This window comes from Pseudomonas sp. CFBP2511, from assembly GCF_030209255.1.
Lineage (GTDB): Bacteria > Pseudomonadota > Gammaproteobacteria > Pseudomonadales > Pseudomonadaceae > Aquipseudomonas > Aquipseudomonas avellanae.
The window spans coordinates 1-115,343 of record NZ_JARVSI010000027.1; the positions used below are offsets into that span (position 1 = coordinate 1).

Sequence of the window (115,343 nt, forward strand, 5' to 3'; positions counted from 1 at the left end):
GACAGCTCGGAAAACCTTAGCGTACGATTTTTTCCGAATTCTCTAGGCTCCCCTACTCGCGCTGCTGGGACTGCTGGCCGTGGCCTCGGCTCCCGTCGCCCAGGCCTTGGAGGTTATGCGCTGGGAACGCATGCCGCTTGCGGTGGCGCTGAAGGTCGGCCAGGAACGCATCGTGTTTATCGACCGGAACGTCCGCGTGGGCGTGCCTGCGGGTGTGGGCGAGCGCCTGCGCGTGCAGAGCGCGGGCGGCGCGGTGTATCTGCGCGCGAACGAGCCGATCGAACCCACGCGGCTGCAACTGCAAGACACCGACACCGGGGCATTGATCCTGCTGGACATTGCTGCCGAGCCGGCCAAGGGTGGCGAGCCTGCGCTGGAGCCGGTGCGCATCGTCGAGGGCGATGTGCCCTCCGCGCGCTCCGGCGATCAGCCGACCGATGCCGACGAAGTGCCAGCACCCGCCAATCGCCAGGCGGCCGCGCAGTCAGCCCGGCGCGAAACGCCAATCTCGGTAGTCCTTACACGCTTTGCCGCGCAGAACCTATACGCACCGCTGCGCACGGTCGAGCCGCTGCCGGGCGTCATGCGGGTCAACCTGCGCCGTGACCTGGACCTCGGCACCTTGATTCCGACACTGCCGGTGCGCGCCACCGCACTCGCCTCGTGGCGGCTGGAAGACCAATGGGTGACGGCCGTGCGCCTCACCAACACCGACGCCGGCTGGATCACGCTAGACCCGCGCGTGCTGCAAGGCGATTTCCTCACTGCCACCTTCCAGCATGAGGCACTCGGCCCGCGCGGCACGCCCGAGGACACCACCGTCCTGTACCTGATGACGCGCGGGCGAGGCATCACGCAGTCGCTTTTGCCCGCCCTCCACCGCTTCGACCCGGCCACGCATTTGCCGCAGCCGGAAGCCAGCGTCGAGGATCCGAAGGACGGCAAGGAGGCTCCCCATGCGCAGTAACGGACTCCTGAAGTGGCTGATGATTCCTGTGGCCCTGCTGGTGCTGTTCTTCGGCATTCGGCTGTTCTCGGGCGGAGGGTCGTCGGCACCCTCGCAAGCCGAGACGGGTAGCCAACTCACGCCCGAAGAAATGAAGGCATTGGGCATTGCAGGCGATACCCCGCGCGACACCGTGGCAACGCTCGTCGCCCAGGTAAAGCAACTGCGCACCGAGCTTCAGACCGCGCTGTCTGATAACAAGTCCCAGCGCGAGGAGAACCAGCGGCTGCGCCAGCGCGAGAACTCGATCGACCAGCGCATCAACTCGGCGCTGGAGACCGAGCGCTCCAACCTGCGCCGCGACCAGCAACAGGCGGCCAGTGAACGCCAGCAGACCGAGGGCCTGCTCGCCGACTTGCAGCAGCGTCTGGACAGCATCGGCGGACGCGGGGGCGGCCATACAGATATGCCTGTGGGCCTGGGGCTGCGCGACGGCGACGAGGCCGGAATGGAAGGCGGCATGCGCTGGGTGGATCCAGACGATAAGAAGCCCGTCGATGGACGCAATGGCAACCGTGGCACGGGTGGCGGCAACAACTTCCCGACGAGCTTCGGCCCGGCGCAGAGCACGCTGGACACCACGGCGGAAACCGTGCCGAAGGCGAGTGAGGGCTCCGCCCGGGCCAAAAGCACCAAACCCGTCTATACCGTGCCGACGAACTCGACGCTCATGGGGTCGGTGGCGATGACGGCGCTGATTGGCCGCGTCCCGATCGACGGAACCGTGAACGATCCGTACCCCTTCAAAGTCCTCGTCGGCCCCGACAATCTCACCGCCAACGGCATCGACATTCCTGACGTGGCCGGTGCGGTCTTCAGCGGCACGGCTTCGGGGGACTGGACGCTGTCATGCGTGCGCGGCCAGGTGCGCAGCATCACCTTCGTCTTTCATGATGGAACGATCCGCACGATCCCCGAGGACCGCGAGGGCAATCAGCAGAACAACCAGCAGCAGAACGCTCAAAGTGGGGGCCTGGGCTGGATCAGTGATCCCTACGGCATCCCGTGCGTCGGCGGAGAGCGGCGCAGCAATGCGCAGCAGTACATCGGCTCGCAAGCCCTCATCACGGCGGCCGGCGCCGGCGTGGCCTCGCTCATCCAAAGCGACAGCGGCCAGATGTCCTACGTGGGCTCGGACGGCTCTATTGGCACCGTGGGCATCAGCGGTCAGGAAGCGGTCGGCCGGATTCTCGCAGGCGGTGTCAAGGAGATGTCGAACTGGGTCAACAAGCTGTACGGCCAGGCATTCGCCGCAGTGTATGTCCAGCCCGGCGCCAAAGTCGCCGTCCACCTCGACAAGCCGCTCGCCATCGACTTCGATCCCGAAGGTCGCAAGGTTGATCACCGCGCAGGAGAAAACCATGCTCTCGAACTTGACTAAGGGCCTTGCGTCGGCCCTCCTCCTCGCGCTGCTGGGCGGCTGCGCCACCAGCAAGGAGGATCTGCTGACCCACGGCGACCGCTCGATGATGGATATCTGGCAGCAGGAAACCGGCGACGGCGCGGTGGGTGGTGCCGGCCAGGTGGCTCACCGCCTGCTGCTCGACGCGCGCCAGAGCCTGCGTCGGCCGCTGACCGACGCCGACGTGCAGGCCGCACCCGCCGAGCAGATGCGCTACACGCGCACGGCGCGCAACGAGGTCTATCGCCAGTTCCAGCGCCTGCCCAATCCCGACCTGGTGATGTACGTATTCCCCCATTTGGCCGGCACGGACCCCGTGCCGGTTCCGGGCTACAGCACCGTGTTTCCGCTGTACAAACGCATCCAATACGCCATGCCGGGCGAGCGCGTGGAGGACTACTGATGCGGTGGAAACTCCCTTGGCCCAAGCTGGCCGCCGCAGCAAACGGAAACGACGAGCCGTCTGACGGATGGCTGCGCCATGTCGAGGCCTTGCGCCAAGCTGGCCTGCCCGAACCCGGTGCTGCGGTCCAGGGCCACAGGCCGGCGACCGTGGCCGACGAGCAGGCGCTGTACGACGTTGCGCCGTCCTTTGTGGAACTGCTGCCCTGGGTGGAGTTCCTGCCCGAGTCGAAGTCGATGCTGCTGGAGGACGGGCAATCGGTGGCAGCCTTCTATGAGCTGGTGCCGTTGGGCACCGAGGGCCGGGAACCCGGCTGGCTCGCGCATGCCCGCGACGCGTTGGAGAATGCGCTCCAGGACAGCTTCGATGAACTGGATGAGAACCCTTGGGTGCTCCAGCTCTACGCCCAGGACGAGCCCAGCTTCGACCAGTACATGCAGACCCTGCGCGACTACGTGCGGCCGAGTGCCCGCGATACGGCATTCACCGAGTTCTACCTACGCTTCTTCAGCCATCACCTGCGCGCGGTGGCCAAGCCGGGCGGCCTGTTCGAGGACACCGTGGTCACGCGGCTGCGCTGGCGCGGCCAGACTCGGCGTGTACGGATGGTGGTCTATCGCCGTTCCATCGGACAGACGAGCCGCCGTGGTCAGACCCCGGAGCAGATGCTCAACATCGTCTGCGACCGCCTGTGCGGAGGACTGGCGAACGCTGGCATCGAGGCCCGGCGCATGGTCGCCGCAGACATTCACGACTGGCTACTGCGGTGGTTCAACCCGAATCCCAAGTTGCTTGGTCCTGGTGCCGAGGACCGCGAGCGCTTCTTCGCGCTGGCGCGCTACCCCGACAAAGCTGAGGACGGCGAGATCGAACTGGCGAGCGGGCGGGATTTCAGCCAGCGGATGTTCTTTGGGCAACCACGTTCCGACGTCGCGCAAGGCGCTTGGTATTTCGACGGGATGCCGCACCGCGTGCTCGTCACTGACCGGCTTCGCATGCCACCGGGCACGGGGCACCTGACCGGCGAAACCCGCAAGGGCGATGCGATCAACACGCTGTTCGACCAGATGCCCGAAGACACGTTGATGTGCCTGACGATGGTCGCCACGCCGCAGGACGTCCTCGAATCAGACCTGAACCACTTGGCGAGAAAGGCTGTGGGCGAGACGCTTGCGTCCGAGCAGACGCTCAAGGATGTGCATGAGGCGCGCTCGATGATCGGCAGCGCGCATAAGCTCTACAGAGGCAGCTTGGCGTTCTATCTGCGTGGGCACGATGAAGCAGAACTGGACCGGCGCGGCCTCGATCTCGCGAACGTGATGCTCAACGCCGGCTTGCAGCCGGTGCGCGAGGAAGACGAGGTGGCGCCGCTCAACAGCTATCTGCGCTGGCTGCCGTGTTGCTACAACCCTGGCCTGGATCGGAAGAAGTGGTACACGCAACTGATGTTCGCGCAGCATGCCGCGAACCTATCGCCGGTGTGGGGGCGCAGCCAGGGCACAGGGCATCCCGGCATCACGATGTTCAATCGCGGCGGCGGGCCGATCACCTTCGATCCCCTCAACAGGTTTGACAGGCAGATGAATGCCCACCTCTTCCTGTTCGGACCGACGGGTTCGGGCAAGTCAGCCACGCTCAACAACCTGCTGAACCAGGTCACGGCGATCTACCGGCCGCGCCTGTTCATCGTGGAGGCTGGCAACAGCTTCGGGCTGTTCGCCGAGTTCGCGCGCAAGCTCGGACTGACTGTCCACCGCGTGAAGCTCGCACCCGGGGTGGACGTGAGCCTAGCTCCCTTTGCTGACGCACGTCGCCTGATCGAGACGCCGAGCGACGTGCAGACGCTCGATGCCGATGCGCTGGACGAGGACCGGCCACCCGACGCCACAGAGGCGGACGAGCAGCGCGACGTGCTAGGCGAACTGGAAATCACCGCACGCCTCATGATCACCGGCGGCGAGGACAAAGAGGAGGCGCGCATGACGCGCGCGGATCGCTCGCTGATCCGTCAGTGCATCCTCGATGCGGCCGAGCACTGCGTGGCCGATGGGCGCACGGTACTCACGCGCGACGTGCGCAACGCGCTTCGCACCCGCGGCCAGGACCCGACGTTGCCGGAAACGCGGCGCGTGCGCCTACTGGAAATGGCCGACGCAATGGACATGTTCTGCCAGGGCAACGATGGCGAGATGTTCGACCGGCCCGGCACGCCGTGGCCCGAGGCCGACATCACGCTGGTTGATCTCGCCACCTATGCCCGCGAAGGCTACAACGCGCAGCTCTCCATCGCCTACATCAGTCTGATCAGCACCGTCAACAACATCGCCGAGCGCGACCAATACCTCGGGCGGCCGATCGTCAACGTGACCGATGAAGGGCACATCATCACCAAAAATCCGCTGCTTGCCCCTTACGTCGTGAAGATCACGAAGATGTGGCGCAAGTTGGGCGCTTGGTTCTGGTTGGCGACACAGAACATCGACGACTTGCCGCGTGCCGCGGAGCCCATGCTCAACATGATCGAATGGTGGATCTGCCTGTCGATGCCACCGGACGAGGTGGAGAAGATTGCGCGCTTCCGCGAACTCTCGCCCGCGCAGAAGGCATTGATGTTGTCAGCCCGCAAGGAAGCCGGCAAGTTCACCGAGGGCGTCATCCTGTCCAAGAACATGGAAGTGCTCTTCCGGGCCGTGCCACCGAGCCTTTACCTCGCCCTCGCGCAAACCGAACCCGAGGAAAAAGCCGAGCGCTACCAGCTCATGCAGCAGTTCGGCATCAGCGAGTTGGACGCCGCCTTCAAGGTGGCCGAGAAGATTGACCAGGCGCGCGGCATTGAGTCGCCGGCCCTGGACCAGCCCCAATAGCCGCCGGAGAGAACCATGACGCCCAGACGTCCTTCCATCCCGATACAGGTGCTGGCATTCCGCCACAGGCGCTGGCGGCCTCGCTGGCTCTGGGGCTTGGCCGCCGCGCTGGTCGCGCTATTGCTGATTTGGCTTTCGTCCAGGTGGTCCGGCGATTCCACGACGCGGTCTCCCGTGGCGGTCAACACCGCACAGGTGGCTGGGCCTCCCTGGCAGTTGGGCAACCCCGAGGGCCGTTTCACCATGACGCTCTATGGGGACCTCGAATGCCCATTCTGCCGCTCCTACTTCCCGCTGCTCAAGCGCTGGGTGGGCGTCAACGCGGACGTGGCCCTGCAATGGCAGCACATGCCGCTGGCCGCGCATGAGCCGGCTGCGTCAGCCGAAGCACGTTTAGCCGAATGCGCCGCTGAGGTGGGTGGGCATGCTGCCTTTTGGCAGACCATCGAATGGGTCTATGCCCATACGCGCAGCGACGGCCAGGGCTTGCCCGTTGGCCTGCGCTATCCCGACCTCACGCCCGCTATCGATCAGTGCCTGGCGAGCGAGCGGCCGGACTTGGCGATCCGTACCCAGGCCGCGGAAGCGACGAAGAGCGGCGTGACCGCCACGCCATCGGTCAGACTGCACGATCGCCAGACCGGTCAGACCATCCTGCTGCAGGGGCCGATCAAGGGCGACGCCCTGCTGTCGGCCATGGACATTTTGTCGGCTGACGACCCGGCCGACACACCCACCACCGAAATGCCTGCCGACGTTGTCGGCGACATGCCCAGGTAGCCTGCGGTCCTTGAGGCTACGGCGCAGCCCGCTGCGCTGACCGCTACCCGTTCGCCTCGCATCCTGGCCGCGAACGATCACCGCAGCCGCGGTGGTGGATGCATCCTGTTCCGTTATTCCTATCCCCCGGAGGGCTTGCCCTTCAGGGGCGTGCGCCCTCCTATCTCACATCTGGAGGTTCGTCATGCCTTTCGCCGTTAATAACTCCTGCGTGGAGTCACTTCCTTTCGTCGCTGCGCAGCACGAGGACCGGATCATCCAGCAAGCCATCGCGCTGCTGGAACAGCGTGTTTTCAAAGCCGGCCCGCGTCTCGACTGGCCAGCAGACGTTCGGGACTACCTGCGTCTGAAGCTGGTCGACGAGCCCAACGAAGTATTCGTCGTTGTGTTCATGGACAATCTGCACCAAGTGCTGGCCTGTGAACCGATGTTCAGAGGCACGATCAATTCGGCCACGGTTCACGCGCGTGTCATCGTGCAGCGTGCATTGGCGCTGAACGCTGCCGCCGTCATTCTTTCGCACCAGCATCCCTCGGGGGCCACTGAACCGTCGAACGCTGATCGCACGCTAACCCACCAACTGGAAGCTGCGCTGGCGCTCATCGATGTTCGGGTACTGGACCACATCATCATCGGCAAGGGAACTCCATTTTCCTTCGCTGAGCGCGGCCTGCTGTAGCCCATCTTTTTCATTGATCATTGCGGGGGCTTCGGCCCCCGTTTTTTCTTTGCAGCGAGATAATCTGGTATGTGGGGTGCCAGCGATGCGCTTTGTTTGTGCGTGTCGCATCGGGTTCGGCGTTTGACTATCGCCCTGATCAACTTCCGGGGCACGCGACATGCCAGCATCTTTTCTCAGGTTCGCGCCAGGCTTGCGAGCCCTTGGATTAGCCGTCGTGCTGCCTGCGTCCTTGGTGGCATTCAGCCCGGCCACACTGGCTACCGATGTGCTGGTCATCACCGACAGCCGTCATCCGGTCAGGACCATGGGCGGCGAGCGGCTGATCGAGCTGGACGAAGCGCCGCGGATCGAAGCTGAGCTTTCTGCGGCACTGCCCGCCGATCCCGATCAGGCAACAGCCATCGCCAGGCGCCGGTTGAACCAAGGCGGTGCCGACCTTCAGCACCGCATCGCTTCCGCATACCAAGGCGTCACCGACGCATGGAGCTTGGGCATCACCAGCATCCCGGCCGTCGTGGTGGACCGGCGCTATGTGGTCTATGGCGAGCCTGACGTGGCGCGTGCCATCGCGCGAATCGAACAGCATCGGAGGACACAGCCGTGATCCGCCCATTCGACCCGTTGCGCCGCCTGCGTGTCGCGGTGGCCTCGCTGCTGCTGGTCAGCGCCACAGCGAGCTACGCATTGAATACCGCAACCATCGTCGGTTCAGTGGCATCGCCAGATTGCCTGGAGTACCGGGTGGTGGGCATCTGCTACTGGCTCTACTGCACTGTAAGCGGCTGCACGGTGCGCACGTCCGTCAAAGTGCGCCACTACATTCCCGATGCGGTCGTCTCCAGCTACAACAACACTGGCGAAAATCCTTGGACCGATGTGCGTGCGATGAGCGCCTCCAACGCGACAGCTCGCGCGGGTGGTGACGGCATCACTAACGACGACCACGAGAACAATCTCGCACGATTCAAGAACGCCGATGTCATCGGCCATCCCGGCGGCGAGGTGTTCAACCAGTTCGCGTCGTCTTCGGGCTATTTCTGCGAGGGCGCTGGCATGGCGTTCATGCCGTATCTGCTCAGCACCCTGGACACACTGGCCTGGCGCTACAACGTGCCCGAGATGGCTTACCCGGAGGCGCTGACCCCGGGCATTCGCGAGATCGGCGCGCGCTCGACGTCGAACCTCTGGGGCAACGTCTATCCGCGCGGCGGCTTCCTGCACCAGACGGACGACCACAAGGCTGGTGCCGTGGTGGCCCAACGCGCGGGGGATGTGGTCACGCGCCGCGGGCAGGTCCATGTCTATCAGCCGCTGCTGGCAAACTCGCGGCCCGGCTACTGGCCTGCCGGCGCGCTGATGGAGGGTAATGCCTCGACCGGCAAGTGGCAGGAACTCACGCCCGCGCTGTCCTCGTCCTGCACGGTCTTCCCGCGCGGCGGCTCCCTGATTCAAGCCACTCAAACCACTCAAGCCCAGCAAGGCGACTACGCCTGGGCGCTGTGGCGGCCCTATGTGTGCTGCGAACGCCGGGGCCAGGTGTTCCTCGGCAGCGTCGATTTCGATTGAGGATACGGCGATGAAGCGTCCTGAACTGATGAATCTCTCTACCAAGGCACGCCGCCTGCTGCGCACCACGGCGCTGGCCGGCGCGCTTGCCCTGGGCTGCGGCCTCGCATGGGCGCAGAACGGCTTCCAGGCCAGCGGCCCCGTCATCGGCGATGAGGTCATGTATTCGATTGGTGGTGGCAGCGCGGTGTCCATGGGCCGCGCGGCAGGCATGCGTTCGATCGGAGTCGGTGCGGGCTGGAACAGCAACCTGATCTGCGGCGACATGAACATCCAGACCACGCTGAAGAACCAGCTCAACGGTGTCACGAACGGCTTTCAGCAGATCATGAGCAACGTGATCCAGAGTGCTACCAGCGCCGTGGCATCCCTGCCTGCGCTGATCATCCAGCGCGCCGATCCAGGCTTGTACAACCTGCTCACAAATGGCGTGCTGCAGGCGCGGCTGGACTTCGACCGCTCGAAGCTGACGTGCCGCGCCATGGCCGAGAAGATGGCCGAGACGGCCGGCGGCCAGCTTGGCTGGAGCCAGATGGCACAAGGCATGGCGCTGCGCGATGCGGTGTCTAGCACGGATGCCGTGTCGGCGATCGAGCAAGCGGAAACCAAGCGCGGCAATGACGGCGTGCCCTGGGTGGGCGGCAGCAATGCCGGTGGCGCGGGCCAGCCGGCCATCCGAGTGGTCGGCGATGTCACTCGGGCGGGCTACAACCTGGTCAATGGCCGCAGCGTGACCGACACGTCATCCATCGCCCAAGCGAGTTGCGCAAGCCTGTCCTGCCAGACCTGGACCTCGCCGCAACAGGCGGTCGAATGGGCGACGCGGGTCCTGGGCGAGAAAGAGCAGCGCATCTGCGATGCCTGCACCAAGACCGAGACAGTGCCCGGTGTGGGGCTCACGCCGCTGATCCAGGAGGAGTACGAGGCGAAGTTGGAAGCCTTGCAGGAGCTGATCTCGGGGACGCGCAACACGACGTTCGAGAACCTGCGCGTGGCTGGCAGCACCTCGCTGCCCATCACGCGCGGCGTCATCGAGGCGCTACGCGACGAGCCCGATCAAGACCTGCTGGCGCGGCGGCTGGCGTCCGAGGTGGCGCTGTCGTCCGTGCTGGAGAAAGCTCTGCTGCTCCAGCGGACCCTGCTGACGGGCAAGAAGGAGCCCAACGTCGCCGCCAATGAACTCGCGGTGGAGGCCGTGAACCACGAGAGCGACACGCTCGACCGCGAGATCCAGAACCTGAAGACCGAGCTGGAACTGCGCCGCGAGCTGGCCAACAACTCGCCGATGGCCATCATCCAGCGCCACGGCACGCGTGCGGCGGGTTCGCGTGGCATCTACGAGGGTGATCCGGTGCCTGACCGTCTCGACCAGTTGCAGAAGGGCAATCCGGGAGTCCGGCCATGAGCATGACTGGGCTGCGGCCGCGCTGGCTGTTCAGCAGGCGCGCGGCGAAGGCGCTGATGTGGACGGTGGTGATCATTGCCGCTGCCGTGGGCACCAACATTGCTGGCATCTACATGGTCGGCAGCGTTACCGGTTGGGAGCGCTGGCTGGCGGCCGCGGAAGGCTATTTCCTGGTGTGGAGGCTCTGCCTGTACGGGACGACGGCCTATGGATGGATCTGGATGCGCCGCCGGCTGCTGGCGCGCGAGGCCGATGCGCAGGCGCGACGCCGCTTGGGGCGCAGTGAGATCGCCGGCGTCCTCGCCATCGTGGCGCTGGAAACCAGTCTGCTGATACAGGGCTAAGGGGAGAGTCAGGCAATGACGCTTTTCACCACCGACTACCTGGAGTACTACCTCACCCTTGTCTCCTGGATCGTCAATAACGGCATCTGGGCCGTGTTGGTATCCAGCGGGGTATTTGCGCTGCCCTTTGTGGCGATCATCGTGCAGGAATGGCTCAAGGCCCGCACGGAAGGTGCCGACGAAGGCAACAAGGGCGTGCTCTCGGCTGCGCGCATCGAGAACCGAGTGTTCGTCGCCATCGTGGTAGTGATGTTTGCTGGCATCCCTTTCATCGACGTCGACCTCAACACCATCCAGTACGACAGCTCACGCTCCGCGCAGTGCCAGGTCAGCGTGCCGCAGCCGGCCGACACAGGTTGGTCGCAGTCCTTCTCGACCCTCAACAATCAAAGCGCAAAGTTGCCGGTGTGGTGGGCCTTCATCCACGCGCTCTCGCGCGCTGTCACGGGCGCTTCTGTCGCGGCAATCCCCTGCGGCACCGACCTGCGGCAGATGCGGATGGAGATTGACGCCACGCGCATCGACGATCCAATGCTGGCCCAGGAAGTGGCGGATTTCAGCCACGATTGCTACGGGCCGGCCCGTGCCAAGCTGTTCATGCAGCGCCCGCAACTTGATGAAGACCAGATGCACGATGTCACCTGGATCGGCTCGCGCTTCTTGACGGACACGGCCGGCTACTACGACAGCTATCGCTCCAGCACGCCGCGCGAGGACTGGCCCTACGACAGCAACCGAGATGCAGGGCTTGCGCAGGTGTCCAGCGGCGGCGGATACCCGAACTGTCGGCAATGGTGGGCCGATGGCAGCAACGGCCTGCGGGCACGGCTGCTGGGCCAGGTGGACCCAAACCTGCTCACGCGGCTGGCGGGCTGGGCTGGGTTCCTGAGCCGCGCCGACGTGGATGATTCGGTGATTCGCGCGATCGCCTCGCCGCGTCAGCAGAAACTCAACCAAGGCTCGGTCTATACAGACTACGGTGGCCAGATCGACAAAACCTTGCCGAACATCGTGACGCGCGCGGCAGGTGACGTGGGAATGGCCGTTGGGGGACTGGCAGCATTCCCCGCAATGGACGTGGTGCGCCAGGCCCTGCCCATGGTGCTCGCGCTCCTCAAGATGGCGTTGGTGATTTGCATTCCTCTGGTATTGGTCGTGGGCACCTACGACCTCAAGATGGTCGTCACGGTCAGCGTCGTGCAGTTCGCGCTGTTCTTCGTCGATTTTTGGCTCCAGTTGGCCCGCTGGATCGACAGCACCATCCTTGATGCGCTCTATGGATGGGGCTGGGGATGGAACCGGCCGCACAATAACTTCGATCCGATGGTCGGATTGAACAATGCCTTCGGCGACATGCTTCTGAACTTCGTCACCGGGACGATGTTCTTGGTCCTGCCGACTTTTTGGGTCGCAGCGTTGGGGTGGGTCGGGATCAAGGCCGGGGTGATCGCTCAGAACCTTGCCGTAGGCTCCAAGGAAGCTCGTGATAGCGCAGGGGTGGGTGTAAACAAGGTAGCTGGCAAAGTGCTGTGACTGATAGGCCAAACCTCAGTCATCGAGGCGTCATCCCAACACATCCCTGATCGACATGCGTCGTGAGGGCAAGCTTTTGCCCATTGCATTGAGTAATGGGCGCAAAATGGAAGACCTGATAAAGGGAGAGCCAATGGGACATTTACAGCCTAGCTGTGCTTAGCATTGGCAAGCACATCTTCATAGAGGAATTCAAGGCCGATTTGTTCTTCGGTGTGTAAGCGTCGTCTCAGCACCCTCTGTTTTTATTGATGGCTTTGTGATCATCAGGCCCGTTCCTGGGGCTGCACATCCGTTGGCTTAGTGCACAGCCGCACGCCAGCCGCTGCTAGCACCACGCCGGCCCAAGCCAGCGCTGGCATCGGTTCATTCAGCAGTACGAGAGCGAAAAGCGCGGCGCAGGGAGGCACCAAAAAAAACACCGCTGATACTTTAGCCGCCTCGTTGCGCCGGATCATCAACATCAGCAGCGCCACAGCCAGCAGCGAGTTGCATAACGCCAGATAACCGAGCGCCCCGAGCAGCGGCCAAGTCCAAACGAGGTGCGTGGTTTCCAGGCTCAGCACCAATGGCACGACCACCACAAGGCCCAACACATACTGAACGGTCAACGACACCAGCACCGGCTGCGGCTCCAGGGTTTTCTCCAGGAGCACGGCGCCACAAAGACCCAGCAACGACAGCCACGCCAAGCCCATGCCCAACGCGGTGAAGCGCTCCACTTGCGACTTGCTCAGGATGACCACCGCTGCGCCAGCGAACCCCAACAACATGCCCATCCATTGAGGACGAGCCAGCGGTGTACGCAGCAGCGGCGAGGCCACACCGACCAGCACCGGCTGCATCGATACGATCAGCGCCAAAAGGCCTGCGGAAATTCCCGCACTTATCGCCAGGTAAGTCCCGGCAAAGTAAACGCACTGCATGAGCATGCCGATGGCGATAAGGCCAAGCCATTGCCGGCCTTTAGGCAAGGGGGGCTTTTGCAGGAACACCAGCGGCAACAGCACCAGTACCACCAGCACATAGCGCAACCATAGAAACAATAATGGACTGCTGTAGTTCAGTCCCACTTTGACAATGGAAAACCCGGACGACCACAGCAGCAAGAACACTAAGCAGATCAGCAGATCCGCACGCTTGCGTAACGCCTTCAGGCATTTCCTCACTCAACACCCTCATTATGCAGGCTGTGAGGGAACGCCTCACTGCCAATCTGCTCGCTACACGCCAAGGCATGGATTATGCCGTCGAGCCCAGTGTGGTCCAGCACGATATCGCACGCCGGCAGCAGCGCTGCCTGTGGCCGAAAACCTACAAACAGGCCGCAGAACCTGGCCATTTCCAGATCGTTGGCACCATCCCCCACGGCAATTACCTGCTGCGGCGAAAAGCCGTTGCGCTTGCAAAGACTGGCCAGGATGTCAGCTTTGCCCTGGGCGTCGATCACCTCGCCGAGTAGCGTGCCGGTAAGGGTCTCATGGGCGATCTCCAACTCATGTGCAAACGCCTCGTCAATTCCCAGTGCCTGGCGAAGCGGCTGCGCAACCAACTGAAAGCCGCCGCTGACGATAGCGCTGCGAAGGCCGGCCGCTGCCGCTGCGTGGATCAACTCGCGTGCACCAGGAGCGAGCGGGCAGGAATGTTCTATCAATTCGTGTACATCGCTTAACGCCGTTCCGCGCAGCAGGCCGATTCGATAGCGCATGCTGGCGGCGTAGTCGTGCCCAGGATCCGTAATCGCCTGGAGGGTGAGTGCGCTGACTTGCTGCCCTACCCCGGCAAGGTTGGCCAGTTCCACCATGGTTTCGCTCTCGATGAGGGTGGAGTCCATGTCGCAAGCTAACAGGCGAAAGCGCCTCAAGGTCAGGCCCCCCGGTACCACCGCAAAGTCGATTTCGTGCTGGCGCAACGCGAAGAAAAGATCCCCGCGTCCCCCCTCATGGCGGTCAAGCCAAGGAGTGAACAGAAACCCGGGGCCAACACGTGGCCCCGCGAAACCGACCTCTTTCATCCATCGCACAAGGCCACTACGTGATTGCAGATCTGAGCCAAACAAGATCAGGTATCGTTTCATAAGTGTCGCCGATGTGACGCGCGCGGTGTAGCGGCGCCCTGCCGTTGCTGAAAACTCAGCTCCAATAAGTCAACGGTCGGTCACTGCCATAGCAACCGATAAACGCTGCCATGCCAATACGATAACTCTCATCGCTGGGCGTAACGGCGTGCAGCATGCGCGAGCTAAAAATGATCAAATCGCCAGCATCGGGATGGATCACCAGCGGAGCTTGCTCGACCTCATCTGGCAGCAGGCCTTCAACGTCGCGGATTTTAACCATTTCCTCGGGGGTCGGGTCGCGCAACCAGAGTTGCAGGTCGCCGCCCTGCTTGGGGGTGCGTAAGTACATATTAGCGACCATCTGCTCTTCAATACCTGCCAGTTCAGGCGCATCCGACTCTTCGATGATCGTGTCGTTATGCGGATAAAAGCGCGATGAGGAAGGCCTGAATACCCGGATGGCTCCCACAAAGCAGCTATGTCCGTGCAAGCGCTGAATGTTTGCACCGCCCGGCCAGAACTCCTGCAATTGCAGGCGAATTTTGTCGGCCGGCGTCAGATGCGGAGCAAACAACGTGCGTAGGTCCTGAATGTTTTCCACTGCTTCATCGTGATACTTGCGCGCTGCCAACGGATCCCATTCCGAGTCGATATGAGGTGTACAGATGCGTCCCACGCTGCTGGTGTACTTTTTGTTGTAGTGGCCCAGTTTCGGGTGGTCGATACACCGGGACGCTGCCCGATCAGCAACGTCTACCGGGTAATAGCCCTTGACATGAATGGCACCGATCTCGCGCATCGACAGTGCGAGAAGCGTGTCGGTCGTTAATTCCGTGGCGACGATGGCCGGAGCGATTTCTCTTCTTGCCGGTTTTACTTGTACGTTCATGCCTTTAGTCCTCATTGGGAAAAAATACGTAGGATCAAACCCGCTGGCGGGTGGGACGCAGACGGATGTCATCGATATGCACGTGGGGCGGCTGATCGAGCACGAAACGGATGGAGCGGGCTACATCGTCAGCGCTCAGGAACGGGCCGAGGTCACGTTCCAGCGTGTCGAAGGCGTTCATGTCGTAACCTGCGGACTGCTGGAACCCGCTGCGCACGAAACCAGGCTCAATCAGAGTGACGCGGGTCAGGCTGCTGGCCAGTTCCTGGCGCAGCGACTCCACCAGAGAATGCAGGGCGAACTTGGTGGCCCCATAGACGGGGTTGCCCGCGGACAACGTGCGGCCAACGGTGGAGCCGATCACGACGATGTCCTGCACCGTATCGCTGCTGCGCTCGCGCTCGCTGAACGCTTTGGCCACGGCGCGTAATTGCTGCATCGCGCCAAGCACATTGATAGCAATCAGCTCCTCCCATTGCGCCTGGTCCGAGGTGAGCAGCGAGCCGGGCAAGCCCCTACCTGCGCAGAGCACAAAGGCACTCGGCGGCTCGCCGAAGTTGTGTTCACTCGCGCGCCACAGTTGCTCCACGTGGGTGACATCGCGTACGTCTGCCGCTACGCCGATGATGCCTCCGGGCTGCTGGGAAGCCGCGCAGATCTGCTCCAGGCTGTCCTGATTACGCCCGCTGATCGCCACCTGAATACCTGATTGCGCCAGGTTTTGCGCTATCGCTCGGCCGATGCCAGAGGTGCCGCCTGATACCGCGACTGTCATGTGGTTAGTCATGTCCTGCTGTACTCCTTGCGTTGAACACTTGCATTAAATGCTGCCGGCTGCGCCTGACGGAATAGGCCCAGATCGCTCAGGCGCTTCACGAACCTCAATACCCAGTCGTGCGACAGCTCAGTGAATTCCACTCCGTGGGCTGACAGCCGTGACAGCGTTCGGGAATGGTCGTAGATAATGTTGCGGGGCTCTCGCGATGCCCAAAACAGGCCGAGCGCGACCGGCGCCAAAGCGGTTTTCCCGGACCGTTCCAGCGCCTCCTTGAGGCTGCCTGCAACCGTGCGTGCCACGGGAATACCCAGCTTTTGAAGCGCGTCTACGAATAGGCCGGGCGATATCGAGAAGGGTGACTCGACGTGATAGGTGCCGCTGGGAAGGCTGCTGTCCAGCGAGAGCGCCACGATGCCACGGGCAACGGTATCGACCGGACTAAGCACTAAAGGCTCGTTGTAGTTGACCGGTACCATTCCCGCATGGGCGATCGCATTCACGCACTGCACCCAGCGGTTGGCATCGGCATTGCGCTGGAACAGAGCAGTTTGTGAATGCCCTGTCACATTCCCGGAGCGATAGATGAACGCGCTGTGCCCGCGATAGGCCAGTTCCCGAACAATGCCTTCGGTCAAGAATTTGCTGCGCTCGTACTCGTTCAGAAAGTCTTGACCGACATCGAGGGCATCTTCATCGAATCGCGCCGCCAGCTTGCCTCGGTAACAACCGCTCACGGCCAACGTAGACATAAAATGTAGCACCTTGCTCTTGCCGGCCTCCACAAAGCGGATGAGCTCATAGGCGGGTGCAACGATGCTGCGTTGCATGTCCACGCGGCTGCCCACCAGGCGCGTGTCGGCTGCAAAGTGATAGACCGCGTCCACAGTGGAGGCCAAATGGTTCCAATCGATCTGCGCCAAACCGAGACGAGGCTGACGCATGTCACCAACAATCACTCGCACGCGCTCGATCGCAGAGAGCGGCTGGCTGTGACCGAAGAAGTGTGCCCAGACTTCCGTAAGCCGCTGCTGGGCATCCGCTTGCGAAGGAGCCCGCACCAGACAGTGCACGGTCGCGCAACTCTGCTCGAGCAGCTCGCGCAGTATGTGCACCCCAATGAAGCCGGTGGCGCCGGTCAACAAAATAGTGCCGGGCGCATTGACGGCCGTATCGGTCGCAAAGCCTGTGGTTGCTGGCAACGCCTGCGCGGGAATGTTCCATAAAGCGCCGCTGGAGCTGCTTGAACTCAGATAAATGCCGGCTGGCTGGGCGTCCGCCCCGAGCAGCGCATGCCGCAACCCCTGCGCGAACGCCTGCATTTGGGCGGGACTGCTCATCCGTGCATTGAAGTTCAAGTCCAGAATCAACTGTTCTTCCAGCAGCCTGCCGGTCAGCTTGAACTGATTCACGCGATGATTATCGCGCCCGCGCACCCCTTGGTAGGCCACGGCAGCAGGACGCAGTTGCAGATCGTCGCGCAGGCCCAACCGGGCTCTGCCCAGATAGTTGAAGCAATGACGGGTGGCGGTGGACGGCAACCCGGACAAGGCATAGGAATGACCTAGGTTGGGAACCTGTGCCAAGGCTCGACCGACCACCAGCGCCGGTGCGTGTAGCAGATCGCTTGCTGGCACCGCGACTGGAAAGGCTGCAGTAAACCAGCCAACCGTGCGTGATACATCCACCTCGTCGCTCAGGCTGAGCCGCCCATGGCTTTCCACTGTGACGTTGAGAACCGGCTCCGGCCAATGAAGGCTGGCCAATTGCAGGTAGGTGCCCAGTAAGTATTGGTCGATCGAAATGCCCGCTGCGGCTGCACGTTCAATAATGTGTGCGGTTTCGCTACGGCTGAACGAAACCCAAGCTGTGTGTGCATCCGCTTCTGTACCCGCCTCGAAGGCTTGCGGCCGCGTGACGGACAGGCGCTGATGCCACCAGCCTGCATCTGCGGCCCACTGAGCCTGGTGCTCGTGCAAATGCCGTGTCCAATTGGCGTAGCTCAACGAGCGAAGCGGACACGCCTGGCCATCGTTGACATAACGCACCGTCAGCTCATCCAGGATCAAACTCCAGGACACTACATCGACCGCCAAGTGATGTGCCACAAGTAGCAGGTACTGCTTACCCCCTGCACGAATCAGTTCTACAAAAAACAGCGTACCTGCGCTGACATTCAACTTCTGTTCGAGGGCGGCATAGCGCTGATTCAGCAGTGCAGCGAGGTCGTCCACGGCTGCATCTGCTTCCCAGCAGGAAAACACATGTTCGTAAGCCGGCACAGCCTCGAACACCCAGGCGTGTTCAATGCTGTCATAGCAAAAGCGAGATCGCAGCAGTTCATGTGCTTGAAGCGTTTGCAGGCAGGCACGCTGCAGCCGGTCTGCATAGAGCCGCACGCCGGCTTCGACCAGCATGGACTGGCTCCACCGATTCGGTTCGCGAAAGTCCTGCTGCAGGAACCATTCTTGTGCCGGGCCGGCCTTGCAGGGGTGGGTCTCACGCTCGCTCCTAGTGTCGTCGGTCGTTTGCTGCGTGGCGCAGCGTAACTGGTCCAACAGCCCGTTGAGGGTCGGGTTGCCCAGAAACGCGCGGGCGGTGACATCGAACCCCTCGAGTTGTAACTCAGAGATCAGCCGCACGGCATCCAGAGAGTCACCGCCTAAATCGAAGAAATCGCTCGTAGCATCCACGGTCATCGCCCGGCAGTGGCGCTGAAAAATCCCCCTCACCTTGTCAGACGGGTTATCGCCAACGGGCTGGGCTTGGGCTGCGTCCGCCAGCGCCGCCGTGAAGCTGGCGAGTAACAGCTGTTCTACCGCGACGATGTCGAGTTTACCGTTGGCGTTCATCGGCAACTTTGCCAAGTGATCGAAGCGAAACGGCACCATATATCCGGGCAGGTTCTTGGAAAGTTCGCTACGCAATTGCGCGGCACTTTGGTGCACGCCTTCGTAGGCACACAGCAGGTAATCGCGCTCATCGTAGCGGTGATGAACCACCACAGCGCGCGCGTCCAGAATGCGTTGCAGGACCACTTCGACATGGCCCAGCTCGACCCGATAACCATTGACCTTGACTTGCCGATCTGCCCGGCCAACAAATTGCAACTGGCCCTGGGCGTCCAATCGCACTTGGTCTCCGGAGCGGTAGAATCGGCGACCGTCAAGCTCAACGAAGCGTCCGGCATCCAGGTCTGAGCGCTTCCAGTAACCAAGTGCCACCTGCGGCCCACCGATAAATAGTTCGCCAACTTCCCCAGGCGCACAGTGAACACCTTCACGGTTGTAAATGCGGATCTCTGTTTCACCCAGAGGCCGCCCCATGGGCACACTGCCCTTGAGACTATCGAGCCAGGCACCCGGCTCCACGGCTTGAACACTGATACCGATGGTGGCCTCAGTCGGGCCATAGTGATTAAAAAGTTGGGTTACCGCGCCACTGGCCAACGTGGCCCGCGCAAGCGCCGCGCTAAGCGGTTCTCCCCCGAGCAACAACCAGCCCAATTCCGGGCGCCGGGTTGTACCGCCCCCGGCTTGCTCAAGCACTGTGCGCCAATGGGTAGGCGTGATTTTCAGGATATCGATGTTGCGCTCGCTCAATAGCCGGCACAACGCTTGCGGGTCTTTGCGTTCGGCGTCGTCTGCCACATAGAGGCTGCCACCGGTCCACAGCGCCAAAAACAGCCCGGTATTGCCCAAGTCCGCCGCCAGCGTGCTCACGTGGGCATAACGCAGCCCATCGCGGATTCCCAACACCTGAGTAATACCGCGGCAGTAATGCGCAATGTTGTCATGGGATACCGCGACGCCCTTAGGGGTACCGGTGGAACCCGAGGTGTACAGCACGTAGGCGGCAGCGTCTGCGGTACAAGGCAGCGTGATGCAGGGTACAGGGGCCTGGCTTGCGCTAAAGTGATAACGCACAACGTTGTCACACTCCAGGCCATAGCCTCCGGTCGCAATAACGAGGTCGGCTCCAATCTGCGCCAGCCGGGCGGTGGCCTCCTCCTGCTGGTCAGCCACCTCGATTATCGTGTAGGTCGCGCCGCTGAACATGACAGCCACCAACCCAATCACGATCTCCAGGTTTCTGGGCCCGACCACGGCCACCAGTTTGCCGTGCCCTGCGCCGCACTCGACCAGTCTATGGGCCAATGCCCTAGCCTCAAGGCCCAGTACATCCCAACTAATCTGCCGGTAAGCGTCACACAAGGCGACTTGCTCAGGCGTGCGGTTTATCCAATTGGCTAACTTAGTAATTAGTAGTCCCGACATATTTATTCCCTGTGATAATACTTCCCCATTGATCTAATAATGGGGCGCGGAAGCAACTACGCAACGAACTGGCAACAAAGGCTAGGCAGGGCCGAGGCGATCGTCCAATACTGATGAAGTATGTTTTTATATAACAGGCATATACTGCATGCGACCTATTGACAGCCAGAACAAATCGCTTATATATGTGGAAATCAATTAACTTACCTACAGTAGAAGAGGTCTTTTATGGCAGAACTTGCAGTGGTGACTGGTGGCAGTCGCGGTATCGGCGCTGCCATTGCCTTGAAGCTTGGGGGGCTCGGTTATCACGTGGTCCTGACATACACCCGGGATGCCACCGCCGCCGAGCGAGTCATCCAAACCATCGTTGCGGCAGGCGGTAAGGCGCAGGCAATGCAACTGGACATCGCCTGCGAACAACAGGTACTTACCCTGTTCAATATGCTGGATCAACAGGGCGAGCAGTTGACGCTGCTGGTCAACAACGCTGGAATAACTGAAGGCTTTTGCCGGCTCGAAGCGCTGACCTTCGAACAGTTGCAGCGGGTTTTCCAGGTGAATGTGTTTGGCGCGTTCCTGTGTGCACGTGAAGCCGTCCGGCGCATGGGCTATTCCCGAGGCGGGCATGGGGGGTCAATCATCAACGTTTCTTCGCGTGCTGCACAGTTGGGTGGCGGCGGCGAGTGGATCCATTACGCCGCCACCAAGGGCGCGATCGATAGCCTCACCCATGGCTTGGCTAAAGAAGTAGCCGGCGATGGTATTCGAGTCAACGCCGTGGCGCCGGGGCTCATTGAGACAGACCTGCACGCCGCCGCCGGCAAGCCCGACCGGGCGGCCACCCTGGCGACGGCGGTGCCCATGGAGAGGGCCGGTCAACCCGAAGAGGTTGCAGACTGCGTTGCCTGGCTTGCCTCATCTGCAGCAACTTACGTAACCGGCGCTATTGTTCCCGTTGCTGGGGGGCGTTGAGCCTGCAGCCATGTACCGGCCAGGTCGAGCATCGGTAACAAATTGTGTACCGCAGCCGTGCAGTTTTCGGTTAGCCAGGCGGCGCTCATTGGCGAGCGCAGTAGATCCCCCTCAATGGGCAAGAACACAATGCCTTGGCGCTGCTCGGCGCCCACACTCTGAGGCACGAATGTCAACCCCACGCCGGCTCGCGTAAGCCCCAGGGCCGCTTGCAGGTTCTCGATCGGCTGCACGATGTGCACCCTGACCGACGCTGCGTCGAGCGTGTTTAGGATCAGATCGGTCAGGCTGGGAAGAGGATAACGGGGGTAGAGCACGACTTTTTCGCCGTGCAGGTCCGTCACGCTAATGCGCTCGCGCCCGGCCAGTCGGTGCCATGCCGGGACGGCCGCGACCAAAGGTTCGTTCAACAGCAGTTTTTGATGGATCGCCGGGTTCTCGTTAATAGGGGGGCGGGCGAAGCCTATGTCGATGCTGCGCGTCAGGAGCGCAGGGGATATCTCGGCGGCAAGCATTTCTTTGAATGCCAACTCCACCCCCGGACAGCATTGCTGAAACAGACCCAGCACTTCGGGTAAACCGTTGTACATGGCCGAGCCCGCGAACCCTATCACCAGACGCCCACTGCGCCCTTCGGCAATGCCCTTTACGTCGCGAATGCTGTTATGGATATCCGCCAGAATGGAATTGACCCTGAGCAGAAACTGCTCCCCCGCTTCGGTCAGACGGATGGGCCGAGTGTCGCGCTCAAGCAGTTTCACATTCAGCTCATCTTCGAGTTGTTTGATCTGCTGACTCAACGGTGGCTGGGCCATATGCAGCTTTTCGGCTGCACGGGTAAAACTCAACTCTTCTGCGACCGCCTTGAAATATCGTAAATGGCGAATTTCCAGTCGATGTTCAGAGATAGGCAGGGTTGACACGGCTTTGAGGGAATGACGACTAGGCTCTGACATATAAAAACATCCTTTTTTATTAGTTCTTAATTCATATTTTTTAGCAATTATAAATTCCACCTCATTATTACCATACGCAACAATCCACATCGGAGTGCTTGCCTAAAAGTAGACAACTTGCCTCCCTGCGACCACGTCATTCGGACACTCGGCAGTCGTTACGTCTGCGCGATAGTCCAGCGTGGTCTCGCAAACCCGGTTTCTTCCTGATCGTAGCTCATGCAAACACGCCTCTTGAACTCTATGTCCTTGAGCTACGCAGCACTGAATCGCTCCGGGGCTATTCATCTTGCCGAACATCGTGACGCGCGCGGCAGGCGACATGGGAATGGCCGTTGGAAACTCGCAATATCCCCCGCCATGCACGTAGCGCGCCTGGCCCTACCCATGGTGCTCGTGCTGCTCCAGATGGCGTTGGTGATTGCATTTCGCTGGTATTGGTCGTCGGCACCTACGACCTCAAGACAGTCGTCACCGTCAGCGTGGCGCAGTTCGGGTTGTTCCTCTTGGATTTCTAGTTCCAGTTGGCCCGTTGGATCGACAGCACTATCTTGGACGCGCTCCACGATGGGGCTGGAACCGGCCACACAACAATTTCAATCCGATGATCGGCTTGAACAACGCATTCGGCGACATGCTGCTGAACTTCGTCACGGGAAGATGTTCTTGATCCTACCGACCTTTGGGTCGCGCCCTTGGGGTGGCCGAGTCAAGGTTGGAGTGATAGCGCAGAACTTTGTGCCGTCGGCTTCAAGGAAGCGCGTGATACCGCAGGGGCAGGCGTAAACAAGGTAGCCGGAAGGCGCTGTGACGGGCCGGCCAAACCTCAGCCATCAAACGGGTCGTTCGGGTCGTGAGGGTCGATCCTTTGACCGGAGGACGAATACAGTCCGAAGCCCGCCTCCCCATTGCGCAGTTCGTCCTGTTGTGCCCAGCGGTCGTCCCTTCTAGCCAAACTACCTGCCATCCATGCCGCCGCAACTCCCAACAGCAGCAAAACCGCCAGCCAGGAAGCAACGTAGAACAGCAGTCCCAGCACAGCCAGCTTGACCACCCACAACGCCAACGCGGCACCAACGACAGGCACCCCTTTAGAGGCTAGCCAGCTCGACAACCTTCGCTCGCCGCGCGCATAGGCGCGCCATCCACGGCCAACGCTGCGGCCGAGACGTTCTGCGGTACTGATGCGGGTTGTCGTGTTCATGATCGTCTCCTGCTACACGAGGAATTCCTATTCCAGTCTGGTCCAATTCACTCTGCTTGGGGCCTCAATGTACTCTTTTGCTGCTTTAGGACGCTTCGTCATCCGGTTCCACCGGCCCAGGGTCGGGCTCCACACCGATGCGATAGGTAGCAACGAAACCCGGCCAGTCCACGTGGTCAACCAGGTCGATGTCCTTGATGACCCTGACTTTCGCTTCCGCACGCTCGAACAGGGCAATGCTCTTGGCGGGATAGTTGTTGCGCGACGGATAGAGCACCCCGTCGTACAGCGGCAGGCCGTCGTCGCCGAGCATCGCATGCACCTGGGTGGATACCTGCTGTGTGTGCGTGTAGTCGCGGCTGGCCAATTGCTCCAGGTTCAAGCCGAAGTAGCCCGCCATGACGCCCGGTGCCGTGAGATCGGCTAGGCGCAAGTCGCACAAAACGCCCACGGCGCGCACCATCCGACCCTGGACTTCTTGCAGCGTGATCGAGCGCGTGGTGTCCGCAAGCCACTGGTGCTTGTGAAACACCGATTCCATCAGCGCCGTAGGTAGGTCGGGGCCCAGGTAGAGCACGCCGTAGGACCTCGTCGGGTCGTCGTAGCGGTTGGTGCTGCTGCGGCCATAGTGCAGCGGTAATCCCCCCATTTGTAGCAGTCGCCAAAAGTGGAGTTATGCCGCAAGTGCCAACTTTTGCATTGGGGTAATGCCGCCGAGCGCCATGTTCGGACGCTCGTGGTTGTAGGTCCATAGCCATCGTGTGGCTTTGTCTTGCACCTGCTCGATTGAGTCGAACATGGTTCGGGCCAACCATCCATAGCGTACCGTCCGGTTGTAGCGTTCAACGTAGGCGTTTTGCTGTGGCTTGCCTGGCTGGATGTGCTCAATCCGGATGTCGTGCTGCTCGGCCCAGCTCAGTAGTGCACCACTGATGTATTCGGGTCCATTGTCGCAGCGAATCACGCGCGGCTTGCCGCGCCATTCGATGATCTGCTCCAGCGACCGGATCACCCGGGCCGATGGCAAGGACAAGTCAACCTCGATCCCCAGCCCTTGGCGGTTGAAGTCGTCAATCACGTTGAACAATCGGAAGCTGCGACCGTCACTGAGCTGGTCGTGCATGAAGTCCATCGACCAGACCTGGTTGATCGACTCGGGCACCGCCAGTGGCTCGGGCTTGTCGCGCACCAGCCGCTTCTTCGGCTTGATCCGCAGGTTCAATTCCAGCTCCCGATAGATGCGATACACCCGCTTGTGGTTCCAGCCAAAGCCCTTGACGTTGCGCAGGTGCAGAAAGCACAAGCCGAAGCCCCAGTCGCGGTAAGCGGTGGTCAATCGGATCAACCAGTCAGCGATCAGCGCGTTCTCATCCGATGCCTTGGCCTGGTAGCGGTAGCAGGTCTGGCTGATCTGGAAGGTCTGGCAGGCGTGCCGGATGCAAGTTCGCCCACCTTCCACGACTTGCAGGGCCATCTCCCGGCGTTGAGATGGCCTCACCATTTTTTTGCCATTGCCTCCTTCAGCAGATCGGCGCTGAGCTGGGCCTCGGCGTACATCTTCTTCAGGCGCCGGTTCTCGTCCTGCAGCTCCTTGAGCTGGGACACCATCGAGGCGTCCATGCCGCCAAACTTGCTGCGCCACTTGTAGAAAGTCGCCGAACTGATGCCGTGCTCACGGCAAAGCTCTGGCACTGGCGTGCCGGCCTCGGCCTGCTTGAGCACCGCGATGATCTGGCTGTCGGTGAAGCGTGATGTCTTCATGGAAATCTCCTCGAGAAAGGTTACGAGAAAATTCCACTTCTTGCCCCTGCTGATCTGCGGGGGGATTACCCAGCGGGCTGCCCCGATAGACGATGCGGCTCACATGCTGGAGCAGTTCACCCGCATCGATCAGGAACAACGACAACTCGTGACGCATGGCAGTCTCACCTCAATGCACCTGAACGCCCAGCACGTTGAACACGGCCTCGCTCACCTTGTCGATCGAGTCTGGCGTCACCGCATCTACCGGCGAACGCCCGCCCAAGCCTTCGAGCGGTTCGGAAAGCGCACCGTAAATCGTCCAGTTGTCGATGCCCTCGACCTCCTGGAGGACGGCTTGGGTCAACTGCTGTTTCACCGGGTCGAGTTGCCAGTCGGGCAGCTTCTGGCCGCGCGGCCCCACGTTCAGTGCCAGCAACCGACGGGCGAGGATGTCCTTGTAGATCTGCTGACGCGACTTGTCAGCCAACTTGGCGAATTCGGGGATCGGCAGGTTATGCGGCTGGTTAAAGGTTTTCAGCAACGCGGTGCGGCCACGCTGGACTTCGGTTTCATTCGGTGCCCAGCGCGTCTCGGCGCGCAGCGCGGCCGCCTTGCGTGCCAAGGTCTGTTCCATCGTCTCCATTTCCAGGCGGGCGGGAAGCTCCACCGCCTCTACACGCTCATGGACGAACGCCTGCAGCTCGGCCGCGAAAGCCCCGGCATCTCGGATATCAACAATGGCGGCGAAGCGACGCACATCCTCCACCGTGACGCGCGGCAAACGGTCGGCAATTAATTCAATGGAATTGGACATGATCATCTCCCAGGCAGGTTTAAGACAGGAATCACCCTAGTCTCCCCTGTCGCCTTTGTCAACTTTGTCACCTGATAAAACCCTCTTGGCTGAAACGGCGTCCGCGCAGCATAGGCAGAGCCAGCACAGAGGGTCGCCGCCCAATCCACACAAGCGGATTCCACATTGACGCTGGAGCCGCAATCTGCGCCTCGCTATACCGAAACGGTTAAAGACCAAAGGGCAGAAATGGCAAGGGAATGGGGTGCAAGGGGAAAGGCCCTACCCCGAAAAGGCTAAAAGGCCTCCCGCACGGCCCGCTATCAGGACACCTACATGCTCTCCCTGTTCCAGCGAAAAAGGGCTTCGGTCGCTGCCGCTGCGTCGCCAGGACCCACCACCGACCTCCCGAAAGGGCTGACGCGGCCGGAGACGGCCGCGTCCTTGCTCGCCACCCCGCGCCGTCAGAAGCTGCTGGAACACATTTGGCAGCGCACGTCGCTGTCTCGCCAGCAGTTCGACACGCTGTACCGCACGCCCTTGGAGCGCTACGCCGCGCTTGTGCAGCAATTTCCCGCCTCAGAGAGCCACCACCATGCCTACCACGGCGGCATGCTCGACCATGGTCTTGAAATCGTTGCCTACGCGCTCAAGCTGAGGCAGTCCTATCTGCTGCCCGCTGGCGCAACACCCGAAGACCAGGCCGCACAAGCCGAAGCCTGGACCGCCGCCACCGCCTACGCCGCCCTGCTTCACGACATCGGCAAGATCGCTGTTGATCTGCATGTCGAGCAGGCCGACGGCAGTGTCTGGCACCCCTGGCATGGCCCGCTGAAGCAACCCTACCGATTCCGCTATCGAGAGGATCGCGAGTACCGCCTGCACAGTGCAGCTACCAGCCTGCTGTACCACCAGGTGATCGATCGCTTCATCCTTGACTGGCTCAGCGGCTTCCCATCGCTGTGGGCGGCGCTGCTGTACATCATGGCAGGACAGTACGAGCATGCCGGGGTGCTCGGGGAACTGGTGATCAAGGCCGACCGTGCGTCTGTCGCCCAAGAACTGGGAGGAGATCCGGCAAAGGCGATGGCCGCACCGAAGCATGCTCTGCAGCGCAAGCTGCTTGACGGCCTGCGCTATCTGCTCAAGGAAGAGTTGAAACTAAATCAGCCCCAGGCGTCCGATGGCTGGCTGACGCACGATGCGCTCTGGCTCGTCAGCAAGACCGTCTCGGACAAGTTGCGTGCCCACCTGTTATCGCAAGGCATAGACGGCATCCCAGCGAACAACTCAGCTGTGTTCAACGTTCTTCAAGAGCACAGCATGCTCCAGCCCGCACCGGACGGTAAAGCGATCTGGCGTGCAACGGTGACCAGCTCAAGCGGCTGGTCACATGCCTTTACGTTACTGCGGCTCTCGCCCGCCCTGATCTGGGAGGCTGGTGAGCGGCCGGCCGCCTACGCGGGGACGGTGCTTGCTGAAACAGGCCAAGGTGCCGAGGCAACCGGCGAGAGTGCGCCGGACTTGCTTGACTCTTCCATGCAGGACACCGCCGAAGATCGAGCCAATCCGCCGTTGGAATCGAAGCCTTCTTTGAGCACACAACCCGTAGCGAGAAACGCCCCGGATATGATGGATGAATTGCTGGCAATGATTGGGGAACCAGATCAACCGAAGGCCGATGACCAAGGAAACTCATCGGTTCAGCCAACGCCTGAAGCTCCCGCAAAGCCACACCAGGTGAGCGAATCCGTCCTAGCGAACAAAAATCCAATGTCGACCAGTACCCAACCATCCAGGGATGAGTCGAATAGCATCTCAACTCAAATGTCAGCCGATCATTTCGTGACATGGCTACAGCAGGCGATTGCATCGCGCCGACTCGTCATCAACGACGCTAAGGCGCTGGTGCATATCGTGGCGGATGCCGTCTATCTGGTAAGCCCAGGTGTGTTTCAACGCTATGCGCAAGAACATCCTCAAATCGCTGACTATGCCAAGCGTGAAGAGATGACAGATTGGCAGTGGGCGCAAAAGAGATTTGAGAAATTACATCTACACCGTAAGCAAGCCAATGGCCTGAACATCTGGACGTGCGAAGTAACCGGACCTCGCAAATCGCGACGGCTCCACGGCTACCTGCTTGAGCGTTGGCAGGGTGTATTCGGGGAGCTTCCGCCAAACAACCCATACCTGACGCTCCGGGAAGGAAACTCATAACCGCCGATCCATTCAGACGCATCCACTTCGCTTGATGACTGAAGGTGTACCCCTCATTGGTTTGTTTGAGTGTGAGCCAGTAGCGTTCACGTCTATCTCCGAGCCACGGCTATGAATGTCAAACCGGATGTCGAAGTCTGGGCCTATTGAGGTGCCTACTGGGAGTGATCAATAAGCTTCGAAAATAGGCTCCGAGCATGCTTCATAAATAATCTTGCACTCTACTCCCGGCGTAGGTCTATTGTCAGCTCTGCACCTTTCTAAAGCGACATTACTTGCTTCAACAGTTGTCCCAGCACCCACAAAATTTGATAAGCCAGTTGAAAATGGCTTCCCGTTAACTTTTGGCTCGGCTATAGCAGCACATTGATTATTATAAGCAAGCCCGATCTTGCAGTTTTTTTCGCCATGGGAGGCGCAACGATTGAGTGCGTCCTTTTCAGCCTCAGATTTCGAGAGTTTGCCAGTAGTTACGCCGTAGCTAAAAATAGAGTCGACAGACCCCATTGCTATAGCTCCCCAGGTTTTAATCCATTTCCCCAGCGGCCGAGGTGCTGGTGCAGTCTCTTGAGAGCTTCCTTGGGGGATAGGCGCACATGCGGCTACCCCCTGCCCGCCAATCGGATATTGCCCGGGTGGACAGCCTTGCTCAGCCATTGCTGGGATCCCAACGATCATAAGAAATAACAACGCAAATCTGTTGAAACTCATATATGCACGGCCTCTTCAAAAAAACAAATCCCGGCAATTTTATGCATTGCCGCTTTCATTTTTCCAGCATTGCCGCGCGAACCTGGCAAAGGAGTAGATTCAGAACCATTAGGTTGAACAACTGAGCTGGATCCTGTTCTAGCTGTATCACTTGCTATCTCAGCAGGCCAATCTGTAGACCTAGTAATTATTTTTGGCTCGTGAAGCGGATCAGTATTTCTGAAAATAAGGCTCAGAGCATGCCTGATATATCACTCTACAGTCTAAACCCTTGTTGTGTTTAGTGCAGTTTGCGAGAGCGTCACTACTCGCGACATCTATTGTCGGGCCGCCAGTATACGAAAGCACCCCTGATATGGCACTTTCATTCTTATATGGCTCTGCAATTGCAGTGCACTGATTTTCGTATACGAAATCCACCTGACACTCTTTTCCGCTCACAGATTTGCATTTTGACAACGCTTCTTCTTGAGCATCTGACTTTTTCAACTTGCCCTTTGCAACACCCAAGTTATCCCCACCGTCGCTCGCTATCGCTCCCCAGGTTTTGATCCATTTTCCTAGCGGACGAGGTGCAGGTGCCGCCGGTTCTGAGTTTCCTTGGGGAATCGGAGCGCATGCGATAGCTCCCTGCCCACCAATTTGATACTGCCCTGGCGGGCAGCCTTGAGCACAAGCAGTTATAGGAAGATATAAAATTGGAAAAACCAAAAGAACAGAAAGCCTCATAGATGCATGACCTAAATATAAATTAATTCACCTGAAGTACATCGGCTTCTTTAACACACAGACCTCAGTCTCGTCCAGATCTGCAGTAACGCTACTGATAAAGTGATGGTGGTTACCCAATCTGATGAGCTTGAAGCCGATAACGGCGAACACGCGGCTACCCTGTTTCATTACGACTGACGTGATAGCGCTCTATTAAGTGATCTTTACAGCGCCCGCATCGGCGACTGCTGAGCGATGTCCGGCTGGGACCGCTGAGCATCCAAGGCCTGTGACTGGCGGATGCTTTCCTGCAGTGGAGGCACGGTCTCGGACAGATCCACCTTGACCCGGAAGCCCGGTGTCTGGCCAACGATCCAAACCGCGTCCTGATGCGAGGTCACGCTTTGCAGCTGATCGACACGCAGGATACCCACACGCTTGGCTTCGACCGTGGCATGCATGGCCTCGGCCGGCGAGGTGCCGGCGGGGAGCTTGCTGTGGATGGCCTGATAAAGCGGATCGTTGGGAACCGATGCGGATACAGGCTCACCGAACCGACCACGCGGCGCTGCCGGTGCATCCACTTCGCCGTCAGATGGGCCCAAAGGTATCTTCCAGCCTGGCGGGACATATGTCGGCGCATGCTCGCTCTGCATGCGCTGCCGTACCTCTTCCCAGCGTGCCGCTGCCATGTCCGCGCGCCCTGCGCCGGATGCGAGCGGGCCGCGCAACTGATCGATGCCATCGGCCAAGGTCATAGCCTGCATGCTGCGTGTACCGAGCGTGGCACCGAGGCGCATCGACGCTACGTCGTCGCGGTACTTGTCGATCATCGGTGAGTACTGTTGCGCCAACTGCTGCGCTTTAGGGTCTTCCAACACCGAGCGATCCGGATTGCCGTTGCCGTCCACTGGCAGGAAGTTGTGGATGCGGTGCGAATCGCCCAGGGGGATGGCAACAAACGGATTGCGCGCATCCAGCACACTGGCGGTATTGGCGTAACCAGCCTGTTCCAGGGTGGCAACCTCATGTGGTGTGGCATACACCTTCACCTGGCCATAGTGCTTGCTGGCAGCGCTGACGGCATCGCCGGCCATCACGTGGTTGATCACGTCGGTGCCGCCTTCTGGAATCCGCCGATCCAGGCTGACCGCGCCGTAGGCGTTGAAGGTCTCGCCCCTGAGACCGAAGTGGTGGGCGGTGACCTGGGCCAGGTTGCCACCGAGGGAATGGCCGGTGACAAAGACGTCGGGTTTGTGCCCGTCACGCTTGCCTAGTCGCTCAGCTGTCTCCATTGCATGGCGGGTCAATTCAATTGCATCGTCTGACTGGTTGTTGTGACGTGCTGCAACCATCCCGCCATCCGCGGACACACCATCCTGCTGGAGTTGCCGCTCAAACTCGGTGCCGCGATGGGCGACAACAAGTTCGCCTGTGTCGACCCTCCTGTAGATCATGCCCTGATAGCCAGAAGGCCTATCAACGTATTCAAGCCGCTTGTATGGAGCACCACCGATATCTACCGTTCGACTATTTTCACCGGTTTCGCGTGGCTCGTCATAAACATCGCTCGCCAAAGCAGCATATTGTTGCGCAGTCAGAGTCATGGCGTTTCCTTGGTGGAAAACAGGGTCACTTTGAACAACTGGTTGCGCAAACTCTCTTTGAACTGAGTGGGGTCCGAATGGCCAGAGTCGGGATAGTTATCCATTTCATCTTTCGGATATCCGCCAGACCAGAAATATGTCACCCCCGGCTCGCCACTAAGCAATTTATCTTTATATATCCCTGGCTGAAATCGTGTTTCTTCATGCTTACCGGTAGCTCTTAACGAAACATCTGCGCTAGTTAGCTCCCATCGGCAGACGCCCTTGCCATAGTAGTCCGAATCCACCATTCCATCTGCGTAGATCGTCGCCACATATGTAGATTCGTTGATTTTCTTAAAATGGATGGGTATTCCATCTTCTTTAGATTTGCTCCAGACACCTGCAATAGGCTCGATTGGCGTGCATTGCTTGTGGTTGGTCATTTCATAGAACGCAGTTCCTGATATCCACTCAAACGGCCCCGGCGCATCCTCGATGGTCATCGTGATCCGGTACGCCTGTGTCGGATGCGGGTTCTTGCGGTAGACCGGATCGCCGTCGGTGGTGGTCGCGTCGGTGTCGTGTCTTTCAGAGCCAGTATTCATGGGGTTACATCCTGCCAAGAAAACCAAGACAAGAGAGCTAGCAATTTTAATCCCCAGCTTCCCTTTCATGCGGCCATCGTGCGCTGTGCAGAACGTTGCGCGGCTGTCATGGAGTTCGCAAGTCGTTCACAGATGCGGTTAATGTTGACGCGATGTATCAACAAGGCAATGAGCATGATTGCAAAGACCACCCCAAATTCGGGGAACTTCTTCATGACATCCATCACATAGGGAACGCATGCCGCAGCCACTGCAAGCATGAACATCAGCAGCGTCATTGCAGTCGCATTGACAATAACCTGGCGAAGCTGTTTCAGTTCTTCAGTATGTTTTCCCTCTGCTTGCAGCTTTCTCCAAACTGTCAAAGCACCTGCAATGAGACCCAGCAGCATCGCAACTATCGCGAAGTGCAATACAGCACAGATTGTGGCCGCATACTGTGCAAGGTCCAGCAGGACCGTGAACGAAGTTCGATAGGCCAGCACAACCAAACTTGCGGTCAGTAAGGTTGACATCAGCAGGATAGTCAACATGCGCCGAACGCCCTTGGGTGACCGGTACCAATGTGCGTTTTGGGAGGGAAACACGCTATCCATTACATCGCTCCTGCGAACTCTATTTAACTCACGGCGGACGTGGTCAGGGGTACGGACGAGCTTTGAGGGATGCCTGCAGGAAGCGCTTTTTGGCAAACGCGTGCAAACATCTGTGCTGAGACGGGGTTGAAGCATTTGGGATAAGTCACAACGTAAGTGCCCGTCGCAGGGTTTACCGGCAGCCAATAATCTGTGGGAACACCGAGCGTGCGGAAGGCTAATGGATCGTTGTTGTAATAGGGAATGAATTCACAAAAGCCGCCGTTCTGTGCCGGCGACTGTATTGAATGTATGAGACTCGTTCAGGGCTATAGTTACATCCAAGCGTGTATCAAAATTTTTCAAAAATCTGCTCGGTACAGTTGGAATACATTACTCGGCATGAGTTGTTGTTTGCAGCGGTGCACTTTTTCTCCGCTTCAGCCTTAGCTTCTTCAAGTTCCGCATTTCCTACGAACTGCAGCTTACCAGCAACAGATATTCCATCCTTGTAAGGTTCTGCAACAGCTGCGCATTGATTGTGATAGGTAGCCCAATCACGGCACTCCTTTCCACCCGCTTTTACACAATTAGCGATGGCGCCTTTCTGCGCTTCACGCTTAGAAAGTTTCCCGTAGTCAACTCCTACGGCACCCTCTCCATCAATTGCAACAGCTCCCCAGGTCTTAATCCATTTCCCCAGCGGCCGAGGCGCTGGTGCAGTTTCTTGAGAGCTTCCTTGGGGGATAGGCGCACATGCGGCTACCCCCTGCCCACCAATCGGATATTGCCCAGGTGGACAGCCTTGCTCAGCCATTGCTGGGATCCCAACGATCATAAGAAATAACAACGCAAATCTGTTGAAACTCATATATGCACGCCCTCTAAAAAAACCAAATCCCGGCAATTTTATGCATTGCCGCTTTCATTTCTTCCAGCATTGCCGCGAGATCCTGGCACAGGGGTAGATTCAGAACCACTAGGTTGAACAAGTGAGCGGGATCCTGTTCTGGCTGTATCACTACCTATCTCAGCAGGCCGATCTGTAGAACTAGATGACCGCTGTGGCATATACGATCCTGCCGGTTGCCCCTGTGGTCCAGGACTTGCCGCTCCGCCACGATCAAACGCTGAATATGCCATGAACGTTCCCATATTACCCTGCCAGATCGCCGCCGCCAACGTTGGCACGCTGATGATCAATCCAGTCATGATCAGTCCGATACCGCCCTGCTGCAGGGCTTGGCTAGACAACCCTTCTGCATTGCCCAGTGTGATGAGTCGGGCAGCCCAGTAGGCCGCGGCCACTTTTGCTGTGAATTTCAGCACCATCGCCGTGACCACCGACAACATGGCCATCGAGAACAGCGTGCCGATCACGTAGAACAACCACTTCTTGAACAGGTCCTTGGTCTGGTCGAAGATCAGCGCCAGGATGAAAATTGGTCCGATCCCGATCAGGAACGCCATGGTGAACTTGAACAACAGCAGCATCGCCCCAGCTGCCATCGGCGGGCTGGCGGTGCCGAAGCCCGCCATCAATACAGCGCGGCCTTTCTTCTCTATTGCCTCCGGATCGGTTGGGTCGACGCGCACCGCATCCAGCGCGGTCAGCGCCACCTGCGTGTAGGCAAGATTTTGGTCAATAGCATCGGAGGCGGTGCTGTCCTTATCACCCGTGAACAGGCCGTGGATCTCCTTGTCTAGGTTTTGGGTCATAGTCTGGTGCAGCATTGCGCCATTGACCCCGACAGCTGAAGCAAGGCTGATGATGATCGCGACTTTGCCGGCCTTGATCATGGTCGCCATTGCACTTTCACGCGACTGCCCGGTTGCGATGCGATAGCCCAGAATCAGTACCCACAGAGTGGTCACTGTCAAAGCGATCGTACTGACCCACCTCATAGCGCGGCTCATCAACTCCAAGCCGAACTCTTGAATCTCGTTGCTGAAGTAGTCGTTGACCAGTTTGAAGAAAACGAACTCACCGAGGCCGATATCCGCCAAAGGCTGCAACCAGTTCATCGCTCCGTGGAGAATTGCGTCCATTACCTTCTGCCTGTCTGTCGTGGTGTAGCGATCAATTGGATAACGCGGCTTTCAGCGTTGCGGCCTGCACGAGCTGTCCCAGCGGTTTGAGCCAGCTATTTTGGTCGCCATCCAAAGCTTTTCTGGCCAATCGCGACTGATCTTCCTTGAGCCCGACGATATAGCTGTCATATGCCGTCATCTGGGCCTGCCAGTAGTCCAGGTCCATGGCGTTTTGTGCTACGAAACGCTGAACTTCGTTATCGTTGGCAGCAAGCGCCCCTTGGCTGGTGCCACCTCGGTCGCGCTGCGCCTCAATCGCTTTAAACTGGTTGTTGCGTTCTATAAGGCGCTTGAGCATGCGTACCGACTCGTTGTACTTGGCATTTTTTGCCAGCACCATGCGTGTGCAGACCTTCATTTGCTCCTCCACCATATTTCCTTTCATGTTGGGGGCGAGAGACTTGAATTGCTGGAGCACCCCTGCGAGGCCAGTCTTTGGGGCACCCGGACAGTCGTCTTCCAGGCCATAGTCTTCTGGACGTTCGGCAAAGTTGTCAGCCATGGTGGACGTCCCTAGGTTCAAACGCTGAAGCTTGATGAGCTGCTGCTGATAGTGATCCAGCTGCTGCTGATACTGCTTGAGCGTCTCGGTCCATCGCTTAGCCTGCTCTGCGTACTCCTGTAAGGCCTTCGCCATCGACGTTGGGTCATTGACAATCACTCCCACTGCATTCGCGGGCCCAACACTAAGACCGGCCGCAAGCAACAAGCCTGCGGCGAGACGTGAAAATGAAAGGCGTGAGCGGCGTGAGCGGCGTGAGCGGTCATTCATGGCGGGACTCGTCGGTCTTGTTGGGTGCAGATGGATGGCGGGGATAGCAGAACGAGGGATATAGAGGGCACAGCCCGGAAGGCAATAGGTAGCCCAGGCAGGTGGTGGGGAGTCAAACGCGTAACGCAATCATGAAGCGAGAGAATTTTTGTTCAGACACAGGCACAGCGACGAGAAAGACGCCGCCGGGGGTGCGGAGATGAGCGCCTGCTAGGGCCATTATCCTTATGTGCTATTGAGGCAGGTTGGGTCGAACTCTGGCATAGGTCAAGGCAGATTGCCACTACCTGCTCCCCTCCAGACCGTCCTCTCATGGTCTAGCGGCCGCCACCTCAAGGGACAAGGTTGCCTGGGTAGGAAAAATCTGACATCCGGGAACGGCAATTCCTCACCCTCTGCAATGGCGTGCCCGGTCGAGTCCGCACGATATTTGTCAACCGAGGAAAGCTCTGGATCGCGTACCGTCGCAGCTGCCTGGACCGCAGGCGAGCACTCCCTCTTCGAGGGGAAAGGACATGTGATGCGTAACTTCCAACGTACGGCAAAAGTGGCAGTGGGACTGCTAGGACTGGCACTGTCATACAGTGCGGCGGCGTGCTGTCCGGATGTCGGTCATAGCCCCGCTGCAGCAACAACAGGGCTGGGGGCCAGTCGTCCCTCTGCTACTGATCTCTCGGCTGTCAGCACCTTGCACGTGTATACGTTCGAGCGAGATGGGATCCGCTACCTGCAAGTCAATGGCCCTAGTGGCGATGTCCGAACTGCAATCGGGTGGATCGACGGTACCCGTTGGGTCATGCCGGTTGGTATCGATGCAGACCGCACCACGATCCTGGCGGCGGGTTCACGCCCGAACGGTACAGTCGTATATGAAGGAGATGGTATGACGGTGCTGCTACAGACACTCCCGCGTGGTAACAGCTGGCTCATCGTACCTAAAAATTGATCGTGTCCCTGTTGGTTCGGAAACAAAGAAGCTGATCTTGCCCGTATGGTGGCGCCGGCAGGTGCCACCATACGAGCGCACCCTGCTGGACAACTCTGCTGTGTTCTCAAGAGCGGTCCGACTGGCAGGCTTGCTCTCTGGCTTATCCCCGTAAATAGATACAGCAATGCCCTGGAGCCCGCGCAGTTTTCCGACCCTGGCCTTGATGGTATGACGCCTTGCTGGAGGCAGACAGGCAATCGCCTGCTGGGTGCATCTGTAGACGGCAAGCTGCAGCCCAACAGACAATTGCATGGGATTGCCGCGTAGCATGACTGGGTGGATTTCTGTGTGACTGGAACTGGCGAAGCCTGGCGAACGGAAAACGTGATAGAGCCCATGCGTCTCGATCTCCAGCGGGTACAAAGCATTGATGTACTCGTGCAGCATCTTCGATTGGATAGAGCCCGTACGAATCATCCGCATGGCGGCTTCATGTTGTCCGCGTGACTTGAGATGACTTTCGATGTCGCGGCGTAGTCGGTTCATCTGTACCTCGATGTCGACGTACTCGATCACGTGCTCGCGCAATTCCCGCTCAGCCCATAGGTAGCTCAGTTTTGCCGTATCCAATGCCTGTTGCTCGCCTCGCAGACGCAGGCGCACTTCGGCAAGGGTGCTGGAGATACGCGCGCCCAGCACGAATAGTCCCGTAGCCGTTGTTGCGAGCATCACCTGCACAACAAAGCCTATTGAGTCATAGGCCCCCAGCACACCCGTATTTCGCAGTGAAAATGCCAGAGCGGTATTCGCCAGCACAACGCCGATGGCCGCGCCCCGCCAGCCATGCAGCCAGGTGAGTAGAACGGCAGGAACGATCAGCAACGACATTAAGCCCAACCGTGCAACATTACTTTGCGGCAGTGTTGCTAATGCAAAGATCAATGCAGTCGCCAGAACCGCCAGTGCGCAATGAGGCGTCAGGCGGCTGGGCGTCTCTTCGTCGTGGCGGCGCATCCATAGAAGCACCGGCAGGACCACCATCAACATTCCGAGGTAGTCACCTACAGCGAAACGGGCGAACTTGACGCCGCTTATTGCCGACGAAGGTCCGTCGAGCATGATGTTGGTCCCCAGAGTGCAGAGCGCGCCCCAGACTGCCGTGACCAGAAGCATCGGGATCAGTGACGCTCCTGCGCGATGTACTGCCCCATACCTTGCCCGAATAGCAATAGGGACCAGAGCAATGGCCGGGACCAGGATCCAGGGGCTTGCGTAGGCCCAGGTAGGATTGACACCGACACTGCTGATCGCGGGAACCCGAATCATGAGCAACGCCGCGACATCGCCCATCAGTATCCAGGGTAGCAAGCGAGAAGGGGCGAGCAGCAACGCTGCGATCCGAAGACCAGCTGGCAGGTACCACTGATCCAGTGAGCAGTGCCAAGACAGTTGAAACGCCAAGCAGTAGGCCGTAGCGGTTAACAGGCCCTGCGTCACACTTTTCAGCCCTTCCATGGGAATACCTTGAGTTTTGACGACGCCAGAGCATACCTGAGCGGGAGCCGTAACGGTGTGGGTGACCAAGACCGGTACATGCCCCTACAGCCCAGTGAAACGGGTACGCCACAGATGCGCGTCAGGTATGTAGAGAGCCTGCTGCAAAAACATGGACGTCCTTGCCCCCTCGGCTTGATCAGATGGACAGAGGCCGTGGTGGGGAGCGTGGAGTTGGCGGGAGCCCTGGAATGCAATTCGGCTTGGTCACGCGATGAGCAGTGTTCTACGGTTACGAGGACGGCACCCTGTCACGCTGGGAAAGAGCGCTGCCGCTAGGCACGGCGTCCCAGCCAAAGTAAAAGCGTGCCATCATCACCACATCTAAGCGAGCACGTCATTTCAACCACTACCAGGGAGGTACTTGTCATGAAGCCACGCACCACTGCCGCCACTTTCGCACTGGCTGCGGCTTTAGGCCTCGGCCTGAGCGCCCCAGCTCGCGCCCAGGCGCCTGATCCTTGCTCGGTCTTTCTTTGCATGTCCAGCATGACCGGCTTCGGCACTCCGTCTCCTGAATGTGCAGCGCCGATCGCAACCTTCCACGCCATCCAGGTATGGAGTCCGGCCTTCAACCCGCCGGCCACGGCGGCGGCACGCCGGGTATATCTGACGACATGTCCAGGCGCGACTGCACCGAATCAAGCCATCTTGGAAGCCATCATCGCGAAGTGGGGCTATAGACCTTGACGGGCATCGCCCGCTGACTCAGAAACATGCTTTTGAGGCTTTGCGGGAGTACCACCACGCTCCTGTTCGCCAGGTGGATCGCGCATTGCCTTTCTAGGCGATTGGGTTCCTACGCATCGGCCAGTGGGAAGTGAACCGCAACCTTTGTATGTTCGCCCGCAGGAAAGCGCACTCTGCAGCCAACCTTGGGTTTGCTGATACACCGCCTCCCAAGGCGGAAAATCGTTGGGAAGCAATCACTATGGTGCGCCGGCCCGTGCGATCCAGCGCTGCGCGTTGAACATCGCGCGTAGCGCTTACTTACGCTGTGGCGCCTGCGCATCCATTAGTGTCAAATACGGCGCAGCAAAGGCCCATTCGTCTTCGGAAATGTCGGTCGGATAAGGATTACGAGGCTTCATCCGTATACTTTAGAGTGGCAAGGGCAACAGCAGCATCCACAAAGCCCCGCGCAGATCCTGCGACTAGCGGCTGAAGGTCAGGGCTAATCAGGTCTCTCTTTGATTGTTATAGGCAGCTAGCTATATTGATAGCAAACTGACACTCTTCCGGCTTTCAAGGACGATCCATGCGCATTCAGCACGTAGAGATATCTAACTTCCGAAAGCTGCTTTCTGTGCGAATTGACTTCGCTAATGAGACCACGCTGCTTGTAGGTGCAAACAACAGCGGCAAATCATCGGCCATGCTGGCACTCCGGAGATTTTTGGTTTCGAAGGGATCTTCTTTTCGGCTCCAGGATCTGACTCTTTGTCATTTCGCCAAGCTTGACGAAATTGGTAAGGAGTGGGAGACCCCACCAGCAAACTTTGAAATTCCTACAGCCAAGGACTGGGCCGACTGGCTCCCTAGTCTGGATATCTGGGTGTCGGCAGATCAAGGAGAATTCCACTTCATCCGCGATCTCATTCCCAGCTTTGCGTGGCGCGGGGGGCTTGTGGGAATGCGTTTCCTGCTTGAACCAGATGATATGAATATGCTGTACACGGACTATCGCAAGGAGCGCGCGAGGGTTGCAGAGCTTGAGGATGCTTTAGGGAAGGAGGACCCGCTTGGTAGCCCGCTGACGCTATGGCCACAGAGCCTCCATGATTACTTGAACCGTCGGCTGGGAGATAAATTCAAGGTTCGTTGGTATCGCCTAGATCCGCAACAACTTAAGAAGCCTCACAAGTCGACTCGAATGGCTCAAATGCAGCAATTGAGTCCTACCTCCCTGCCTCTGGAAAGCAATCCCCTCAGTGGATTAATTCGAGTACACGAGATCAATGCACAGCGGGGATTCGGCGACCATTCGGACGACAATCAAGGCGATAACACTAGACCCAGCGGTGCCCGAAAACTCTCGGAACAACTCAGATCCTATTACTCCCGACACCTAGATCCAGGTGACAGCCCAGATATCTCAGATCTCGAAGCGTTGCGGGCGATAGAAGCAGCCCAGTCGGCATTCGATACCAGGCTAAGTAGCAGCTTCGAATCTGCTATTAAAGAGGTCGAGGGATTGGGCTACCCTGGCCGCAATGACCCACGCATCAAAGTCGCAAGTCGCCTAGCAGCAACCGACGGCATGAACCATGAAGCTGCCGTCCTTTTTGAGTTGGATTCAATTCAGGGCGCCCCGGGAGCCCCTCCTCTTCATTTACCTGAGACCGCTAACGGGTTGGGATATCAAAACCTGATATCCATGATTTTCCGGCTGATGGGTTTTAGGGATGAGTGGCTAAGAAAAACCAGGGCCGCCAGCGCGGAGGTAATAGACCGCATCGAGCCCATCCACCTCGTGCTCATTGAAGAGCCTGAAGCCCACCTTCATGTTCAAGTGCAGCAAGTGTTCGTACGGCACGCCTACCAAGTTCTATGCCGAGACGCTTTGCTTGAACGCTACCCAAATCTGAAGACTCAGCTTTTGGTGAGTACGCACTCCAGCCATGTAACTCATGAAGTGGAGTACCAGAATCTTAGGTATTTCAGGCGACTCCCAGCAGGGATGTATGGCATCGGCGTACCGGTGTCGACGGTGTCTAACCTCTCTAACGTGTTCGGCGATGGAACAAAGACGAAGGAGTTCGTAACCAGGTACCTACGGGCACAGCACGCAGACATATTCTTCGCCGACGCCGTCATCTTGGTAGAGGGCTCAGCAGAGCGAATGATGCTGCCGCATTTCTTGCGGAATAAGTTTCCATTCCTTGACCGCTGCTACATCACAACCCTTGATATCGGTGGCAGTCACGCACACCGACTAAGGCCTTTAATTGACGCGCTTGGCATCCTCACTCTGGTTATTACAGACCTCGATGCAGGGTTGAATAAAGCGGCAAAACCGGTGCAAAGAAACGCAGATCAGATTACGAACAATCCGACATTGCGGAGCTGGATGAAACTGATGCATCTGGGCAGTACAGTGGATGAGCTGCTTGAGCTGCCAGCGAATCAAAAAGAGCACCAGATCGACGACCTGTACTCGGTGCGCATCGCCTATCAAACTCCTATTTCCACCCACCTGCCCGCTACTGGTAAAGCAATACAAACCCTACCAAATACCTTTGAAGACAGCTTTGTGCTTAGCAACGCCGGTCACTTTGCGGAAAAAACAAACGGCACTGGTATGATGAAGGCCTTCGTAAAAGTTTTGAATGAAGCGCAAACATCGGAAGCCGTCGGAGAAGGTTTTTTCAACGAATTACGCGAAGGAAAGAAAGCAGAGTTTGTGTTGCTCGTTTTGGGCGACAAGAACTTCCCCAACCTTGAAATCCCTGAATACATCAGTGAAGGCCTCAACTGGCTTGAGTCGAAATTGCGAAGCAAGCAAATAGAGCTGCTGGTAATTCCACCCGAGTGCGCGGAGGTGACGCCATGAGCGAGGCAGTTATCGCAGATGCCGACGACACTATGCAGGCTTGCCTGAATCTGGCAGACCCGAAGAGTTTTTTTCTATACGCAGGTGCTGGCTCAGGAAAAACCCACTCACTCGTCGAAGCTATCCGCGAACTCAAAGGTCGCGAGCGAGAACGCCTGACATTCGAGGGCAGACGCATTGCGGTGATCACCTATACAAACGCAGCCTGTGATGAGATTCTTCGGAGGCTAGAGTTTGATCCACTCGTGGAAGTCTCAACCATTCACGCGTTCGCCTGGCGCCTAATCCAAGGATTCGACAATGAGATCAGAGAATGGCTAAGGATCAAACTTCCCCAGGACATTGAGAAGATCGAGGGCGAGCTAGCACGTTCGAGAGGCGACAATAAAACATCTCGAGCAAACAGACGGAAGCTACAAAGCAAGAGACGCAGACTTGAGAATCTCGACGAGATTACGAAGTTTATCTACAGCCCCATTGGCGACAACAGAGAGCGGCAAGCACTCAATCACGATGAGATCATCAAGTTAACTGCAGCATTCGTTCCTGAACGCCCTTTGCTGGATGTTCTAGTAGACCGCTACCCAGTCGTATTGATCGACGAAAGTCAGGACACCCACGCTCCAGTAATGGAGGCTTTTCTGAAGGTCCAGCAATTGGCGAAGACTCGCTTCTGCTTGGGGCTACTCGGCGACACCATGCAACAGATTTACGGCCATGGAGTAACGCGCCTTGACAAAGCGATACCGGATGACTGGTTGAAACCTGAAAAGGTCGTTAATCGCCGCTGTCCTCGTAGGGTTGTAGACCTTATCAACGTGATTCGAAGCACTGCAGACACTCATCAGCAGACCCCCAAGCCCGATGCCATTGAAGGTGTGGTGCGCATGTACTGCATTAGTCAAAGCCAAGAACAGGCACCAAATCTTGAGGAAGGCATCGCTCAGTCGATGGCTGCAATCACTGACGACGGCGAATGGGCTACCGGTTCTGCGGGCCGAAAAACCTTGATCCTCGAACATAAGATGGCTGGACGGCGGATGGGGTTCGAAAAGCTGTTCACGCCCCTATACGGGGTTGAGCACCTTCAAACAGGCTTGCTGGATGGAACATTGCCCGCACTTCGCGTTTTCAGCGAAGGCGTTCTTCCCATTCTTACCGCAAAGGACGATCACTTCCTTGTGCTTGAAGCCGTACGCTCTCGCTCTCCGTTGCTCAGCAAGGATGCAATGCAATCAACAGGGGATCAATCGGCCCACATGCAACGTGTAGAGGACGCGACGCATGCCCTGCTCTCTCTTTTCGAAAAAAACGATCCAACACTGAGCGAGGTCGCAACGCTTCTGTTGCAAACCCAACTGCTTGATGTGCCTGATAATCTGGTTGGGGCTATGGTGCTGGGAGCCCCTAGTGAGGCTCCAGATCCTGAAGATACGAACGCGATGACCAACTACGCCTACCAGCTATTCCTTGAGCGTCCATTTTCGGAGCTTGCAGCCTTTGCGAGTTATGCGGATGGCCTTTCACCCTACGGTACACATCAAGGGGTAAAGGGGCTGGAGTTTCCACGAGTCATGGTCGTCATCAACGATGAGGAGGCAGGCGGCTTCTTATTCAGCTACGACAAATTGCTGGGTGTAAAAGAACCAACAAAGACTGACCGGGACAACGAGCGTGACGGCAAGGACAACGCACTAGCACGTACTCGTAGGCTGCTTTACGTGACATGTAGTCGGGCTGAAAAGAGCCTGGCGATTGTCTTATACACACCCCACCCTGCACTCGCCAAGCGAAACGTTGTTGCTGCTGGCTGGCTTCAGGAGAGCGAGGTCGAAATCCTTTGAGGCCTTCCTCCTAGGCAATTCCCCAACTGGTTGAATTATGCACTATTGCTCACTTTTTGCGGTGTGACCATGGCGCCACGAAACGAAGAACTTGCTGCACTGTATGAGTTACCTGAAGAGATGAATCTTGCCGAGGGAAAAACTTTTTCCTCATTTTCATCTGAATGGCTGAAGAAAATCGAAAACTGGCTGATGATCAGTTTCTTGATCACGATTCTTGTAATTCTATGTTTTGCAGCGTGGTATCGCTATGGTCCAGATGCGCCAGTCGTGAAGATGATTCGAAAGAATAGCCACCTGATTTGCTGGGTTCAATAGTACGGATGTGCTATGGGCAGCCTGAGTCAAGCCCTCTATGTTAATCAAACAGTTCAGCTTCCGAAGTGAGTGGGTTTAGAAGACATTGAGAGATGCGCAGTTTGCATGTCGACTTGTTTGATTGCTCAGCGCCAGCATTTCAATGGTATTTATACTAGATATCCTATCTTGAGTTGATGCGCATCTCGTCGACATATCATGAATTGCGTCAGGAAATTCATCGCCAACCTACGCGATTATACGAGCCAGCAACCGAACCAACCTTGCCCTCTGCTGTTGGCACAGATGATTGTGACTGTTAAGGAGTCTTGCGGATGGAGCTGCGACATCTGCGCTGCTTTGTGGTTTTGGCCGAGGAACTGCACTTCACAAGAGCAGCTGAACGCCTCCATATCGAACAATCTCCTTTATCCAGGACTATCAAGGAACTGGAAGACGACTTGGGCGCTTTACTGTTCAACCGTGATCGAAGAGGAACGCGGCTGACCGATGCCGGCAAAGCATTTCTTCTGGACGTACGCCGTTTATTTACCACTTTGGATCAAGCCCGAGAAAATGTGAAGGCGGTTTCCGCGGGCTTCCGGGTAAGTATGCGGATTGCAGTATCTCACGGAGCGATCGATTCCAGATTGTCTGACCTCCTTGCACGTTGTCGCGAGGAGGAGCCTGATGTTGAAATTCGTCTCACAGAAGTCACGCTCTCTGAGCTACTCCATGGACTAAGGTCGGGAGACTTCACCATTGGGTTCACACACACAGAAGAGGTTGGCGATGGCATTGTTGCTGAACCCATTTGGCATGCACGAATGGTTGCAGTGATACCAGCCCGTCATCCGCTACTCGCCTTCAAAGAAGTGCCTATCGAAGAACTTCTCCGCGCCCCATTGATCATGTGGAACCACCAAGCCTATGAGGGCTACGATAAGGCCTTTACCAAGCTGTTGCGAGGCTTGGATGAGAAACCGAACGTCATCGAGCGCGCAGCTTCGCTCGACGTTATGCTAGCTCTCGTTGCGGCTGGTTACGGGATTGGCCTCGCATCTGGCGCGAAGCTGGAACCGTGCAAGCATTCTGATATCGTCATCCGTCCATTGGCAAATCAATCAGCGGTGATTACGACGTACATGCTGAAAGCTGCCAGTGCTGCGCCTTCAATCTCTGTGGATCGCTTCACAACACGTTTGAAAGATAGAAATTAGATAATCGTCGCAATCAAATCGAACACTTCACCCTTCTGAGTCAGCGTACAGAATGCTTTCAGTAGCAGTCATCAGGTTGGCTGCACTGTCGTTCAATGCGATGGATACCCGCAAAATCAACGCTAGTGTAGGCATGTTTTGCCCCCGCTCGATCTTTCCCATGTGAGAGCGCTCAATGCCGGCGCGAGTAGCAAGCTCTTCTTGCGATATCTGACGCGCAACACGTGCGGCGCGTTCTGCCTTGCCGAAAGCTATCGCCGGCTCGGCTTCATAGGTGGTGGCGCCCACTGGGCGTCCTGGTTTCATTGTGCGCTTCTGCATCGGCAAAAGCGTTACGCAATAAGCTTAACTAAACCACGTTAAACTTAAATCTATGCATGATGTTTGGTGACTTTTTCCTTACATACTCCGGAGGGGCAGACCATGAACCAGAATTGTTGCTCGCAATTCATCAGAGTTGCCGTCGCTCCAGCAGTGCTGTCCCCAGAGTTGGCTGATCTCCTTGCGCTTCAGCGAACAGAAGAGCCTGAAACACCTGTGCTACTGCAAGAGGTCACCCAGGACGTGCTCACGACTAGCATCCTCGGAGGAACCTGCGATCTAGGCATCGGTTGGCCGGTATCCACCCTTGCCCTGGCCGTCCTGCCACTGTGGCGCGACCGATTAGCCATCGCTTTGCCCGCTCGGTCCCCACTGCTGGCACATCAAGCTATTCCATTACCAGTAACCTTCAGTTGCCCCCTGATTTGCTGGCATCCGCATAATTGGGTTGAAGGGCTTGATATGGAAGCAGGCGCAGACGATTGGAGTGCTCATCTATGCAGTATTGCAGTCACATCCTTCGAACTTCTGACGGTACTCGTTGCGGCTGGCTATGGCATTGGTATTGCGCCGCAGAGCTACATAGTCAATGCCCGCAATCGAGGTATCGTCATGCGTCAAATCCTCGGCACTCCTCAATGGGTTTACACCTGTCTTTTTCGATCGGCAAATGCTCTATCACCTGCAGTTGAAAGGTTTGTCGAGCGAGCGTCACGGGTCGCGATGTCTACGGAAAACAAGCGCTCTTGGTGAAGAAAGGAGCGTGATTTGATAGACCGTTTATGGCGTTGTCGTGCATCGCTGCTCTCGGCAAAGAGGTTACAGCGAAGGCGAACCCGGCCGCTCCCGCGCTTCTTGGTCCGAAATCTGGTGAAGAGGTTGCTGCTGTGCGCGCTCCCCTACTGATTCACTGCTTTGAAGCGTTCGCACCTTTTCGAAAGACTGGTCGCCCATGATGGTCCGAACGATCGCGAGCACGTTGGTCGGCGTGACTACATCAATCGCTGCGCGATCACCAAGATCCGTGTGCGGTCGGGTCAGCATTCGGAACAGGTCCCACGAGTCCGCTCCTTCGCACTGATTCATGAGGACCTGGGTCAGCTTGTGCTTGAGTGGCACCAGTTGCCAATCGGGAACACGCTGCCCTCGATTACCCAGGCTAATGGACAGCAGCTTGCCTGCCTTCAGTTCGCGGTTGATCTGGTCCTTGGACTTACCGGCCAGCTTGCCGAACAGCGGCACCGGCAGACAGCAAGGCGACTCGTATATGGCCAGCATTTCCTCACGCTCGCGCTGGATTGCGGACGCTTCCGGTTCCGGCGTTCGAGTGGGGGGCGGAGGCACCTGCGACAGCCGCTGGAAGGTAGTTGCCTCAGTACTTGGCACCACAACGATCGGCGTGGACGACACGGCGGCTTTAGCAGAAACAGCGGCGGTGGCCGCCGGCTCTTCCGCCATCGCTGGCACCCCTTCGATATGGATGGTTAGATGTGCACTGGCAGCTTCCACTTGGCCCTGTTCGAGCAGGTCAAGACGGTCGGCCCAATCCTGCATCATCCGGCGGCGCGGCTCGACATACTTGGCGTGGTTGTAGGCCGAACTCACCTTGTTCGGATCGGAGTGCGAAAGCTGCGCGTCCACCCAAATCTTGGGATAGCCGATCTCGTTGAGCGCCGTAGAAATCGTTCCCCGAATGCCATGGCCGGTCAGTTGGGCGTCGTAGCCCATTCGTTTCAAGGCAGCGTTGAGGGTGTTCTCACTGATGCGCTTCTTGAGTTCGCTGCGGTGCGCCAGCAGATGCGTCTGGGCAGGCCGCATTACGCCCAGGAGGTAGCGCACGATCTCGACCGCCTGGACAGACAGAGGCACGATGTAAGGCGGTATGTCATGCGGGCGCTTGCCGGCCTTGCGCATCTCGTCCTGAAGCTGCTTGACGATCTGCGGCGGAATAATCCACAGACCGCGGTCGAGGTCGAACTGGTCCGGTGTAGCCAGTCGCAGTTCGCCGGTGCGCACCCCGGTCAGGAACAGCAGTCGAATGCCGAGTTGCGTTTGCCAGCCACGCGGGTTGTAGAGCCTGAGCTTCTGGAGGAAGTCGGGCAGTTCGGGCAGACGCAGGTAGGGGTTGTGGCTCACCGGCGGCTTGGGCTCGGCCACCACGTCGAGGTCTGTGGCCGGATTGGCCTCCATGCCCTCGACAATGACCAGGGCGTAGCGGAACAACTGGCTCAGCCAAGTGCGGACCTTCTCGGCAGTGGTGAAAGCCTTGCGCCGCTCGATCCTCGCCAAGACGCCCAGGAGTTGAGGTCGGCGAATGTCGTAGATCGACATCCTCTCAAGGCTGGGCAGCACGTCCTTTCCGAAGATTCTCTGGATCTGCGACAGCGTGCTGTTTCTGCCTTCTTTGAGTTCCTTCGCGCGATGCTCGACCCAGGCATCGAAGACGGCCTTGAACGTGTAGTCCGAGGCTAGCTTGATAGCGCGTCGCTTCTGTTTGCGGTCAGCATGGGGATTGATGCCCTTCGCCACGAGCGCTCGGGCTTCATCACGCAAGGTGCGTGCTTCGCGCAGGCCGACCTCGGGGTAGTTGCCCAAAGAGATGCGCTTTTGCTTGCCGAGCCAGTAGTAGCGCAGATGCCACGATTTGCCGCCGGTGGGGGCGACTACAAGGCCGAGGCCGTCAGTGTCAGGGATGCTGTAGGTTTTCTCGGCGGCCTTGGCTTGCCGCACGGTCAGATCAGAGAGTGCCATCATTAAACTCCTAAGTCATGAGACTTAGGCTCAATGCTGCTGGTCATCCCGATCCAACCCCAGCAACAACCCGGAACCGGCACCACCCACATTCTTTGGCCTCAATTTTGGCCTCAAAAACGCTGGCTGTTGGTGGATGTCCGTGGCGTTTGCCGGAATGAAAAAAGGAGCCGAAGCTCCTCTTTTCAACGACCTACAGATGCCAGTGGAAGTCTGTAGATCAATATTTGGAGCGGGAAACGAGACTCGAACTCGCGACCCCGACCTTGGCAAGGTCGTGCTCTACCAACTGAGCTATTCCCGCATTGTCTTGATGACGGGCGCTATTCTAGCGTTTCAGAAAGCTGCGTCAAGCCCTTGATTCAAAAACTTATTTTTTTTCTGCTGTGGTCTTGAGATGCGGCCATGCGGCTCTGAGGTATTGCACCATCGACCACAGGGTCAGCCCCGCTGCGACGAGCAGCAATGCGTAACCGAAAATCACCCAGAAGGTGACTGCCGGCGGGTTGCCGAGCAGAATGACCAGCGCCAGCATTTGCGCGGCGGTTTTCCATTTGCCCATGTTGGAAACGGCGACTTGTGCACGCGCGCCTATTTCCGCCATCCATTCGCGGAGCGCGGAAATCACGATTTCACGGCCGATGATCACCGCTGCTGGCAGGGTCAGCCACAGGTTGGCGTGCGCCTGAACCAGCAGCACCAGGGCCACGGCCACCATCAGTTTGTCTGCTACCGGATCAAGAAACGCACCGAATGGCGTGCTTTGCTCAAGACGGCGAGCCAGATACCCGTCGAGCCAGTCGGTCGCCGCAGCGAACGCAAAGACTGCACTGGCTGCCATGTAGCTCCAGTGATAAGGCATATAGAACAGCAAAATGAAGATCGGAATCAGTAAAACGCGTAGTACGGTGATCAGATTAGGGATATTCATCGGCACAACTGGCTACGAGGTGAGTGAGCATTCTACTCGCTGTGCAGGTTTGCATAAATCGACTCTGCCAGCTTTTTACTGATTCCGGGTGCTTTTGCTATTTCATCGATGCTGGCACGGGACAACTCCTGTAATCCACCGAAATGTTTGAGCAGATCACGCCGCCGGGTCGGCCCGACGCCTGCAATACCTTCGAGCGTCGATGTGCGTCGGGTCTTGCCACGGCGCGCGCGGTGGCCGGTAATTGCGAAGCGGTGCGCCTCATCGCGTATCTGCTGAATAAGGTGCAGCGCCGGTGAGTCACCAGGCAGCGTGAACTCATGAGCGGCGTCATTGAGGTACAGCGTCTCGAAACCGGCCTTGCGCGTGGTGCCCTTGGCAACGCCGAGCAGGATCAGGTCCGGCACCTGCAATTCGTTGAGCACATCGCGAGCCATGGACATTTGCCCCTTGCCGCCGTCCACCAGCAGCACATCGGGCAGCTTACCCTCCCCGGCCTTGATGCGACTGTAGCGCCGGGTCAGGGCCTGGTGCATGGCGGCGTAGTCGTCACCGGCGGTCACGCCTTCGATGTTGAAGCGGCGATAATCAGACTTGATCGGCCCCTCAGGCCCGAACACGACACACGACGCCACGGTCGCCTCACCACTGGAGTGACTGATGTCATAGCATTCGAGACGCATCGGCGGCTCGTCGAGATTGAGGACAACTGCCAATGCTTCAAATCGCGACGCGACGTGCTGACGATTGGCTAGCCGCGCTGCCAGCGCCTGCTCGGCATTGGTGACCGCCAATTGCTGCCAGCGCGCCCGAGTGCCGCGCACCCGGTGGCTGATGGTCATTTCCCGGCCACGCGATTCTTCGATGGCATCGATCAGTGCCGGGAAGTCTTCGTTGACGACGTTGACGATGACTTCACTGGGCAACTCGCGGTCAACACCGCCCAAAAAATACTGCGCCAGGAAGGCCGACATCACTTCACCGACCTCCTCTTCTATACCGACCTGCGGGAAGAAGTTCTTGCTGCCCAGCACCCGGCCGCCCCGCACGCTGATCAGGTGCACACAAGCGCCGCCCGGATTGACGAACGCGGCAACCACGTCCACATCGCCTGTGCCGCCGTCCATGCTTTGCTGGTCCTGAACGCGCCGCAGCAGCGCCACCTGATCACGCAACTCGGCCGCGCGCTCGAAATCCAGCGCCATCGCGGCTTTTTCCATCGAGGCGTTCAGCTCATCGCTCAATGCATTACTACGCCCTTCGAGAAACATCACCGAGTGACGCACGTCTTCGGCGTACACCTCAGGCTCCACAAGACCGACGCACGGCCCCTTGCAGCGTTTGATCTGATATTGCAGACAAGGCCGGTTGCGGTTCTTGAAAAAGCTGTCTTCGCACTGGCGCACCTGAAAGGTCTTTTGCAGCAGGCTCAGGCTTTCACGAATGGCACCGGCGCTGGGATACGGCCCGAAATATCGACCCTTGGCCTTCTTTGCACCGCGATGAATGCTCAGCCGTGGGTAGGTACCGTCGGACAGGAATACATACGGGTAGGACTTATCATCACGCAACAGGATGTTGTACGGAGGCCGCCACTCTTTGATGAGGGTCTGTTCCAGCAACAGCGCTTCGGTTTCGTTGTTGGTGATCGTCGTTTCGATCTGGGCGATGCGCGCAACCAGTGCGCCGGTCTTGGGTGCGTGCCCGGTCTTGCGAAAGTAGCTGGCAAGACGTTTCTTGAGGTTCTTGGCCTTGCCGACGTACAGCAGCGTGGCGTCGGCATCGAACATGCGATAAACGCCAGGGCGACCGCTACAGGTCGCGAGAAATGCACTTGGATCGAATGTCTGGGTCATGTTCAGGCGCTGGCATCAACCATGCCGTGACGTACAGCGAGCAAAGCCAGTTCAACATCACTGCTGATCGAAAGCTTTTCAAAGATACGGTAGCGGTAGGTATTGACGGTTTTCGGTGACAGGCACAGCTTGTCCGAGATGGTCTGGACTTTCTGGCAGCCGACAATCATCAGGGCAATCTGGATTTCACGTTCGGACAGCAGATCGAACGGCGAGTTGTTGACCTGCGGCTGAAACGACTTCAACGCAAGTTGCTGGGCAATCTGCGGGCTGATGTAGCGCTGACCGGCGAACACCAGGCGAATGGCCTGAACCATCTCGGCAAGCCCAGCGCCCTTGGTCATGTAACCCGCGGCACCGGCTTGCAACAAGCGGGTCGGGAACGGGTCTTCTTCACAGGCAGTGACTGCCACGACCTTGATATCAGGATGGCTACGCAACATCTTGCGGGTTGCCTCCAGACCGCCAATGCCGGGCATCTTGACATCCATGAGCACCACATCGGGCTTGAGCTCCCGCGCTTTCTTCAGCGATTCCTCACCGGAATCGGCCTGCCCGACAACCTGCAGACCTTCAATGTCGGCCAGCATGCGTGTGATGCCTGTCCGAACAAGGTCATGGCCATCGACAACTAGCACCTTAATCAAGCAGACACCTCGCGCAACGGTCATAACGAATGCCAGTCACCATAACAAAAACGGTGAGTGAGACCTAGCACTGCGAAGTCAGACGCCCGACAACATGACAGAGCGCGTTTCAAAACAGCCGGAAAAACCTCGCTACAGCGAAAGACAGCCTCTACCTGCTCCCGGAGTCAGTGACCCGAAGGAAGCTTTTCCACACCGACAAAGGGTGCAGAAAGTTCGGCGATAGTAGTGGTCAAGCGCCTGATAGCGTCCTGATCTTCCTTCTCCAATACCCGGTAGTTGCCCAGAATCGTTTCCTCGATGACGCTGAGATTGTCGATCGGCACCGGTGTGCGCTTGCCGGTCAGCACGTACAGCACATCTACACCCTTGGCCGCGACAGCAGCCAGATAATCGGCCTTGGGGGCACGGTCACCATTTTCATACTTTCCCTGAGCGTTAGCTTCGACGCCTCCTATTTCACCGAAAGTTCGCTGGGACATGCCCAGACGTTCTCGTTCTTCTCGTAGCCGGCAACCAATTCCATTCATTTGAATGTATAACCTTGTTGAAACTATCCTAACGAATGCTAGAATCCCGCAAAATTGAATCTACTTGAACGGTTTTGAACTATGCCCGGAATACGCACTGCTGCACAAGCCAAGGCCTGGCTGGATCAACAGGGAAAATCCGTTCAGGAATTTGCTCGTGAAAACAGCATTGATCCGGCTACAACCTACCAAGTGCTGGCAGGGCGCAAGAAAGGAAGACGTGGCGAAGCACATAAGGTAGCAGTGCTGCTGGTCATGAAGATCGGGACGATCCCGACGACGGAAACCCTGCAAGAGGAAGTGGAGAGTGAAGACCAGACTGCGTGAGGTGAAGATTGATGCACCCGCATGCAGCGGTTGTTCAACTTGCAAGGTAGCCTGCTTCGGCACCGACTGTCATCAGCCGTTGGGCGGTTACACGTCTGGCCACTCAATGAGCCCCGCTCAATCGCAACGTTTGATAATCCCTGTGATTGAATTTTCCAATTGAACGCACGTCCTTTCCTGAAGTAAGCTGCCAGCCATTCTACGGAGACACGCCATGCTGCAATCCATCCACTCAGTGCTTCAAGCTCTTGCCGGCGTTCCTCGCCTGGAGCGCGCTGCGGCTGTGCGGATCGCATCGGTGAGCACACGTCCGCAGCTCAACACTTATTATGGGTATTGGTTTAGCCACTGGCGCGCCTGATACCCATCCGGCGCCCACTTCAAGGGGACGCCAACCAGAGAATTCTCTACCCCCGGTCGGCTACCCGACCGGGGGTTTTGTTTTTTCAGGGCCCTGTATTTTTTCGACGCTTCATAAAAATCACGCTGCACACCGAGGATTACGACATGAACCACGCCACTTATTACCGCAACGACACTCACTTCACCTGGCGATTTAGCCACCTCCGTTCGGGACAGCCTGCCGCCTCCGTTCGGTCACTGCCAGGTGGCAACTCTGAATGTCCGGCCCATACGGCCCCTTGTCGAACACCCCAGTAGGGTCTGCGCGGACTATCTCCGCCAGCCCAGGAAGCCAGAACATGAATTCGCCCGTTGCCGTAAAATCGTCCGACCTGTCCAGCCATGCCGTCACATTGGCGGACAACAACCCCGCCTCGAAACGCCTGCCCAGCACGCTTGAGCTTAAAATGCGCCTGCCACTCAATGCCACGCTGACCGAACAGGTTGCAGCCCATCGCCGCGCCGTGCGCGCCATTCTCAATGGCGAAGACTCACGACTGCTGGTCATCGTGGGCCCCTGCTCGATCCATGATCCGCAATCCGCGCTGGAATATGCCGAGCGACTCGCCAGCCTAGCCGCAGAAGTCAGCGATCAGATGCTGCTGGTGATGCGTGCCTACGTCGAAAAACCGCGCACCACCGTAGGCTGGAAAGGCCTGGCGTACGACCCCGACCTGGATGGCAGTGACGACATGGCCGGCGGCTTGACGCTGTCGCGGCAGTTGATGCGTGACATGCTTGGCATGGGCCTGCCGATCGCCACCGAAATACTGCAGCCCATGGCCGCCGGCTACTTCGACGACCTGCTCAGTTGGGTCGCCATTGGCGCTCGCACCACCGAATCGCAGATCCACCGGGAAATGGCCAGCGGGCTGCCCATGGCGGTTGGCTTCAAGAACGGCACGGATGGCGGCGTAGCGGTGGCCAGCGACGCAATGCGTTCAGCGGCGCACCCGCATCGTCATTTCGGCATGGACGCTCACGGTCACCCGGCGATCATCGAGACGCAGGGCAATCCGGACACGCACATCGTGCTGCGCGGCGGACACAGCGGCCCCAACTACGATCGCCAGAGCGTTGCTCAGGTGCAGGCCGGCCTGAGCAAAAACGCCATAGCGTCGCGAATCATGGTCGATTGCAGCCACGCCAACAGCGGCAAGGACCCGGCGCGTCAGCCTCACGTGTTCAACGATGTGCTTGAACAGCGCTTGTCCGGCAACCCGTCACTGATTGGCATGATGATCGAGAGCCATCTACACGATGGCTGCCAGGCGCTGGGCGAAACGCTGCAGTACGGGGTGTCGGTTACCGACGGCTGCCTGGGCTGGACAGCGACCGAGCAGTTGTTGCGTGAAGCGGTCGACCGCTTGCGTTACAGATAAACAAGGCGAAGGAACTTTGTCGGGAAATACCGTACTGAATCCGGTACGCTATTTCTTTTTTTCACCGGAGATTGTTTCCCATGCCTAAAGCAACTGCCCGCCACATCCTTGTTTCGAGCGAAGAGAAATGCAACGAACTCAAGACTCAGATCGAAGGCGGCGCTGATTTCGCTGAAGTCGCCAAGGCCAATTCCAGCTGCCCGTCCAGCCGTCAGGGCGGTGATCTGGGTTCGTTCGGTCCAGGCCAGATGGTCAAGGAATTCGACACTGTCGTGTTCAGCGCGCCAGTCAACACCGTTCAGGGTCCGGTAAAGACTCAGTTCGGCTATCACCTGCTGGAAGTGACCAGCCGCCAGGATTGATCCTGCTGCGCTGATCACCAGACGGCTCATCTTCGGATGGGCCGTTTTTGTGTGCGGCCATTGATGCACCTGCGTGCTCGCAGCGGCTTGGCGAAGCGGTCATTTGTCTGTAGAAGATACCGCGACGCAGATACATGATTTCTACCGGGAATTTCGTCATACCTTTATTATCGCCAGTCGCCTTTAACCCTGACATTCGCTTGCGGACGTCAGTCAGGATTCGAGTCATGCGTTTTGTCTGTTCATCATTGCTCGCCTTGACGCTGACCCTGGTCGGCACTGTTCAAACCCTGTCTGCGGCACCGCAACACGCATTGACCGTTTATGGCGAGGCCCCGCGCTATCCCGCCGATTTCAGGCATTTCGACTACGTGAACCCCGACGCCCCCAAGGGTGGCAGCCTGCGTCGTTCGGCCATTGAAATCGGCCAGTTTGATCACCTGATGCCGTTTATCGACAAGGGCATGGGTGTTTCACAAATCAACGGCATGCTCTATGCGCCGCTGGCCACACGCTCGATGGATGAGCCCTATACGGTTTACGGGCTGATCGCCGAGAAGATGGAACGTGGCGCGGACGGCCTTTCACTGCGCTTTTACCTGAACCCGAAGGCACGTTTCGCGGACGGCACACCCATCACTGCCAATGACGTGAAATACACCTACGAACTGCTGATGACCCAGGGCAACCTGCAATACCGCACCCAGTTTGAAGCGGTCAAAGGCCTGGAAGTCGAATCGCCGACGCAGATCCGCTTCGATTTCAAACACAGTGACAGTCGCACCCTGCCCCTCGATCTCGCCTCGCTGCCGGTGTTCCCTGAACACTGGTGGAAAACCCGCGACTTCGCCAGCGGCGCAGGGTTTGAAATACCGCCGGGCAGCGGCCCTTACACCATCAGCCATGTCGACCCGGGCCGAACCATTACCTTCGAGCGCGACCCAAACTGGTGGGGCAAAGACCTTCCGGTCAGCAAAGGCCTGTATAACTTCGATAAATTCAGCATTGAATATTTCGGCGACATCGACGTGGCACGTACGGTTCTCAAGGGCGGCGCCTACGACTACAACCGCGAATTTTCAGCGACCGGTTATTCGATCCGCTACGACGGCCCCGCGCTCAGCGACGGTCGCCTGCAAAAAGCACAACTGGCTACCGGTGCGGTGCAAAGCTCGCAAGGCTTCATATTCAACCTGAGCCGGCCGATGTTTCAGGACCGCCGCGTACGCCAGGCGCTGTCGCTGCTCTGGGATTTCGAGTGGACCAACCGGCAGATGATGCGCAACATGTACATTCGCCAGGACAGCTACTTCTCGAACTCAGAGCTGGCCGCCAGCCAGCTGCCCACTCCCGCCGAGCTGAAGATTCTTGAGCCACTGCGTGGCACAGTTCCCAGAGAGGTGTTCGACACGGTGTTCAAAACGCCGAAGACCGACGGCACCGGCTTGATTCGCGACAAGCAACTGCAAGCCTTGGCGCTGATGAAAGAGGCGGGCTGGACGCCGAAAGGTGATGAATTGGTGAACGCGCAGGGCGAGCCATTCAGTTTCACGTTTCTCAATGCACAGAGCGGTTTCGAGCGGATGCTGCTGCCTTACAAACGTACGCTGGCACAGATCGGTATTCATTTCGATATTCGCCGCATCGACTCTGCGCAATACCTGAACCGTGTCATGGCCCGCGATTACGACATGATTGTCACGGGCTACCCGGTGTCCACCTCGCCCGGGGCCGAGTTGTACAACAGCTTTGGCTCGAAAGTGGCCATGGACCCTGGCTCCAGCAATTACATGGCGCTTCAGGACCCCGCCGTCGACACGCTGATTGCCGGGCTGGTCAAGGCCGACAACAAGCAGACCATGACCGACTACGCACACTGCCTGGACCGGGTGCTGCAATGGAATTACTACTGGATTCCCAACTATTACCCGCCCGGTTCTTCGACAGTCTGGTGGAACCGTTTCGGCATCCCGAAAATCCAGGCCAGCAATAACGAGGCGATTGAAACGTGGTGGGAAATAAGCCCGACGCCGCTGACCAACGAGCAGTTCGCCGAACAGCGCGGCGCCTCGGCCATTGTTTCGGAGATGCGCTGAATGCTCGGTTATATCCTGCGACGCCTGCTGCTGATCATCCCTACCCTGCTGTGCATCCTGCTGGTCAACTTTTTCATCGTCCAGGCCGCGCCGGGCGGTCCTGTTGAACAAGCTATTGCGCGCCTGCAGGGTATCGGCGGTGCAACCGTCGGCGCGGGGGCCACGGAATCGGCCGGCGCTGGACACTCTCGCGCCTCCCGAGGGCTGGACCCGGTGCTGATAAAGCAAATCGAACGTCAATACGGCTTCGATAAACCGCTGCATGAGCGCCTGTGGCTGATGCTGAAAAGCTATGCACGACTGGATTTCGGCAGCAGCTTCTTTCGCGGCGCGACGGTCACCGATCTTATTCTGCAAAAGCTGCCGGTTTCCATCTCGCTGGGGTTGTGGGCGACGCTGTTGACCTACCTGGTATCGATTCCGCTGGGCATTCGCAAGGCGGTCAAACATGGCAGCCAGTTCGATATCTGGAGCAGCACCGCGATCATCATCGGCTACGCCACGCCGGCGTTTCTGTTCGCCATGCTGCTAGTGGTGGTGTTCTGCGGTGGCACGTCGCTGAACTGGTTTCCGGTACGCGGGCTGGTGTCGGACAACTTCGAGCAACTGAGCACGCTGGGCAAGGTCGCCGACTATTTCTGGCACTTGGTGCTACCGGTTTCAGCGCTGGTGATCGGCGGCTTTGCCACACTGACGCTGCTGACCAAGCATTCTTTCCTCAATGAAATCACCCGCCAGTACGTGACCACGGCCCGCGCCAAGGGCATGAGCGAGCGACGTGTGCTGTACGGGCATGTGTTTCGCAACGCCATGCTGCTGGTGGTCTCAGGCATTCCGCAGGCGTTCATCAGCGTATTTTTTGCCGGTTCATTGCTGATCGAGGTGATTTTCTCGCTGGATGGGCTAGGGCGCATGAGTTACGAAGCGGCCGTCTCGCGGGATTACCCGGTGGTATTTGGTTCGTTGTTTATCTTCACCGTGTTTGGCCTGCTGATAAAACTGATCGGTGATGTCTGTTACACGCTGGTTGATCCGCGAATCGACTTCAGCGCGAGGAATGCCTGATGCGCAACCTTTCTCCGTTGGCGCGTCGCCGCCTGGAACGTTTTCGCAGCAATCGCAGGGGTTGGTGGTCGTTGTGGCTGTTCTGCGGGCTGTTCGCCCTGACCTTGGGTGGCGAACTTATCGCCAATGACAAACCGCTGATGGTCAGTTATCAGCACTCGCTCTACTTTCCGGTGTTCAAACGCTACACCGAGCAGCAATTTGGCGGCGAACTGCCCTTCCAGCCGGATTATCGCAGCGACTACGTGCGCCAACTGATCACCAAGGGCGACGGCTGGATGCTGTTTCCACCGGTCCCGTTCAGTGACGATACGCCCAACTACGAACTGACGTCCCCGGCGCCCAGCCCGCCCTCGGCGAGCAACTGGCTGGGCACCGATGATCAGGCGCGCGATGTACTGGCGCGGGTGATCTTCGGTGCGCGCATCTCAATTCTGTTTGCGCTGGTGCTGACCTTCGTCAGCGCATTGATCGGCATCAGTGCCGGCGCGCTGCAGGGCTATTACGGGGGCTGGGTGGACCTGTTCGGCCAACGGCTGCTTGAGGTCTGGTCAGGTTTGCCGGTGCTTTACCTGCTGATCATTCTGTCGGGTTTTGTCGAGCCTGATTTCTGGTGGTTGCTGGGCATCATGGCGCTGTTTTCCTGGCTTACCCTGGTCGATGTGGTGCGCGCCGAGTTCTTGCGCGGCCGTAACCTGGAGTACGTCAAGGCAGCCCGCGCACTTGGTCTGGGAGACAGGAAAGTGATCATGCGCCACATCCTGCCCAATGCCATGAATGCGACGCTGAGCTACCTGCCGTTCATTCTCACCGGTGCCATTTCCACTCTGACCGCGCTGGATTTCCTGGGCTTTGGCATGCCTGCCGGCAGCGCCTCGCTGGGCGAGCTGATCGCTCAGGGCAAACAAAACCTGCAAGCGCCCTGGCTGGGCCTGACGGCGTTCTTTGCCCTCGCGCTGATCCTCACGCTGCTGGTATTCATTGGCGAGGCGCTGCGCGATGCCTTCGACCCGAGGTGCTGACATGGCGGAAAACCTGATCGAAATTCGCGACCTGAGCGTCGCTTTCAACGGGCAGCAAGTGGTCAGCCACCTGAGCCTGGATGTTCGGCGTGGCGAGTGTCTGGCGCTGGTTGGCGAATCCGGCTCCGGCAAGTCCGTCACGGCGCACTCGATCCTGCAACTGCTGCCCCGCAGTGGCACTGCGACTACCGGAAGCATCACTTACCGTGGCCAACAACTGGTGGGCGCTGACGAGCGCACCTTGCGCGAGCTGCGGGGCAACCGCATCGCGATGATCTTTCAGGAACCGATGACGTCGCTGAACCCGTTGCACAGCGTGTCCCGACAGATCGGCGAGACATTGCTGCTGCATCGCGGCATCAGTGGCCGTGAGGCGCAGAAGCGCATCATCGAGCTGCTGGAACTGGTCGGGATTCAACAACCGGAGAAACGCCTCAAAGCCTATCCGCATGAGCTGTCCGGCGGACAACGTCAGCGGGTGATGATTGCCATGGCTCTGGCCTGTGAGCCGGAACTGTTGATAGCCGACGAGCCGACCACCGCGCTGGACGTCACCGTGCAGCGCAAGATTCTCCTGCTGCTCAAAGAGCTGCAGCAGCGCCTGAACATGTCGCTGCTGCTGATCAGTCACGACCTGAATCTGGTGCACAGCGTGGCACAGCGGGTGTGCGTGATGCGCGCAGGCGAGATTGTCGAGCAGGCCGACTGCAAGTCGCTGTTCAAGTCACCCCAACATCCGTACAGCCGCCTGCTGCTGGATGCTGAACCTGCGGGCGAACCGCTGCCACGCGATACGCGGGAAACGGTGCTGCAGGTCGACAACCTGAAAGTCTGGTTCTCCCTGACTGGTGGCGTTCTGCGGCGGCACAAAGAATACCTGAAGGCGGTCGATGACATCAGCCTGAGCATTCAGCGCGGCAAGACGCTGGGCATCGTCGGCGAGTCGGGTTCCGGCAAGTCGACACTGGGTCAGGCAATCCTGCGTCTGCTGGAGTCGCAAGGCAGCATCCGCTTTCGGGGGCAGGCACTGGACGGCCTCAGCCAGAGGCAGATGCGGCCGTGGCGCAAAGAGATGCAAGTGGTCTTTCAGGACCCTTACGGCAGTTTGAGCCCGCGCATGTCAGTGGCACAGATCATTAGTGAAGGGCTGGAGGTACACAGCCAGTTCAACCCCACACAATGCGATGCCGAGGTGATTCGGGCGCTGGAAGAGGTCGGCATCGACCCGCAGTGCCGCCATCGCTACCCGCACGAGTTCTCCGGCGGCCAACGCCAGCGCATCGCCATTGCCCGGGCGCTGGTGTTGAAACCGGCGCTTATTCTGCTCGACGAGCCCACGTCTGCGCTGGACCGCACGGTGCAGAAACAGGTGGTTGCCCTGCTGCGCGACCTCCAGCAGAAGCACGGGCTGACGTACCTGTTCATCAGCCACGACCTGGCAGTCGTCCAGGCCCTGGCCCACGACGTCATCGTGGTCAAGGACGGCAAAGTGGTCGAACGCGGCGCCAGCCACGACGTTTTCAAATCGCCGCAGCATCCGTACACACAGGAATTGCTGGCGGCTGCGCACCCCGAATGATCAGTCCCACAGCGAGGCTTATGCCCTGAGGGCTTGGGACCGGGCGACGCTTCGCTTGTCCGCGATGGGCTGCGAAGCGGTCCTGAAACCGGCCACCCTGGTTGTATCTGGTGCACCGAGGCAGCTGGTTTTGCTGCCGGTTCCCGGCAGTTCGCGGACGAGCGCAGCGTTACCCGATTTACGCCTGCGGCCCCGGCTCGTCATCGTCGACCAGGCCCCACTCGGCGGTGCTGGCTGTGCTGCTGCCGGTCGGTGCCGGGGGCGGCGTGGTCAGGTTAGCCACTCCGTTCTCGCTGTGCAGCTTGAGGCGCAGACGAACGTTGTTTTGCGAATCGGCATTTTTCAACGCTTCTTCCTCGCTGATCGCGCCATCGACGGCCAGGTTGAACAGCGCGGTATCGAACGTCTGCATCCCGAGGCTGCCGGACTTTTCCATGATGCCCTTGAGTTCAGTCAGCTCATTACGCTGGATCAGGTCGCGGATAGTCGGCGTGCCCATCATCACTTCCACCGCCGCGCGCCGTTTTCCATCAGGCGTCTTTACCAGCCGCTGAGACACGAACGCCTTGAGGTTGTTGCCCAGGTCGTGCAACAGCTGCGCACGCCGCTCTTCCGGGAAAAAGTTGATGATTCGGTCCAGCGCCTGGTTGGCGTTATTGGCGTGCAGGGTCGAAATCGCCAAGTGGCCGGTGTCGGCAAATGCCAGCGCGTGCTCCATCGTTTCGCGATCGCGGATCTCGCCGATCAGAATCACATCCGGGGCTTGACGCAGAGTGTTTTTCAGTGCCGCGCGAAAGCTGCGGGTGTCGACGCCGACCTCACGCTGATTGACGATGGATTTCTTGTGCCGATGGATAAATTCGACCGGGTCCTCAATGGTGATGATGTGCCCGCTGGCATTGCGGTTACGGTAATCGATCAGTGCCGCCAGCGAGGTCGATTTACCCGAGCCGGTGGCACCGACAAACAGCACCAGACCGTGTTTTTCCATGATCACGTCAAGCAATACCGGCGGCAGGAAAAGGTCCTCAAAGCGCGGAATGTCCAGCTTGATGTTACGCGCGACAATAGACACTTCGTTGCGCTGCATGAAGATATTGATCCGGAACCGGCCGATGCCCGCCAATGACACCGCGAGGTTCATCTCCAGTTCCCGGACAAACTCGAGCTTCTGCTCCTCGTCCATCAGCCCCTGGGCAACCACCGCCACTTCGCCAGGCTTGAGGGTTTCGCTGCTCAGCGGCTTGAGCACGCCGTTGAACTTGGCACACGGCGGTGCTCCGGTAGAAAGATAAAGGTCAGATCCGTCCTGACTGGCCAGAATCTTCAACAACGCCGGAAAATCCATAATCAATACCGTACAAAATGAAGTGAAAAACGATGGGCCTTAGTGGAGGCACGCGTGCAGCAGGACAACGCTGTCAGCCGTTTGTGACCTGTGCGGGCGTCGGCAGACAAGGACAGGCATAATGGCAGCCTTTTGCGACAGGTGATATTGCGACATGAAAGCCCAAGCCCGCCATATTCTGGTGAAGACCGCCGAAGAGGCCGAACAGCTCAAGCAGCGCATCGCCAAGGGTGAGGCATTCGACGTGCTGGCTAAAAAACATTCTAGCTGCCCGTCGGGCAAACGTGGCGGTGATCTGGGCGAAGTGCGGCCCGGCCAGATGGTCGGCGCTATCGATCAGGTGATCTTCAAAAAGCCGCTACGCGTGGTGCACGGCCCGATCAAAAGCAAATTCGGCTACCACCTGGTGCAGGTCTTCTACCGCGACTGACCACCGCGTCAAAAGCTGAAAAACCCCGAACCGTTTGCGGTTCGAGGTTTTTCGGGCATTGAATAAAACAGTCATTTACTTCGGCGAAATCGCCCCGTCCACCAATACCTGAGCCTCTGCCACCAGGCGCTTGAGGTGATCTTCGCTGACAAAGCTTTCGGCGTAGATTTTGTAGATGTCCTCGGTGCCCGACGGGCGCGCTGCAAACCAGCCGTTTTCGGTCATGACTTTCACGCCGCCGAACGCCTGATCATTGCCCGGCGCATTGCTGAGCACTTTCTGGATCGGCTCGCCGGCCAACTCAGTGGACGTGACCTGCTCCGGCGACAGCTTGCTCAGCAACGCCTTCTGCTGCGGGTTGGCCTTGGCATCGACGCGGGTCGAGAACGGCTCGCCAAGCTCATCGGTCATGGTCTTGTAGATCTGGCTCGGGTCGCGACCGGTGCGCGCGGTCATTTCTGCCGCCAGCAATGCCGGGATCAGGCCGTCCTTGTCGGTGGTCCACACCGAACCATCGCGACGCAGGAACGAAGCACCGGCACTTTCTTCACCGCCGAAGCCCAGCGAACCCTCGAACAGCCCCTGAGCGAAGTACTTGAAGCCGACCGGCACTTCGTACAGGCGTCGGCCCAGACGTGCGGCCACACGGTCAATCATGCCGCTGCTGACCACGGTCTTGCCGACCGCGGCATCAGCGCGCCAGTCAGGGCGGTTCTGAAACAGATAGTCGATGGACACGGCGAGGTAGCTGTTGGGCGTCATCAAACCGCCGGTCGGGGTGACGATACCGTGACGGTCGTGGTCCGGGTCACAGGCAAACGCCACCTGATAACGATCCTTGAGGCCGATCAGGCTCTGCATCGCGTGGCTGGAGGAAGGATCCATACGGATCTGGCCGTCCCAGTCAACGGTCATGAAACGGAACGTGGGGTCGACAAATTTGTTGACCACATCCAGATTCAGGCCGTAATGCTCGCCGATCGCCGACCAGTAATTGACCCCTGCCCCGCCCAGCGGATCGACACCCAGACGCAAACCTGAATCGCGGATGGCGTCCAGATCGATGACGTTCTTCAGGTCAGCGACGTAGCTATTGACGTAGTCATGGCGGTGCGTGGTGTCGGCACGCAAGGCTTTTTCATGGCTGATGCGCGAAACGCCGACGACCTTATCGGCCAGCAGTTCGTTGGCCTTGTTCTCGATCCACTTGGTGATATCGCTGTCGGCCGGGCCGCCGTTGGGCGGGTTGTACTTGAAGCCACCGCTTTGCGGCGGGTTGTGCGACGGGGTAATGACGATGCCGTCAGCCAGCCCGGACGTGCGGCCACGGTTGTAACAGATGATGGCGTGAGACACCGCAGGCGTTGGCGTGTACTCGTCACCTTCGGAGATCATCACCTGCACGCCATTGGCAGCCAGCACTTCAAGCGCGGTGGCAGCGGCTGGCGTGGACAGCGCATGGGTGTCAGCACCCAGAAACAAAGGGCCGTCGATGCCGTTGGCCTTGCGGTACAGACAGATGGCCTGGCTGATAGCCAGCACGTGCCATTCGTTGAAGCCCAGCTCGAACGAGGTGCCGCGATGCCCGGAAGTGCCAAAAGCAACGCGCTGGGTCGGCACTGATGCATCAGGCTGGCCGGTGTAATAAGCGGTGACCAGTCTCGGAATATCTACCAGTAACTGCGCAGGTGCCAGCTTGCCGGCGAAAGGACTGAGACTCATACAACCTCCATGAATACTGAAAAAAGGCTGCCACGGCTAAAACCATGATCAGCGCGGCAGTTTACTGGCAGTTCGACAGCGTTGCTCGGGTATCGATCCCTCAGCCGTCAACGGTTTCAGGCCGCCACCACGCGGGGAACAGTTGCGCCACCTTGCGTTCGGCAAAACGGTCATCGATCAGCATCACCACGCCGCTATCACTCTGGCTGCGAATCACCCGCCCCGCCGCCTGCACGACCTTCTGCACACCGGGGTAAAGGTAGGTGTAATCGTAGCCCGCGCCGAACAGCGCAGCCATGCGTTGCTTGAACTGCTCATTGACCGGGTTGAGCTGCGGCAGCCCCAGGGTGGCAATGAATGCGCCGATCAGACGAGCCCCCGGCAAGTCGATGCCTTCGCCAAAAGCACCGCCCAGCACCGCAAAGCCGATGCCCTGGCTGCTCAGGGTGAAACGTTCGAGAAACGCATGGCGCTCACTTTCGGCCATGCCTCGTGCCTGCTGCCAAAGGGTAATATGCGGATGCGTGCGTGCCATCAGTTCGGCCACCTGTAACAGGTAATCAAAGCTGCTGAAGAACGCCAGATAGTTGCCCGGCCGGGCTGCGAACTGCGTAGCCATCAGTTCGACAATCGGCGCCAGAGACGCCTGCCGATGAGTAAAACGGGTAGAAATGCGGCTGACGATGCGCACGTCCAGTTGATCGTGATGGAACGGCGACTCGACGTCGATCCAGGCCGTATTGGCCGGTAGCCCGAGCAAGTCCGTGTAGTAATGCCGTGGGTTGAGTGTCGCGGAAAACAGCACGGTGCTGCGTGCAGCGCTCAGTCTCGGGCGAATGAAGCGTGCCGGCACCACGTTGCGCAGGCTCAGGCGCGACAGGACGCGCTTGCCACCGGCATCGCGCCGAGTGATATCGAAAATGAAGTGCTCATCGAACAGCTCGGCAATGCGCGCAAAGCCGATGGCTTCCAGATAAAACCCCTGCAACGTGCCATCTACCGCCTGCGGGTGCTCGTTGAAATGGTCACCGATGGTCGAGATGCACAGGTTGAGACTGTTGAGGAATTTGTCCGGTGCCGCCGGGTAAGCCTGATAGGCGCCGGCCTGCACCTTGTGCAGTGCATTCCATTGCCGATCCACGCGCTGCAGGGCTTTTTTCACCGGGTCGGGCGCGTTCTGAATCAACGCTTTCAGTTGACTCTGATCGAGGCTTGCGCTGTACATCTGCCGCGCCCGCTCGACCATGTTGTGCGCTTCATCGACCAGTACCGCCACCCGCCATTGATTGAGCTGGCCAAGGCCAAACAACAGCGCGCTCAAGTCGAAGTAATAGTTGTAGTCGGCGATGACCACATCGGCCCAGCGCGCCAGTTCCTGGCTCAGGTAATACGGACAGACTTGATGCAGCAAAGCGGCCTCGCGCACGCCAGCCTGATTCAGCCAGGGCGACTCCAGTGCCGCCGAGCGTGCGGCAGGCAGACGGTCGTAAAAGCCACGGGCCAGCGGGCAGGAATCTGCGTTGCAGGCTTTGTCCGGATGCTCACAGGCCTTGTCCCGCGCCACCAACTCCAGCACCCGCAGCCTGAGTTCAGGCGCACTGTGCCTGATGACTTCCAGCGCATCCAGCGCCAGCCGCCGCCCCGGCGTCTTGGCGGTCAGGAAGAAAATCTTGTCGAGCTTCTGGACAGGCGCCGCCTTGAGCAACGGAAACAGCGTGCCCACGGTCTTGCCGATGCCGGTCGGTGCCTGGGCCATCAGGCAACAGCCCGTGCTCACCGCCTTGTACACCGACTCGGCAAGCGCTCGCTGGCCGGTACGAAACGAGGCATGGGGGAATTTCAGGCTGCCCAGCGTCTGGTGCAACACCTGAGTGTGCGCCAGCTCCTGCCGCGCCCAGCAGAGGAATATCGTGCACTGCTGCTCGAAAAACCGTCGCAGGGTCGCAGCGCTGAACGGCTCACGAATCAGGGTTTCCTGCTCGCTGACAATGTTGAAATACACCAGCGCCAGCGTCACTTCTTCAAGTTGCAGACGCTGGCAGAGCAGCCAGCCGTACACCTTCACCTGCGCCCAATGCAACTGACGGTGGTTGGCGGGCATGGCGTCCAGCTCGCCGCGATAGGTTTTCACTTCTTCCAACTGGTTGCGGCCTGCGTCGTAGCCGTCTGCCCTGCCCCTCACCGTCAGCTCATGGTAATCGCCGCTCAGCGCCAGCTCGGCCTGATAATCGGCACCACGACGCGACGCGACTGTGCGATGCCCGGCAATCCCTTCCTGCGCCGTTGGCGATGGCGTGAAACGCAGATCGAGATCACCCACCTTGGCCGTGAACTCGCACAAAGCGCGCACTGCCACTGCATAACGTGCAGGCGGATCGCTGACCATTGCTGGCGCTGGATCGGGATGGACGGGGGCAATTGGGGTCACTGCGCTGGAGGGCCGTTGGTTGTGGATACTGGACGGGCGTACAGTTAACAGCCTTGGATCACGTCTGGCAAACACAAATGGATCGACGGCCCACCCTGCCAGCGCTCAAGGCTGACGTGCCAGGTGTAATGCCTGCGCCAGTGCGCTCAACAGTTCGCCCGGATCGCGACTCCAGTCAATCGCGTAGCTGATCCATAGATGTTGCCCATAGAGGCTCTCCAGGCTGAACAGCTCACCGGGCGTGATGACAATGCGCTTGGCCAGCAGCCTGTTGAAGACCTGGCGCATGTCCACCGGATACACGCTTCGGGCCCAGATCCCGCAGCCACCCTCGGGCACCTCGTAGCGCAACAATCCGTCCGTGTGCTCATCCAGGTGCTGCATCATCAATTGCAGGTGTCTAGCCAGCGCCTCTCGTAACTGAGCCAAGTGCTTGTCCAAACGGCCGCTGCTGCACAACCGGGCGATGGCTCGCTGACGAGTGGGCGGCAGTTCAAAGGCGCGCAGCAGGAAATACGCCTGCCACCGCGCGTCGAGGTTCTTGCACAGCAGATAACCGTAAGGGGCTTCAGGCCCAAGGCATTTTTCGAACGTACCGATGATGATCAGACGCTGCGGGTCAATCAAGTGACGCAGGCAGATTTGATCGGCGGCAAACTGCAAGGCACCGTGGCTGTCGTTTTCCAGCACCCAGACCTGATGTCGGTCAAGCACTTCGGCCACTGCCCGGCTATTGCACAACAGTCGCACACTGCCTCGCACTGAGTTGAACATTGAAGGCAATACAACAAGGCCGACGTTATTTTCCAGCAACAGCCGTTCAAGTTGTATTGGATCAAGGCTGCCGGTCTCGTCCAGTGGTAATTCGATGACCCGAATATCGAATGACCGCAGCAACCTCAGCAAGCCCCAGGCGCAAGGCGACTCGACCAGTACCGCACCGCCGCGCAACCCCAGGGTTTCGATAACGGCCTTGAATGCGCCATGTACGTCAGGGGCGACATGAACATTGTCGGCGTGCCAACAATGCTCGGCACCGCGGGTGTAACGGGCTGCCAGCGCGATGCGCAATTGCAGTTCGCCGAAAGGCTGGAAATCAGCTTGCCGAGGGCGCGGATAATTCCGAACCAGTTCGTGCTCCATCGCCAGCAGCGGACTTTCCTGCGCCTGCAACAGCGTCGGCGCATCGCTGCTCAACAACGACATGCCAGAACGTCGAGCGTAGTAATGGTGCATCTGTAAAAGATCGCCGTCGCTGTCAAAGCGTGCCCGCACTTCAATAGCTGCGCTGCGCGGTGCCGAGTAATAACCCGACTTGGCAACGGAATAAATGCGCCCCTCTTTTTCCAGCAGCGAATAGGCACTTTGTACCGTGGATATCGATACACGCAGGCGCTGGGCCAGATGACGCAGCGACGGCATCTTGAGCGCCGACTCGCCCTGCCCCTGATCAACCAACTGCACAAGGTAGCGATAGACCGCCTGATAGGCGAAATCGGCGTTGTTTTTCATGTTCAGCGCCCGGAGAGCACGTGCGCCACCGCCTGACCGGTCATCGGATCTACGCTCATGACCCGGCGTTTGTCAGGGTCCGCGGCGCGAATTCTGGCGATGATTGAGTGCTCGTCGTCGAAATCCACACGTTGCTTGCGGTAGAGGTTCTGCAGTTCCCTGAGGCTCAAGCCACTGATTTCCACCAGCCACTGCACGACCTGATCAGGCGCCGTCGAGCCTGACAGCACCTTGTGCAGATCCGGCAGCGCTACCAGCATGCCGGAATGACAGCGGCGCAGAAAATCTTCCAGGCCGTCGCCCTGGTTCACGAAAGGTGAGAACAGCAGGCAGACCAACTGTGTTTCATTCAGGCCAAAACCGTCCTGAGCGAAGCTTGCGGCCAGTTCGCGACGCGTATCGATACGCGCCCGACCGGCATAGGCGCCGAGTGCCTGGTCAATCAGCCGCGGCGGCATCTGCTTTCTGCGCATCAGTGACGTGGCCAGTTCCAGGTACTCGGCTATTCCGTCAGTATAACTGCGCCCTTGCAGATACTCTGCGGTCAGGCCGCGCATATGGGCCATCAGCACCGGGTTGGCGCAATCGGACTCGCTGAAGCTGAACGCCAGATCGTCGAAGCGAAAATCCAGAAACTCGGTGAGCAGGTTCCAGTGCTCGTCCGCCGTGCAACTAATGAGGTCGGCAATGCTGATAAAAGCGGGCGCGGTGGCTTTGTCAGGGCAAGTAATGGGTCGCATAACACGTGGGACGTCATCGCCCTCCCCATACAGTTCGTTGTAGTAGGCCTGGCCGATCGTGTCGATCACCTTGAGCACCCCGTTCAGGGTCTGGTTGCCCCAGCGACCCGAGTGCTGCCCGGTACGCTGGGCCAGGCGCATGATCCAGGTGATGTACTGTCTCTGCTCCTTTCTCGAGTCGCCGCTGACCACTGCATCGACACCGTTACCCCAACTCAGGGCCCGGCCGAGAAACTCCGCCAGCCCGAGGTAGCAGGTATTGCAAAATGTCGTGCGTGCGTCTCCAGCGGACAGATGGCCACCGAGCAGCACATCCAGGCGGTTCTGCTCACGGCCTGCGCTGGAAAAAGGCAGGTCCGGCTCGAAAGCCTGGGTGTACTGGTTGTCGATGACCAGCATTTCGACGCGAGGGTCGTCATACAGAAACAACGCTGAATAGGTGCGGTTGATGTTGCCCATCACCGCCGGCGTCATACCCGCGTGACGCCGATTGGCGACCCGCAAATTGAACGTGCCGGGCGATCGACAGGCAATGCTCAACTGCGCAGCCCTCAAAAACGCCAGCGTATAGGCACTGTCCTTGCCGCCGCCAAACGCCACCAGCACTTTGAAGCCGGATATTCGCTCGATCCCTCCAGCGGCGACAATCAACCGCTGAATCAGCAACTGCAATGCCGTGCGCTCAGCACGGCTGAAATACCCCAACAAACGCTGCAGCACTTGTTGGTAGACGTAATTCATTGCCTGTTCGTGAATAGAACTCATTGTAGGTCACCTGCCTGTTGAACAAGACACGGCAACGTACGGGCACAGCATCGAACATCAGCCTGACAATCAAATGTGTAGTCGAGCATGACTCATTCCCTGAGTAGTAATTACCGACGCATTATCAGTATCTGCAAAACAATTACAATAGACAGTTTGCTTTTGAAAACTGCGTATTCCACCAGAAAACTAAACTTAATTTAAACGTACCGTTTAATCATGCCTTTATCCCTATCAAGGCAGTAACGTTTCTCGACGCATTCACTTCCAGACTTGCAGACAGGCCAATAAAGGTTCTCCAGCGCCCCACCTTATTCGCACCCCATCGCGTTTTCGTCATAACCCGTAGGAAACGCCAACTTTGCACTTGTATTACTGACAGAGCCGATAAACTTAAATAAACCGTAAGTCGCACATGAAAAACCCATACGACGGTGCGCACTTCTGAAATGTCGGCCCGTTATTTTCAGTCGTTTTGAAATAATCGATCAACAGCAGTTTTTGGCAGCGAAACGCAAAAAGCCTTCCGTAGGGAAGGCTTTCGAGACAGCAACCGCAGGTGTGAGAAAGCGCTGAATCAGACGGGCTCGATTTCCAGCACCGCACGCCCGCCGATCGGACAGACATCCATGTAACGGTGCGCCTGCACCACTTGATCGAACGGGAAGCTGCGCGTCTGCAACGGCTTCAGGATATTGTCGGCGGTCATCTGGTTGATATCCCGCAACGCACGCTGCAACGCCTGCTGATCCTGAGTGATGCCCAATTCCGGCTTGCCGGTGAAGTTGCCCAGGCAGTGCACGTAAAACTGGATGTTCTTCTGGAAGGCTGCGCAGGCCGGGAACGGCGTCTGATTGCCGCCTTGCAGGCCATACAGCACCAGACTGCCGCGTGGCGCGAGCACATCACCCATAATCGACATCTGCGGGCCACCGAGGCCATCGAAAACCGCATCGACGCCGCGATTGTCGGTGTACTTGTTGATCGCCATCAGCAAGTCCTGCTCCTCGGTGACCACCACCTTGTCGGCACCCAGCGAAAGCAGGTACTCACGCGCATCTTCGGTCTTGGTCGCAGCGATGACACGAACACCCAGCGCCTTACCCAACTGCACGAACGCAGGACCGGAACAATGGCTGGCGTCGGTGACCAACACCGTCTGGCCAGCCTTGATGCGCGCCAGATCGACGTAGGCAAAGTACGCCACCAGATACGGCGTGTAATGCACACTGGCTTCGACAGGCGTCAGCACATCCGGGTAGCGGGTCAGCGCCAGGCGCGGCATGACGATGCATTCGCCATAAACCGGATGCTGATTGGCATCGGCCGCGGGAAAGCTGGCGACCTTGTCACCCACCTGCAGATCATCGACCCCGTCGCCCAGCGCAGTGACCACGCCAGCCATCTCGTAACCCAGCCCGGCAGGCAGCCGCGCCTGGGTAGAGGCGAGGTTTTGCCGCCATAGAACGTCGTACCAGCTGACACCGATAGCCTGGACGCGAACCTGCACCTCGCCGGGTGCAGGCGACGCGACGGGCTGCTCTTCAAGCTTGAGCACCTCGGCCGGGCCGAACTGGTGAAAACGGATCGTGCGGGACATTTAGAACCTCGCCTGGTAAACCTTGATGCCACAAACTTTATCCGGGCATTGCCGGGAACACTATCGGTGGCTATTGATAGTCGACATGCCTGTCATCGATTGTGTCCTGTGAGCTACATGTCGCGGCCAGACAGCGTCTGGACGCCACTATGCATAATGGCCGCCATTGTTCGCATGTCGACCAGACATTGCAAGCCATGTGGACATTCCGCGCCCATGCCATTAATTTTCCCTGCGCCGGACCCGCATTTGCTCGTACTATCGCACCCTGCTCACGTCCTCAACCGACAAATGGCCCGAGATATTCCGCATGAATCGTAACGACCTGCGTCGCGTCGACCTCAATCTGCTCATCGTTTTCGAAACCCTGATGCATGAGCGCAGCGTCACGCGTGCGGCGGAAAAGCTGTTTCTTGGCCAGCCAGCCATCAGCGCCGCGCTTTCTCGCCTGCGTGGACTGTTCGACGATCCGTTGTTCGTGCGTACCGGCCGCAGCATGGAGCCAACCGCCCGCGCCACAGAAATCTTCGCCCTGCTCTCCCCGGCGCTGGACTCCATTTCGACTGCCGTCAGCCGGGCCTCAGAGTTCGACCCGGCCACCAGCACCTCGGTATTCCGCATCGGTTTGTCGGACGACGTCGAGTTCGCCCTGCTGCCCACCCTGCTCAAGCGCCTGCGCTCCGAAGCACCGGGGATCGTGCTGGTCGTCAGGCGGGTCAACTACATCCTGATGCCACCACTGCTGGCCTCGGGAGAGATTTCGGTCGGCGTCAGCTACACCCAGGACCTGCCCGCCAACGCCAAGCGCAAGGTATTGCGCAGAAGCAAGCCACAATTGTTGCGTGCCGACTCGATACCCGGCCCCCTGAGCCTCGACGACTTCTGCGCCCGCCCCCACGCCTTGGTGTCATTTGCCGGCGACCTGAGCGGGTTTATTGACGAGCACCTGGAAAAACTCGAGCGCAAACGCCACGTCGTCCTCGCCGTACCGCAGTTCAACGGCTTGGCCACGCTGCTGACCGGCACCGACATCATCGCCACCGTGCCTGATTATGCTGCGCAAGTGCTGACGGCGGCGGGCGGCGTTCGGTCTGAAGACCTGCCGATCGAGACGCGCACGTTTGAATTGCACATGGCCTGGAGGGGGGCGCAGGATAATGATCCGGGGGAGCGGTGGTTGAGGTCGCGGATTCAGATGTTTTTTGGCGATCCGGATAGTCTTTAGGAGTATCCGGACAGGTTATTTATCTGATCATTTCTGCCTTTTCATAGACTATGGAGATCCAACCACTTCCAGTGGATTGCCACATTCGGGGGCACATCTGAGGGCATGCTTGGGATGGTTTGAAAAGGATGCCCTCAGCCTGAGGCTCAACAGCACACTCCTAGAAACACTCGCATGCAGCTGTTACCAAATCGCCGCCGAGCGCTACGCAAGGAGTACATTTTACCCCTGCGATAGTTGCCATACGTTCCGCTTGTGACGTGCCGCCCCGAGCGAAGCAGCCTGCGCTCTCCGCCCGCGCTCACCATATTTGCAGATACCCACCCCAGCCTGCCATGTGCGCTCGGCGGCAACCGCCAAACCAGGTTATCAGGATCTGAGTTCGGTGGTGTTAATCACTGCAGTAGTCACCGGTTTTGTTGCTATCGCTATGCCCAATCCATCGCCAAAGAGTTGTTGTAGCGTGTCCTCGTCCATAGTCCCTGCATCTAGGTGCCGAATTGCTTCAGCCATCACTGCTGACTTAGCGAGAATTAGGTAGCCCATCGATCTCTCGGCCATCCCATGCTTCGTAGAGCTGTCCTCAACGATAGCCAGCTTCAAGGCATCAATTACAAGAGATGGCAACTCGAGCGGCCCCTCAACCGCCATTTTGATCCCTCGGTTGAGCAAGTTCAAAATCCGCTGCCCCTGCTCATCAATGATCATTCGAACGTGGTGGAGGCGCTCAGCGGTATTCATCTCTTGCGCTGCCAACAGTCGCGGAAGTAAGTCTTCGCCAAGGCGAGCCATATGTATATCGCGGTGCTCACGCAAGATCTCTGTTACAGGATTGGGCTTTTCCTGGTTTACCATTTGCTGCAGGTACTTTCGGCCGTCCTCTCGTGGTGGGACGTTCAACGGCGAGCCGCCAGGTATTTCAAGCACATCCTTATTGAGCCCAGGCCGCTGCGCTAATGGATCTATCAAGATTGTAATGCGCTTTTCGGCACCTTGAGGTAATACGCCTAGATCTACGGCAAGGCAGAGGTGTTTGAAGAGCGTGATGAGGCCAGTAGCCTTTCCCGTTGCTCCCGATATCTCAATCACGACTGAATGAACGTGTGGGAACGAGCTATCGGAAGGCACCGTAACGCGGGATGGATCTACCCACCAAACCCGATCACCTATCAACTCTTCGCCGAGGATGCATTTTTTGATTGAGGACAGTGCACCAAGACGCGACACATCTGGAAAGTAATGCGATAGGAGAGTGAGCGCCACGTAGGCCAAAGCACATCGAAACTCATCGGAACCAAACTCTAAGCGCTGGTTCATCCCCGTCGGGAAATACTCAGTCCGAGACTCACCCGTGACGGCAGATAGGAATTCAAAGCCTTTCTTCTTCTGCTCCGTGATCCACCTATCTCGCTGAGGGATAGAGGCAAATGCCAAGACAGCTTCCTTGCCCAAAATCTCTGGAGTCTGACTCAAAGGAGGTGGTGGAGCGACCTCGATGTCGTCATGTAGCGCCTGGAACCGCTGCCCATTTGGCTGAGCTATCTGATGTGGCTGAGGGGCATCGTAGTGATCGGATCGAACCCCTAGCGAGGCGTTGAAATAGCTCAGCGCCTTCATCAACTCCTTTACGTGGTGGCCGAGACCTTCGTTGTGGTCTTCGCAGTAAATCCCTTTGTTCTTCCTCCGTCCTCCGAATGCGGCGGGGAACACGTGCTCCCGCGATCCCGCCGGGTTGCCGCACATAATGCAGTCCAGTGCCATAGCTACGTATCTCATGTGGTTACGTACAGCGAAACTATACGAATTTCACCTAGGAATCTATTTGCAACAAGTAGATTTTCGACCTGCTGACCACGCCTTGTTGGAAGTCATCGGCAGGCGCTGAAGCGGCAGACAGCAGACAGCAGACAGTAATGTGCAGCATTTGCACATTGCTGAGCTGATTACTCAAGATCGCATTCGGCTGCCAATGCAGAAGGCTAGTGAGATCGAGCCGTTAGCTGTTGCCGCATACATGGATGCCGGGCTGAGCTGCGCAAGACGTATTTACCGTACGCTTACCAATGAAATAGACCGGCATCGCATTTTTCTCGATAGAGGTGAGTCGGCACAAAGCGGCCGAATAAATCCGCTGGCTCGCCCTACTGAACCTAAGGGTTTATCTTGCGAGTGACATCAAGCTTACGATGCATCAGCGATACCATCGTCAGAATGTCGAGCGCGTCTTGCTCGGACATAGGCCAATCTATCTTTGTCGCATGCGCCAAAGGATTCCGGACGGCGCCGAACAGTCCGATTAGCAGATTCGCGAATCCCTTCTGCTCACTTTTCTCAGACTCGGTGGCCAAGGGCCCCACCGCAAGCACTGGGCTTTGCCCCAGGAAAGCCTTTGTCACCAAGTCGGCGCCATCACCATTCAAGCCCGACAGACTTCGGACTCGTGCCGCAATCCCCTTTGTAGCCTCAAATACGGCGTGGAAGTAATTTTCGCTCAACAGTTCTGCCCGGCAATATTTCACAACCTCCTCATGCACTGCTCGGGCTTCTAACGCAGCTTTGAGCCGACCTACACGGGCACGGGCCACATCCAGAGTGGTTGCCTTGTCCGCACGCCCGACCTTTCCATAATCGCGCACATAGAATCCCGAGAATGCTAGGACAACATTGAGCTCATCCCTGCGCCAATTAAAGGCCTCACGATCTCGGGCGTAGCTCACAGGATTCATAGCGCTGTTGATGAAAAGGATGAGATGGTTTCCGACCTGATGCTGGTTTTGCATTTGTGCCAAAGCGTTGAACAAGCGCTTCCACTTGGTGTTGTTGGCGTCGGCGTCTGGAACGCGAATGTCTTGGAGAAGATATCCAATTTGAGTGCCGCTCAAGCCACGTTCCGTATCAGCGAGAACACGACATGCTGCTTCTAGGTGTTGCGAACTAAAAGGTTGGATGCGGGTACTCAAAGCCAATCTCCATCGATAAACACTAGACTGCCGCTCAAGCAGCTGGAAAAATAGCCCATAGGCCAATGTGTGGGATGAGAGAGCGCACGAGGTGCTAGCCCTCAATATCCGATCTGAGGTTTTCCTCCAGATGCTCAACTCTGGATGTGCCCGGGATTGGGAACATGACCGGCGAGTAATTCAGAAGCCATTTCAAGGCATGGGCTGCCGAAGCGGACTGGTTTCGTACCTCACCGGATGAAAAATACCTTCCGGCGCTCAGAGGCGCGTAGGGAATGAACGCTATTTCGTTCTGCTCACACCAGCGGATCACATCCTCGGACTGGTAATCCAGGATACTAAATTGATTCTGAACCGCGACGATGGGTGCAATCGTAATCGCCTGCGTGAGTTGAAGAATATCGACTTTCGACAAGCCTAGGCATTTGATCTTCCCTTCTTGACGCATCTTCTCAAGCTCCCCGACCTGGTCAGCCAAAGGGACATTTGGATCGACACGGTGCAAGTAATACAGATCTATCGCTTCGACGTTGAGCTGCCTGAGGCTCATCTCAACGCACTGGCGCAAATACGCTGGAACGCCACACGGCGTCCACTTGCCAGGGCCTTGGCGGGTGAAGCCACCCTTAGTCGCAATGATCAGGTCGTCGGCATAGGGAAATAACGCTTTACGAATTAGCTCCTCGGCCACATTTGGCCCATAGGCGTCAGCGGTATCGATGTGTTGCACGCCCAACTCCACCGCTTTACGCAGGAGCTGAACAGCATCAGCTTCTGAAGCTGGTGGGCCCCAGATGCCCGGCCCCGTGAGCCTCATGGTGCCAAACCCGAGGCGCCTAACCTGCTTCCCTGCCAAGAGTCCCGTACGGGCGGCGGTCATAAGTGCTCCAATTTTCGAAGGATTTGAGTGTGTAAGCTATCGAGAAGAGCATCCCGTACATCAGGAACAAGCATCTGATGCTGGATCCCGAAGTCGCTCAAAATCTGGTGCAAATGGCTGTCGACGGACGCCCTGAAAGGCAAGTTGGTATCACGTCCTGGGCCGAGAGCAATGGAGCTATCAAGCCTGGTCGCAACGATCGTCGTGTAGCCAGGAAGCTGGCTGGTGATTAATGACTTGACCGCATCTACCTGGTGCATCGGTGCAGGTTTACCTCGATGCTCGACTGCGGCATTCCAATACGCCACGGCATCGATGATCGGTCGATCAACCAATATCACCTCGGCAGAGTCAGCCGCTGTTCGTTGCGCCTCGAGCGTACGGTCGATAAACCACATCGTGGAGTCGTAGGTATGCTGAGTGAGCAGCGGGATACCTTGCTGTACCGCAAGCTTCCCGAAAGATGGAATGGTTGCAACGCAGATGCCTTTGCACTCAAGTGAAACTTTGAGCGCTTCACAGAAGGTGGATTTTCCCGTGGAGTGCGTTCCAGTGACACCTAAAAAAACAGGCTTCACCATAGGCTTCCTTGCTCCGGGGGAGGCGATTGCTCGTCAGGTTGCGTTTTGAGCTGCGCAATTTTGCAGATTTCCTGCCAAGTGCTGGCAGATGACTTTTCGATGAGATGATCAAGCAATAAGGCCGTCGCATAAGCATCATCATCTGCCCGGTGGAGCTGGTCGGCGACCTTATCGCGCAGCCCTGCGTCAATGAGCAATGACTCAAGCCGATGGCTTTTGGCGTTAGGGTAAACGTGACGAGCAAGTTTCAACGTGTCGATGACCCCCACCGGCGACCATTCGGGCAAGTGACGCTTCATCACGCCATAGTCGACCGACGCATTGTGCGCGACGAACCATCGGTTCTGCAGGTGCTGCTCGACGTCGTCCATGATCTCAGCCCAGGATGGGCAACTTTCCAGCTCCGCATTTTTAATACCGTGGATTCGCTGGGCCTGCCAAGTGATCCGGTTGATGGGTTTGATTAACCAAGACAAAAGTTCGCGGTTTTCCATCGGTGGAAATGAGGCGATTCCCACTTCGACCAAGTCGGGTGGCGTATGTCCATTGCCCTCAACGTCTACGATGATGATTGGTTCAGAGGGCCAAGCGAAGTCTGTTTTCAGCATCAGAGATTCCTTGTTGCCTCGGCGCGGCCATGGCGCGCGTAGTGGTGGGGCTTGTCAGCGTCGTGCACCTGATAGCCTAGGGAGTGCTGTAAATAGTAACGACGCTGTTCGTCCAGACCACGAACGACAATCGCACGGTCATTCACCTGCGGGGCTTCCACAGCACCCAGTTCGTGGCACATTCGATTGAGAATCTGCTGATCTGGCTTCTTCCATGCCGCCTTGCATATGGAAAATTGCGAGCTGGGGCAGGTATCGCACAGTTCGGTGATGCCGAAGTGTCCGTTGTAATCTGGTTGCGCATGCGCAAAGGCAACTCCGCAAGAGGTTTTGTGGAAGATCGGTGTCACCTGATTCTGCTCCCCGTACAACCTCAATAGCCTCTGCTCATCTTCCAGTGGCAGGAGCTTTCTCCTGGCCGTCATTTTGTATGGCTCGGGGATTCCTTGGCTCTGGTAAAACTCGGCTATCTCCTTTCGATAGAACAGCCCGCTAAATACGGTCGCGTGGGCATATTTGGCGAGCTCCGCGGCCTTTGCAATGAGTTCTGACGAGTCGTTTAACCCAGGAACGATCGGGCGCCAATACAACACCACTTTGTAGTATTTGGCATGGCGGAACAGCATCTTCAGGCTGTTGGTGGCGATCGAAGACTTGATGGGTTCGATCTTCGGATCAGCAATTCCTGAGTAGGTAACCAGCACTGTTAGCTTGATATTTCTGAGCGTATTGAAGCGCTCGCAATCGTTCTGAGATACACGCCATCGAGTGATCACAAGCACATTATTGGTTAGCCCAGCCTCATCAAGCATACGCAGCAAATTGTGGGTATGACTTTTGACCTCGGGGAGCATCGGGTCGGTGGCCCGGTTGAACAACTGAATAGGTGTGATATGAGGCTGGAAATACGTGTGATTGATAAATCGCTGGAAGGCTTCTTCATCGCTCATCAGCGCCTGCGGCGTGCGCTGATCGAAATTTCCATAAAGGTGACGAACGCAGTAGCTGCAGTCGAGTGGACAGCCAATGATGTGATTCAAACTGAGCCCGCTTTTGCGGTACCCGACTGGATCTACAAGACTCGGGTTCGCGTTTTGTAACTGCGTCGAGTTGATGATTCTGACCTGGGATCTCACTGCGATTCTCCTTGCTTGTCATCGGATTATCAGATGGAGTGAGCGCCCATTTAGGGTGCCTACCCTCCCATCCTTGGTAGGTAACAATAATGGCCAGATGATAGCTTGATTTCTGAGCTCGCGGGCAAGCCTAGCTCGTATGGCTGAGCCAATAGTTTCGCTGCCCGCAGCATTCCACGTTCAAGTTCCATCAGGATGTGATCAAAAACAATTGCGAAGCCGGCCAAAACACACTATGTTGCGTTCAGGCAAATCAAAAAACACCACATAGTGTGGTTATTGCTTGATGCGCCCGCTGTCTACCGATGTATTTTCGTAAGATCCTTAACGCATGAAGGAGATTTCGTATGACAGATCGTCGCCCTATCAACAAAGACGTCAACGTTCCTAAACCAGGCGGTGGTGAGCAGCCGCGTTCTCGCAATCAAGATGGACAGATTCGAGATAAACGGAGTGATGCGGGCAAACCCCGCAATTGACGTGTAACAAATTCAGCAGAGGGCGCACACCCCTCTGCTGATTTTTGACGTCCTACAAAATCACGCGATTTTCGCGTCTTTTCACTACTGATACCTCCGAGCACCGGTCGCATCACCTCGGCTGTGTAACGCGGGAGAGGTATCTTGAAGCTACCATCGGGGTCGTCCAGGATTAGGCTGTAAATGACCTCAGAAATCTGGCAGATTTTAGATCCCTTCAATCGGTCATATTCATACTGCTTTTCCTCCTCAGCTATCCGCACGATGGCAGACGGAATCCAGTTACCGGCGTGGGTGGCCCCCTTAAAAACTCCTTTCTCAAACGATTTATCCGCTTGTTTAACAGCCTTCCAGATAATGCTAAATATGTTGCTGTAGTGGTCTAATGATTCCGGACACTCATTTAGGCGAGAATATCGCCAGATAGAGGTGCCTGATGACCAAACAAAATCGTTCCTTTGCCAATGAATTCAAACACGTGGCAGCAGGCCTAGAAGTGCAATTGATGCTGAAAAGCGAGGCTTATCCCCTCAACGCTCTGGTCCCGAGCGAAACTCATCGGCACTTAACCCAAACCGATTCATCTTGTTATACAGCCCGCCCCGGGACACGTTCAGCTGTTTGGCGGCCAGCCGGATATTACCGTGGGTCGCCTTGAGTGTGGTGATGATTGCGTTCATTTCATGCGTTCCGAGGTCTGGTGCAGCCTGGAGTTCAGGCATGCGCCCTGGCACCGAAGGCCGCAGTCTTTGCTTGATTTCGAGCGGCAGATCTGTGGTCTGGAGGCGCTCGGTCAGGGCCAGGTTGGTCGCCCGCTCGATGATATTTTCCAGCTCTCGAACATTGCCGGGCCAGTGATAGGCACACAGAATATCCAGCGCCTCCGGCGATATACCCTGCACCGACTTACGCAGCGAACGTGCGCAACGATCGAGAAAATGCTGTGCCAGTACCGGCACATCTTCGCGGCGCATTCTCAGCGGTGGAACCGTCAAGTTCAGTACATTGAGCCGGTAGTAAAGATCCTCACGAAACGCGCCATCCACCACCGCCTGGCTCAGGTTGCGGTGGGTCGCCGCGATGATGCGGACATTCACTTGCCGGGATTGCTTTGCCCCCACCCGTGTCACTTCGCCTTCTTGCAAGACGCGCAAAAGGCTGACCTGGGCATCAAAAGACATGTCACCGATTTCGTCGAGAAAGATCGTACCGCCATCGGCCAATTCAAACTTGCCGGCCGAGCCGCCACGCGCCGATCCGGTGAACGCGCCTTCGACATGACCAAACAATTCACTCTGCACCAGATCTCGCGGAATGGCCCCGCAGTTGACGGCTACGAATGGCCCGTTGCAACGTTCACTGGCGTTATGGATGGCTTGGGCGAATAACTCCTTGCCGGTGCCGCTTTCGCCCAGAATCAATGTGGTTGAATCACTGCGACTGGCTATGCGCCCCAGGTGCAACGCATCCTGAATAGCGCGGGAGCTGCCCTGAATGGTGTCAAAGGTGTAGCTGGCCTGGGAGCCGACGATCCGCCGGGTAATTTCCCGTATACGGCGGTTCTCGCGCAGCGAAACAATGCGCCCGCCCTGCCCCAGTGAACACACCGAGACCAGGCATGCCAGGTGACTGCGGTCATGCAGCTCAAACGTGCAATCCAGGTCCCGCAGGCCGTCCCCGCCGCGCAGCAGAATCTCATCGGTCAGTTCGCTCCGGCCCAGACGCTGGAACGGGCTGCCCAACAAGTCGCGGCCCACGCGAAACAATTGTCGGGCATAACGATTGAGAGCCTTGATACAGCCGCGCTCATCCAGCACCACCAGCCCTTCGTTGAGCACTTCAAGCACGGTTTGCTGCTCTTCCAGCAACGCCTGCAACGCCATATGCCGCGAAACCGCTTCGGCAGCAGCCTGCACAGTGCCCAACGTGTGGAAATGAAACCAGCCGGGTTCGGCGGTCAGGGTCAACATGGCCAGCGTCCGGCCTTGGGCATCGCGGATCGGTGCTGCAGCGCAATGCATGCGCCGCCGACGCAGGTCGTTGCCGAAGTTTTCCTCGGCTAGCACATACAACAATCTGTCTTCGGCCAACGCCAGGCCGGTGCAGTTGGTGCCTTGGACGGACTCCAGCAAGCGACTGCCAACAGGCGTGAGGTCGAGCCCACAAAAATACAACGTTGTGCCTGCGGCATCGGTCAGGTTGATATGGCCCCTGGGGTTGTACGCCAGTAAGCCACGCATGACCTCTGCCGCTGCAGCAATCAACACTCGATTGGCTGCCAGGGTTGCCTCCAGATCAGCGGGAGTAACAAAGCGGTATTCCCCGTCTTTAGGGTCCAGCCCTGCACTGACGCTGCGGTGCCAGGAGTCCCAAATCACCTGTCGCACCCCAACAGGTTGTTCGGTGCATCCGCTCAGGCAAGCCAGCCAGGCGTTCTCCAGCGCTGCAATCGGCCCTTCGCTCAGCGAGGTCGGGTCTAGCGCAGTGAGGTAATCAAGGTCTTGTACGCTGAAAGCCATTGGCTGCGGGGTCATGTGCTACCCATATGTTCATACTTTTGACATGTCATTATAGGCATGTCATCAGAATGAACACTTATTTCAGACTTATTTTATTATTCCCTTAATTATCAATGGTTTGAATATTGGCACAGGCTTTGCTCTTTCCCTTGCAACATTAGTAACGCTTCTACTGAACAACAATAAAAAGGAGTCATTTCATGAGTGCATCCAAGACCCTTCGCCTCGGCCTCATCGGCGCTGGCCGTATGGGCAGTTTCCACGGCCAGACTGCCGCCCTGCATATCCCTGGTGCCTGCCTGGCGGCCATCGCAGACCCGACACCTGGCCAGGCCGCTCGCCTCGCTACCGAACTTGGCGTAGAGCGGTTTTACACTGACCCGCAGCAATTGCTCGACGACCCGGATATCGACGGCGTATTGATCGCCGCCCCGGCCCGCAGCCATGCCGAGTTAGTGATCAGCGCGGCCCGGGCAGGCAAAGGTGTGTTTTGTGAAAAACCCATGGCTATCACACTGGACGAAGCCGACCGCGCTATCGCGGCCGCAGCCGATGCGCAAGTGACGCTGCAAGTCGGCTTCAACCGTCGCTTTGCGAAAAGCTTCCGCACTGCCCACCTGGACGTGGTTGCCGGGCGGATCGGCACGCCGCAACTGCTGCGCTCTCTGACGCGCGATCCGGCCTTGAACAATCCCGCCGCCTCGCCGCAGTGGGTGATTTTCCTCGAGACCTTGATCCATGACTTCGATAGCCTGCGCTACCTCAACCCCGGTGCCGAAGCCGTCGAAGTGTTCGTGATGGCCGATGCCCTCATTGCACCGGACTACAAGAGTAAGGGGTTTCTCGACACCGCGGTGGTCACGATCCGTTTCGACAACGGCGCTATCGCCACGGCCGAAGCGAATTTCCAGGCGGTCTATGGCTACGATGTCCGAGGCGAAGTCTTCGGCAGCGCGGGCATGCTGACCATGGGCAGCGTCAATGACTCTGACCTGGTTCGCTATCTGGCCAACGGCATCCAGAGCGACACCCAGCGCCTGGACACTGACCTGCTGCGTGATGCGTATGTGGCCGAACTCAACCACTTTGCAGACTGCCTGCGTACCGGCGCAAAACCACTCGCCAGCGGCGAAGATGCCCGGGCAGCACTGGCAATCGCCCGCGCGTGCATCGAGTCGTTCCAACTAGGTAAAGCGGTGCGCGTCGAGGGAGCCCGCTCATGAGCTTCACGCCGTTCAAACTGGCCGTCAGTGCCGAAATGGTCTTTCTCGATCTGCCATTCACTGAGCGCGTCAAACGCATCCATGCGCTGGGTTTCAGCGCCGAGATCTGGGGCTGGACGAGCAAGGACATTGCCGCACTCGCTGCAACCGGCGCGGACTTCACCTCAATGACCGGCTACATCCGGGGCAACTTGACCGACCCCGAAGACAGCCGGCAACTACTCGACAGTGCGCGGGAATCACTGGCCATCGCCGCACAACTCAATTGCCCAAGCCTCAACCTGCATGGCACTGGCCTGGACGATCAGGGCTTGCCGGTCAAACCCGTGGCCCACGCTAACGGGCGCATGTGGTTGAGTGCCTGCAAGACCCTGGAAAAAATCGCTCGCCTGGGCGAAGACGCCGGTCGTGTGTTTCTGCTGGAAAACCTCAATACTGAAGTGGACCATCCTGGAACGCCATTCGCTCGCGCCGACGATACCCTGGCGCTGATCGAGGCCGTCGACAGCCCTTATCTGAAGATGAATCTGGACCTTTACCATGCGCAGATTGGCGAAGGAAACCTGATCGAACTGATCCAGCGTGCGGGCAGTTCCATCGGCGAAATCCAGGTCGCTGACGTTCCCGGGCGCATGGAACCGGGCACCGGTGAAATCCATTACCCGGCCATTGCCAAAGCGCTGTTTGGCTTGGGATACAGCGGTGTCGTCGGGCTCGAAGGCTGGGCCAGCGGAGATAGCGAAGCAGCACTCGAACGCTTTCGGCAAGCCTTCACGCTGGATTGAGGGCCAACGGCACGCCCGGGACTTGATCCAAACGCGCCAGCCGTCCTCAAGTTTGATCTTGATGAGTTTCGTCTCATAACAATAAAAGGAAAACTATCATGCGTCGCTGCACATTGCTTTTTGCCTCTCTGCTACTTGTCTTAAGCCCATGGGCCACCGCCAGCTATCGCATCGGCGTGAGCATCGCAAGGGTCGACGATAACTTCATGACTTACGTGCGCAGCGGCGTGGAGGACGCGGCAAAAAAAGAAAACGTACAGGTCCAGTTCGAGGACGCGCAAGGCGACGTGGTGCGCCAGCTCAATCAGGTTCAGGGATTTATCAATCAAAAAGTCGACGCAATTATCGTCCTGCCCGTGGACACCGCCGCCACCGCCAACCTGACCCGCGCTGCCGTTGAGGCGAAGACGCCGCTGGTCTACGTCAACCGCCATCCGGACGAGCGCGTCCTGCCTAAAGGCGTGGTTACCGTGGCGTCCAATGACATTGAGGCCGGGCAGCTGCAAATGCGCTACCTGGCGGAAAAACTAGGGGGCAAAGGTACCCTCGCCATCATCATGGGTGACCTTGCGCAAAACGCTACGCATGACCGCACCGAAGGCGTCAAGCAGGTGCTCAAAGACTATCCCGGCATCAAGATAGTCGAACAACAAAGCGCCGAATGGCAACGCAACAAAGGCATGGACCTGACCAGCAACTGGCTGCTGGCAGGCACCAAGTTTGACGCAATCGTCGCCAACAACGACGAGATGGCTATCGGTGCCGCCATGGCCCTGCAGCAGGCTGGCAAAACCAAGGGCGAAATTGCAATTGTCGGCATTGATGGTCTGCCCGACGGCCTGGCCGCGATTAAACGCGGAATGCTGGTCGCCTCAGTCTTTCAGGACCCCAAAGCCCAAGCCACCGCCGCAGTACAGGCGTCCATTAAAATGATCAAAGGTGAGCCAGTCGAAACGGATGTCTGGGTGCCCTTTCAGTTGATTACGCCCGAACAAGTGGCCGTGTTTGAGCAGCATTATAAGTAGTCGCAAACGCTAACCAACGGCGCCGCGTTCTCCTGGCCTGAGATCAGCGGTGTCTTTCGTTGAGACAGGCATGCTGGAACACTGACGCATTTTCACTCATCAGCGGGATCCATTCCATCCATACCAAAATTGTTCCACGACACCCGGGACGCGCCGAAATATCCGGATCGTTTGCAGCTATCGGGTCGTTGCCACTTTTCAAAAAAGCACGCAGGTCAACATTTGCTCAATTGTTCTTCGTTTGTCAGCCTTTTCGCCCGCTGCGAGTTCCCTTGCAGTGCCACTCAGGTCTGTGTCAGAAATCGCTACTCGCGATCGCTCGCACCTCCATGTAAATGGGAGGAAAAGTGGGGGCCTAATTAGTTTTTTCAGGCTGAAAATACCGCACTAGAGCCAGTCAGAATGTTTTTTGGCGATCTCCATAGTCTGTAATGGAATTCCACTGGGTTCCATAAAACCGTTTTATAACAATGCGTCGGCCGCAGCCCGGACGCTATACGCCGACCGACGATGAGCGCACGTCGCTGGGCGTGCGCCCATAGTACGCCTTGAAAGCCCTGGCGAAATGCGCCTGGCTGGTGAACCCTTGACGATAGGCAACTTCGGCAATGTCCAGAACGCGACTGTCCGCCTGGCTCAACAGACGGAATGCTCCCTGTAAGCGCTTTTCCAAAATGAAGCGATGGGGTTGTGTGTCTTCCAACGCAAATAGCCGGGCCAGGTGTCGTGTGGAGACGCCGGTTTGATGAGCCACCCGCTCACAACTCAATGCAGGGTCGGACAGTTGCTCGAGGATGCATTGCTTGGCGGCCAGCAAGTAGGACGCACTGAGTGCGTTGATCCGGCGATTGCCCATCTGCCCGTCAATGATAGTCCCCAACAGTTCAAGAGCATCCTCTTGATAGCTGTCTGCCCCTTGGCTGAGCGGCTGCTCGAAAAAGCCATCGGTGCGCTCACTCAATGTTCTTAACAGCAAACGCTGTGTGCCGGTATGTGCGCTGATCTTCACTGCATTATCAAAGCGGCGCAGACAGCGGGAGGCGAACACGTCCTGAGGGATATCGAAGATAAACTTGTGCATCGAAGCGGAGAAGCCGAACAGGTAGGGCTTGTCGGTTCGATACACCATCATTTCGCCCGGTTCCAGCAGATGGCAGTTGCCGTTCTGAAAGAAAAACGACGCACTGCCCATGACCAGCGAGACGAACACCGACTCTTTGGGCGCGCTGCGAATCATTGAACCATCACGCTCGATGACGTGTTGGGTACCGGCAATATGGGCGACCCGCAGCCGGTCCAGACGCAGATTGTCCTCCCGAGCGCTGAAGCCGGTTTCGCTGAAGGAAGAGCACTTCAGACCGACCAGTGTCGATGCGTTGTACTGCTCCCAAAAGGCTACGCGCTGATCCACGGGAAGGTCATCGGTACTGGCACGCTGGGTATCAAGCAAGGCGGTTCGGGTCATTTTTATTATTCTCGTTTTTATTAACTACTCGGCCCCGCACAAGGCGAATTACCGGGCCTGCAGCGCCCCATTAACCGCCGACCCAGGCACGCTGTCAATCGGTAGCCGGTACAAAACCACGGCAACCGATGAACTGAAAATATCCGTCCGATTCAGACAACAATGACGTCAGTTTCGATCAAACCGTAGTGCCCCGTTCTCCCTAGAGTGGCCTCTGTATTCCAACAATCAGAGGCCCGACATGCCCGAATTAGCCCGCAACGAATTCTGGAAAGACCTGCAGCCCATCGCGAACTGCTTCAAGCCCGACGCCAAGCCTGAGGTTTACCTGCCTGATGCCGCCAGTGATGATCTGCGGCTCTACGTGCGCTTCACCGAAACCGTCTCTTCGCGCCCCCTGTGGATCTCCCCCAGCGAAAACCGCTGGTGCGACATATTGATGTCGAGCAAGGCTGGCCTGGTCAATCGCCACTACCACCCGCACGAAGTATTCGCCTACACCCTGTCGGGCAAGTGGGGCTACCTGGAACACGAGTGGACCGCCACCGCCGGCGACTTCGTTTATGAGACGCCCGGCGAGGGTCACACCCTGGTGGCCTATGAGCACGAAGAACCCATGCGCGTGTTCTTCATCGTCAAGGGGCCGCTGATCTGGCTCGACGAGCAAAGCGAATCCACCGGCTACTTCGACGTGCACTCCTATATTGCCCTGTGCCGTGAACACTACGAAAAGGTCGGCCTGGGCGCTGACGCTGTGGACCGCTTGTTCCGTTAAACCCCGTGCTACGGAGAACCACCATGGCTCACAACAATAATAAAGCCAGTTATGAAAATGTCCTGCTCTGCGTGTTGTTCCTGACGTTCGGTTTTGTGTTTTTCGACCGTCTGGCGCTGTCCTTTCTGTTTCCGTTCACGGCGCAAGAGTTGCAACTGAGCAACAGCCACCTTGGCATGTTGTCTTCGGTGCTGGCCTTGGCCTGGGCGATTTCCGGGACGCTGGTCGGCGCGTGGTCGGATCGCCGAGGGGTACGCAAGCCGCTGCTGATTGCCGCGGTCATCCTGTTTTCGCTGTGCTCAGCCCTCTCGGGGCTGGTCGCGGGGTTCCTCAGCCTGTTGCTGTTTCGCGCCATCATGGGGTTGGCCGAGGGGCCCATCCTGCCGTTGTCCCAATCGATGATGGTGGAGGCGTCATCGCCGCATCGCCGCATCGCCGGGGCTTGAACATGGGCTTGCTGCAAGGCTCGGCGGCGGGTCTGTTGGGCGCGGTCATCGGCCCTCCGGTGTTGATTGCCCTGGCGCAGGCCTATGGCTGGCGGCATGCGTTCATTGTCTCGCTGCTACCAGGACTGCTCATCGCCTGGCTTATCTGGCGTTACGTGCGCCAGGATGAACCGCGTCAGGCTCCGGTGAGTAACGTCAAGCTCACCGGGCATCGCCTGGCACTGCTTAAAAGTCGCAATATCGTGCTGTGCACATTGATCAGTTGCGTATTTCTGACCTGGTTCGTAATCCTGATCTCCTTTACCCCGACGTTTCTGGTCAGCGTCCGCGGTTACAGCGCGCCGAGCATGGGCACGATCATGAGTTGCCTGGGTGCCGCCTGGGTTGTATGGGGGTTTGCGGTGCCCAGCATTTCCGACCGCATCGGCCGCCGTCCAACGCTGGTGCTGTTCTCGCTGATTGCGGCCTGCTGCCCGATAGCCCTGCTATTCGCGCCTTCGCCGATGATACTCGGCGTGCTGATGGTGCTCACCTTCACCGGGCTTGGCTGCTTCACGCTGTTCATGTCCACCATTCCAGCCGAAACCGTCCCGCGTGAAGTCATGGCCACGGCACTGGGCATGATCATGGGCGTTGGCGAACTGGTGGGAGGGTTCATGGCGCCGACCATTGCCGGGTTTGCCGCCGATCAGTTCGGGTTGTCGATTGTGATGTGGATCTCCTGCTGCGGTGCCGTGCTGGCTGCGGGGCTGTCGCTGTTGCTAAAGGAAACCGCGCCCACCGTGCTGCAACGCCGATCACTGCAAGCCTGCACACAGCGTGCGTGATCCGGGATCAACACGCTGCTCTATTTACTCATCACAACAACAATAAAATGAGTCCCAGACCATGCACCCTACTCTTCTTTTGTGCGCGTTTTTGCTCATGGTCTTTACCTACCCTCAAGCTTGGGCACAGGACCGTGAAGGACCACTGGCCGGCCTGGGCGAGCCATTGGCCAGCTACGGCATTCAGCCCCATGTGCAATTCACCAGCCTGTCGATGAAAAACCTCGACACCGGCCCGCGCCCCTACAGCTTCGGCAACAGCGGTGACCTGTACATCGGCGCAGATGTTGACCTCGCCACCCTCAGTGGCCTGGACGGCGCGGCCCTGCATTTCGAGCAGACCATCTTTATCCTCGATAACGGGACCGGCCAGCCGACCGGGGGCGAATGGCAAGGCGCCGTCGGCAGCTATTTTGGCGGTGCGCCCTTGCACAATGACATCGCCAGCAATCAGTTGAGCCTGTTGACCTACGAGCAAAAATGGCTCGATGGTCAGCTCGACCTGCACGTCGGACGGACCAATGGCCGGCGGTACTTCTACATCTATAACTGCGAAACGGGGGTCACCTGCAACGACCCGATCCTGGATGCTTCAAGCGGCATGTTGCCGCCACCCTTCGGTGCTTGGGGCGGGTACCTGAAGTATCAAGTGAATCCGCGTTTTTATGTGCACGCGGGTGCGTTTGAATCCAACCCGGTGGACTACCTGAAAAAGCGCAAAGGTCTGGATTTCAGCACCGACGACGCGAGTGGCACCAGCTTCCTGGTGGGCATTGGCAGCAAGCCTGGCGATAACACCACCCAGTACGAACTGAATGCGTACTTCAACTCGTCCAGTCAGGTCGACCCCTTGACGGGTGCCAGCGAGCACGGCACGGCTGGCGGCTTCTTCAAATTTCGCCAGACGCTATGGCGCGGCGGGCAGCAAGGCATGCAGGTATTCGGCTCACTGTCGGCGGCGGCCGACGATAAACAACCCTTCAGCCACTTCGCCGAAGCCGGGCTGACCTACCTTGCGCCTTTTGATCGGGCGCAGGACAAGCTCAATCTCAAAGCCAGCTACCTGCAAGTCAACGACCATCAGTTGCAATTCCAGCAACGCCTGCGTACGGCGGCCGGTGGCGATCCCGAACTGGGCAAACGCCATGTCTACGCCGTGGAAGCCAACGGCCACTTTGCCTTGACCCACAACGTGGCGATCGAACCAAGCATCCAGTACATCATCAACCCGGACAATTTCTACAACCCCGGCGCGACGCAATTGAGCAACAACGGTTTCGTGGTTGGCCTGCTGGTGGTGCTGGATGTGGGTTCGGTACTGGGTCTGTAAGCCCGTACCTTGAATAAAGCGTTTAACTGACTCCATGAGGTAACGATGACTATGTTCAGCAGCACGCTGTTTGAAGGCAAGGTCGCGCTCGTCAGCGGCGGGACGTCCGGGATTGGCCAAGCGACCGCCGAGTATCTGGCCCGGCATGGCGCCAGGGTGGTGGCTATCGGCTTGGGCGCCGACGCGACAATCATCGCCGAGGGGGTTGAGCTCGATCTTCGCGAGGTTAACGTCACCGACGATGATGCGCTCAAAGGCGTGATCCAAAGCCTGGACCGCCTGGATATTCTGGTACCGGCTGCAGGTGGCACCCTGGGCGAAAAGGAGATGGAGTGGGAGGCCTTCAATCAGGTGTTGTCGGTTCAACTCAATGCCGTTTACCGTCTCATCAACCTGGCGCATCCGCTGCTGGCCAGGCAAGGTGGGTCGATCATTAACATCGCGTCGATGTTCTCCTACTTTGGCGGGGGAAAACTCGTGGCTTACTCGGCAGCCAAAGGGGCGATTGTCCAGATCACTAAGTCCCTGGCGGAGGCCTACGCTCCTGACAATATTCGCGTCAATGCCGTGGCGCCGGGGTGGATCACCACCCCCCTGCTGGCGAAAATCGATGATCAACCGAGGATCGACCGCTTGCTGTCCCGCACGCCGATGAGGCGCTTCGGCAGTGCTGAAGAGGTCGCCAAGGTGATTGCCTTTCTGGCTTCGGATGCGGCGTCATTTGTGACCGGTGTGGTGTTGCCGGTCGACGGTGGCTACCTGACGAGCGCTATCTGACACCCAAGACGCGCCTTCACCGGCAAGCTCGCTGCCTGGCGATAACGGCAAGGAAGCTGACACCCGGGCATGGCAAACCTCGAGTATTTCATCGGCAAGCGGTGAATCATCCGCGCCATTACTCAGGCGCTGATGAGCAATTCTCACGATCCTGGGCATCGGTAGAAGCTTCAAGCAGGCTCGACAATACGTAAGGGAGAATCCCGCCGTTGGCAAAATCAAGTTCGGCGATCAAGCACGCCAGGCGAGGCTCACTTGCGAACTTCATACGTTGCCCGATAACTTCCCGGCGCAGCATCGAAGAAGTCGCGAAACCGCCGGTGGAAATGCGGCATGCTGATAAACCCGGTCGCCATGGCGATATCCGTTATGGATCGGTTGGTCTGCAGCACAAGTTGTCTGGCCCGGGTCAGCCTCAATTCAAGGTAGTAGCGAGCCGGGGCGGCCCCGATGAAGCGGAAGAAACGCCGCTCCAGCTGTCTTTTCGAGATCCCTGCACAGGCCGCCAGGTCGTCCAGGCTCAGGGGCTCTTCGATGTTTTTCTGCATCAGCTCCAATGCCACCTTCAGCGCCTGCGGCAAGGTCGGGTCCGAGTCGACGGCGACAGTCGACACACCACAGACCTGTTCATGCTCGTCACAGCCGAGGATTTCCTCTACCGCGCGGGCCAGTGAACTGCCTTTGGTGACGCGGATGTATTCCAGCATCATGCGCAACGAGCTACTGGCACCCGCACAAGTCACCCGCTCCAGATCAACGACGTGGCTGCGGTCAGAGATTCTCAAGTCAGGAAAAGCATCGGCCATCATGGCCCGTCCATCAGGGTGAACGGCGCACGTGTGCCCCCCCATTACCCGCGCATCGGCCAGGAAGTAAGCGCCATTCCACAGCCCGCCCAGGCTGGTGCCCGCAGAAGCCGCCGCAAACAACTTGCGCCGCAGGCAGGGCGTGCTTTTCAGATCGACACGCAGGCCGCCGACCACCAGCAGCAAGTCATGCCGCGCACGCAGCTCCGAAAGATCCAGGTCCGTGGGGATCGCGATACCGAGATCGCTCATCGCCACCCTGCCCTTGAGGCCGATCTTCACGATATCGAAAATCGGAGCATCGCCCATCAGGTTTGCCGTGACCAGTGCGTCCATCGCGGCGGTAAAGGACATCAACGAAAAGTTGTCCATCAGGATAAACGCTACCCGAATGACGGCTCGTGGGTTGACTGCCTTCTTGCCGGAAGACGAATACCGCATGTTCTGGTCCTGAAGGACGCTTTCGAAAACATAGGTCATGGGTTTTAACCTCCAATACCATTGCCGGTTTATGCGTTGATGGTTTGAACCGGCGACAACAGAAGACTCAGCAGCCGCTGACAATCAGGCTCTTGCGCCAGGTTGGCAACTACCTGTTCCAGCAAACGACTGTGAGACATACCCAGGCTCGGCTCTGAAAAAAATCGATATTTTTCGATGAACTCCACGTCAGACAGCGGATGGCCAGGGTCGCCCTTGGCACAGGTCGTCGGGCTGCTCAGAGAGGAGCCGTCCTTGAGCTGAACGTTAATGCGCGACAGGATCTCCTCGGGAAACCGCGCTGACAGATCGGCAGCCTCGGAGATGCGGACCTTTGCGCTGACCTTCAGAATATCCGCTGCATGTATGGCTGCACCGGTGACCTCCTCAGGGCCGATACGCCCACGTGCCACCAGCGCAGCGACCGGAAACGCCAGTGCATACTGCGCCTCATCGGCGTTTTTCGGGGTATGCCCTTGCAACCGCACCGACTCATGGAAAGTCTGGATGTGGATGGACTCGATCTGCTCCGCTGTGATCTGCGGATGCTGATTCAGCAGGCCGGTCATGGCGGTCAATGCTGGCTGTGCCCAGCGACAGACTGGCCATGGTTTGAAGTATTGCTCGTCAATTTCCCAGGTGTCGCCCATGCTCTGCCAGAACCGGGCGACTTCGGCGCTTTCCACCGTTGCGGCAGGAGCGCCGGTGACCCCGGCCTGTGCCATCAGCAACGCATTAATCCCGGCATGGGCACCGGCGCCATGGGCGTCGCGCAGCATGGAAGGGAAATCCACCAAGCGCATCATCGGGCAGCGCGGACCGAAATACTCTGCAATTCCCAACGCATGGTGAAAGGCGGCTTCATCCAGCTTGAGCAGCCGCGCCCCTGCGCACACCACGCCGATTCCGGAAAAAGCCCCCGAGGCATGATATTCCGGCGCCGTGGCCATCAGCGCTCGACCGGCTCGTAATGCAGTCTCATAACCAATCATCAAAACGCAGAGCATCTCTTGGCCGCTGATACTTTTGCCCTGGGCGCAATAGGCGTCGATCAACGCGATGATCGCGGGTACAACAGTGGCCCCGGCATGACCTTTGGAGGTGAAGTGGCCTTCATGGGCATCCAGGCTATCCACGCTGAAACCTCCGGCGTAGCCAGCGCCCAGTGGGTGTACAGACCTGCCGTCAAACCACAACCGACTGCAGGGTGCGCCCGTTGCATAATTGGCCACCGCAAACTCTTTGAGAATACGGCTGGTACCATTTTCACGGGCGGCGGCCGCGACACCAATGATGTCGAGCAAGCAGGTTTCAATTCGTTTACGAGTCGCAGACGGCGCATCGCCAAACTTTAATTGCTGAATGAATGAATAAAGAGACATGCATTCTTCCTTCTTCACGTAAGGTATAAAAAAGGCCGCCCGAAAACGGGCAGCCTCTGGCAAAGCTCGTGGCTATCTATTTCCTCGCAGCGGCGCGTGCATCGGCCAGCCATCCATCGTAGGCGGCACGGTGAGCGGCAATCCATTCAGCCGCATGGCGCTTGATGTCCGCAGCCGAGTTTTCGCCGTTGTGCATTTTCAGGTTCTGAGCACTTTCGTCATCGGTGGTGATTTGCATCTCGGAGAGAAACTTCACCGCCACGGGGTTCTTTTCGGCGAACTCTTTGTTCAGAACGGCCCGGACAGTATCGACCGCGAAGCCCAGGTTTTTGCCTTTATACGTCGTATCGACGTCGTTTTTCCCGCCCGGCAGATCGGTCTTGGGAACGGTCAGCCAGACCACATCCCGCCCCTCGATCAGCACGCTGGAAATCCATTGCGGAACCCAGGTGAAGTAAAGAATCGGCTTGCCCTGCTGGTAGCGAGCGATGGTGTCAGCCATGAGAGCGAAGTAGGAGCCGCGGTTGTCAGTAACGGTTTTTTCAAGGCCGTACGCTTTCATATGGTGCTCGACGAGAACCTCGCAGCCCCAGCCAGGGTTGCAGCCGGTCATATCGGCTTTACCGTCGTCATTGCTGTCGAACAGCTTGGCGATTTCCGGCTTTTTCAGGTCTTCGACGGAAGTGATCTTGTACTGATCAGCCGTTTTCTTGTCGATCATGTAGCCTTGAAGAACACCGGGCATAATAGCGCCGACTTTAACCATCGTATCGTCGCCGCCCGCCTTGGCATAAAAAGAGGCGTGCAACTGTTCCCAGGCATGTACGGTGAAATCAGCGTCACCGTAAGACAGCGCAAGCATCATTGCCGGGTAATCGGTTTCCTTAGGCTGCTCCACCTTGTAACCAAGTTCTTTAAGCCCTGCCATGGCGATTTCACCGCGAAAACGCTCCTCCGCAATGGTTGGAAAGATCGGTGTGATAGAGACGCCCTTGCCGGGTTCCTGGGCAGCCGAAGCCATAAGCGGAGACAGGGCAAGCGCCAAGACGGTCATACAACGAATAACCGTCGTTTTTACTCTGTAATTTTCAGCATTCATCGTCATCTACCTTGCATAAGGGTAAGGGCAGGTGTGCAGCGATCACATCAACTTCCGACGCTTATCAATTGTCGTTGAGCGGTGCGCCGGCAGGTGTTGAAGCCGTCTTCTTTTTAAGTTTGAACACTATTCCGACTGGCCCTGTCTGGTACCAATGTTCTCCATTAACCGCTTTATTACTGCGTTCGCCCATGGCCTGGGTTAACCGGTCAAGAAAGATAGCCAGCAAGACCAGCCCCACACCGCCGACCGTTGCCAGGCCCATATCCAGTCGACCGATACCGCGAAGGACCATCAGCCCCAGACCGCCCACGGAAATCATCGAGGCGATCACCACCATGGACAGTGACAACATCAGCGCCTGGTTCAGGCCCGCCATGATCGTGGGTGCCGCCAGCGGAAGTTGCACCTTGAACAGCATTTGCCGACGGGTACAGCCGAATGCTCGGGCAGCTTCGACCTTGTCTTCCGGCACTTGCCGGATGCCCAGATTGGTCAGGCGTACCAACGGCGCGACTGAAAAGATAATGGTGACCAGCACACCGGGAACGTTGCCGATACCAAACAACATCACCACCGGCACCAGATAAACAAACGCTGGCAAGGTCTGCATGGCATCCAGTCCTGGCCGGAGCACTCTTTCCAGTCGGTCACTGCGTGCACAGAGCACACCCAATGGCACCCCGATCACCACGCAGAACACCAGTGAAGTGAGCACCAGCGACAGGGTTGTCATTGCATCGGCCCAGACGCCGATCAGCCCCAGCAGCGTGAGGGTGACAAAACACATAACGCCGACTTTTTTCCCGCCCACCTGCCAGCCCAAGAGCGTGGCAAAAATAATGAATATCGTCGGCGGCACCGACAACAGGCCACCCTGGATACCATTCAGGATCTGATCAACCGGCCAGCGTATGGAGCGGAAGACCTCGCGAAAGTTATGGACCATATAATTGAGCACTACCTCGACCCATTGGCCGAGGGGGATAGTCAGGGATTGGAACGGATCAAGAAAGCTGAAATCGGACATGCTGGATACCTGAGTAGCTGAGCCTGATGAATCGCTCGGTTGATGCTTGTCAATGACGACTCATTGTCTGCAGCAACAGACTCTTGGAAATAGTGCCTTTGAACACACCGTGTCGATCCACAACAGCGACCGGATGCACGGCATCGGCAACAATGTGAAAGATGTCTTGCAGAGGGGTATCGGATTGCAGTGTCGGTCTGGATGCATGCGCGTCGTAAGGACGCTGTGCACAGACCGTCGCCACGTCGCCCGCCCGAAGAATTTTCGAGCGGTCAAAGCCTTGAAAAAATGCTTTGACGTAATCGTTGACCGGGTTGCACAGCAGCTCCTGAGGGGAACCGATCTGCACGATGCGTCCGCCTTCCATGATCGCGATGCGATGGCCAATACGAATAGCTTCTTCGATGTCATGGGAGATGAAAATGATGGTGCGATGCTGCTCGGCCTGAAGGCGTATCAGTTCGCCCTGCATCTCGTGGCGAATGAGCGGGTCCAGTGCAGAGAAGGCTTCATCCATCAGCAGGATGGCCGGGTCGTTGGCCAATGCGCGAGCCAGGCCGACTCGTTGCTGCATACCGCCAGACAACTGATGCGGGTAACTGTGTTCATGCCCAGCCAGGCCGACCTGTTCGAGCGCTTCGCGAGCACGCGCGTGTCGCTCCTGCTCGGCGACACCTGAAACTTCGAGCCCGAAAGCGGCGTTATCAATGACCGTCAAGTGCGGCATGAGCGCAAATGACTGAAACACCATGCTCATTTCCTTACGGCGTACATCCAGTAACGCCTCATCCGAAAGGCCGGTAATTTCCTTGCCATTGAGATGAATGGTTCCAGACGTGGGTTCAATGAGACGGTTGAACAGACGCACCATGGTGGACTTGCCAGAACCCGACAAGCCCATGATCACGAAGATTTCTCCGCGTTTTACCGAAAATGTAGCGTCAAACACACCGACCACCTGGCCCGTCTTGCTGAATATCTCGTCTTTGCCGGCACCGCGTTTGAGCATATCCATTGCGACCTTTGGCTGAGCACCAAAGACCTTGAAAATGTTGTTGACTGAGAGTATTTCGTCGCCATGACTCATAATCCCTTCCTTCTGCGAATGCTTAAAAAGAATCGAATACAGGCACGCCCATACCGATCGGAATTAACTTATAGCGGCAGAGGAAATGCTCGAAGAGAAACAGGAAACATCGTTAAATCCTCTTATTATTATTTATTAATCAACGGCTTCTTTTGAGACCTGAGCTGTGATGACAAAGTTATTACCTTAGCCCCCCAACGTCTAACAACATTTCCTCCAAGCAATCAATAACGTCAGGTTATTGATCATGACGTATCTGAAAACGACATCCCTGTCGCCCCTGTATGGACAAACCTGGTCTCGGCCTGCCATAACGCTGAGCAGCGTTGGCCCATGGGCGTTTATATGCCCAAGGGCCGTTCAGATAAAAGATCGCGCATCAACCCTGTGCGCCAGATGTCAGAACGAATGGATACCCTGCGTTATGGTTAAGCACATAGAACCTGACAATACATTGCTGAAAATGCCATCTCTCAAGGCCGTCAAGTCTTTCGTTGCTGCCGCGAAGTACCAGAGCTTCACCCGGGCTGCAGAGGCACTGTGCGTAACTCAAGCAGCAATCAGCAGGCAGATTCGCGAACTCGAAGCCTACATGGGAGTTGAACTGTTCAAGCGTGTTGGCCGGGCGGTCGAGCTAACCGAGGCCGGTTCGGCATTCTTCGACGCAGCACAGTTGTCGTTCGTCAATATTTCCCAGGCGGCCAAGCGAGTCGGGGCTTACAAGGCAGGCAAGTCCGAGGTCACGCTGTGCTGCTCGGCAGCGTTCGCAGCGCTTTGGCTGTCGCCCAAGCTGCCGGGGTTCTTCAACGACAATCAGGACATCGACCTCAATCTCATCAGCACACAGAACTTTCTCTCCATGGAGCCAGGGGTGACTCCCGACATCTTCATCACCAAGTTTTCCAGCGTGCACAGTGGTTATCGCAGCTACCCGCTGTTCCATGACGTGATTTTCCCGGTCTGCACCCCCCGTTATCGCGACGAGCACCCGGAACTCGCGACCCTGGAAGGGTTACGCGACAGCGCGTTACTTAATCTGAGCCCTTACGGCCGTGCCCAAGTGGCGGAGCACATCGACTGGGGTGTATGGCTGGCGTTCCACGACACCGATATCGAAAAACGAACCCACAACCGCCCTCACGTATTCAGCGCCAACGACTACAACGTCGTCATTAACATGACCCTGGCCAATCAGGGTGTCGCATTGGGCTGGAGCCATCTGGTGGCCGAGTCCCTCGAAAAAGGCGCGCTGGTGCGGCCTATCCAGAAAGAGGTCGTCCACAAGGACTCACAACACTATCTTGCCTTCAAGGTAGATCGGGAAAGTGATCGCGGCTGTTGCCGATTGCGCGATTGGCTGCTTTCTCATTTTGCGTGACCGGTTCTACCGGCCTCAATTTTGACCCGGCCACGCCACGGCAGCGCAACGCTCTTTTTGCGTATTTATCCGTTGCCGCAGGAATGGACAGGTACTGCACAAATGCGTAGAGCTCCAGGTTGGGGGGCCTGGCGTCCGGGTACTGAAGTCATAAACGCTCCGCTGCTCTGCTCTGCTGTGCCTGACTGAATATCAGCATTGATAACATTTGTTTATGCATTGCCGTGCATAAATGTTTCTTGTTGGTGATCGATTTCTACACGTAACCTTCACAAAGGCCGGAAGAACTAACAGGCCGCTCGGGATTGACTCCTCAGTGCGCAGGGGCTGGTTCGACACCCTAATTATCGGCTGTTGCTTACGCTTTGTGAGCAGCACCAAACGCTAACGGAGTGGTGGGACGTGAATACAAGATCAGACGTTTCGAAGCTTATTGCACAACGTAAACCCCGTCATGCGTTACCAAGAGCGTTGTACAGCAACCTGGCTGTCTATCAGCAGGATCTGCAGCAGCTCTGGCACAAGGACTGGATTTTCGCTGGCCATACCTTTGAACTGGAAAAGTCAGGTCAGTATCTGTCCCTGCAAATTGGCGATTACCCGGTCGCTGTCGTTCGCGGCGCAGACGGTCAGGTTCGTGCGTTTCATAACTCCTGCCGGCATCGAGGCTCGAAGGTCTGCCCCGAGGCCAAAGGCAAGGTCGCCAAGCTGGTATGCCCTTATCACAAGTGGACGTTCGAGCTCGATGGTCGCCTGCTGTTTGCTGGCAACATGGGTGATGACTTCGATAAATCCCAGTACAACCTGAAACCGGTGCACTGCGAGATCGTCAATACCTACATCTATGTCTGTGTGGCAGAGGCCGCTCCGGACTTTTCCGCGTTCCGTGAAGCCGTTACCCCCTTCCTGATGCCGCACAATCTGGAAGACTGCAAGGTTGCCTTCGAATCCAACCTGATCGAAAAAGGCAACTGGAAGCTGGTCTTCGAGAACAACCGCGAGTGCTATCACTGCGACGGCACCCACCCTGAACTGATGAACTCATTCGTCGAGAACCTGTCGGTGGCAGGCGTCGGTGGCAGCGATGACCCCCAATTGACTGCGCACTGGGATCGCTGCGAAGCGGCGGGCCTGCCTAGCCGGTTGGTCATGGACAACGACGGGCGCTTCCGCATCACTCGCATCCCGCTGTCCTCCGGGGCCGTCAGCTACACAATGGATGGCAAGCCCGCAGTCGCTGTCAGGCTGGATGCCAGCGGCGAGGCCGACATTGGCGCCCTTCTGTATTTCAACTACCCGTCTACCTGGAACCATTTCCTGGGTGATCATGCCCTGAGTTTCCGGGTACTGCCATTGGGGCCTAACGAGACGCTGGTGACCACCAAGTGGATCGTCAAGAAAACGACCGTGGAAGGCTTGGACTACGACCTCGACCGGCTTACCAAAGTCTGGCTCGCAACCAATGATCAAGACCGCACCCTGGTCGAAGGCGCACAAGTGGGGGTCAACTCTCCTGCTTATGAGCCGGGTCCTTTCTCTTCCAAGGCTGAAAATGGTGTTTGCCAGTTTGATGACTGGTATTGCGAGATCATGCTCGACCGGCTGGGAGACGACAGTGCTCAAGCCAGTATCAAATTGAAGTCGGTGGGATAAACCTGCACGGGCGGCGTTTTCATCAATCGCCGCCAGAACAACTTACAACGTTTGAAAACACTAAAACGCTGACAGAAAGATGGCCTTGTAAAAAGGACATGCTTGATCCATTACGGGATACCTGCGCCACGACAACCAACCTGACACTTTAACGTGTGCGAGACGGCGAGACGCGCACGCTTATTGATTTCAGGTCATGACTATTCGGAGTAATCCTCTTGAGATTCGAAGGCATCTATACACCCGCGGTGACGCCGCACACGCCTGATGGCGACATTGACTGGGCGGTATTCTCTGAAGTGCTGGAGTCTCTTATAGAGGCAAACGTGCATGGCATTATTATCGGCGGTTCGACCGGCGAATATTACGCACAGACTGCCGAAGAGCGTTTGAAACTCGCCGCTCACGCCAAGGATGTGATGGGTAACCGGGTGCAATTGATCATCGGCACCGGCGCGATCCGCACCGAAGATGCCGTGCTGTTTGCCAAGGATGCCAAGGCCCTCAAGGCCGATGCCATATTGGTCACCACCCCGCCCTACGCATTGCCAACGGATCAGGAAAACGCCATACATGCGCTGACCATCGATCGCGCGGCCAACATGCCGATCATGTTGTACAACTACCCGGGGCGGATGGGCGTGCAAATGAACGAGGACTACCTCGCTCGCGTGGGCAAGTCCAAAAACGTCATTGCCATCAAGGAAAGCTCCGGGGAAATGGGCCGTGTGCATTTGCTCGCCCGTGAGTTCCCGCATATCGCCCTGTCCTGTGGCTGGGATGATCAGGCGCTGGAGTTCTTCGCCTGGGGTGCCAGAAGTTGGGTATGTGCCGGTTCCAATTTCCTGCCCAGAGAACACGTTGCACTGTATGAAGCCTGTGTGATTGAAAAGAACTTCGACAAGGGTCGGCAAATCATGTCGGCCATGATGCCGCTGATGCACGCACTCGACGGTGGCAAGTTCGTACAGTGCATCAAGTTTGGTTGTGAGTTGAACGGTCTGAAAGTCGGGGATGTGCGCGCGCCCTTGCGCCCGTTGAACGCTGAAGACAAAAGAAGTCTTCAAACCGTTATTGCCAACGTTAAGCGCACCGTCGCCCACATTATCTCCGGAGCCAGCCATGCATGATCTTCTTACTGCAGATGAATATGCCGCCATCGCCCAATCGATTTCGTTTCCCTCCAATGCGTTCATCAATGGCGCCTATAAACCCGCGATCTCTGGCGCCACCTTTTCAACCATCAACCCGGCGACCGGTGAGTTCCTGAGTAATCTGGCGGCCTGCCGCGCCGAAGACGTGGATGACGCTGTCAGCAAGGCAAAAAAGGCTTTTGATGACGGACGCTGGCGGCTGCTCGCACCAGGCGAGCGAAAAAGCGTTTTATTGAAATTCGCCAGATTGCTGGAAGACAACCGTCACGAACTCGCCGTGCTGGAGAGCCTCGACAGCGGCAAGCCGGTACGGGAATGCCAACTGGTAGACGTGCCGGACACCATTCATACCCTGCGCTGGCATGCCGAGTTGATCGACAAGCTGTATGACCACACGGCGCCCGTTGGAAACGACGCGTTGACCCTGGTGGTGCGCGAGCCGATCGGCGTGGTCGGTTGCGTATTGCCGTGGAATTTTCCGCTGCTGATGCTGGCCTGGAAGATCGGTCCGGCCCTGGCCGCCGGCTGTTCGGTGATCGTCAAACCTGCCGAACAAACCAGCCTGACCACACTGCGCGTCGCTGAGCTGGCGTTTGAAGCCGGTGTGCCCGCCGGAGTGTTGAACATTATCACCGGGACCGGCAAAGACGTAGGCGAACCCATTGGCCTGCACAAAGATATCGACATGGTGAGCTTCACCGGTTCTACCGTGACCGGTCGACGCTTCCTGCATTACTCCGCCGATTCAAACCTCAAGCGTGTGGTGCTTGAATGCGGCGGCAAGAACCCGGCCGTGGTGATGGAAGATGCCGAAGACCTGGACCTGGTAGCTGAACAAGTCGTCAACGGCGCGTTCTGGAACATGGGCGAAAACTGCTCGGCAACGTCCCGGCTATTGGTGCATGCGTCGGTCAAGGACGAACTGCTTGAGCGCATGGGCGCCTATATTCGCGAATGGAAAATGGGCGATCCGCTGGACCCGCAAACCCGCGTCGGCGCGTTGGTCAGCAGCGATCACTTCGCCAAGGTGAAGTCGTATCTCGACTACGCCAACGCCGACAAACTGGACATCGTCTACGGCGGCGACACCCAGGAGGGGGCTTTCGTCCAGCTGACGGTGGTTGATGGCGTCGAGCGTGACAGCCGACTGTTCCAGGAAGAGATCTTCGGCCCGATCCTGTCCGTGACCACCTTCAACTCGATCTCTGAGGCAATCGCCCTGGCCAACGACACGGTGTACGGCCTGGCCGCATCGGTTTACACCGGCAGCCTGCGTAAGGCGATCAAGCTGTCACGGGAAATTCGTGCAGGTATCGTCACCGTGAACTGTTTCGGTGAGGGCGATGCTTCTACCCCGTTCGGCGGCTTCAAGGAATCGGGATTCGGTGGGCGCGACAAGTCGGTTTTTGCTCACGATCAATACACCGAAATCAAAACCATCTGGATCGATGTGTCTGATCGGTCGGTTGACGAGACCGTAAAATGAACACTCACTCCATCAAGCGCCTGCCGGTCGACACCGGTATTTCGGGTTGGGAGGCGATTTCCACACGCTCTACTCCTGTGCGTACGCTTGATGGAAGCGTGACGGCGGACTGGCTGATTATCGGGGCCGGTTTCGCCGGCCTCTCCGCCGCGCGCAGGCTGGCCCAGTTGCGACCTCAGGATCGGATTGTGCTGGTGGACGCTCACGAGGTCGCCAAGGGGCCCGCAGGCCGCAACTCGGGTTTCATGATCGACGTGCCCCACAGTCTTTCGTCGGGGGAATATTCGGTGGCCGGAGATTCAGCGACGACCCGGGAAATCGCGCAAAACCGCTTCGCGATTGGCTTTGCGGCCCAAGCTGCACGCGACTACGGCATGTCCGCTGAAACCTTCGACCCTTCAGGCAAGATCAACGCTGCGGCTACAGAGCGCGGCGAACGGCTGAACAGCAACTACGCGCGATCGCTCAAAGGGATCGGCGAGGGTTTCGAGCTGTTTGATGCCGCGCAGATGCGCGAAATAACGGGTTCGACTTATTACCACAGCGGGCTCTATACGCCAGGTGCGGTGATGATCCAGCCCGCGCAATACATCAGAGATCTCGCCGCCGGACTGGATGCGCACATCAGCCTCTACGAGCGCTCGCCGATTGTCGAGTTATCACGCTCCGGCGCTGACTGGACCGCGCGATCTCATCACGGCGCAGTGACGGCGCCCAAGGTGATACTGGCAGTCAACGGTCACATTGAAGACTTCGGTCACTTCAAGGACCGGCTGCTCCACGTCTTTACTTACGCTTCCATGACCGCTGGTTACCGTGATGATGAATTCAAACGAGTGGCGACAAGCCGGGAAAGATGGGCTTTACTGCCGGCAGACCCCATGGGGGCAACGGTACGGAAAATAACGATGAACGGGCTGTCGCGGATAGTCATCCGCACCAAATTCACCTATGACCCGAGCATCCAGGTGACCTCAGGGCGGGTCGCGGAAGTCGCAAAGGAGCAACGGCACTCTCTGGATGCCCGCTTTCCTGAATTAAAGTCAACTGCACTGGAGTTCAGTTGGGCAGGACGTCTTTGCTTGAGCATGAACAGCGCACCCGCTTTTGGAGAAATTGAAGAAAACCTGTATTCCGCCTGCTGCGAGAACGGCCTTGGCACCGTCAAAAGCACCCTGGCCGGGGTGATGGCGGCTGAACTGGCGACCGCTACCAAATCGAAATTTCTGGACGACTTCTGCGACACGCCCGGCCCCAGCAAACTACCTCCAAAAATCCTGACACGGCTTGGGGTGAGCTCTGTTATCAGTTGGCAGGCGTTGCGTGCCGGTCGCGAAGGTTAAGCCTGTGGGTGAACCATCGGCCAGTACCGAACGGACTTCTGGCAGTGCCCGCCCACAACTCGGAATAGTTCTCTGCCTGCTTTCAATGCTCACCTTTGCAACGCAGGACGGGATCACCAAGGTGCTGGTCAAAGACCTTCCTGTCGCGCAGATGATCATGGTGCGCTATTGGGTATTCGCGATTTTTGCGGTGGGGTATGCCGCCTGTCATGGCAGTCTCAGGGCTTCTGTACTGAGCGCAAAACCCGGACTTCAAATTACCCGGGCACTCCTGGGAGTGACCGACGTAGTCCTTTTCGCCTTTGGGTTGCGATTTCTGGGCCTTGCGCAAATGCACGCGCTTTACGCAGTGTTTCCATTGATGACGCTGGGCCTTGCAGGGATGATTCTGGGCGAATTCATTGGCCTGCGTCGTTGGATAGCTGCAGCGGTAGGGTTCGCCGGGACCCTTGTCATACTTCGCATGGACATTAGTCGGCGCTTCACTGGTTATTATCGGTGGTTTATACGCCATAAAAGCCTGATCCAGACTGCCGCTTCAAGGCACAGATGGCATGCAAGCTGATTACGCAAGGTGGCAAACACTATCGCGGAAACGTTCAGGGCTTCGTCCATCACATCCATCTGGTGGTACCCACCTGGCCCCTCACTTAACGTGCTTGAACGGCTCAAGTCAGCCCCCTCAGCTAATGGTCCGTGACATCCTCGCGCGGCTCCACTAAATTACGCCCCCCGAAACGCCCAGAGCCTTTCGCGCCTCAAATTCTGAAATAGTGAAATTCAATGCCTGATTCCCAGATCAACGAAGCCCTGACCTCCTCCAAGCTGGAATACGAAAGCGCCATTGGTCTTTCGCAGCACGTGCCGCAGGCCAAGACCATCAGTGAGATGGTGCTTGATGCGTTCCAGACCGCCAAGGAAAGCGAAGAAATCCGCGAGCTGCGTGCCGCCATTCGCCTGGCGCAGGATGAGCACGATGACGACAAAGCCTACGAATTGATGGGCCAACTGAAGCGCCTCAAGGATGCCGAAGCGGCAGACAGCGCGGCACTGGCCGATCTTGGCGCGCAGTTCCCGATCAGCCGGATTCTGTCCAGCTACAAGGACGACCCGGCGTTTCAGGAGCTGGTCTACAGCCTGGCGCTCAAAGTGCTGAACCAGACGCATCAAGCGATCAGCAACCCGTATACCGCCAAGAGCAAGACGACGCGTGCCAAGAAGGAAGCCGAGGTCTACACCATCAGCAAGGACGGCCAGAGCGTCAGCCTGCCGCTACGCACCCCGCGCTCCAACCTGAATGTCGACCGCGAAGCCCTTGAATTCCTCGGTTTCACCTTTGTCGGTGAAGGCGATGCAGCCGAACTGCAGGAAACCAGCTTCGTCGACAATCAAGGCAGCGAACTGCCGGTGACCCGTAAAAACATCGTCACCGCCCTGCAACAGGGCAAGGCGTTCAACGCTTACAGCATTGCCTGATGACTGATCGGCCGGCGACGCGATCACGCCATCGCGGTCGCCTCGCCGACGGCCGTGTGTTGCGCAAAGCGCAGGCCAAGAAGCGTTTCCATCGGTTTACTTTGTAAGCCGATTACCTCCCGCAAAGCCATGAACCCGAGCACGCAACGCAATCACCAGGCTCAGCACTGACAACACAAGCAAGACCCAGGGGAATACACCCACGCCCCAATGCCCAAGCAAAACACCCCCCAACAAACCACCACCGGCAATTGCGCTGTTCCAGACAACCACGTTCATCGAAAGCGCCACATCAGCGCCCTCGCCTGCCGAGTCGGCCAGCGCGGTTTGCAGAAGCGTGGCAGCGCCGCCAAACGTCAGGCCCCAGATAAACACCCCCACGTAGACAGCCGGTGCAGAGCCTGAGAACACGCCCAGAAAAACCGAAACCGCTGCGAAGGTTGCGAGGCTTGCCAACACGGTCTTGCGCAGATGGCGATCAACCAGCCGTCCCGTTACCCAGATACCCGCCAGCGCGGCGATACCAAATGTCAGCAACACCCAATCAACGTCACTCGCCAGTCCGGCCCCGGAAACAAAGGGCGCGACGTAGGTATAAAGAATGTTGTGAGCCAGCATCCAGGTGAAGACCACGCCCAGTACCGAGCGTACGCCAGGAGTGAAGAACACCTGACGCAATGCCATGCGCTGTGACGAGGACTGGCCAGGGTAGTCCGGCACCTTGACCAGCACCCAGACGATCAACAACAAGGTCATCGCCGACATCAATCCGAATGCCATGCGCCAGCCCATAAACCCGCCCAGCCAGGTGCCCAGAGGCACGCCCAGCGACAACGCGATGGGCGTTCCCACCATGGCTATCGCCAGGGCGCGGCCCTGCAATTGCGGCACCACCATGCGCCGTGCATAACCCGCGATAAGGCTCCAGGCGAGGCCCGCAGAAACGCCGGCGAAAAACCTCGCGACCAGCGTCAGCCAGTAATCGGACGACAGCGCCGTGACGGAATTGAACACCAGAAAGCCGATGATCGTCAGCAGCAACACCGTCCTGCGGCGCCAGCTTTGCGTGGCGATGGTCAGCGGGATGGCGGCCAGCAGTGACCCTAGCGCGTAAACGGTCACCATCTGCCCGGCAAACGACGCCGATACCCCAAGGCCCGTGCCGATCTCGGGCAGCAAACCCGCAGGCAGCGTCTCGGTCACGATGCAAATAAACCCGGTCATCGCCAGTGCCAGCAATGCACCGAGCGGGAGTTTTTCGCCCTGCTCTTTACCCATAGCCATTCGATTTCACTCACTAATATACTGATCGGTATAAATATAGGGAGGCGCAACCCGGTAGTCAATGACTTATGTATCGATTAGTATTTAAGTGCTTGCCCGTATTCAAGCTCCTGGAGGAGATCGACATGGCACAAATGGGACGTCCGCGCACGTTTGACCGTGACGTGGCAATTACTCAGGCAATGCACCTGTTCTGGGAGCATGGATACGATGCGACATCCCTTAGCCAGCTCAAGGCCAACATTGGCGGGGGCATCACCGCGCCCAGCTTTTACGCCGCTTTCGGCTCAAAACAGGCGCTGTTCACTGAGGTCATGGAGCGCTACCTCACTACCCACGGCCGAGTCACCGACAGCCTGTTTGATACGACCCTGCCGCCTAGAGAGGCGATTGAACTTACCCTTCGCCGGTCCGCGAAAATGCAATGTGAGCCCGATCACCCCAAGGGGTGTCTGGTATCGTTAGGCCTGATGAGCGCCTGCTCCGAGGAAAGCAAGGCCATTTCCGCGCCTCTGGCGCGGGCGAGAAACCTGAACCGTGCAGGTTTGATAGCGTGCATAGACCGCGCCATTGCCTCAGGCGAATTGCCTGCTACGGTGATACCGGAGACGTTCGCCGCCGTGTTCGACAGCTTTATGCTCGGTTTGTCGACACTGGCACGCGACGGTGTCGCGCATGCCACGCTGGATAGCGCAGTGACTCAGGTGATGGGGCTGTGGGACAGCCTGCGTGTCGTTGCCGACGATCAGTGACACGTCGGTTCAAAATGGCTAAACGCTCCGCTCTGGAGCAATTAAATCCACGCGAGCAAGAGTAGCCAATGGACTGTGTGATTCGAAACGCCGTAAGCACGGATGCAACAGCAATAAGCGCGCTCGTAGTGACCACGCTACGCGAATCCAATGCTCAGGATTATTCGCCGGACATCATCAGGCAAGTGCAGCAGAGCTTCTCACCCTCGGCAATCCTGCACTTTTTGACGTGCCGTCAGGTGTATGTCGCAAGCATTGACGATCATATCGTTGCTACGGCAAGTCTCGATCAAGACACCGTCCGCAGCGTCTTCGTCGACCCAGCCCATCAGGGAAGAGGCATGGGGCGTCAACTGATGGCGACGCTCGAAACGGTAGCCGCGCGCAATGGAGTGGAGCGGTTGCGTGTGCCGTCATCGATCACGGCAGAAGGGTTTTACCTTTCTCTGGGCTTTCAGAAAGTCACGGACGAGTTTTACGGTGCCGAGCGCACAATCATCATGGAAAAAGCCCTGCGCGGTTAGTCAACTGCGCCTTAAAAACCCTCAAAGCACGCTTTAAATGCCAGAATCTTCACTGGTTCGTTTTGGAGATCACCATGCTTCGCGCATTTGAAAAATGGCTCGACCCCTTCCCGCCCGACGAAGTGCCGCCGCCGCCTGACGGTCTGACGCGGTTTCTGTGGGCCTGCACGCGGGGCGCACGCGGCTATGTGCTTGCGCTCGCACTGCTCAGTGCTGGCGTGTCGATTTACGAAGCCTGGCTGTTTTCGTTCCTCGGGCAGGTCGTGGACCTGCTCTCGACCTGGCAGGCCGGCGGCGATGCGGCCTTGCAGGAAAGCCGCGTGCTGTGGAGCATCGGCATCATATTGCTGACCAGCATTGCGCTGGTGGCATTGCGCACCATGGTCCAGCATCAGGTATTGGCAATCAACCTGCCACTGCGGCTGCGCTGGGATTTTCACCGCCTGATGCTGCGGCAAAGCCTTTCGTTCTTTTCCGATGAGTTCTCTGGCCGGGTCACGACCAAGGTGATGCAGACCGCGCTGTCCGTGCGCGATGTGCTGTTCACCATCATCGAGATCGCGCCAGGGATCGGCGTGTACTTCATCGCGATCATCGCACTGGCCGGCGGCTTTGACCTGAAACTGATGCTGCCTTTCATTGCCTGGATCGTGTTGTTCGGGCTGGCCATGCTGTACTTCGTGCCGCGTCTGGGCAAGGTCGGGCAAGAACAGGCCAATGCGCGGTCATCAATGACCGGGCGTATCTCGGATGCCTACACCAATATCACCACGGTGAAACTGTTCTCCCACTCCAAACGCGAAGCGCATTTCGCACGCGCGGCGATGGAGGATTTCAAGCAGACCGGCTTGCGCCAGATGCGCCTGGTCAGCCAGTTCGAGATCGTCAATCAGGCACTCGTGGTCGCGTTGATCATGGCTGCGGGCGGTTATGCCCTGTGGCTGTGGCATCAGGGTCAGGTCGGCACCGGCGCGGTGGCGGCGATTACCGCCATGGCATTACGCATTAACGGCATGTCGCACTGGATCATGTGGCAGATGACCTCGCTGTTCGAGAACATCGGCACCGTACAAGACGGTATGGCAACCCTGACCCGCGGCCCCAAGGTGCAGGATGCACCTGACGCGGCAGTTCTGAAGACCACCGGCGGCGCGGTGAGCTTCGACAATGTGGGCTTCAACTACAACGGCGAACGTCAGGTACTCGATGGCCTGAACCTGAGCATTCGTGCAGGCGAGAAAATCGGGCTGGTGGGTCGCTCCGGCGCCGGTAAATCCACGCTCATCAACCTGCTGTTGCGCTTCTACGACGTGGACAAGGGCGAGATTCGCATCGATGGGCAGAACATCGCGCACGTCACCCAGGACAGTCTGCGCAGCGCCATCGGCATGGTCACTCAGGACACGTCCCTGCTGCACCGGTCCATTCGCGACAACATCGCCTATGGCCGCCCGGATGCAACCGACGAACAGGTTCGCAGTGCCGCAGCGAATGCCCAGGCCGACGGGTTCATCAGCCAGTTGAGCGACAAGCAGGGTCACAGCGGCTACGACACCCTGGTGGGCGAGCGCGGTATCAAGCTTTCGGGCGGCCAGCGTCAACGTGTCGCGATTGCCAGAGTGATGCTGAAAAACGCTCCGATCCTGCTGCTTGACGAGGCTACCAGTGCCCTCGACTCAGAAGTCGAAGTGGCCATTCAGGAAAGCCTCGATGAAATGATGCAGGGCAAGACCGTAATCGCCATCGCCCATCGGCTGTCCACCATTGCGGCCATGGACCGGCTCATTGTCATGGATGACGGGCGCATCATCGAGCAAGGCACTCACACCGAACTGCTCGCGAAAAATGGTGTGTATGCGCGGTTGTGGCATCACCAGAGTGGCGGATTTCTGGGGGAGGATCAGGGCGTGGCCGAGCCCATGGACCAGGCATGAGCGTGAATAGCCTGTAGCGGCCGTTTACGCCCCGGTGGGCGTGCCGATCGCCTGGCGTATCTTGCGCACATCGCGGGCAGGCGATACACCGAATTGCCGCAGGTATTCGCGGCTGAACTGAGAAGCGCTTTCATAGCCGACCGCAAACGCCACGTCGGATGCGCGATGCTCGCCAGCCAGCAACAGCTGGCGAGCTTCCTGCAATCTGAGTTGTTTCTGATACTGCACGGGGCTAAGGCCCGTCATCGACAGAAAATGGCGATGCAGGCTGGCGCGGCTCATGCCGCTTGCATCACACAACGCCTCAATACGAAGCCGGGCATTGTAGTTATCTCTAATCCATGCAACGGCTCGCCGAATGCTGCCCAGCGCGCCATCGGGTTGCGCAATCTGCCGCAACAGCCGCCCTTGAGGCCCTTGAAGAAGACGATAGAGCAACTCCCGTTCGACCATGGGCGCCAGAATCGGGATATCGTCAGGCGTGTCGAGCAATGACAACAAGCGCAGCAAGGTGTCTCGCAGCGGCGCGCTCATCGGGTTGATCGTGATGCCAATGCATTTCTGCTCCCGCTCGCGAACCGCAGGCATGCTCGCCGCCAGTACCGCCAATAAGGCCGGGTCCAGCACGAGCGATACCGCAACATAAGGTTGCCCGTCTTCGGCATCAAGAATCTGCCCGATCAAAGGCAGGTCCAAGGCGCTGATCAGGTAGTGCTCGCTGTCGTAGCTCAGAAGATTGTCGTTGATCGCAACGCGCTTCGACCCTTGCAGGATGAAGCAGATCATTGAGCGATACAGGCACGGCGCCTTTTCGGTAAAGCCCTGGCCGACGCAGATATCCACCCGTGGGATCGGCGTCGCGGTCAAGCCCGGTGGCGAATGGCGCAGGGCGATGTCGAGATGCGGTGCGAGGTCATTGTTCATGCCGTGATTATGCATGCGCCCGGCCGCTACTCAAGCTGATTGAGACAATCAGGCAATCAATTGAGCGTATTGGGCGTGGGTTGCAAGCCGCTGATTGCCTATCTTGAGCGGGTCAGGAAAGCGCCGAAAGGCGCGCCTAAACCCAACAGAGATAAACCCATGACCCAGCAAATCGCACTCATCACCGGCGCTAGCCGTGGCCTTGGCCGCAACATGGCCCTTCAACTCGCCAAGCGCGGCGTGCACATCATCGGCACTTACCGCAGCGGCGTGGCACAAGCCCACTCGTTGAAGCAGGAAATCGAGGCGCAAGGCGGAAAGATTGCGCTGCTGCCCCTGGACATCACCGAAACCGCCAGCTATCCGGCCTTTTCAAGCGCCGTGACTGAAACGTTGAAGACCGAGTTCGCCCGCGAGCGCTTCGACTTTCTCGTCAACAATGCCGGCAACGGCCTGTTCGCGAACTTTGTCGATGCAACCGAAGAGCAGTTTGCCTCACTGGTCGCCACGCACCTTCGCGGCCCGGTTTTCCTCACCCAGAAGCTGTTGCCGCTGATGGAAGACGGTGGCCGTATCCTTAACGTTTCCTCAGGCTTCGTGCGTTTCACCCTGCCCGGCTACAGCCTTTATGCCGCGGTAAAAGCGGCGCTGGAAGTGCTGACCCGGTACATGGCCGTAGAACTCGGCTCGCGTCAAATTCGGGTGAATGCTATTGCCCCTGGTGCCATCGCAACCGATTTTGGCGGCGGCGCAGTGCGCGACAACAAAGACGTGAACGCCTATGTAGCACAAGGCATCGCTCTGGGACGTGTCGGCCTGCCGGCTGACATAGGCGCAGCGGTCGCCGCGATTCTGTCCGATGACATGGCCTGGGCCAACGGCACGACGTTTGATGTTTCCGGTGGGCAGTTGCTTTAAAAGCTGTTCCTGTTGCGAAGCGGCTAGTCGTGCCGCCCGCCAGCTTCCCGGGCGTACTTGATGTCTCTGGAGGGTGGCGCTCCGAAGCGCCGGGCGTATTCGCGACTGAACTGCGCGACGCTTTCATAGCCCACTCGCAGCGCGGCGGTGTTCACGTCAACCCTCTCGGTCAGCATCAGGCTGCGCGCGGCTTGCAACCGTAACGACTTTTGATACTGAACAGGGCTGGTGCCGGTCAGCTTGCGAAAATTGTGATGCAGCGTCGAACTGGCCATTCCCGATAGCTGAGCCAGTTGAGCTACATGCAGCGGCTCGTCGTAGTGAAGTTTCAACCACTCAATGGCCCTCACGATGCCTTTGTCTCTGTAACCATCGCGCGTCACGCTGCGTAACCACTGGCCAGCGCAACTCAGCAACAACCGGACACATATCTCCCGCTTGATAAGGTCCGACATCAAGCCTGCTTCCAGCGGCTGCCCGGTCAGCGCGGAGAGTCGAGCGAAGGCGTCGAGCATTTCACTTGATGCCATGCCAGACGCAAAGCCTCGGGCCTCAGGTGTCGCCTCTTGCTTCAGCGGTGCCTGGGTCTGGATAACGTCGTTGAGCATGGAAAGATCGAGCTTCAACACAATGGATAAATAGGGTGTCTGCTCGCTGGCGGCAGTAACGCGAGCCAGCGTCGGAATATCGACCGATGTGACGAAGAAAGACCCTTGCGCAAACTCACAGGCTTGCTCGCCGAAGGTGATCTCCTTGGCGCCCTGCAGAATGATGGCCACACAGGGCTCGTAAATGCAGTAGGTGGGCGTGGCCAGTTTGTCCATTCGGTAGAAGGTGAGGTCTGGAATGGACGTTTTGCAGACGTCGTTCAAGCCAATCTGCGGGGTGACCTTTCCGATAAGCCGCTTGAGTGCCTGGAGGCGTTCATCGGGCTCGGCGGGTGCACGCGAAGTCAGGGAATGCACAGGGTTCAAACCGAACTGCGAGATGGAACTGCTCGTCATCACATGCGCCCCTTTTAACCGAATGTTCGAGTCTGCTGAGAGTGCGTGCTCAGCACAAGTGCATCGGCAGGATTGTGCAAAAGACAAGGCGTATTAGGGTCACTCGCCTGATCTGCATTGTTCTAGTTTCCATTTACCCATACTGGCTTTTATGAGCCTTTTGAAACCTCAACCGTGAAAGGAACGCCGGATGGACAGACGAGATTTTCTTACCTATTCAGCGGCGGGTGCTGTTGCCGCCGCTTTGCTGCCCGCATCCAGTATCGCAAGTACGGCGGCCGCAGCCCCGGTGCCCTCCTCGCTGACTGAGCGCGCAAGCGTGATGCGCACGGAAGGACGGCTGGTGCGCGCAAACCTGCCCCTCAATCTGCCCTCGCCGACAATGAGGTACATGACGCCGCAACGCTTTGGTATGGGCGGGACGCAGATCGGCAATATCTTTGCGCCGATCAGCGACGAACAGGCGGATCTGGTTCTCCAGGCTGCCTGGAATGCCGGCATAAGGCTTTATGACACCTCGCCGTTCTACGGGTTTGGCCTGAGCGAATATCGCTTGGGCCGCTTCCTGCGGGGCAAAGATCCAGCCGACTACGTGATCTCCACCAAAGTCGGTCGCGTATTGACGGCCGCCGGTGGCGCGCGACAGGATCATGCTATCTGGAAATCACCGGCGCCCTTCAATTACCGGTATGACTACACCGCAGCAGGCGCGCGTCGCTCCGTGGAAGACAGCCTGCAGCGGCTGGGGCTGCCACGTATCGATATCGTCTTCATCCATGACCTCTCGCCAGATAACACCGAACTGGAAGGCGGATGGGAAGCGGCGTATCGAATTGCGCGTACCGGCGCGATGGTCGAGCTTGAAAAGATGCGGGACGAGGGCCTCATCAAGGCATGGGGTTTTGGAGTCAATACGCCGAATGCGGTGGTTCAGGCAATGGGCAGCGATGACCCGACGCCCGACATCGTGCTGCTTGCCTGCCAGTATTCCCTCATCGACCACAGTGAAGCGTTACGCAATACCTTTCCGGCGCTGCACAGGAAAGGCACCAGCGTTGTAGTGGGAACCCCTCTCAATGACGGGTTTCTGGGAGGGCGCAACCGATACAACTTCAGCCTGGAGCTACCTGCCGGGGCGGTAGAAAAGCGCAAGCGAATCATGGCGGTTGCTGCCCGGCATGGCATCGACATTCATACTGCCGCCCTGCAATTCGCAGCGGCACACCCGCAAGTGTCAGCGATCATTCCGGGGGCGCGCTCGCCGGGGCAGATAATGTCCAATGTACAGGCAATGAAGGTGGGTATTCCCGCAGCGTTTTGGGCGGAACTGAAAAGCCAGAGCTTGATGGATGCTCAAGCGCCTGTTCCTTCTTGACCAGTCGCTTCCTGACGGTTCGATCCTGAAAAGAAACCGGTCTTCTGATTCCATGACAAAAACCACGGCGAGATTCTACCCAGCGAAAATCAACTAGACGACCGGTCGGTCTATGAGTAGGATGCTCGCCATTATGAAGAAACCAGTCCACGACATGCGCCAGCACATCATCGATGTTGCCAGGTCACTGATGACGAACAAAGGCTACACCGCTGTCGGTCTCGCAGAAGTATTGAGCACGGCGGGCGTACCCAAAGGCTCGTTTTACTACTATTTCAAATCCAAGGAAGAATTCGGTCAGGCGCTGCTGGAAGAGTATTTTTCCGAGTACCTGGGCCGGGTCGACGCCCTTATGGCACGCCCCGGCACAGGCGCTGAACGGTTGCTGGCCTATTTTATGTACTGGTCAGAAACCCAAGGCACCGACCTCCCGGAAGGCAAATGCCTGGTGGTCAAACTCGGCGCTGAAGTGTGCGATCTGTCCGAGGACATGCGTTGCGTGCTGGAAGTCGGTACTGCAAAAATCATCCAGCGCATCAGCGCCTGTGTCGAAATGGGTGTATCCGACGGCAGCATTCACCCTGAAGGCGATCATCAGGGTTTCGCAGAATCGCTTTATCAACTCTGGCTTGGCGCCTCCCTTCTGGTGAAGGTCAACAAGTCCACCGAGTCTTTCGATAAAGCGTTGAACATGACCAAGCGCCTGCTCAAGTAGCGGGTGCTTTTTTTTAACCATTTTTAGTAGACGACCGGTCTACTTTTGGATGTTTTCTATGAATGACTTGAGTAAGGCCACCGACCTTTTCTCTCCCGTGCAGATGGGCTCGATCGATCTGGCGAACCGGATTGTGATGGCGCCTGTGACACGCAGCCGCTACGCCGAGGACGGTGTGCCAAACGACCTGCACGCCACCTACTATGCGCAACGTGCGACAGCAGGAATGATCGTGGCCGAAGCAACCAACATTTCCGCTCAAGGCCGGGGCTACGCCGCAACGCCCGGGATCTGGAACGAGAAGCAAGTGGCGGGCTGGCGGAAAGTGACCGACGCGGTGCATGCCGCCGGTGGCAAGATCGTCAGCCAGCTCTGGCACGTTGGCCGGTTCTCCAGTGTTGATCTGCAACCCGGCGGGGAAGCCCCGGTAGCGCCCTCCGCCCTCCAGGCTGAAGGCAACACCTATACCGTCGACGGTTTTGTGCCTGTGTCCATGCCGCGCGCGCTGGAAACCGATGAAATCCCCGGCATCATCGCGCAGTACAGGCACGCAGCCGAGAACGCCAAGCGAGCCGGTTTTGATGGCGTTGAAGTGCACTCGGCCAACAGCTATCTGCTCGACCAGTTTCTGCGCGACTCCACCAATCAACGCACCGATCACTACGGCGGTTCGATAGAAAACCGCGCCCGCCTGACACTGGAAGTGACCCAGGCCATCGTGGACATCTGGGGCAATGACCGGGTCGGCATTCGCTTGTCACCGGTGACGCCCGATGCGGGCAACACCGCGCCGGACAGCAACGTAATGGGCCTGCACGGTTATCTGATCCAGCAGTTGAACACGCTCAATCTTGCGTATCTGCACTTCGTCGAGGGCGCAACCGCCACGTCCCGCGAAGTGCCGGAAGGGGTCGATATGGACGCCCTGAGCGCTCAGTTCCACGGCCCGTTCATTGGCAACAACAACTACGACCTTGAGATGGCGGTCGAGCGCCGGGCGCAAGGCAAGATCGACGCGGTCGCATTCGGCCGCCTGTTCATCTCCAACCCCGACCTGGTTGCCCGCCTGTTTCATGGGGCCGAACTGACCATTGCTCCACGTGAGTCGTACTACGGCGGGGGTGCCAAAGGCTACACCGACTGGCCGCTCGGTCAGTATTGAAGGCGACTCGAGCCCTGCCCCATTTCTGCTGTTCCCTCCCCAGGAGTACTACCCATGAGCAAGAACATCAAAGCCGTACCCACCAGCGATTACAACGCCGTCATCGCAACCGCCAGCAAATACGTAGAGGGCTTGCGTATCGGTAGCGTCGCCACTATCGAAGAAGCGTTCCACAAGGATGCGGTGATGTATGGCTTCACCAACGGTCAACTATTGGGCGGCCCGATCAGCAACCTGTACACGTTTGTCGAAACCAACGGCACTGCGCCCGATATCACAACGCGCCTGGACATACTTGCCATCACTCCAACCACCGCAGTGGTACGCATTGACATGGAAAAGGATGCGATCGGCGCTGACTACAATGACTACCTGACGCTGATCAAAATCGATGGCACCTGGAAAGTGATTGCCAAGGTTTACCACCAGTTTGAAGGTTGATTCGACAGGAGCGTGCCGGCACAAGAGAGCGCCGGCACCTCACCAACAGAGGAATATCTGATGTCCAGAATTTTTGTCATCGGGGCCGCAGGCAAGGTTGGCCAACGCCTTATAAAAAACCTTGGCGACAGCGGTCATGAAGTGATCGCGCTGCACCGCAAGCAAGAGCAGGCGGCGCTGATCAAGGCTACCGGCGCCCTGCCCTTGCTCGGCAACCTGGTCGAGATGGATGCACCTGCGCTGGCCAGCGCAATGACGGGCAGCGACGTGGTGATTTTCACCGCCGGGGCTGGCGGTGCAGGCATTGAGCTGACCAACGCCATTGACGGTGAAGGGCTGAAAACTTCGGTTGCAGCCGCTGAACTCGCCGGCGTGCGGCGTTTCCTGCTGGTGTCGGCATTTCCCGAAGCCGCACGCGGTACAGACATCGGCGCGGGTTTCGAGAATTACATGCGGGTCAAGAAAGACGCCGATGTATGCCTGGCATCGTCTGCACTGGACTGGGTCATTCTCAGGCCAGGCACCTTGGTCGATAGCGCAGGTTCGGGCCAGGTCCGTGCAGGTCTGGCCATTCCGTATGGCGACATCCCGCGCGATGACGTAGCGGCTTTTCTGGCAGCACTGATCGACCAGCCTGAAATATCCCGACAGATCATCGAACTTACCGAAGGCACCACGCCTGTCGAGCTGGCTATAAAAGCCCTCGGCACGCGCTGATACGGATCAGAAATGGCTAGCCAAGCTCACTGTCTT

98 protein-coding genes, 1 tRNA gene and 4 pseudogenes (1 of these 103 running past the window's edge) are annotated in these 115,343 nt (G+C 58.1%); 53 read left to right on the top strand and 50 right to left on the bottom strand.

Translation table 11 applies throughout. The features are described from left to right. Positions 1 to 115 precede the first annotated feature (115 nt). From QRN38_RS22015 to QRN38_RS22065, 11 genes are all read left to right on the top strand, one after another. Positions 116 to 967: a TIGR03749 family integrating conjugative element protein gene (locus tag QRN38_RS22015; protein WP_502945127.1), complete on the top strand. Its 852-nt coding sequence runs from the start codon at positions 116 to 118 to the stop codon at positions 965 to 967. Further along, positions 957 to 2,387: a TIGR03752 family integrating conjugative element protein gene (locus QRN38_RS22020; protein WP_011269706.1), complete on the top strand. Its 1,431-nt coding sequence runs from the start codon at positions 957 to 959 to the stop codon at positions 2,385 to 2,387. Before QRN38_RS22015 ends, QRN38_RS22020 begins: the two co-directional genes overlap by 11 nt. Next, positions 2,368 to 2,811, top strand: a complete 444-nt coding sequence (locus tag QRN38_RS22025; RefSeq protein ID WP_057417704.1) for a TIGR03751 family conjugal transfer lipoprotein — start codon at positions 2,368 to 2,370, stop codon at positions 2,809 to 2,811. Before QRN38_RS22020 ends, QRN38_RS22025 begins: the two co-directional genes overlap by 20 nt. After that, entirely contained in the window at positions 2,811 to 5,675 is a 2,865-nt protein-coding gene (locus QRN38_RS22030) for a conjugative transfer ATPase (protein WP_012438505.1), read from the top strand. Before QRN38_RS22025 ends, QRN38_RS22030 begins: the two co-directional genes overlap by 1 nt. A gap of 15 nt (positions 5,676 to 5,690) precedes the next feature. Beyond that, positions 5,691 to 6,455, top strand: a complete 765-nt coding sequence (locus tag QRN38_RS22035) for a DsbA family protein (protein WP_057417705.1) — start codon at positions 5,691 to 5,693, stop codon at positions 6,453 to 6,455. A gap of 184 nt (positions 6,456 to 6,639) precedes the next feature. Next, on the top strand, positions 6,640 to 7,134 hold the full coding sequence (locus QRN38_RS22040) for a JAB domain-containing protein (RefSeq protein ID WP_011269702.1): 495 nt from the start codon (positions 6,640 to 6,642) through the stop codon (positions 7,132 to 7,134). A 160-nt stretch (positions 7,135 to 7,294) separates the two neighbouring features. Further along, positions 7,295 to 7,741: a TIGR03757 family integrating conjugative element protein gene (locus QRN38_RS22045; RefSeq protein ID WP_011269701.1), complete on the top strand. Its 447-nt coding sequence runs from the start codon at positions 7,295 to 7,297 to the stop codon at positions 7,739 to 7,741. After that, entirely contained in the window at positions 7,741 to 8,703 is a 963-nt protein-coding gene (locus tag QRN38_RS22050) for a TIGR03756 family integrating conjugative element protein (RefSeq protein ID WP_432443721.1), read from the top strand. Before QRN38_RS22045 ends, QRN38_RS22050 begins: the two co-directional genes overlap by 1 nt. 10 nt (positions 8,704 to 8,713) lie before the next feature. Further along, positions 8,714 to 10,108, top strand: coding sequence for an integrating conjugative element protein (locus QRN38_RS22055; RefSeq protein WP_011269699.1), 1,395 nt, complete (start codon positions 8,714 to 8,716; stop codon positions 10,106 to 10,108). Next, a complete protein-coding gene (locus QRN38_RS22060; RefSeq protein WP_011269698.1) occupies positions 10,105 to 10,452 on the top strand; it encodes a hypothetical protein in 348 nt (115 codons plus the stop codon). The genes QRN38_RS22055 and QRN38_RS22060 overlap by 4 nt, the downstream gene beginning before the upstream one ends. Positions 10,453 to 10,467: 15 nt before the next feature. After that, positions 10,468 to 11,985 (top strand): conjugal transfer protein TraG N-terminal domain-containing protein, encoded by a 1,518-nt coding sequence (locus QRN38_RS22065; RefSeq protein ID WP_046833643.1) that lies wholly within the window; start codon positions 10,468 to 10,470, stop codon positions 11,983 to 11,985. 266 nt (positions 11,986 to 12,251) lie between these two features. Here QRN38_RS22065 and QRN38_RS22070 read toward each other — a convergent pair whose 3' ends face one another. The 5 genes from QRN38_RS22070 to QRN38_RS22090 are packed head-to-tail and all read right to left on the bottom strand — an operon-like array spanning position 12,252 to position 19,985. After that, a complete protein-coding gene (locus QRN38_RS22070) occupies positions 12,252 to 13,154 on the bottom strand; it encodes a DMT family transporter (RefSeq protein WP_052761677.1) in 903 nt (300 codons plus the stop codon). Beyond that, positions 13,151 to 14,062, bottom strand: coding sequence for a phosphoserine phosphatase SerB (serB, locus tag QRN38_RS22075; RefSeq protein ID WP_081025316.1), 912 nt, complete (start codon positions 14,060 to 14,062; stop codon positions 13,151 to 13,153). The genes QRN38_RS22070 and serB overlap by 4 nt, the downstream gene beginning before the upstream one ends. 55 nt (positions 14,063 to 14,117) lie before the next feature. Further along, complete coding sequence (locus QRN38_RS22080) at positions 14,118 to 14,933, bottom strand: 2OG-Fe(II)-dependent halogenase WelO5 family protein (protein WP_024420816.1); 816 nt, start codon at positions 14,931 to 14,933, stop codon at positions 14,118 to 14,120. 34 nt (positions 14,934 to 14,967) lie between these two features. Further along, entirely contained in the window at positions 14,968 to 15,720 is a 753-nt protein-coding gene (locus QRN38_RS22085) for an SDR family oxidoreductase (protein WP_057417707.1), read from the bottom strand. After that, entirely contained in the window at positions 15,717 to 19,985 is a 4,269-nt protein-coding gene (locus tag QRN38_RS22090; RefSeq protein WP_081025317.1) for an AMP-binding protein, read from the bottom strand. The genes QRN38_RS22085 and QRN38_RS22090 overlap by 4 nt, the downstream gene beginning before the upstream one ends. Positions 19,986 to 20,213: 228 nt before the next feature. On the opposite strand from QRN38_RS22090, the gene QRN38_RS22095 reads away from it, so the two are divergent. Beyond that, entirely contained in the window at positions 20,214 to 20,960 is a 747-nt protein-coding gene (locus QRN38_RS22095; protein ID WP_039433051.1) for an SDR family oxidoreductase, read from the top strand. Here the strand turns inward: QRN38_RS22095 and QRN38_RS22100 are convergent. Beyond that, positions 20,918 to 22,006 carry a LysR family transcriptional regulator gene (locus tag QRN38_RS22100; RefSeq protein WP_081025318.1) on the bottom strand — a complete coding sequence of 363 codons (1,089 nt, stop codon included), beginning with the start codon at positions 22,004 to 22,006 and terminating at the stop codon, positions 20,918 to 20,920. The two genes, QRN38_RS22095 and QRN38_RS22100, sit on opposite strands and share 43 nt — an antisense overlap. Before the next feature lie 199 nt (positions 22,007 to 22,205). Here QRN38_RS22100 and QRN38_RS22105 point away from each other — a divergent pair. After that, positions 22,206 to 22,773 (top strand): annotated as a pseudogene (locus tag QRN38_RS22105) (conjugal transfer protein TraG N-terminal domain-containing protein); the annotation flags it as partial. Here QRN38_RS22105 and QRN38_RS22110 read toward each other — a convergent pair. The 4 genes and pseudogenes from QRN38_RS22110 to QRN38_RS22125 all read right to left on the bottom strand — a co-directional run bounded on the left by QRN38_RS22110 (position 22,743) and on the right by QRN38_RS22125 (position 25,677). After that, positions 22,743 to 23,120, bottom strand: coding sequence for a DUF3742 family protein (locus QRN38_RS22110; RefSeq protein ID WP_039433053.1), 378 nt, complete (start codon positions 23,118 to 23,120; stop codon positions 22,743 to 22,745). The pseudogene QRN38_RS22105 and the gene QRN38_RS22110 sit on opposite strands and share 31 nt — an antisense overlap. 85 nt (positions 23,121 to 23,205) lie before the next feature. Beyond that, positions 23,206 to 23,763 (bottom strand): annotated as a pseudogene (locus QRN38_RS22115) (RES family NAD+ phosphorylase); the annotation flags it as partial. Between the two features lie 30 nt (positions 23,764 to 23,793). Then, positions 23,794 to 24,881, bottom strand: a protein-coding gene (locus QRN38_RS22120; protein ID WP_235814511.1) for an IS3 family transposase whose coding sequence is annotated in 2 segments (ribosomal slippage) — positions 23,794 to 24,629 and positions 24,629 to 24,881 — 1,089 coding nt in all. Because the reading frame shifts where the segments join, the coding sequence is not laid out codon by codon here. A gap of 169 nt (positions 24,882 to 25,050) precedes the next feature. Beyond that, positions 25,051 to 25,677, bottom strand: a complete 627-nt coding sequence (locus QRN38_RS22125) for a hypothetical protein (protein WP_015471990.1) — start codon at positions 25,675 to 25,677, stop codon at positions 25,051 to 25,053. 315 nt (positions 25,678 to 25,992) lie between these two features. On the opposite strand from QRN38_RS22125, the gene mobH reads away from it, so the two are divergent. Next, entirely contained in the window at positions 25,993 to 27,876 is a 1,884-nt protein-coding gene (gene mobH / locus QRN38_RS22130; protein WP_057417713.1) for a MobH family relaxase, read from the top strand. A gap of 168 nt (positions 27,877 to 28,044) precedes the next feature. Here mobH and QRN38_RS22135 read toward each other — a convergent pair whose 3' ends face one another. From QRN38_RS22135 to QRN38_RS22175, 10 genes and pseudogenes are all read right to left on the bottom strand, one after another. Beyond that, positions 28,045 to 28,587 (bottom strand): DUF4189 domain-containing protein, encoded by a 543-nt coding sequence (locus QRN38_RS22135; protein WP_081025319.1) that lies wholly within the window; start codon positions 28,585 to 28,587, stop codon positions 28,045 to 28,047. 210 nt (positions 28,588 to 28,797) lie between these two features. After that, on the bottom strand, positions 28,798 to 29,316 hold the full coding sequence (locus tag QRN38_RS28070; RefSeq protein WP_081025320.1) for a DUF4189 domain-containing protein: 519 nt from the start codon (positions 29,314 to 29,316) through the stop codon (positions 28,798 to 28,800). 206 nt (positions 29,317 to 29,522) lie between these two features. Further along, the gene (locus QRN38_RS22140) at positions 29,523 to 30,905 is read right to left on the bottom strand and encodes a Tle-like phospholipase domain-containing protein (RefSeq protein ID WP_057417714.1); all 1,383 of its coding nucleotides are present in this window, start codon (positions 30,903 to 30,905) and stop codon (positions 29,523 to 29,525) included. Continuing rightward, a complete protein-coding gene (locus QRN38_RS22145; protein WP_217998284.1) occupies positions 30,902 to 31,492 on the bottom strand; it encodes a hypothetical protein in 591 nt (196 codons plus the stop codon). Before QRN38_RS22145 ends, QRN38_RS22140 begins: the two co-directional genes overlap by 4 nt. Before the next feature lie 65 nt (positions 31,493 to 31,557). After that, a complete protein-coding gene (locus tag QRN38_RS22150) occupies positions 31,558 to 32,088 on the bottom strand; it encodes a hypothetical protein (RefSeq protein ID WP_057417716.1) in 531 nt (176 codons plus the stop codon). A gap of 331 nt (positions 32,089 to 32,419) precedes the next feature. Beyond that, complete coding sequence (locus QRN38_RS22155; protein ID WP_057417717.1) at positions 32,420 to 32,938, bottom strand: DUF4189 domain-containing protein; 519 nt, start codon at positions 32,936 to 32,938, stop codon at positions 32,420 to 32,422. A gap of 38 nt (positions 32,939 to 32,976) precedes the next feature. Next, on the bottom strand, positions 32,977 to 34,116 hold the full coding sequence (locus QRN38_RS22160) for a TrbL/VirB6 family protein (protein ID WP_057417718.1): 1,140 nt from the start codon (positions 34,114 to 34,116) through the stop codon (positions 32,977 to 32,979). A 31-nt stretch (positions 34,117 to 34,147) separates the two neighbouring features. Beyond that, positions 34,148 to 34,930, bottom strand: coding sequence for a hypothetical protein (locus QRN38_RS22165; protein ID WP_235814513.1), 783 nt, complete (start codon positions 34,928 to 34,930; stop codon positions 34,148 to 34,150). A gap of 895 nt (positions 34,931 to 35,825) precedes the next feature. Further along, complete coding sequence (locus QRN38_RS22170; RefSeq protein ID WP_039418204.1) at positions 35,826 to 37,373, bottom strand: MASE1 domain-containing protein; 1,548 nt, start codon at positions 37,371 to 37,373, stop codon at positions 35,826 to 35,828. A 968-nt stretch (positions 37,374 to 38,341) separates the two neighbouring features. After that, positions 38,342 to 38,503: pseudogene (locus QRN38_RS22175) on the bottom strand (transposase); the annotation flags it as partial. 167 nt (positions 38,504 to 38,670) lie between these two features. On the opposite strand from QRN38_RS22175, the gene QRN38_RS22180 reads away from it, so the two are divergent. The 4 genes from QRN38_RS22180 to QRN38_RS22195 all read left to right on the top strand — a co-directional run bounded on the left by QRN38_RS22180 (position 38,671) and on the right by QRN38_RS22195 (position 44,326). Beyond that, a complete protein-coding gene (locus tag QRN38_RS22180) occupies positions 38,671 to 40,965 on the top strand; it encodes an AAA family ATPase (RefSeq protein ID WP_057417719.1) in 2,295 nt (764 codons plus the stop codon). Beyond that, positions 40,962 to 42,809, top strand: a complete 1,848-nt coding sequence (locus QRN38_RS22185) for a UvrD-helicase domain-containing protein (protein ID WP_057417720.1) — start codon at positions 40,962 to 40,964, stop codon at positions 42,807 to 42,809. Before QRN38_RS22180 ends, QRN38_RS22185 begins: the two co-directional genes overlap by 4 nt. Before the next feature lie 69 nt (positions 42,810 to 42,878). Beyond that, the gene (locus QRN38_RS22190) at positions 42,879 to 43,127 is read left to right on the top strand and encodes a hypothetical protein (protein ID WP_217998285.1); all 249 of its coding nucleotides are present in this window, start codon (positions 42,879 to 42,881) and stop codon (positions 43,125 to 43,127) included. 314 nt (positions 43,128 to 43,441) lie between these two features. Then, the gene (locus QRN38_RS22195) at positions 43,442 to 44,326 is read left to right on the top strand and encodes a LysR family transcriptional regulator (RefSeq protein WP_057417721.1); all 885 of its coding nucleotides are present in this window, start codon (positions 43,442 to 43,444) and stop codon (positions 44,324 to 44,326) included. Positions 44,327 to 44,353: 27 nt separating this feature from the next. Here the strand turns inward: QRN38_RS22195 and QRN38_RS22200 are convergent, their stop codons facing one another. After that, a complete protein-coding gene (locus tag QRN38_RS22200; protein ID WP_081025321.1) occupies positions 44,354 to 44,614 on the bottom strand; it encodes a helix-turn-helix domain-containing protein in 261 nt (86 codons plus the stop codon). A 135-nt stretch (positions 44,615 to 44,749) separates the two neighbouring features. Between QRN38_RS22200 and QRN38_RS22205 the strand changes: the two genes are divergently transcribed. After that, positions 44,750 to 45,400, top strand: coding sequence for a LysR substrate-binding domain-containing protein (locus tag QRN38_RS22205; protein ID WP_081025322.1), 651 nt, complete (start codon positions 44,750 to 44,752; stop codon positions 45,398 to 45,400). Positions 45,401 to 45,466: 66 nt separating this feature from the next. On the opposite strand, the gene QRN38_RS22210 is transcribed toward QRN38_RS22205, so the two are convergent. From QRN38_RS22210 to QRN38_RS22235, 6 genes are all read right to left on the bottom strand, one after another. Beyond that, positions 45,467 to 47,398, bottom strand: a complete 1,932-nt coding sequence (locus QRN38_RS22210) for a tyrosine-type recombinase/integrase (RefSeq protein WP_217998286.1) — start codon at positions 47,396 to 47,398, stop codon at positions 45,467 to 45,469. Between the two features lie 228 nt (positions 47,399 to 47,626). Beyond that, a tRNA-Gly gene (locus tag QRN38_RS22215) sits at positions 47,627 to 47,702 on the bottom strand. 66 nt (positions 47,703 to 47,768) lie between these two features. Continuing rightward, entirely contained in the window at positions 47,769 to 48,329 is a 561-nt protein-coding gene (pgsA, locus tag QRN38_RS22220) for a CDP-diacylglycerol--glycerol-3-phosphate 3-phosphatidyltransferase (protein ID WP_005737927.1), read from the bottom strand. A gap of 32 nt (positions 48,330 to 48,361) precedes the next feature. Next, positions 48,362 to 50,185, bottom strand: a complete 1,824-nt coding sequence (gene uvrC, locus QRN38_RS22225) for an excinuclease ABC subunit UvrC (RefSeq protein WP_005764425.1) — start codon at positions 50,183 to 50,185, stop codon at positions 48,362 to 48,364. Between the two features lie 2 nt (positions 50,186 to 50,187). Continuing rightward, a complete protein-coding gene (gacA, locus tag QRN38_RS22230; RefSeq protein WP_285362510.1) occupies positions 50,188 to 50,832 on the bottom strand; it encodes a response regulator transcription factor GacA in 645 nt (214 codons plus the stop codon). 167 nt (positions 50,833 to 50,999) lie between these two features. Beyond that, the gene (locus QRN38_RS22235; protein ID WP_007246451.1) at positions 51,000 to 51,362 is read right to left on the bottom strand and encodes a helix-turn-helix domain-containing protein; all 363 of its coding nucleotides are present in this window, start codon (positions 51,360 to 51,362) and stop codon (positions 51,000 to 51,002) included. Positions 51,363 to 51,443: 81 nt separating this feature from the next. Here QRN38_RS22235 and QRN38_RS22240 point away from each other — a divergent pair, with 81 nt between their 5' ends. The 8 genes from QRN38_RS22240 (at position 51,444) to QRN38_RS22275 (ending at position 59,597) form a co-directional block, all read left to right on the top strand. After that, a complete protein-coding gene (locus tag QRN38_RS22240) occupies positions 51,444 to 51,689 on the top strand; it encodes a DNA-binding protein (RefSeq protein WP_057417724.1) in 246 nt (81 codons plus the stop codon). A gap of 214 nt (positions 51,690 to 51,903) precedes the next feature. Further along, entirely contained in the window at positions 51,904 to 52,050 is a 147-nt protein-coding gene (locus QRN38_RS22245) for a hypothetical protein (protein WP_155497226.1), read from the top strand. 340 nt (positions 52,051 to 52,390) lie between these two features. Next, positions 52,391 to 53,473, top strand: a complete 1,083-nt coding sequence (locus QRN38_RS22250; protein WP_024666293.1) for a 3-deoxy-7-phosphoheptulonate synthase — start codon at positions 52,391 to 52,393, stop codon at positions 53,471 to 53,473. A gap of 71 nt (positions 53,474 to 53,544) precedes the next feature. Then, positions 53,545 to 53,835 carry a peptidylprolyl isomerase gene (locus tag QRN38_RS22255; protein WP_255302257.1) on the top strand — a complete coding sequence of 97 codons (291 nt, stop codon included), beginning with the start codon at positions 53,545 to 53,547 and terminating at the stop codon, positions 53,833 to 53,835. 227 nt (positions 53,836 to 54,062) lie between these two features. Continuing rightward, positions 54,063 to 55,931, top strand: a complete 1,869-nt coding sequence (locus QRN38_RS22260) for an extracellular solute-binding protein (RefSeq protein ID WP_057417725.1) — start codon at positions 54,063 to 54,065, stop codon at positions 55,929 to 55,931. After that, complete coding sequence (locus tag QRN38_RS22265; protein WP_011104338.1) at positions 55,932 to 56,996, top strand: microcin C ABC transporter permease YejB; 1,065 nt, start codon at positions 55,932 to 55,934, stop codon at positions 56,994 to 56,996. Continuing rightward, positions 56,996 to 58,018 carry an ABC transporter permease gene (locus QRN38_RS22270; protein WP_057417726.1) on the top strand — a complete coding sequence of 341 codons (1,023 nt, stop codon included), beginning with the start codon at positions 56,996 to 56,998 and terminating at the stop codon, positions 58,016 to 58,018. The genes QRN38_RS22265 and QRN38_RS22270 overlap by 1 nt, the downstream gene beginning before the upstream one ends. A 1-nt stretch (position 58,019) precedes the next feature. Next, positions 58,020 to 59,597, top strand: coding sequence for an ABC transporter ATP-binding protein (locus QRN38_RS22275; protein WP_057417727.1), 1,578 nt, complete (start codon positions 58,020 to 58,022; stop codon positions 59,595 to 59,597). A 178-nt stretch (positions 59,598 to 59,775) separates the two neighbouring features. Here the strand turns inward: QRN38_RS22275 and QRN38_RS22280 are convergent, their stop codons facing one another. Next, positions 59,776 to 60,945, bottom strand: coding sequence for a PilT/PilU family type 4a pilus ATPase (locus QRN38_RS22280; RefSeq protein WP_044389985.1), 1,170 nt, complete (start codon positions 60,943 to 60,945; stop codon positions 59,776 to 59,778). Between the two features lie 154 nt (positions 60,946 to 61,099). Here QRN38_RS22280 and QRN38_RS22285 point away from each other — a divergent pair, with 154 nt between their 5' ends. Beyond that, positions 61,100 to 61,375, top strand: a complete 276-nt coding sequence (locus QRN38_RS22285; RefSeq protein ID WP_003373489.1) for a peptidylprolyl isomerase — start codon at positions 61,100 to 61,102, stop codon at positions 61,373 to 61,375. A gap of 75 nt (positions 61,376 to 61,450) precedes the next feature. On the opposite strand, the gene pgm is transcribed toward QRN38_RS22285, so the two are convergent. The 5 genes from pgm to QRN38_RS22310 all read right to left on the bottom strand — a co-directional run bounded on the left by pgm (position 61,451) and on the right by QRN38_RS22310 (position 70,142). After that, on the bottom strand, positions 61,451 to 63,097 hold the full coding sequence (gene pgm / locus QRN38_RS22290) for a phosphoglucomutase (alpha-D-glucose-1,6-bisphosphate-dependent) (protein ID WP_007246443.1): 1,647 nt from the start codon (positions 63,095 to 63,097) through the stop codon (positions 61,451 to 61,453). A 100-nt stretch (positions 63,098 to 63,197) separates the two neighbouring features. Then, a complete protein-coding gene (locus QRN38_RS22295) occupies positions 63,198 to 65,525 on the bottom strand; it encodes an ATP-dependent DNA helicase (protein ID WP_174518897.1) in 2,328 nt (775 codons plus the stop codon). 105 nt (positions 65,526 to 65,630) lie between these two features. Then, a complete protein-coding gene (locus QRN38_RS22300; RefSeq protein WP_057417729.1) occupies positions 65,631 to 67,037 on the bottom strand; it encodes an aminotransferase-like domain-containing protein in 1,407 nt (468 codons plus the stop codon). Positions 67,038 to 67,039: 2 nt separating this feature from the next. Further along, positions 67,040 to 68,542 (bottom strand): hypothetical protein, encoded by a 1,503-nt coding sequence (locus QRN38_RS22305; RefSeq protein ID WP_057417730.1) that lies wholly within the window; start codon positions 68,540 to 68,542, stop codon positions 67,040 to 67,042. Between the two features lie 577 nt (positions 68,543 to 69,119). Further along, positions 69,120 to 70,142 (bottom strand): zinc-dependent alcohol dehydrogenase family protein, encoded by a 1,023-nt coding sequence (locus QRN38_RS22310; protein ID WP_057417731.1) that lies wholly within the window; start codon positions 70,140 to 70,142, stop codon positions 69,120 to 69,122. 310 nt (positions 70,143 to 70,452) lie between these two features. Here QRN38_RS22310 and QRN38_RS22315 point away from each other — a divergent pair, with 310 nt between their 5' ends. Further along, complete coding sequence (locus QRN38_RS22315) at positions 70,453 to 71,367, top strand: LysR family transcriptional regulator (RefSeq protein WP_054069179.1); 915 nt, start codon at positions 70,453 to 70,455, stop codon at positions 71,365 to 71,367. A 369-nt stretch (positions 71,368 to 71,736) separates the two neighbouring features. On the opposite strand, the gene QRN38_RS22320 is transcribed toward QRN38_RS22315, so the two are convergent. The 6 genes from QRN38_RS22320 to QRN38_RS22345 form a co-directional block, all read right to left on the bottom strand. Continuing rightward, positions 71,737 to 73,128: an HNH endonuclease gene (locus QRN38_RS22320; RefSeq protein ID WP_057417732.1), complete on the bottom strand. Its 1,392-nt coding sequence runs from the start codon at positions 73,126 to 73,128 to the stop codon at positions 71,737 to 71,739. Positions 73,129 to 73,517: 389 nt separating this feature from the next. Continuing rightward, on the bottom strand, positions 73,518 to 74,327 hold the full coding sequence (locus tag QRN38_RS22325) for a TIGR02391 family protein (protein WP_057417733.1): 810 nt from the start codon (positions 74,325 to 74,327) through the stop codon (positions 73,518 to 73,520). A 94-nt stretch (positions 74,328 to 74,421) separates the two neighbouring features. Then, complete coding sequence (locus QRN38_RS22330; RefSeq protein WP_044389978.1) at positions 74,422 to 75,207, bottom strand: aldo/keto reductase; 786 nt, start codon at positions 75,205 to 75,207, stop codon at positions 74,422 to 74,424. After that, complete coding sequence (locus tag QRN38_RS22335; protein ID WP_057417734.1) at positions 75,204 to 75,788, bottom strand: AAA family ATPase; 585 nt, start codon at positions 75,786 to 75,788, stop codon at positions 75,204 to 75,206. The genes QRN38_RS22330 and QRN38_RS22335 overlap by 4 nt, the downstream gene beginning before the upstream one ends. Next, positions 75,782 to 76,396, bottom strand: a complete 615-nt coding sequence (locus QRN38_RS22340) for a 3'-5' exonuclease (RefSeq protein ID WP_044389976.1) — start codon at positions 76,394 to 76,396, stop codon at positions 75,782 to 75,784. The genes QRN38_RS22335 and QRN38_RS22340 overlap by 7 nt, the downstream gene beginning before the upstream one ends. After that, complete coding sequence (locus QRN38_RS22345; protein WP_080898563.1) at positions 76,396 to 77,532, bottom strand: radical SAM protein; 1,137 nt, start codon at positions 77,530 to 77,532, stop codon at positions 76,396 to 76,398. Before QRN38_RS22345 ends, QRN38_RS22340 begins: the two co-directional genes overlap by 1 nt. Positions 77,533 to 77,879: 347 nt before the next feature. Between QRN38_RS22345 and QRN38_RS22350 the strand changes: the two genes are divergently transcribed. After that, a complete protein-coding gene (locus QRN38_RS22350) occupies positions 77,880 to 78,011 on the top strand; it encodes a hypothetical protein (protein WP_259641465.1) in 132 nt (43 codons plus the stop codon). A gap of 530 nt (positions 78,012 to 78,541) precedes the next feature. On the opposite strand, the gene QRN38_RS22355 is transcribed toward QRN38_RS22350, so the two are convergent. Beyond that, the gene (locus QRN38_RS22355) at positions 78,542 to 80,545 is read right to left on the bottom strand and encodes a sigma-54 interaction domain-containing protein (protein WP_057417735.1); all 2,004 of its coding nucleotides are present in this window, start codon (positions 80,543 to 80,545) and stop codon (positions 78,542 to 78,544) included. Between the two features lie 185 nt (positions 80,546 to 80,730). Between QRN38_RS22355 and QRN38_RS22360 the strand changes: the two genes are divergently transcribed. From QRN38_RS22360 to QRN38_RS22370, 3 genes are all read left to right on the top strand, one after another. After that, a complete protein-coding gene (locus tag QRN38_RS22360) occupies positions 80,731 to 81,753 on the top strand; it encodes a Gfo/Idh/MocA family oxidoreductase (protein WP_057417736.1) in 1,023 nt (340 codons plus the stop codon). Next, positions 81,750 to 82,538, top strand: a complete 789-nt coding sequence (locus QRN38_RS22365) for a TIM barrel protein (RefSeq protein ID WP_005764492.1) — start codon at positions 81,750 to 81,752, stop codon at positions 82,536 to 82,538. The genes QRN38_RS22360 and QRN38_RS22365 overlap by 4 nt, the downstream gene beginning before the upstream one ends. 98 nt (positions 82,539 to 82,636) lie before the next feature. Beyond that, the gene (locus tag QRN38_RS22370) at positions 82,637 to 83,563 is read left to right on the top strand and encodes a sugar ABC transporter substrate-binding protein (RefSeq protein WP_005764495.1); all 927 of its coding nucleotides are present in this window, start codon (positions 82,637 to 82,639) and stop codon (positions 83,561 to 83,563) included. Between the two features lie 493 nt (positions 83,564 to 84,056). Here QRN38_RS22370 and QRN38_RS22375 read toward each other — a convergent pair whose 3' ends face one another. After that, on the bottom strand, positions 84,057 to 85,028 hold the full coding sequence (locus QRN38_RS22375) for a helix-turn-helix domain-containing protein (RefSeq protein WP_057417737.1): 972 nt from the start codon (positions 85,026 to 85,028) through the stop codon (positions 84,057 to 84,059). A gap of 241 nt (positions 85,029 to 85,269) precedes the next feature. Between QRN38_RS22375 and QRN38_RS22380 the strand changes: the two genes are divergently transcribed. The 4 genes and pseudogenes from QRN38_RS22380 (at position 85,270) to QRN38_RS22395 (ending at position 89,183) form a co-directional block, all read left to right on the top strand. Next, positions 85,270 to 85,803 carry a 2,4'-dihydroxyacetophenone dioxygenase family protein gene (locus QRN38_RS22380; protein ID WP_057417738.1) on the top strand — a complete coding sequence of 178 codons (534 nt, stop codon included), beginning with the start codon at positions 85,270 to 85,272 and terminating at the stop codon, positions 85,801 to 85,803. A 23-nt stretch (positions 85,804 to 85,826) separates the two neighbouring features. Further along, positions 85,827 to 87,076, top strand: a pseudogene (locus QRN38_RS22385) (MFS transporter). A 61-nt stretch (positions 87,077 to 87,137) separates the two neighbouring features. Then, entirely contained in the window at positions 87,138 to 88,406 is a 1,269-nt protein-coding gene (locus tag QRN38_RS22390) for a carbohydrate porin (RefSeq protein ID WP_057417739.1), read from the top strand. Positions 88,407 to 88,451: 45 nt separating this feature from the next. Next, on the top strand, positions 88,452 to 89,183 hold the full coding sequence (locus QRN38_RS22395) for an SDR family NAD(P)-dependent oxidoreductase (protein ID WP_057417740.1): 732 nt from the start codon (positions 88,452 to 88,454) through the stop codon (positions 89,181 to 89,183). A gap of 251 nt (positions 89,184 to 89,434) precedes the next feature. On the opposite strand, the gene QRN38_RS22400 is transcribed toward QRN38_RS22395, so the two are convergent. The 5 genes from QRN38_RS22400 to QRN38_RS22420 form a co-directional block, all read right to left on the bottom strand. After that, the gene (locus QRN38_RS22400) at positions 89,435 to 90,469 is read right to left on the bottom strand and encodes a GlxA family transcriptional regulator (RefSeq protein ID WP_005764509.1); all 1,035 of its coding nucleotides are present in this window, start codon (positions 90,467 to 90,469) and stop codon (positions 89,435 to 89,437) included. A gap of 29 nt (positions 90,470 to 90,498) precedes the next feature. After that, positions 90,499 to 91,851, bottom strand: a complete 1,353-nt coding sequence (locus QRN38_RS22405) for an MmgE/PrpD family protein (protein ID WP_057417741.1) — start codon at positions 91,849 to 91,851, stop codon at positions 90,499 to 90,501. 76 nt (positions 91,852 to 91,927) lie between these two features. Then, positions 91,928 to 92,905, bottom strand: coding sequence for a glycine betaine/L-proline ABC transporter substrate-binding protein ProX (gene proX, locus QRN38_RS22410; protein ID WP_007246244.1), 978 nt, complete (start codon positions 92,903 to 92,905; stop codon positions 91,928 to 91,930). 109 nt (positions 92,906 to 93,014) lie between these two features. Further along, the gene (proW, locus tag QRN38_RS22415; RefSeq protein WP_259638520.1) at positions 93,015 to 94,034 is read right to left on the bottom strand and encodes a glycine betaine/L-proline ABC transporter permease ProW; all 1,020 of its coding nucleotides are present in this window, start codon (positions 94,032 to 94,034) and stop codon (positions 93,015 to 93,017) included. Then, positions 94,030 to 95,067: a quaternary amine ABC transporter ATP-binding protein gene (locus QRN38_RS22420; RefSeq protein WP_057417742.1), complete on the bottom strand. Its 1,038-nt coding sequence runs from the start codon at positions 95,065 to 95,067 to the stop codon at positions 94,030 to 94,032. The genes proW and QRN38_RS22420 overlap by 5 nt, the downstream gene beginning before the upstream one ends. Before the next feature lie 424 nt (positions 95,068 to 95,491). Here QRN38_RS22420 and QRN38_RS22425 point away from each other — a divergent pair, with 424 nt between their 5' ends. From QRN38_RS22425 to QRN38_RS22455, 7 genes are all read left to right on the top strand, one after another. Then, the gene (locus tag QRN38_RS22425; protein WP_005766100.1) at positions 95,492 to 96,445 is read left to right on the top strand and encodes a LysR family transcriptional regulator; all 954 of its coding nucleotides are present in this window, start codon (positions 95,492 to 95,494) and stop codon (positions 96,443 to 96,445) included. A gap of 402 nt (positions 96,446 to 96,847) precedes the next feature. After that, a complete protein-coding gene (locus QRN38_RS22430; RefSeq protein WP_007246248.1) occupies positions 96,848 to 98,098 on the top strand; it encodes an aromatic ring-hydroxylating oxygenase subunit alpha in 1,251 nt (416 codons plus the stop codon). Between the two features lie 218 nt (positions 98,099 to 98,316). After that, positions 98,317 to 99,228, top strand: a complete 912-nt coding sequence (locus QRN38_RS22435) for a dihydrodipicolinate synthase family protein (RefSeq protein WP_007246249.1) — start codon at positions 98,317 to 98,319, stop codon at positions 99,226 to 99,228. Next, positions 99,221 to 100,738 carry an aldehyde dehydrogenase gene (locus QRN38_RS22440; protein ID WP_057417743.1) on the top strand — a complete coding sequence of 506 codons (1,518 nt, stop codon included), beginning with the start codon at positions 99,221 to 99,223 and terminating at the stop codon, positions 100,736 to 100,738. The genes QRN38_RS22435 and QRN38_RS22440 overlap by 8 nt, the downstream gene beginning before the upstream one ends. Further along, positions 100,735 to 102,081, top strand: coding sequence for an NAD(P)/FAD-dependent oxidoreductase (locus QRN38_RS22445; RefSeq protein ID WP_057417744.1), 1,347 nt, complete (start codon positions 100,735 to 100,737; stop codon positions 102,079 to 102,081). Before QRN38_RS22440 ends, QRN38_RS22445 begins: the two co-directional genes overlap by 4 nt. Before the next feature lie 4 nt (positions 102,082 to 102,085). Beyond that, positions 102,086 to 102,646, top strand: coding sequence for a DMT family transporter (locus tag QRN38_RS22450; protein WP_235814515.1), 561 nt, complete (start codon positions 102,086 to 102,088; stop codon positions 102,644 to 102,646). 218 nt (positions 102,647 to 102,864) lie between these two features. Then, a complete protein-coding gene (locus QRN38_RS22455; protein ID WP_005766113.1) occupies positions 102,865 to 103,557 on the top strand; it encodes a hypothetical protein in 693 nt (230 codons plus the stop codon). A gap of 96 nt (positions 103,558 to 103,653) precedes the next feature. Here the strand turns inward: QRN38_RS22455 and QRN38_RS22460 are convergent, their stop codons facing one another. Then, positions 103,654 to 104,841: an MFS transporter gene (locus QRN38_RS22460; protein ID WP_024668260.1), complete on the bottom strand. Its 1,188-nt coding sequence runs from the start codon at positions 104,839 to 104,841 to the stop codon at positions 103,654 to 103,656. A 125-nt stretch (positions 104,842 to 104,966) separates the two neighbouring features. Between QRN38_RS22460 and QRN38_RS22465 the strand changes: the two genes are divergently transcribed. The 3 genes from QRN38_RS22465 to QRN38_RS22475 all read left to right on the top strand — a co-directional run bounded on the left by QRN38_RS22465 (position 104,967) and on the right by QRN38_RS22475 (position 108,051). Further along, entirely contained in the window at positions 104,967 to 105,593 is a 627-nt protein-coding gene (locus QRN38_RS22465) for a TetR/AcrR family transcriptional regulator (protein WP_054070635.1), read from the top strand. A 68-nt stretch (positions 105,594 to 105,661) separates the two neighbouring features. Beyond that, a complete protein-coding gene (locus QRN38_RS22470) occupies positions 105,662 to 106,117 on the top strand; it encodes a GNAT family N-acetyltransferase (protein ID WP_024668262.1) in 456 nt (151 codons plus the stop codon). 74 nt (positions 106,118 to 106,191) lie between these two features. After that, positions 106,192 to 108,051: an ABC transporter ATP-binding protein gene (locus QRN38_RS22475; protein ID WP_007246256.1), complete on the top strand. Its 1,860-nt coding sequence runs from the start codon at positions 106,192 to 106,194 to the stop codon at positions 108,049 to 108,051. Positions 108,052 to 108,075: 24 nt separating this feature from the next. On the opposite strand, the gene QRN38_RS22480 is transcribed toward QRN38_RS22475, so the two are convergent. Beyond that, complete coding sequence (locus tag QRN38_RS22480; RefSeq protein ID WP_054090743.1) at positions 108,076 to 108,975, bottom strand: AraC family transcriptional regulator; 900 nt, start codon at positions 108,973 to 108,975, stop codon at positions 108,076 to 108,078. A 159-nt stretch (positions 108,976 to 109,134) separates the two neighbouring features. Here QRN38_RS22480 and QRN38_RS22485 point away from each other — a divergent pair, with 159 nt between their 5' ends. After that, entirely contained in the window at positions 109,135 to 109,893 is a 759-nt protein-coding gene (locus QRN38_RS22485; protein WP_057417746.1) for an SDR family NAD(P)-dependent oxidoreductase, read from the top strand. Between the two features lie 23 nt (positions 109,894 to 109,916). On the opposite strand, the gene QRN38_RS22490 is transcribed toward QRN38_RS22485, so the two are convergent. Beyond that, positions 109,917 to 110,897 (bottom strand): AraC family transcriptional regulator, encoded by a 981-nt coding sequence (locus QRN38_RS22490; protein ID WP_057417747.1) that lies wholly within the window; start codon positions 110,895 to 110,897, stop codon positions 109,917 to 109,919. A gap of 190 nt (positions 110,898 to 111,087) precedes the next feature. Between QRN38_RS22490 and QRN38_RS22495 the strand changes: the two genes are divergently transcribed. The 5 genes from QRN38_RS22495 to QRN38_RS22515 all read left to right on the top strand — a co-directional run bounded on the left by QRN38_RS22495 (position 111,088) and on the right by QRN38_RS22515 (position 115,307). Next, a complete protein-coding gene (locus QRN38_RS22495) occupies positions 111,088 to 112,272 on the top strand; it encodes an aldo/keto reductase (RefSeq protein ID WP_032643080.1) in 1,185 nt (394 codons plus the stop codon). Between the two features lie 133 nt (positions 112,273 to 112,405). Further along, positions 112,406 to 112,987: a TetR/AcrR family transcriptional regulator gene (locus QRN38_RS22500; protein ID WP_005766135.1), complete on the top strand. Its 582-nt coding sequence runs from the start codon at positions 112,406 to 112,408 to the stop codon at positions 112,985 to 112,987. 58 nt (positions 112,988 to 113,045) lie between these two features. Then, on the top strand, positions 113,046 to 114,149 hold the full coding sequence (locus QRN38_RS22505; RefSeq protein ID WP_007246261.1) for an alkene reductase: 1,104 nt from the start codon (positions 113,046 to 113,048) through the stop codon (positions 114,147 to 114,149). Positions 114,150 to 114,203: 54 nt separating this feature from the next. Then, positions 114,204 to 114,590, top strand: a complete 387-nt coding sequence (locus QRN38_RS22510) for a nuclear transport factor 2 family protein (RefSeq protein ID WP_024681533.1) — start codon at positions 114,204 to 114,206, stop codon at positions 114,588 to 114,590. Positions 114,591 to 114,650: 60 nt separating this feature from the next. Next, the gene (locus QRN38_RS22515; protein WP_057417748.1) at positions 114,651 to 115,307 is read left to right on the top strand and encodes an SDR family oxidoreductase; all 657 of its coding nucleotides are present in this window, start codon (positions 114,651 to 114,653) and stop codon (positions 115,305 to 115,307) included. 16 nt (positions 115,308 to 115,323) lie between these two features. Here the strand turns inward: QRN38_RS22515 and QRN38_RS22520 are convergent, their stop codons facing one another. Next, positions 115,324 to 115,343: the end of an NADH:flavin oxidoreductase gene (locus QRN38_RS22520; RefSeq protein WP_011104374.1), read on the bottom strand. The gene runs 1,078 nt beyond the window's last position; the window shows 20 of its 1,098 coding nt (coding positions 1,079–1,098); its start codon lies beyond the right edge, outside the window — the gene reads right to left on this strand; its stop codon occupies positions 115,324 to 115,326.

Bases quoted from the DNA above. Each gene is read 5' to 3' on its own strand.
- QRN38_RS22015 (WP_502945127.1), top strand. From the start codon at position 116: ATGCGCTGGGAACGCATGCCGCTTGCGGTGGCGCTGAAGGTCGGCCAG.
- QRN38_RS22020 (WP_011269706.1), top strand. From the start codon at position 957: ATGCGCAGTAACGGACTCCTGAAGTGGCTGATGATTCCTGTGGCCCTG.
- QRN38_RS22025 (WP_057417704.1), top strand. From the start codon at position 2,368: ATGCTCTCGAACTTGACTAAGGGCCTTGCGTCGGCCCTCCTCCTCGCG.
- QRN38_RS22030 (WP_012438505.1), top strand. From the start codon at position 2,811: ATGCGGTGGAAACTCCCTTGGCCCAAGCTGGCCGCCGCAGCAAACGGA.
- QRN38_RS22035 (WP_057417705.1), top strand. From the start codon at position 5,691: ATGACGCCCAGACGTCCTTCCATCCCGATACAGGTGCTGGCATTCCGC.
- QRN38_RS22040 (WP_011269702.1), top strand. From the start codon at position 6,640: ATGCCTTTCGCCGTTAATAACTCCTGCGTGGAGTCACTTCCTTTCGTC.
- QRN38_RS22045 (WP_011269701.1), top strand. From the start codon at position 7,295: ATGCCAGCATCTTTTCTCAGGTTCGCGCCAGGCTTGCGAGCCCTTGGA.
- QRN38_RS22055 (WP_011269699.1), top strand. From the start codon at position 8,714: ATGAAGCGTCCTGAACTGATGAATCTCTCTACCAAGGCACGCCGCCTG.
- QRN38_RS22060 (WP_011269698.1), top strand. From the start codon at position 10,105: ATGAGCATGACTGGGCTGCGGCCGCGCTGGCTGTTCAGCAGGCGCGCG.
- QRN38_RS22065 (WP_046833643.1), top strand. From the start codon at position 10,468: ATGACGCTTTTCACCACCGACTACCTGGAGTACTACCTCACCCTTGTC.
- serB (WP_081025316.1), bottom strand. From the start codon at position 14,062: ATGAAACGATACCTGATCTTGTTTGGCTCAGATCTGCAATCACGTAGT.
- QRN38_RS22080 (WP_024420816.1), bottom strand. From the start codon at position 14,933: ATGAACGTACAAGTAAAACCGGCAAGAAGAGAAATCGCTCCGGCCATC.
- QRN38_RS22085 (WP_057417707.1), bottom strand. From the start codon at position 15,720: ATGACTAACCACATGACAGTCGCGGTATCAGGCGGCACCTCTGGCATC.
- QRN38_RS22090 (WP_081025317.1), bottom strand. From the start codon at position 19,985: ATGTCGGGACTACTAATTACTAAGTTAGCCAATTGGATAAACCGCACG.
- QRN38_RS22095 (WP_039433051.1), top strand. From the start codon at position 20,214: ATGGCAGAACTTGCAGTGGTGACTGGTGGCAGTCGCGGTATCGGCGCT.
- QRN38_RS22100 (WP_081025318.1), bottom strand. From the start codon at position 22,006: ATGTGGATTGTTGCGTATGGTAATAATGAGGTGGAATTTATAATTGCT.
- QRN38_RS22110 (WP_039433053.1), bottom strand. From the start codon at position 23,120: ATGAACACGACAACCCGCATCAGTACCGCAGAACGTCTCGGCCGCAGC.
- QRN38_RS22125 (WP_015471990.1), bottom strand. From the start codon at position 25,677: ATGTCCAATTCCATTGAATTAATTGCCGACCGTTTGCCGCGCGTCACG.
- mobH (WP_057417713.1), top strand. From the start codon at position 25,993: ATGCTCTCCCTGTTCCAGCGAAAAAGGGCTTCGGTCGCTGCCGCTGCG.
- QRN38_RS22135 (WP_081025319.1), bottom strand. From the start codon at position 28,587: ATGAGTTTCAACAGATTTGCGTTGTTATTTCTTATGATCGTTGGGATC.
- QRN38_RS28070 (WP_081025320.1), bottom strand. From the start codon at position 29,316: ATGAGGCTTTCTGTTCTTTTGGTTTTTCCAATTTTATATCTTCCTATA.
- QRN38_RS22140 (WP_057417714.1), bottom strand. From the start codon at position 30,905: ATGACTCTGACTGCGCAACAATATGCTGCTTTGGCGAGCGATGTTTAT.
- QRN38_RS22145 (WP_217998284.1), bottom strand. From the start codon at position 31,492: ATGAATACTGGCTCTGAAAGACACGACACCGACGCGACCACCACCGAC.
- QRN38_RS22150 (WP_057417716.1), bottom strand. From the start codon at position 32,088: ATGGATAGCGTGTTTCCCTCCCAAAACGCACATTGGTACCGGTCACCC.
- QRN38_RS22155 (WP_057417717.1), bottom strand. From the start codon at position 32,938: ATGAGTTTCAACAGATTTGCGTTGTTATTTCTTATGATCGTTGGGATC.
- QRN38_RS22160 (WP_057417718.1), bottom strand. From the start codon at position 34,116: ATGGACGCAATTCTCCACGGAGCGATGAACTGGTTGCAGCCTTTGGCG.
- QRN38_RS22165 (WP_235814513.1), bottom strand. From the start codon at position 34,930: ATGAATGACCGCTCACGCCGCTCACGCCGCTCACGCCTTTCATTTTCA.
- QRN38_RS22170 (WP_039418204.1), bottom strand. From the start codon at position 37,373: ATGGAAGGGCTGAAAAGTGTGACGCAGGGCCTGTTAACCGCTACGGCC.
- QRN38_RS22180 (WP_057417719.1), top strand. From the start codon at position 38,671: ATGCGCATTCAGCACGTAGAGATATCTAACTTCCGAAAGCTGCTTTCT.
- QRN38_RS22185 (WP_057417720.1), top strand. From the start codon at position 40,962: ATGAGCGAGGCAGTTATCGCAGATGCCGACGACACTATGCAGGCTTGC.
- QRN38_RS22190 (WP_217998285.1), top strand. From the start codon at position 42,879: ATGGCGCCACGAAACGAAGAACTTGCTGCACTGTATGAGTTACCTGAA.
- QRN38_RS22195 (WP_057417721.1), top strand. From the start codon at position 43,442: ATGGAGCTGCGACATCTGCGCTGCTTTGTGGTTTTGGCCGAGGAACTG.
- QRN38_RS22205 (WP_081025322.1), top strand. From the start codon at position 44,750: ATGAACCAGAATTGTTGCTCGCAATTCATCAGAGTTGCCGTCGCTCCA.
- QRN38_RS22210 (WP_217998286.1), bottom strand. From the start codon at position 47,398: ATGGCACTCTCTGATCTGACCGTGCGGCAAGCCAAGGCCGCCGAGAAA.
- pgsA (WP_005737927.1), bottom strand. From the start codon at position 48,329: ATGAATATCCCTAATCTGATCACCGTACTACGCGTTTTACTGATTCCG.
- uvrC (WP_005764425.1), bottom strand. From the start codon at position 50,185: ATGACCCAGACATTCGATCCAAGTGCATTTCTCGCGACCTGTAGCGGT.
- QRN38_RS22235 (WP_007246451.1), bottom strand. From the start codon at position 51,362: ATGAATGGAATTGGTTGCCGGCTACGAGAAGAACGAGAACGTCTGGGC.
- QRN38_RS22240 (WP_057417724.1), top strand. From the start codon at position 51,444: ATGCCCGGAATACGCACTGCTGCACAAGCCAAGGCCTGGCTGGATCAA.
- QRN38_RS22245 (WP_155497226.1), top strand. From the start codon at position 51,904: ATGCTGCAATCCATCCACTCAGTGCTTCAAGCTCTTGCCGGCGTTCCT.
- QRN38_RS22250 (WP_024666293.1), top strand. From the start codon at position 52,391: ATGAATTCGCCCGTTGCCGTAAAATCGTCCGACCTGTCCAGCCATGCC.
- QRN38_RS22260 (WP_057417725.1), top strand. From the start codon at position 54,063: ATGCGTTTTGTCTGTTCATCATTGCTCGCCTTGACGCTGACCCTGGTC.
- QRN38_RS22265 (WP_011104338.1), top strand. From the start codon at position 55,932: ATGCTCGGTTATATCCTGCGACGCCTGCTGCTGATCATCCCTACCCTG.
- QRN38_RS22270 (WP_057417726.1), top strand. From the start codon at position 56,996: ATGCGCAACCTTTCTCCGTTGGCGCGTCGCCGCCTGGAACGTTTTCGC.
- QRN38_RS22275 (WP_057417727.1), top strand. From the start codon at position 58,020: ATGGCGGAAAACCTGATCGAAATTCGCGACCTGAGCGTCGCTTTCAAC.
- QRN38_RS22280 (WP_044389985.1), bottom strand. From the start codon at position 60,945: ATGGATTTTCCGGCGTTGTTGAAGATTCTGGCCAGTCAGGACGGATCT.
- QRN38_RS22285 (WP_003373489.1), top strand. From the start codon at position 61,100: ATGAAAGCCCAAGCCCGCCATATTCTGGTGAAGACCGCCGAAGAGGCC.
- pgm (WP_007246443.1), bottom strand. From the start codon at position 63,097: ATGAGTCTCAGTCCTTTCGCCGGCAAGCTGGCACCTGCGCAGTTACTG.
- QRN38_RS22300 (WP_057417729.1), bottom strand. From the start codon at position 67,037: ATGAAAAACAACGCCGATTTCGCCTATCAGGCGGTCTATCGCTACCTT.
- QRN38_RS22305 (WP_057417730.1), bottom strand. From the start codon at position 68,542: ATGAGTTCTATTCACGAACAGGCAATGAATTACGTCTACCAACAAGTG.
- QRN38_RS22310 (WP_057417731.1), bottom strand. From the start codon at position 70,142: ATGTCCCGCACGATCCGTTTTCACCAGTTCGGCCCGGCCGAGGTGCTC.
- QRN38_RS22315 (WP_054069179.1), top strand. From the start codon at position 70,453: ATGAATCGTAACGACCTGCGTCGCGTCGACCTCAATCTGCTCATCGTT.
- QRN38_RS22320 (WP_057417732.1), bottom strand. From the start codon at position 73,128: ATGGCACTGGACTGCATTATGTGCGGCAACCCGGCGGGATCGCGGGAG.
- QRN38_RS22330 (WP_044389978.1), bottom strand. From the start codon at position 75,207: ATGACCGCCGCCCGTACGGGACTCTTGGCAGGGAAGCAGGTTAGGCGC.
- QRN38_RS22335 (WP_057417734.1), bottom strand. From the start codon at position 75,788: ATGGTGAAGCCTGTTTTTTTAGGTGTCACTGGAACGCACTCCACGGGA.
- QRN38_RS22340 (WP_044389976.1), bottom strand. From the start codon at position 76,396: ATGCTGAAAACAGACTTCGCTTGGCCCTCTGAACCAATCATCATCGTA.
- QRN38_RS22350 (WP_259641465.1), top strand. From the start codon at position 77,880: ATGACAGATCGTCGCCCTATCAACAAAGACGTCAACGTTCCTAAACCA.
- QRN38_RS22355 (WP_057417735.1), bottom strand. From the start codon at position 80,545: ATGACCCCGCAGCCAATGGCTTTCAGCGTACAAGACCTTGATTACCTC.
- QRN38_RS22360 (WP_057417736.1), top strand. From the start codon at position 80,731: ATGAGTGCATCCAAGACCCTTCGCCTCGGCCTCATCGGCGCTGGCCGT.
- QRN38_RS22365 (WP_005764492.1), top strand. From the start codon at position 81,750: ATGAGCTTCACGCCGTTCAAACTGGCCGTCAGTGCCGAAATGGTCTTT.
- QRN38_RS22370 (WP_005764495.1), top strand. From the start codon at position 82,637: ATGCGTCGCTGCACATTGCTTTTTGCCTCTCTGCTACTTGTCTTAAGC.
- QRN38_RS22375 (WP_057417737.1), bottom strand. From the start codon at position 85,028: ATGACCCGAACCGCCTTGCTTGATACCCAGCGTGCCAGTACCGATGAC.
- QRN38_RS22380 (WP_057417738.1), top strand. From the start codon at position 85,270: ATGCCCGAATTAGCCCGCAACGAATTCTGGAAAGACCTGCAGCCCATC.
- QRN38_RS22390 (WP_057417739.1), top strand. From the start codon at position 87,138: ATGCACCCTACTCTTCTTTTGTGCGCGTTTTTGCTCATGGTCTTTACC.
- QRN38_RS22395 (WP_057417740.1), top strand. From the start codon at position 88,452: ATGACTATGTTCAGCAGCACGCTGTTTGAAGGCAAGGTCGCGCTCGTC.
- QRN38_RS22400 (WP_005764509.1), bottom strand. From the start codon at position 90,469: ATGACCTATGTTTTCGAAAGCGTCCTTCAGGACCAGAACATGCGGTAT.
- QRN38_RS22405 (WP_057417741.1), bottom strand. From the start codon at position 91,851: ATGTCTCTTTATTCATTCATTCAGCAATTAAAGTTTGGCGATGCGCCG.
- proX (WP_007246244.1), bottom strand. From the start codon at position 92,905: ATGACCGTCTTGGCGCTTGCCCTGTCTCCGCTTATGGCTTCGGCTGCC.
- QRN38_RS22420 (WP_057417742.1), bottom strand. From the start codon at position 95,067: ATGAGTCATGGCGACGAAATACTCTCAGTCAACAACATTTTCAAGGTC.
- QRN38_RS22425 (WP_005766100.1), top strand. From the start codon at position 95,492: ATGGTTAAGCACATAGAACCTGACAATACATTGCTGAAAATGCCATCT.
- QRN38_RS22440 (WP_057417743.1), top strand. From the start codon at position 99,221: ATGCATGATCTTCTTACTGCAGATGAATATGCCGCCATCGCCCAATCG.
- QRN38_RS22445 (WP_057417744.1), top strand. From the start codon at position 100,735: ATGAACACTCACTCCATCAAGCGCCTGCCGGTCGACACCGGTATTTCG.
- QRN38_RS22455 (WP_005766113.1), top strand. From the start codon at position 102,865: ATGCCTGATTCCCAGATCAACGAAGCCCTGACCTCCTCCAAGCTGGAA.
- QRN38_RS22460 (WP_024668260.1), bottom strand. From the start codon at position 104,841: ATGGCTATGGGTAAAGAGCAGGGCGAAAAACTCCCGCTCGGTGCATTG.
- QRN38_RS22465 (WP_054070635.1), top strand. From the start codon at position 104,967: ATGGCACAAATGGGACGTCCGCGCACGTTTGACCGTGACGTGGCAATT.
- QRN38_RS22470 (WP_024668262.1), top strand. From the start codon at position 105,662: ATGGACTGTGTGATTCGAAACGCCGTAAGCACGGATGCAACAGCAATA.
- QRN38_RS22475 (WP_007246256.1), top strand. From the start codon at position 106,192: ATGCTTCGCGCATTTGAAAAATGGCTCGACCCCTTCCCGCCCGACGAA.
- QRN38_RS22480 (WP_054090743.1), bottom strand. From the start codon at position 108,975: ATGAACAATGACCTCGCACCGCATCTCGACATCGCCCTGCGCCATTCG.
- QRN38_RS22485 (WP_057417746.1), top strand. From the start codon at position 109,135: ATGACCCAGCAAATCGCACTCATCACCGGCGCTAGCCGTGGCCTTGGC.
- QRN38_RS22490 (WP_057417747.1), bottom strand. From the start codon at position 110,897: ATGACGAGCAGTTCCATCTCGCAGTTCGGTTTGAACCCTGTGCATTCC.
- QRN38_RS22495 (WP_032643080.1), top strand. From the start codon at position 111,088: ATGGACAGACGAGATTTTCTTACCTATTCAGCGGCGGGTGCTGTTGCC.
- QRN38_RS22500 (WP_005766135.1), top strand. From the start codon at position 112,406: ATGAAGAAACCAGTCCACGACATGCGCCAGCACATCATCGATGTTGCC.
- QRN38_RS22505 (WP_007246261.1), top strand. From the start codon at position 113,046: ATGAATGACTTGAGTAAGGCCACCGACCTTTTCTCTCCCGTGCAGATG.
- QRN38_RS22510 (WP_024681533.1), top strand. From the start codon at position 114,204: ATGAGCAAGAACATCAAAGCCGTACCCACCAGCGATTACAACGCCGTC.
- QRN38_RS22515 (WP_057417748.1), top strand. From the start codon at position 114,651: ATGTCCAGAATTTTTGTCATCGGGGCCGCAGGCAAGGTTGGCCAACGC.